General features: G+C 37.5%; 103 protein-coding genes, 1 tRNA gene and 1 riboswitch (2 of these 105 running past the window's edge). Of the genes, 36 read left to right on the top strand and 68 right to left on the bottom strand.

The window, feature by feature from the left end; translation table 11 throughout:
* Positions 1-567: the final stretch of an amino acid permease gene (locus HUS24_RS13775; RefSeq protein ID WP_173912589.1), read on the top strand. The gene continues 897 nt to the left of window position 1, outside the view; only the last 567 of its 1,464 coding nucleotides appear in the window; its start codon lies beyond the left edge, outside the window; the stop codon is at positions 565-567.
* 411 nt (positions 568-978) lie between these two features.
* A complete protein-coding gene (locus tag HUS24_RS13770) occupies positions 979-2,184 on the top strand; it encodes an RtcB family protein (protein ID WP_173912491.1) in 1,206 nt (401 codons plus the stop codon).
* A 439-nt stretch (positions 2,185-2,623) separates the two neighbouring features.
* On the opposite strand, the gene HUS24_RS13765 is transcribed toward HUS24_RS13770, so the two are convergent.
* Positions 2,624-3,145, bottom strand: a complete 522-nt coding sequence (locus HUS24_RS13765) for a peptidase C39 (protein WP_254433862.1) — start codon at positions 3,143-3,145, stop codon at positions 2,624-2,626.
* A 116-nt stretch (positions 3,146-3,261) separates the two neighbouring features.
* A complete protein-coding gene (omp38, locus tag HUS24_RS13760) occupies positions 3,262-4,296 on the bottom strand; it encodes an outer membrane protein Omp38 (RefSeq protein ID WP_173912489.1) in 1,035 nt (344 codons plus the stop codon).
* Positions 4,297-4,671: 375 nt separating this feature from the next.
* On the opposite strand from omp38, the gene HUS24_RS13755 reads away from it, so the two are divergent.
* The 3 genes from HUS24_RS13755 (at position 4,672) to HUS24_RS13745 (ending at position 7,086) form a co-directional block, all read left to right on the top strand.
* On the top strand, positions 4,672-5,202 hold the full coding sequence (locus HUS24_RS13755) for a GspH/FimT family pseudopilin (RefSeq protein WP_173912588.1): 531 nt from the start codon (positions 4,672-4,674) through the stop codon (positions 5,200-5,202).
* Positions 5,203-5,331: 129 nt separating this feature from the next.
* Positions 5,332-6,507 (top strand): thiolase family protein, encoded by a 1,176-nt coding sequence (locus tag HUS24_RS13750; RefSeq protein WP_173912488.1) that lies wholly within the window; start codon positions 5,332-5,334, stop codon positions 6,505-6,507.
* Positions 6,508-6,645: 138 nt separating this feature from the next.
* Positions 6,646-7,086 (top strand): VOC family protein, encoded by a 441-nt coding sequence (locus HUS24_RS13745; RefSeq protein WP_173912487.1) that lies wholly within the window; start codon positions 6,646-6,648, stop codon positions 7,084-7,086.
* 167 nt (positions 7,087-7,253) lie between these two features.
* On the opposite strand, the gene HUS24_RS13740 is transcribed toward HUS24_RS13745, so the two are convergent.
* The 8 genes from HUS24_RS13740 to HUS24_RS13705 form a co-directional block, all read right to left on the bottom strand.
* Positions 7,254-8,240: a diaminopimelate dehydrogenase gene (locus HUS24_RS13740; protein WP_173912486.1), complete on the bottom strand. Its 987-nt coding sequence runs from the start codon at positions 8,238-8,240 to the stop codon at positions 7,254-7,256.
* 264 nt (positions 8,241-8,504) lie between these two features.
* Positions 8,505-8,990 carry a DUF934 domain-containing protein gene (locus tag HUS24_RS13735; protein WP_173912485.1) on the bottom strand — a complete coding sequence of 162 codons (486 nt, stop codon included), beginning with the start codon at positions 8,988-8,990 and terminating at the stop codon, positions 8,505-8,507.
* Positions 8,983-10,626 carry a nitrite/sulfite reductase gene (locus HUS24_RS13730; protein ID WP_173912484.1) on the bottom strand — a complete coding sequence of 548 codons (1,644 nt, stop codon included), beginning with the start codon at positions 10,624-10,626 and terminating at the stop codon, positions 8,983-8,985. Before HUS24_RS13730 ends, HUS24_RS13735 begins: the two co-directional genes overlap by 8 nt.
* Before the next feature lie 207 nt (positions 10,627-10,833).
* Positions 10,834-11,376: a GNAT family N-acetyltransferase gene (locus HUS24_RS13725; RefSeq protein WP_173912483.1), complete on the bottom strand. Its 543-nt coding sequence runs from the start codon at positions 11,374-11,376 to the stop codon at positions 10,834-10,836.
* A gap of 86 nt (positions 11,377-11,462) precedes the next feature.
* Positions 11,463-11,972: a DUF1543 domain-containing protein gene (locus tag HUS24_RS13720; protein WP_173912482.1), complete on the bottom strand. Its 510-nt coding sequence runs from the start codon at positions 11,970-11,972 to the stop codon at positions 11,463-11,465.
* 275 nt (positions 11,973-12,247) lie between these two features.
* Positions 12,248-13,501, bottom strand: coding sequence for a tryptophan synthase subunit beta (gene trpB / locus HUS24_RS13715; protein ID WP_173912481.1), 1,254 nt, complete (start codon positions 13,499-13,501; stop codon positions 12,248-12,250).
* Positions 13,485-14,126 (bottom strand): phosphoribosylanthranilate isomerase, encoded by a 642-nt coding sequence (locus HUS24_RS13710; protein ID WP_173912480.1) that lies wholly within the window; start codon positions 14,124-14,126, stop codon positions 13,485-13,487. The genes trpB and HUS24_RS13710 overlap by 17 nt, the downstream gene beginning before the upstream one ends.
* A 145-nt stretch (positions 14,127-14,271) precedes the next feature.
* The gene (locus tag HUS24_RS13705) at positions 14,272-14,865 is read right to left on the bottom strand and encodes a hypothetical protein (RefSeq protein WP_173912479.1); all 594 of its coding nucleotides are present in this window, start codon (positions 14,863-14,865) and stop codon (positions 14,272-14,274) included.
* A 119-nt stretch (positions 14,866-14,984) separates the two neighbouring features.
* Positions 14,985-15,191, top strand: a riboswitch (cobalamin riboswitch).
* Between the two features lie 35 nt (positions 15,192-15,226).
* Between HUS24_RS13705 and HUS24_RS13700 the strand changes: the two genes are divergently transcribed.
* From HUS24_RS13700 to HUS24_RS13650, 11 genes are all read left to right on the top strand, one after another.
* Complete coding sequence (locus HUS24_RS13700; RefSeq protein WP_173912478.1) at positions 15,227-17,095, top strand: TonB-dependent siderophore receptor; 1,869 nt, start codon at positions 15,227-15,229, stop codon at positions 17,093-17,095.
* Positions 17,096-17,499: 404 nt separating this feature from the next.
* A complete protein-coding gene (locus HUS24_RS13695; RefSeq protein WP_173912477.1) occupies positions 17,500-18,078 on the top strand; it encodes a cob(I)yrinic acid a,c-diamide adenosyltransferase in 579 nt (192 codons plus the stop codon).
* A gap of 55 nt (positions 18,079-18,133) precedes the next feature.
* Positions 18,134-18,469 (top strand): low molecular weight protein tyrosine phosphatase family protein, encoded by a 336-nt coding sequence (locus tag HUS24_RS13690; RefSeq protein ID WP_173912587.1) that lies wholly within the window; start codon positions 18,134-18,136, stop codon positions 18,467-18,469.
* A 92-nt stretch (positions 18,470-18,561) separates the two neighbouring features.
* Positions 18,562-19,260, top strand: coding sequence for a DsbC family protein (locus tag HUS24_RS13685; protein WP_173912476.1), 699 nt, complete (start codon positions 18,562-18,564; stop codon positions 19,258-19,260).
* A gap of 198 nt (positions 19,261-19,458) precedes the next feature.
* Entirely contained in the window at positions 19,459-22,398 is a 2,940-nt protein-coding gene (locus HUS24_RS13680) for a VIT domain-containing protein (protein ID WP_173912475.1), read from the top strand.
* 300 nt (positions 22,399-22,698) lie between these two features.
* Complete coding sequence (locus tag HUS24_RS13675; RefSeq protein ID WP_173912474.1) at positions 22,699-23,493, top strand: tetratricopeptide repeat protein; 795 nt, start codon at positions 22,699-22,701, stop codon at positions 23,491-23,493.
* 234 nt (positions 23,494-23,727) lie between these two features.
* Positions 23,728-24,615 (top strand): phosphoribosyltransferase family protein, encoded by an 888-nt coding sequence (locus HUS24_RS13670; RefSeq protein WP_173912473.1) that lies wholly within the window; start codon positions 23,728-23,730, stop codon positions 24,613-24,615.
* A 22-nt stretch (positions 24,616-24,637) separates the two neighbouring features.
* Entirely contained in the window at positions 24,638-26,140 is a 1,503-nt protein-coding gene (locus tag HUS24_RS13665; RefSeq protein WP_173912472.1) for a nicotinate phosphoribosyltransferase, read from the top strand.
* A gap of 211 nt (positions 26,141-26,351) precedes the next feature.
* Positions 26,352-27,110, top strand: coding sequence for an NUDIX domain-containing protein (locus HUS24_RS13660; RefSeq protein ID WP_173912471.1), 759 nt, complete (start codon positions 26,352-26,354; stop codon positions 27,108-27,110).
* 403 nt (positions 27,111-27,513) lie between these two features.
* Positions 27,514-28,767, top strand: coding sequence for an exonuclease SbcCD subunit D (locus HUS24_RS13655; protein ID WP_173912470.1), 1,254 nt, complete (start codon positions 27,514-27,516; stop codon positions 28,765-28,767).
* A gap of 9 nt (positions 28,768-28,776) precedes the next feature.
* Positions 28,777-32,373 carry an AAA family ATPase gene (locus tag HUS24_RS13650; protein ID WP_173912469.1) on the top strand — a complete coding sequence of 1,199 codons (3,597 nt, stop codon included), beginning with the start codon at positions 28,777-28,779 and terminating at the stop codon, positions 32,371-32,373.
* A gap of 130 nt (positions 32,374-32,503) precedes the next feature.
* On the opposite strand, the gene HUS24_RS13645 is transcribed toward HUS24_RS13650, so the two are convergent.
* From HUS24_RS13645 to HUS24_RS13635, 3 genes are all read right to left on the bottom strand, one after another.
* A complete protein-coding gene (locus HUS24_RS13645) occupies positions 32,504-33,265 on the bottom strand; it encodes a hypothetical protein (protein WP_173912468.1) in 762 nt (253 codons plus the stop codon).
* Between the two features lie 190 nt (positions 33,266-33,455).
* Complete coding sequence (locus HUS24_RS13640) at positions 33,456-34,214, bottom strand: hypothetical protein (RefSeq protein ID WP_254433870.1); 759 nt, start codon at positions 34,212-34,214, stop codon at positions 33,456-33,458.
* Positions 34,215-34,373: 159 nt separating this feature from the next.
* Positions 34,374-35,168, bottom strand: coding sequence for a thioesterase family protein (locus HUS24_RS13635; protein WP_173912467.1), 795 nt, complete (start codon positions 35,166-35,168; stop codon positions 34,374-34,376).
* 244 nt (positions 35,169-35,412) lie between these two features.
* On the opposite strand from HUS24_RS13635, the gene HUS24_RS13630 reads away from it, so the two are divergent.
* Complete coding sequence (locus HUS24_RS13630) at positions 35,413-35,907, top strand: phosphate-starvation-inducible protein PsiE (protein WP_173912466.1); 495 nt, start codon at positions 35,413-35,415, stop codon at positions 35,905-35,907.
* A gap of 54 nt (positions 35,908-35,961) precedes the next feature.
* On the opposite strand, the gene HUS24_RS13625 is transcribed toward HUS24_RS13630, so the two are convergent.
* On the bottom strand, positions 35,962-36,444 hold the full coding sequence (locus HUS24_RS13625) for an RcnB family protein (RefSeq protein ID WP_173912465.1): 483 nt from the start codon (positions 36,442-36,444) through the stop codon (positions 35,962-35,964).
* Positions 36,445-36,616: 172 nt separating this feature from the next.
* Between HUS24_RS13625 and HUS24_RS13620 the strand changes: the two genes are divergently transcribed.
* Positions 36,617-37,066, top strand: a complete 450-nt coding sequence (locus HUS24_RS13620) for a hypothetical protein (RefSeq protein ID WP_173912464.1) — start codon at positions 36,617-36,619, stop codon at positions 37,064-37,066.
* A gap of 81 nt (positions 37,067-37,147) precedes the next feature.
* Here the strand turns inward: HUS24_RS13620 and HUS24_RS13615 are convergent, their stop codons facing one another.
* The 3 genes from HUS24_RS13615 to znuD all read right to left on the bottom strand — a co-directional run bounded on the left by HUS24_RS13615 (position 37,148) and on the right by znuD (position 41,777).
* Complete coding sequence (locus HUS24_RS13615; protein WP_173912463.1) at positions 37,148-37,987, bottom strand: hypothetical protein; 840 nt, start codon at positions 37,985-37,987, stop codon at positions 37,148-37,150.
* A gap of 96 nt (positions 37,988-38,083) precedes the next feature.
* Positions 38,084-39,547 carry a phospholipase D family protein gene (locus HUS24_RS13610; RefSeq protein ID WP_173912462.1) on the bottom strand — a complete coding sequence of 488 codons (1,464 nt, stop codon included), beginning with the start codon at positions 39,545-39,547 and terminating at the stop codon, positions 38,084-38,086.
* Between the two features lie 82 nt (positions 39,548-39,629).
* Entirely contained in the window at positions 39,630-41,777 is a 2,148-nt protein-coding gene (znuD, locus tag HUS24_RS13605) for a zinc piracy TonB-dependent receptor ZnuD (RefSeq protein ID WP_173912461.1), read from the bottom strand.
* A 137-nt stretch (positions 41,778-41,914) separates the two neighbouring features.
* Here znuD and HUS24_RS13600 point away from each other — a divergent pair, with 137 nt between their 5' ends.
* The 4 genes from HUS24_RS13600 (at position 41,915) to HUS24_RS13585 (ending at position 46,537) form a co-directional block, all read left to right on the top strand.
* Complete coding sequence (locus HUS24_RS13600; RefSeq protein ID WP_173912460.1) at positions 41,915-42,694, top strand: DUF4184 family protein; 780 nt, start codon at positions 41,915-41,917, stop codon at positions 42,692-42,694.
* A 159-nt stretch (positions 42,695-42,853) separates the two neighbouring features.
* Positions 42,854-44,638: an aspartate--tRNA ligase gene (gene aspS, locus HUS24_RS13595; protein ID WP_173912459.1), complete on the top strand. Its 1,785-nt coding sequence runs from the start codon at positions 42,854-42,856 to the stop codon at positions 44,636-44,638.
* A gap of 159 nt (positions 44,639-44,797) precedes the next feature.
* Positions 44,798-45,013: a hypothetical protein gene (locus HUS24_RS13590; RefSeq protein ID WP_173912458.1), complete on the top strand. Its 216-nt coding sequence runs from the start codon at positions 44,798-44,800 to the stop codon at positions 45,011-45,013.
* Between the two features lie 246 nt (positions 45,014-45,259).
* Positions 45,260-46,537 (top strand): O-antigen ligase, encoded by a 1,278-nt coding sequence (locus tag HUS24_RS13585; protein WP_173912457.1) that lies wholly within the window; start codon positions 45,260-45,262, stop codon positions 46,535-46,537.
* A 44-nt stretch (positions 46,538-46,581) separates the two neighbouring features.
* Here HUS24_RS13585 and HUS24_RS13580 read toward each other — a convergent pair whose 3' ends face one another.
* The 5 genes from HUS24_RS13580 to HUS24_RS13560 all read right to left on the bottom strand — a co-directional run bounded on the left by HUS24_RS13580 (position 46,582) and on the right by HUS24_RS13560 (position 51,252).
* Positions 46,582-47,355, bottom strand: coding sequence for a glycosyltransferase family 25 protein (locus tag HUS24_RS13580; protein WP_173912456.1), 774 nt, complete (start codon positions 47,353-47,355; stop codon positions 46,582-46,584).
* 79 nt (positions 47,356-47,434) lie between these two features.
* A complete protein-coding gene (locus HUS24_RS13575) occupies positions 47,435-48,409 on the bottom strand; it encodes a glycosyltransferase (protein ID WP_173912455.1) in 975 nt (324 codons plus the stop codon).
* Positions 48,410-48,863: 454 nt separating this feature from the next.
* Entirely contained in the window at positions 48,864-49,577 is a 714-nt protein-coding gene (locus tag HUS24_RS13570) for a capsular polysaccharide synthesis protein (RefSeq protein ID WP_173912454.1), read from the bottom strand.
* Between the two features lie 43 nt (positions 49,578-49,620).
* Entirely contained in the window at positions 49,621-50,469 is an 849-nt protein-coding gene (gene yibB, locus HUS24_RS13565; RefSeq protein WP_173912453.1) for a protein YibB, read from the bottom strand.
* Between the two features lie 9 nt (positions 50,470-50,478).
* A complete protein-coding gene (locus tag HUS24_RS13560) occupies positions 50,479-51,252 on the bottom strand; it encodes a glycosyltransferase family 25 protein (protein WP_173912452.1) in 774 nt (257 codons plus the stop codon).
* Between the two features lie 148 nt (positions 51,253-51,400).
* Here HUS24_RS13560 and HUS24_RS13555 point away from each other — a divergent pair, with 148 nt between their 5' ends.
* Genes HUS24_RS13555 through HUS24_RS13545 form a run of 3 tightly spaced genes read left to right on the top strand, consistent with a single transcriptional unit; the run spans position 51,401 to position 53,871 of the window.
* Entirely contained in the window at positions 51,401-52,096 is a 696-nt protein-coding gene (locus HUS24_RS13555) for a hypothetical protein (RefSeq protein ID WP_173912451.1), read from the top strand.
* Positions 52,097-52,098: 2 nt separating this feature from the next.
* Complete coding sequence (locus tag HUS24_RS13550; protein WP_173912450.1) at positions 52,099-53,031, top strand: glycosyltransferase family 2 protein; 933 nt, start codon at positions 52,099-52,101, stop codon at positions 53,029-53,031.
* A 42-nt stretch (positions 53,032-53,073) separates the two neighbouring features.
* The gene (locus HUS24_RS13545) at positions 53,074-53,871 is read left to right on the top strand and encodes a glycosyltransferase family 32 protein (RefSeq protein ID WP_173912449.1); all 798 of its coding nucleotides are present in this window, start codon (positions 53,074-53,076) and stop codon (positions 53,869-53,871) included.
* A gap of 13 nt (positions 53,872-53,884) precedes the next feature.
* Here the strand turns inward: HUS24_RS13545 and HUS24_RS13540 are convergent, their stop codons facing one another.
* The 5 genes from HUS24_RS13540 to HUS24_RS13520 all read right to left on the bottom strand — a co-directional run bounded on the left by HUS24_RS13540 (position 53,885) and on the right by HUS24_RS13520 (position 60,821).
* Positions 53,885-54,691, bottom strand: a complete 807-nt coding sequence (locus tag HUS24_RS13540) for a polysaccharide deacetylase family protein (RefSeq protein WP_173912448.1) — start codon at positions 54,689-54,691, stop codon at positions 53,885-53,887.
* A 12-nt stretch (positions 54,692-54,703) separates the two neighbouring features.
* The gene (locus HUS24_RS13535) at positions 54,704-55,606 is read right to left on the bottom strand and encodes an ELM1/GtrOC1 family putative glycosyltransferase (protein ID WP_173912447.1); all 903 of its coding nucleotides are present in this window, start codon (positions 55,604-55,606) and stop codon (positions 54,704-54,706) included.
* An 88-nt stretch (positions 55,607-55,694) separates the two neighbouring features.
* A complete protein-coding gene (locus HUS24_RS13530; protein WP_171531997.1) occupies positions 55,695-56,621 on the bottom strand; it encodes a branched-chain amino acid transaminase in 927 nt (308 codons plus the stop codon).
* A 26-nt stretch (positions 56,622-56,647) separates the two neighbouring features.
* Positions 56,648-59,398 carry a bifunctional [glutamate--ammonia ligase]-adenylyl-L-tyrosine phosphorylase/[glutamate--ammonia-ligase] adenylyltransferase gene (glnE, locus tag HUS24_RS13525; protein WP_173912446.1) on the bottom strand — a complete coding sequence of 917 codons (2,751 nt, stop codon included), beginning with the start codon at positions 59,396-59,398 and terminating at the stop codon, positions 56,648-56,650.
* Positions 59,399-59,540: 142 nt separating this feature from the next.
* On the bottom strand, positions 59,541-60,821 hold the full coding sequence (locus HUS24_RS13520) for a sensor histidine kinase KdpD (RefSeq protein ID WP_173912445.1): 1,281 nt from the start codon (positions 60,819-60,821) through the stop codon (positions 59,541-59,543).
* A gap of 1,067 nt (positions 60,822-61,888) precedes the next feature.
* On the opposite strand from HUS24_RS13520, the gene HUS24_RS13515 reads away from it, so the two are divergent.
* Positions 61,889-64,123 (top strand): NADP-dependent isocitrate dehydrogenase, encoded by a 2,235-nt coding sequence (locus HUS24_RS13515; protein WP_173912444.1) that lies wholly within the window; start codon positions 61,889-61,891, stop codon positions 64,121-64,123.
* Positions 64,124-64,211: 88 nt separating this feature from the next.
* Here HUS24_RS13515 and queA read toward each other — a convergent pair whose 3' ends face one another.
* Complete coding sequence (queA, locus tag HUS24_RS13510) at positions 64,212-65,249, bottom strand: tRNA preQ1(34) S-adenosylmethionine ribosyltransferase-isomerase QueA (protein ID WP_173912443.1); 1,038 nt, start codon at positions 65,247-65,249, stop codon at positions 64,212-64,214.
* Positions 65,250-65,422: 173 nt separating this feature from the next.
* Between queA and HUS24_RS13505 the strand changes: the two genes are divergently transcribed.
* The 5 genes from HUS24_RS13505 to secF all read left to right on the top strand — a co-directional run bounded on the left by HUS24_RS13505 (position 65,423) and on the right by secF (position 70,316).
* Positions 65,423-65,509: transfer RNA gene (locus tag HUS24_RS13505), tRNA-Leu, on the top strand.
* Between the two features lie 274 nt (positions 65,510-65,783).
* Positions 65,784-66,914: a tRNA guanosine(34) transglycosylase Tgt gene (tgt, locus tag HUS24_RS13500; RefSeq protein WP_173912442.1), complete on the top strand. Its 1,131-nt coding sequence runs from the start codon at positions 65,784-65,786 to the stop codon at positions 66,912-66,914.
* 129 nt (positions 66,915-67,043) lie between these two features.
* Positions 67,044-67,373: a preprotein translocase subunit YajC gene (gene yajC / locus HUS24_RS13495; protein WP_065994295.1), complete on the top strand. Its 330-nt coding sequence runs from the start codon at positions 67,044-67,046 to the stop codon at positions 67,371-67,373.
* Positions 67,374-67,426: 53 nt separating this feature from the next.
* Positions 67,427-69,325 carry a protein translocase subunit SecD gene (gene secD / locus HUS24_RS13490; RefSeq protein WP_173912441.1) on the top strand — a complete coding sequence of 633 codons (1,899 nt, stop codon included), beginning with the start codon at positions 67,427-67,429 and terminating at the stop codon, positions 69,323-69,325.
* Between the two features lie 7 nt (positions 69,326-69,332).
* Entirely contained in the window at positions 69,333-70,316 is a 984-nt protein-coding gene (gene secF / locus HUS24_RS13485; RefSeq protein ID WP_173912440.1) for a protein translocase subunit SecF, read from the top strand.
* A 70-nt stretch (positions 70,317-70,386) separates the two neighbouring features.
* Here secF and HUS24_RS13480 read toward each other — a convergent pair whose 3' ends face one another.
* The 36 genes from HUS24_RS13480 to HUS24_RS13305 all read right to left on the bottom strand — a co-directional run bounded on the left by HUS24_RS13480 (position 70,387) and on the right by HUS24_RS13305 (position 104,492).
* Positions 70,387-71,040, bottom strand: coding sequence for a 4'-phosphopantetheinyl transferase superfamily protein (locus HUS24_RS13480; protein ID WP_173912439.1), 654 nt, complete (start codon positions 71,038-71,040; stop codon positions 70,387-70,389).
* Positions 71,041-71,078: 38 nt separating this feature from the next.
* Positions 71,079-71,513, bottom strand: a complete 435-nt coding sequence (locus HUS24_RS13475; RefSeq protein ID WP_173912438.1) for an excinuclease — start codon at positions 71,511-71,513, stop codon at positions 71,079-71,081.
* Between the two features lie 4 nt (positions 71,514-71,517).
* Positions 71,518-72,753, bottom strand: coding sequence for a beta-ketoacyl-ACP synthase (locus HUS24_RS13470; protein ID WP_173912437.1), 1,236 nt, complete (start codon positions 72,751-72,753; stop codon positions 71,518-71,520).
* Positions 72,753-73,478 carry a 3-ketoacyl-ACP reductase FabG2 gene (locus tag HUS24_RS13465; RefSeq protein WP_173912436.1) on the bottom strand — a complete coding sequence of 242 codons (726 nt, stop codon included), beginning with the start codon at positions 73,476-73,478 and terminating at the stop codon, positions 72,753-72,755. Before HUS24_RS13465 ends, HUS24_RS13470 begins: the two co-directional genes overlap by 1 nt.
* 33 nt (positions 73,479-73,511) lie before the next feature.
* Complete coding sequence (locus HUS24_RS13460) at positions 73,512-73,934, bottom strand: 3-hydroxylacyl-ACP dehydratase (protein WP_173912435.1); 423 nt, start codon at positions 73,932-73,934, stop codon at positions 73,512-73,514.
* The gene (locus HUS24_RS13455) at positions 73,931-75,130 is read right to left on the bottom strand and encodes a beta-ketoacyl-[acyl-carrier-protein] synthase family protein (RefSeq protein ID WP_173912434.1); all 1,200 of its coding nucleotides are present in this window, start codon (positions 75,128-75,130) and stop codon (positions 73,931-73,933) included. The genes HUS24_RS13460 and HUS24_RS13455 overlap by 4 nt, the downstream gene beginning before the upstream one ends.
* Before the next feature lie 7 nt (positions 75,131-75,137).
* Positions 75,138-75,692 carry a DUF3261 domain-containing protein gene (locus tag HUS24_RS13450; protein ID WP_173912433.1) on the bottom strand — a complete coding sequence of 185 codons (555 nt, stop codon included), beginning with the start codon at positions 75,690-75,692 and terminating at the stop codon, positions 75,138-75,140.
* A complete protein-coding gene (locus HUS24_RS13445) occupies positions 75,692-76,990 on the bottom strand; it encodes an NAD(P)/FAD-dependent oxidoreductase (RefSeq protein ID WP_173912586.1) in 1,299 nt (432 codons plus the stop codon). The genes HUS24_RS13450 and HUS24_RS13445 overlap by 1 nt, the downstream gene beginning before the upstream one ends.
* 14 nt (positions 76,991-77,004) lie before the next feature.
* A complete protein-coding gene (locus tag HUS24_RS13440) occupies positions 77,005-79,329 on the bottom strand; it encodes an MMPL family transporter (protein ID WP_173912432.1) in 2,325 nt (774 codons plus the stop codon).
* Complete coding sequence (locus tag HUS24_RS13435) at positions 79,304-79,888, bottom strand: outer membrane lipoprotein carrier protein LolA (RefSeq protein WP_173912585.1); 585 nt, start codon at positions 79,886-79,888, stop codon at positions 79,304-79,306. The genes HUS24_RS13440 and HUS24_RS13435 overlap by 26 nt, the downstream gene beginning before the upstream one ends.
* Before the next feature lie 103 nt (positions 79,889-79,991).
* Complete coding sequence (locus HUS24_RS13430) at positions 79,992-80,411, bottom strand: thioesterase family protein (protein ID WP_173912431.1); 420 nt, start codon at positions 80,409-80,411, stop codon at positions 79,992-79,994.
* 3 nt (positions 80,412-80,414) lie between these two features.
* Complete coding sequence (gene hutH / locus HUS24_RS13425) at positions 80,415-81,965, bottom strand: histidine ammonia-lyase (RefSeq protein ID WP_173912584.1); 1,551 nt, start codon at positions 81,963-81,965, stop codon at positions 80,415-80,417.
* 15 nt (positions 81,966-81,980) lie between these two features.
* Positions 81,981-82,907: an acyltransferase gene (locus tag HUS24_RS13420; RefSeq protein WP_173912430.1), complete on the bottom strand. Its 927-nt coding sequence runs from the start codon at positions 82,905-82,907 to the stop codon at positions 81,981-81,983.
* The gene (locus HUS24_RS13415) at positions 82,900-83,649 is read right to left on the bottom strand and encodes a glycosyltransferase family 2 protein (protein WP_173912429.1); all 750 of its coding nucleotides are present in this window, start codon (positions 83,647-83,649) and stop codon (positions 82,900-82,902) included. Before HUS24_RS13415 ends, HUS24_RS13420 begins: the two co-directional genes overlap by 8 nt.
* Complete coding sequence (locus tag HUS24_RS13410; protein ID WP_173912428.1) at positions 83,642-85,366, bottom strand: AMP-binding protein; 1,725 nt, start codon at positions 85,364-85,366, stop codon at positions 83,642-83,644. Before HUS24_RS13410 ends, HUS24_RS13415 begins: the two co-directional genes overlap by 8 nt.
* Before the next feature lie 6 nt (positions 85,367-85,372).
* On the bottom strand, positions 85,373-85,954 hold the full coding sequence (locus tag HUS24_RS13405) for a septation protein IspZ (RefSeq protein ID WP_173912427.1): 582 nt from the start codon (positions 85,952-85,954) through the stop codon (positions 85,373-85,375).
* Positions 85,951-86,199, bottom strand: coding sequence for an acyl carrier protein (locus HUS24_RS13400; RefSeq protein ID WP_173912426.1), 249 nt, complete (start codon positions 86,197-86,199; stop codon positions 85,951-85,953). The genes HUS24_RS13405 and HUS24_RS13400 overlap by 4 nt, the downstream gene beginning before the upstream one ends.
* Before the next feature lie 9 nt (positions 86,200-86,208).
* Positions 86,209-86,469, bottom strand: coding sequence for a phosphopantetheine-binding protein (locus HUS24_RS13395; RefSeq protein WP_173912425.1), 261 nt, complete (start codon positions 86,467-86,469; stop codon positions 86,209-86,211).
* The gene (locus HUS24_RS13390; protein WP_173912583.1) at positions 86,453-87,265 is read right to left on the bottom strand and encodes a 1-acyl-sn-glycerol-3-phosphate acyltransferase; all 813 of its coding nucleotides are present in this window, start codon (positions 87,263-87,265) and stop codon (positions 86,453-86,455) included. The genes HUS24_RS13395 and HUS24_RS13390 overlap by 17 nt, the downstream gene beginning before the upstream one ends.
* Positions 87,256-87,882 carry a beta-ketoacyl synthase chain length factor gene (locus HUS24_RS13385; protein ID WP_173912424.1) on the bottom strand — a complete coding sequence of 209 codons (627 nt, stop codon included), beginning with the start codon at positions 87,880-87,882 and terminating at the stop codon, positions 87,256-87,258. Before HUS24_RS13385 ends, HUS24_RS13390 begins: the two co-directional genes overlap by 10 nt.
* 203 nt (positions 87,883-88,085) lie before the next feature.
* The gene (gene der / locus HUS24_RS13380) at positions 88,086-89,495 is read right to left on the bottom strand and encodes a ribosome biogenesis GTPase Der (RefSeq protein ID WP_065994424.1); all 1,410 of its coding nucleotides are present in this window, start codon (positions 89,493-89,495) and stop codon (positions 88,086-88,088) included.
* A 191-nt stretch (positions 89,496-89,686) separates the two neighbouring features.
* A complete protein-coding gene (gene bamB / locus HUS24_RS13375; protein WP_173912423.1) occupies positions 89,687-90,835 on the bottom strand; it encodes an outer membrane protein assembly factor BamB in 1,149 nt (382 codons plus the stop codon).
* Complete coding sequence (locus tag HUS24_RS13370; RefSeq protein WP_173912422.1) at positions 90,835-91,536, bottom strand: tetratricopeptide repeat protein; 702 nt, start codon at positions 91,534-91,536, stop codon at positions 90,835-90,837. The genes bamB and HUS24_RS13370 overlap by 1 nt, the downstream gene beginning before the upstream one ends.
* A gap of 28 nt (positions 91,537-91,564) precedes the next feature.
* The gene (gene hisS / locus HUS24_RS13365) at positions 91,565-92,860 is read right to left on the bottom strand and encodes a histidine--tRNA ligase (protein WP_173912421.1); all 1,296 of its coding nucleotides are present in this window, start codon (positions 92,858-92,860) and stop codon (positions 91,565-91,567) included.
* A gap of 3 nt (positions 92,861-92,863) precedes the next feature.
* Positions 92,864-93,985, bottom strand: coding sequence for a flavodoxin-dependent (E)-4-hydroxy-3-methylbut-2-enyl-diphosphate synthase (gene ispG, locus HUS24_RS13360; protein ID WP_173912420.1), 1,122 nt, complete (start codon positions 93,983-93,985; stop codon positions 92,864-92,866).
* Positions 93,986-94,007: 22 nt separating this feature from the next.
* Positions 94,008-94,799, bottom strand: coding sequence for a RodZ domain-containing protein (locus HUS24_RS13355; protein WP_173912419.1), 792 nt, complete (start codon positions 94,797-94,799; stop codon positions 94,008-94,010).
* The gene (pilW, locus tag HUS24_RS13350) at positions 94,790-95,593 is read right to left on the bottom strand and encodes a type IV pilus biogenesis/stability protein PilW (RefSeq protein WP_173912418.1); all 804 of its coding nucleotides are present in this window, start codon (positions 95,591-95,593) and stop codon (positions 94,790-94,792) included. The genes HUS24_RS13355 and pilW overlap by 10 nt, the downstream gene beginning before the upstream one ends.
* 44 nt (positions 95,594-95,637) lie before the next feature.
* Entirely contained in the window at positions 95,638-96,873 is a 1,236-nt protein-coding gene (rlmN, locus tag HUS24_RS13345; RefSeq protein ID WP_173912417.1) for a 23S rRNA (adenine(2503)-C(2))-methyltransferase RlmN, read from the bottom strand.
* A gap of 167 nt (positions 96,874-97,040) precedes the next feature.
* The gene (gene ndk, locus HUS24_RS13340; RefSeq protein ID WP_016166212.1) at positions 97,041-97,472 is read right to left on the bottom strand and encodes a nucleoside-diphosphate kinase; all 432 of its coding nucleotides are present in this window, start codon (positions 97,470-97,472) and stop codon (positions 97,041-97,043) included.
* 118 nt (positions 97,473-97,590) lie between these two features.
* Positions 97,591-97,791, bottom strand: a complete 201-nt coding sequence (iscX, locus tag HUS24_RS13335; protein ID WP_065994416.1) for a Fe-S cluster assembly protein IscX — start codon at positions 97,789-97,791, stop codon at positions 97,591-97,593.
* A gap of 96 nt (positions 97,792-97,887) precedes the next feature.
* The gene (locus HUS24_RS13330; protein ID WP_173912416.1) at positions 97,888-98,439 is read right to left on the bottom strand and encodes a phosphatase PAP2 family protein; all 552 of its coding nucleotides are present in this window, start codon (positions 98,437-98,439) and stop codon (positions 97,888-97,890) included.
* Between the two features lie 29 nt (positions 98,440-98,468).
* Entirely contained in the window at positions 98,469-99,758 is a 1,290-nt protein-coding gene (locus HUS24_RS13325) for a glycosyltransferase family 1 protein (RefSeq protein ID WP_173912415.1), read from the bottom strand.
* Between the two features lie 332 nt (positions 99,759-100,090).
* Positions 100,091-100,897 (bottom strand): hypothetical protein, encoded by an 807-nt coding sequence (locus HUS24_RS13320; protein ID WP_173912414.1) that lies wholly within the window; start codon positions 100,895-100,897, stop codon positions 100,091-100,093.
* 248 nt (positions 100,898-101,145) lie between these two features.
* Complete coding sequence (gene ilvC / locus HUS24_RS13315) at positions 101,146-102,162, bottom strand: ketol-acid reductoisomerase (protein WP_173912413.1); 1,017 nt, start codon at positions 102,160-102,162, stop codon at positions 101,146-101,148.
* A gap of 114 nt (positions 102,163-102,276) precedes the next feature.
* Positions 102,277-102,768: an acetolactate synthase small subunit gene (ilvN, locus tag HUS24_RS13310; RefSeq protein WP_065994411.1), complete on the bottom strand. Its 492-nt coding sequence runs from the start codon at positions 102,766-102,768 to the stop codon at positions 102,277-102,279.
* A complete protein-coding gene (locus HUS24_RS13305; RefSeq protein ID WP_173912412.1) occupies positions 102,765-104,492 on the bottom strand; it encodes an acetolactate synthase 3 large subunit in 1,728 nt (575 codons plus the stop codon). The genes ilvN and HUS24_RS13305 overlap by 4 nt, the downstream gene beginning before the upstream one ends.
* A 633-nt stretch (positions 104,493-105,125) precedes the next feature.
* On the opposite strand from HUS24_RS13305, the gene HUS24_RS13300 reads away from it, so the two are divergent.
* Positions 105,126-105,419, top strand: a complete 294-nt coding sequence (locus tag HUS24_RS13300) for a DUF4124 domain-containing protein (protein ID WP_254433869.1) — start codon at positions 105,126-105,128, stop codon at positions 105,417-105,419.
* A gap of 70 nt (positions 105,420-105,489) precedes the next feature.
* Here HUS24_RS13300 and HUS24_RS17065 read toward each other — a convergent pair whose 3' ends face one another.
* Positions 105,490-107,331 carry an MFS transporter gene (locus tag HUS24_RS17065; protein WP_254433861.1) on the bottom strand — a complete coding sequence of 614 codons (1,842 nt, stop codon included), beginning with the start codon at positions 107,329-107,331 and terminating at the stop codon, positions 105,490-105,492.
* Between the two features lie 585 nt (positions 107,332-107,916).
* Between HUS24_RS17065 and HUS24_RS13290 the strand changes: the two genes are divergently transcribed.
* From HUS24_RS13290 to holA, 4 genes are all read left to right on the top strand, one after another.
* A complete protein-coding gene (locus tag HUS24_RS13290) occupies positions 107,917-108,468 on the top strand; it encodes a hypothetical protein (RefSeq protein ID WP_173912410.1) in 552 nt (183 codons plus the stop codon).
* A gap of 237 nt (positions 108,469-108,705) precedes the next feature.
* Positions 108,706-111,330, top strand: a complete 2,625-nt coding sequence (gene leuS / locus HUS24_RS13285; protein ID WP_173912409.1) for a leucine--tRNA ligase — start codon at positions 108,706-108,708, stop codon at positions 111,328-111,330.
* Between the two features lie 213 nt (positions 111,331-111,543).
* Positions 111,544-112,074: an LPS assembly lipoprotein LptE gene (lptE, locus tag HUS24_RS13280; RefSeq protein WP_173912408.1), complete on the top strand. Its 531-nt coding sequence runs from the start codon at positions 111,544-111,546 to the stop codon at positions 112,072-112,074.
* 12 nt (positions 112,075-112,086) lie between these two features.
* Complete coding sequence (gene holA / locus HUS24_RS13275) at positions 112,087-113,082, top strand: DNA polymerase III subunit delta (protein WP_173912407.1); 996 nt, start codon at positions 112,087-112,089, stop codon at positions 113,080-113,082.
* 7 nt (positions 113,083-113,089) lie between these two features.
* Here the strand turns inward: holA and HUS24_RS13270 are convergent, their stop codons facing one another.
* The 3 genes from HUS24_RS13270 to HUS24_RS13260 all read right to left on the bottom strand — a co-directional run.
* Positions 113,090-113,581 carry a hypothetical protein gene (locus HUS24_RS13270; protein WP_173912406.1) on the bottom strand — a complete coding sequence of 164 codons (492 nt, stop codon included), beginning with the start codon at positions 113,579-113,581 and terminating at the stop codon, positions 113,090-113,092.
* A gap of 15 nt (positions 113,582-113,596) precedes the next feature.
* Entirely contained in the window at positions 113,597-114,025 is a 429-nt protein-coding gene (locus HUS24_RS13265) for a hypothetical protein (protein ID WP_173912405.1), read from the bottom strand.
* A 71-nt stretch (positions 114,026-114,096) separates the two neighbouring features.
* Positions 114,097-115,343, bottom strand: the 3' portion of a protein-coding gene (locus HUS24_RS13260; RefSeq protein WP_173912404.1) for an Ig-like domain-containing protein. It continues 364 nt past the right edge of the window; only the last 1,247 of its 1,611 coding nucleotides appear in the window; its start codon lies off the right edge, out of view; the stop codon is at positions 114,097-114,099.

Here is a 115,343-nt window from a genome sequence, read left to right as displayed (position 1 = left end):
GCCGTGATTTTAACTGCAATTTTATCTGCAGGAAACTCAGGCATGTACTCATCAACACGTATGTTATTTGATATGGCACGCCAAGGTCGTGCGCCTAAATGGTTTGCCAAATTAGATATGCGTGGTGTTCCGATGAATGCCCTTTATGCCACTACGTTTATTGCTGCATTCTGTTTTTTAACGACATTTATTGGTGAGAATCAAGTCTTTACTTGGTTACTGAACATGTCTGGAATGTGTGGTTTTATCGTCTGGTTAGGGATTGCGATTTCACATTATCGTTTCCGTAAAGGTTATTTAGCACAAGGTTATAAACTTGAAGATTTAGCTTATACCGCAAAATTCTTCCCATTCGCACCATGGTTTGCTTTTATTCTATGTACCATTGTGGTGCTTGGACAAAACTATCAAGCTGTTCTTGATGGTGATTGGTTGGGTGTTTTATCAACATATATCAGTATTCCATTATTCTTAACTATTTGGCTTGGTTATAAATGGAAACATAAAACCAAGCTCATTTCTTATCAAGAAATGGATGTAAAACCAATGGATGAAGATAAAGCCTAATAAAATCTGCATACATTAAGCTCTATTTCGATAGGGCTTTTTTATGGCTGAATGAATATTTCAAATTAAAAATATTCATAAATAATCAATATCTTAATAATTATAAAATTCAAAACTCATTTAAAAATTAAAAAATAAATCATAAATTGATCTTGACAGCGTATTTTTATTACCTAAAATAGCGCCACATTCGATCCATCTTTTCCAAAAAGATTTTATAGGAGGACATCAACATGCTGACATTGGAAAACAACACAAACTAATACAGCAAGATGTCACTCACGGACACTTGCTCACTAAAGTGTCCGAATGCCAAGATTCTTAACCTAGCATTCGCTAGGTTTTTTTATGCCTAAAAATACAAGGCAAAAGAATATTCGGACAAATATAAAATTGCTTAGAGAAATTCAAATGGGCATACAAAAAATTTTGAACGCTAAAGCAGATTATGGCGTTCCTGTAAAAATCTATACCAACGATGTCGATGAAGAAAGCATGACCCAATTGCGCAAAATGGCGCAATTACAGTTTATTCACTCTCATATTGCGGTGATGCCAGACGTGCATTTAGGTAAAGGTGCAACAGTCGGTAGTGTCATTCCGACCAAAAACGCCATTATTCCTGCGGCAGTCGGTGTGGATATTGGCTGCGGTATGAATGCGATGCGTTTAAGTTTAAAAGCAGAACAATTGCCAGATAATTTAAGCACCTTACGTAATGCTATTGAGCGTAAAGTACCTGTTGGTTTTGAAATGCATAAGCAAATTAAAGCCAAAGCTTCGACTCTCGCACCACTGGACAAACGTTTAAAACTGATCACCGATAAACACCCTGCCCTAAAACGTATGTTGCGTCATTTTGATTCAACATGGCAAAAGCAGATTGGCACGCTCGGTGGTGGTAATCATTTTATCGAACTCTGTTTAGATGAAAATAATGATGTTTGGGTGATGTTACACTCAGGTAGCCGAGGACTAGGCAATGTGATTGGTACGTACTTTATTGAACGTGCCAAGAAAGAAGCCCAAAGCCGTTTTGGACATGTACCTGACAAAGATTTGTCTTATTTTGCTGAAGGTTCAAACAGTTTTGATGATTATTTTGAAGCGGTAGAATGGGCACAAGAATATGCGTATGAAAACCGACGTGAAATGATGCGTCTAATTTTAGAAGCGATTCGCCCATTATTACCAAGTTTTCAAATGACCAAAGAGGCTATCAATTGTCATCATAATTATGTGCAAAAAGAACTTCATTTTGGTGAAGATGTTTTTGTCACTCGTAAAGGTGCAATTCGTGCTGGCACAGATGAATACGGCATTATTCCAGGTTCAATGGGAGCGAAATCATTTATTGTGAAGGGCAAAGGCAATCCTGATTCCTTTTGCTCATGTTCACATGGTGCAGGTCGTCGTATGAGTCGCAGTAAAGCCAAAAACCTATTTAATCAGCAAGACTTGATTGCACAGACACAAGGAATTGAATGTCGTAAAGATAAAGGTGTCGTGGATGAAATTCCGAGTGCCTATAAAGATATCGATGAAGTGATGGCAAATCAAACTGACTTAATTGAGGTGGTTCACACCCTCAAACAAGTGATGTGCGTTAAAGGTTAAAACTAAGGGTAAATAAAACATCTAACTTTTTGAATTTTAATGTATATGTAAAAGCAATTATGCACATACAGTATGCCTTTTAGTCTTCACAATAAGAATTCAATAGACCAACCTATTGAATTCTTTCTTGAACTTATAGCGATCTTTGAAATAAAATTAATGGGAATTACTTTTTATCATAATTTTATGCGAGTGCTACTATGAGGTTCGACGCTATGAATGTTACGGTTAATCAAAAATATCCTAAATTATTGTAAAATATTGTTTTTTATAGCCAATACAGCATTTTTATAAGCTTACAGATTATATTGATGATTCTTAAAAGCAGTATCACGCACACAAATTTATTTAAATTTTTCAATAAAATATAGGTTCATACTCACTAAAAAATAAATATTAAATTATTTTTAGGGTTTAAGTACTGCTTGCCAATATTCTCTTAACTCAATCTTTCAACCGTATGATAACAATGAATCACTATTGCTTGTTGGCAAATACCTTCTGCCCGACGCTGTTGTTCAAAAACTTGTCGAGACATTGACTCCAAACTATCAAAAAACCAAATTTCATCCTCTTCAATGCTATACACCAATGAATGATTTCCCACGCCATCCAAATCATCATAGAAGACAATGACCAATGCTTGATTATTTTCTATTTCATACTGAATCGCCTGATAACTTAAAGCAGGTAAAATAGGAATTGCTAATTGCCCTGCTTCAAAGTATGCATCTTGCTCTTTAACATGCTGATGCGGATCTATATCTGTATAAAAAGAAATATCAAAGCCTAACTTATACAATGCGACAGCTAAACCAATAGTAAAGGTACCATCCTCAGCATCGTGTTTAGACAATTCAATCAATTGAGTAGGTGAAATATCCAATCCGTATTGCCGAATCACACACCACAATGTAAATACACCACAATTTGATGATAAGTTCAAAATTTCATCAGGCATGCTCATCGCTAGCTTTCACTTATATATTCCAACCGAGAACTGTATTATCTTCGAATAACTTACATAAAAAAACGACTCCGAAGAGTCGTTTTTTCTACTCACTAAAAGTAACTCAATTATTGAGCAGCTTCTGGTTGAGCAAGAACAGTACGGCTACCAGTGATCGCAGCGAATACGCGACGGTTCATAGCACGACCTTCTTTAGTTTTGTTGTCAGCAATCGGTTGATCCCAAGCGAAACCTTGAGTAGACAAACGAGATGCATCAATGTTGAATTCGCTTACAAGTGCAGATTTAACAGAGTTAGCACGTGCTAAAGATAAACGTTCGTTTAACTTACGTGGACCAGTATTATCTGTGTGACCTTCAATACGAGCAGTCGCATTCGGGAACTCATTTAACTTCTCAGCAACCTTAGCGATTTCTGGTTTGTATTGTGCTTTGATATTTGATTTGTTTGTATCAAAGAATACACGAAGTTCCATGTTAAGTGGTTCAGTAATCTCTTGTGGCGCTGGCGCTACAGGAGTAGGAGCAACAGGCTCAACTGGAGCAACCTCTACTACAGGCGCAGCAGGTTTCAAGTGACCACCAAGAACTACGTTAAGACCAGCAAGTGCTGTATAGTTCCAGAAGTCTTCATCGATGTTATACGTTGCACGAGCTTCTGTACGAAGAGATAAAGCATCATTCAAGCGCCAGAAAACACCTGCACCCGCATTACCTAGAGTACCTTCTTCACCGTCACGATATGCTAATGCAGGAGCATCAAATTCGTATTTATAGTGACCAGCACCTAATAATACATAAGGTTTGATTTTGCTGTCATAGTTTTTAGTGATCAAGTCAGAAGTAACATAGAAGTTACCATTGATTTGTTTCTGTTTATATTCACCAGCGTTAGGATCTACATCACCTTTCACTTGGTTATATTCAGCTTCAAAACCTAACCATGGAGTTAATTCAACACCAAGAGCTGCACCAACAAATAAGTCATCTTGTAATTCATGGCTATCTGTTAAGTTACGGTTGTTGTGCTCAGTGTCTTGGAAAGTATAACCAACCAATAATGGGGTTACAGTTACACCAGCGTTAGCAGCAGCTAATGGCGCAGCAACAAGCATAGCAAGTGCGATACGACTCAATTTCATGGATATCCTCCAGAGATAACAATTGTTGTTCAAACTCAGCCTAAAATTTTTTGGCTTCCTGAGATAAGCTTTCTATATACCCCAGTATTATTTTTAAGCTACTCACGTTGAATCATACAAACACTTGAGAGTTTTTCCAAGTGCTTGATAACTTTAATCAAGCTCATTATTGACAAAATTACTTACAATTTCCGTTGTAATTCGGTAAATTTTTACTCGATTATCTTTGTGAATACCTTACTCTTTGCAATAACTTTATTTTAACAGCAAAACAATACGATAGTAATACATATTTTACAAACTTGTCTGTTACTGTGTAAATAAATAGAAAAATATTTAAATTCATAAACATAAAAAATTAAAGTTGAATTAAACATGTACTTATATTGTAAACAATACGGTTTAACCTTAGTTGAACTCGTCGTTTGTGTCTGTATTATCGGTATTATTGCTCTTATAGCAACTCCATATTTTCTTCATACACTGCAAGAAAACGAACGAAAAAATATTTTTCCTTTACTTGATCAACATATAAAATTTGCAAAAAATAGTGCTGTTTTACATCATAATACAATTATTATTTGCTCCAGCTCTGATCTTGAATCTTGTCAAAATGATCAATGGAATGCAGCTATTCTTATTTTCATAGACAAAAACAATAATAAACAACGTGATAGCAATGAGCCCATATTACAACAAACAAAAACCCAGTTTAAATATGGTTCTTTAAAATGGGCTGGCAGCATTACCCATCAAAAATTATTAGCTTTTCAATCAGATACTGGCTTACCTAGAGGATCTCCAGGTAGTTTTTATTATTGTAGTTTAGATGATCCAAGCCTACATTTACGTTTTAGAATGGGACAAATGGCACATTTAAAACAAGAACCGACAGCAACATGCTAAATTTTTAAGAATGAAATTGATCTCTACAGTCCACAATTCTATAAATAAGCCACTTTATTCTTATATCTTTTTTCATATACTGCATAAGACCAAGTTTATTTAACATAAAAGAATGTGGAGATTAGAACAATGACAGACATCGTAATTGTCAATGGTGCCCGTACTGCAATGGGCGGATTCCAAGGCAGCTTAGCAAGTGTAACTGCACCTGACCTTGGTGCAACTGTAATCAAGGAAGCTGTTGCACGTGCAGGCTTACAACCTACTGATGTTGAAGAAGTGATCATGGGTTGTGTTCTACCTGCTGGTTTAAAGCAAGGCCCTGCCCGTCAAGCAATGCGTAAAGCTGGACTTCCTGATACAACAGGCGCTGTGACTATTAACAAACTTTGTGGTTCTGGGATGAAAGCTGTGATGCAAGCTGCTGATGCAATTAAAGCAGGTTCTACTAAGGTCATTGTTGCTGGTGGTATGGAGTCTATGAGCAATGCACCCTATTTACTGCCAAAAGCACGTGGTGGGTTTCGCATGGGGCATGGCGAAGTAAAAGACCATATGTTCTTTGATGGTTTAGAGGATGCTGAAACAGGTCGTCTCATGGGATCATTTGCACAAGACATGGCAAATACCAAAGACTATACCCGTGAACAAATGGATGAGTTTGCCATTCGCTCATTAAAACGTGCACAAAATGCTATCAATGAAGGCTATTTTGCAGATGAAATCGTTCCTGTCACAGTTTCAGGTCGTAAAGGCGATGTCATTATTGACAAAGATGAACAACCTTTTAATGCCAATATTGAAAAAATTCCAACTTTACGCCCTGCTTTTGCAAAAGACGGAACCATTACAGCTGCCAATGCAAGTTCGATTTCCGATGGCGCATCTGCTTTAGTGTTGACTTCTTCGGAATATGCATCTGAAAAAGGCTTAAAACCTTTAGCAAAAATTATAGCTTATGCTTCAAATTCACAACACCCTTCTGAATTTACAATTGCGCCAGTAGGTGCCATTCAAAAAGTCCTGAATAAAACAGGTTGGGATGTGCAAGATGTTGATTTATGGGAAATCAATGAAGCATTTGCAATGGTGACCATGTGTCCAATTGATGAGTTCAAGCTAGACGCAGAAAAAGTTAATATTAATGGTGGCGCTTGTGCCTTGGGTCATCCTGTCGGCTCTACAGGTTCACGTATTATTTTAACGTTAATACATGCACTTAAACGTACAGGTGGTACAAAAGGTATTGCCGCACTATGTATTGGTGGTGGCGAAGCAACTGCTGTTGCCGTCGAAATTTTATAATTTTAAGGTTATAAAACTTAACACTAAAATCCCTCAATCTTGAGGGATTTTTTATTTTTGATCATTACATTTTATTCATCAAATTTTAAACGTATAACTGTTAGATTATTTTCTTCAAAACAAAAAATGGATCTCAGGATGCAACTCAATCATTATTTAAATTTTGAAGGAACAACTGAAGCAGCTTTTAATTTTTATAAATCAGTTTTTGGTGGAGAGTTCTTAAATGTCATGCGTTATCGTGATCTTCCTGTTGAAAATGAGGTGCAATTATCAGAACAAGATCGTGAAAAAATCATGCACATTTCTCTTCCAATCAATGATTTTACAGTTTTAATGGGCTCAGATATCAATGATCAGTTCTGCGCACAGAACAACACGCCTTTTATTGTCGGTACAAACCATTATATTTCTATCAATCTTGACGCCGATGAGCAAGCCGAAGCACAGCGTTTATTTACGGCTTTATCTGGAAATGGTCAAATTGAAATGCCTTTGCAACAAACATTCTGGGGTGCTCTTTATGGCACTTTTAGCGACCAATTTGGAATTAAATGGATGATAAACTGTCAGCTTTAAGGGTTTATTTTTAAATAAAAAAATGGTGCTGAATCAGACTACTTTTATCTTCAAATATCTAAAGATCAATATTTGAAAACTACCCAATAAATAGCAATCAGTCCCATACGAAGAAAATAAAAAAGCCGAATTTCCATTCGGCTTTGCTTTACGCATTTAGCAATATTTTAGAGTAACTCTTTACGCAATTGTTCAGGTGTTTTCATTGATAGCAAACCCGGTGCAACATCAAATGCTGTCTTTGCACCATATTGCTGCATTTGATTTAGACGGTAGCACGCGCGTGCATAAGCAACCAACACACTCGCTGTAAACTCAGGATTACTTTCAAGTTTTAATGAAAATTCGACAACTTGATTATGTTTATCACTGGTATTACCACTGCGAATCACAAAACCACCATGTGGCATTTTTTGATGATCTTTTTTCAGAGTTTCTTCATCAATAAAGTTTACAGTCGTATGGTAGTCTGCAAAATAATCAGGCATTGTGATAATTGTTTGTTCTACAATTGCCGCATCTGCCCCATCTTCAAGCACCACATAACATTCACGTTGATGCTTGTCTTTGGTGGTTAATGTCGGTCGAGCCCCACTGCGCACTTGTTCAATCGCTGTGCTAGAGGGAATCGTATATTGCACGCCTGCTTTCACGCCTTCAACTCGGCGAATCGCATCAGAATGTCCTTGGCTTAAACCTTTCCCCCAAAATGTATAAGTTTCACCATCGGGTAATAACGCTTCACCAAACAAACGGTTAATCGAGAACATCCCTGGATCCCAACCAATCGAAATCATGGCTGTTTTCTTATTCGCTGTCGCAGGCGCATCCATTGCAGCATAATATTCAGGAATACGGGCATGTGTATCAAAACTATCTACCGTATTAAATTGGCTTGCCAAGATTGGACCTTGCTGTGGTAAATCATCTTTGGAGCCGCCACATAGAATCAGTACATCAATCTTGTCTTTAAAATCAGCAAGTGAATCCATATGAAAAACAGCAGTTTCAGCAAAACATGGAGAAACTGTTTGTGGTGCACGACGCGTAAAAATACCTACCAATTGTAAATCTGGATTTTTCTGAATCGCAGTTTCAACGCCACGCCCAAGGTTGCCATAGCCTGCAATACCAATACGAATAGAATTTTGCATAAAACAATGTCACTTATGAATAAAAAAACTCAAAACAAATAAGTATATAGAAATGCGATATAGCATTTATTTAACTGATAATTTATGTCTTCCCATCCAGATCATAATTCTGGATTACTGTCGACATAAACTATCCACACCATAACACATTAAATTAATTTATTATAAAACATATAGATATAATTTTTAATTTTCTACTTATTCAAATAAAAAAAGCCTGCATGATGCAGGCTTTTGATTTTACTTAGGTAAATTTTAAACTTTTCAAGCACCCGTTTGATAGCTTGCGTGAGCAACCGCAGTTGATGCTTGATAAGGATTGGTAAAATCAGCTAAACCTGCAGCAGCTTCTTGGATATCTTTGCCTTCTTTAATCACAAAAGTATCAAAACCAGCACGTTTCATGTAATTCAATACATCTTTGAATACATCACCCGTTGCACGTAGCTCACCTTGATAACCTTGGCGACGCAGTAATGCAGCAAATGAATAACCACGTCCATCATTAAAACCAGCAAAATCAATAAAAATCGCATCTAACTGATCAAGTGGAAATGTATTGGTTTCAGGTGAAGCATCAACCGTAAGAAATAAGGCTTTTTTACCTGAAACATTGGAGATTTGATCCAACTGCTCCACAGTCAAAAGCACATCGCCTTGTGGCAATACCCCATCTTCAGCAATAATTTGATAGGTGTTCTCTGCGATCGTGCCATCTTTAGAGAGGACTTGTAGTGCTGTATTAAGCATATGCACGCTCCTTAAATGGTTGAATGCCGACACGACGATAAGTTTCGATAAACTCTTCACCTTCGCTACGAAGATCAAGATAAGTATTTAAAATCTCTTCCACCACATCTGGCACACGTTCCGCAGCAAATGAAGGTCCTAAAATATCACCAATCGAAGCATCATGGTCTGCATTGCCACCCAAAGTGATTTGGTAGAATTCAGCACCTTTTTTGTCAACACCCAAAATACCGATATTACCGACATGGTGGTGACCACAAGCATTCATACAGCCCGAGATATTGAGATCCAATTTACCTAAGTTATAAATAGTATCTAAATCATCAAAACGACGTGAAATAGCTTCTGAAATTGGAATCGATTTTGCATTTGCCAATGAACAGAAATCACCACCTGGACAGCAAATAATATCGGTAATAAAACCAATGTGTGCACGTGCAAGATTATTCTTTTCAAGGATTTGCCACAATTCAAACAAATCTTTTTGTGGCACATCAACAAGCGCAATATTTTGTTCGTGTGTGGTACGCAGCTCACCAAAGGTATATTTATCCGCAAGCTCTGCGATCAAATTCATTTCTTCAGTGGTCATATCACCTGGCGCAACGCCTGCACGTTTTAGCGAAATCGTGACGATACGATAGCCTTTTACTTTGTGCGTATTGGTATTGATATTAAACCATTGTTTAAATTTAGGATGTTGTGCAAACAACTCACTAAAATCTTCATCCGCATAATCTTGATAGTCAAATGGCGTAAATTCCTCATCCATTTTCTTCAAAGTTTCCGCATCAATTTTTAAAGTTTTAATGGTATGTGCAAATTCGGCTTCAACTTTTTCAGCAAAAACTTCTGGTGTTAATGCTTTAACTAAAATCTTGATTCGTGCTTTATATTTATTGTCACGACGACCATGTAAGTTATAAACACGAAGCACTGCTTCTAGATAAGCAATCAAATCTTCACGTGGTAGGAAATCACGGATAAAGCTACCAATGATTGGAGTACGCCCTAAACCACCGCCTACTTTGATTTTATAACCCAACTCACCCGCAGCATTACGTGTTAAATACACACCAATGTCATGGAACGATGTTGCTGCACGATCAATTTCTTCTAATGCAGAAACAGCGATTTTGAACTTACGTGGTAAGAATGCAAACTCAGGATGAAACGTTGACCATTGACGAATCAACTCACAAGTTGGTCGTGGGTCAGCAATTTCACCTGCCACTACACCTGCATATTGATCCGTTGTAGTATTACGAATACAGTTTCCTGAGGTTTGGATGGCATGCATTTGAACAGTGGCTAATTCTTGCAACATATCAGGTACATTTTCTAGCGCAGGCCAGTTAAACTGAATGTTTTGACGCGTAGAGACATGTGCATAACCACGGTCAAACTCTTGTGCCAATGCTGCAATTTTGCGTAATTGTTTAGAGTTCATCAAACCATAAGGCACAGCGACACGCAACATCGGCGCATAACGCTGAACATATAAACCATTTTGCAGACGAAGTGGGCGATACTCATCTTCAGTGAGTTTACCCGCAAGATAACGTTCCGTTTGATCACGGAATTGTGCAACACGTTCATTCACCAATTGCTGGTCAAAATCAGTATATAAATACATGGCGTACGGCTAGTAGTTTCATTATAACGACGCACAATATAACGAGTATTGATCTATCAACGAAATGCGTTTTTTACATATTTCATAGCGGTTTTATTGATAAGAGCATTGTACTGTTCGATTTTATAGGCTTTACAGCGATTTAGCTTAAGCTTATTTAAGTATTTATATTTTTAATCATTGCTTATCTTTTTTTATGCTAAACACTTAATACCAATATCCCAACATGTCTAAGACCGACTGTTCAGACCATTTTTTCTGACAAATACGTTTATACATCAGCTCATTTTCAATATATTGCTCTTGTATACCATAGTTTTTTAAATGCTCGATCGCCAACCATTGCACAGTCTGATTTGTCGTATGAAAGCCTAATTTTCGATAAAACTCAGGTTGCTTGGTGGTCAGCAGTAAAAAGTCAATATTTTGCTCAAACTTAGCAACCATATGCTCTAAGGCACGAATTAATAACTTGGAGTAACCTTGATTTTGATAGTGTGGATGAATGGCAAAATCAATCAGCCCTAAGACATAAATCGGCTGTTGATCCAAACGCATCACACGATAATCCAAAGCAAGCTGTCCGACCAGTTGCTGATCTACGCTTAGAATCAAACGATAATGCGGCAGTTGTTTAAAATAGGTTCGCCCATAAAAACATGCATCAGGAAAACAAATTTTTAATAGTTCTGCAATTTGTGTTTTTAAATCATGGCTTAACTTAAACTCTTCAATCAGTTGAATATCCATCGTCCACCCGATTAGGACTATTTACGCTTGAGTTTAAAGTGTCATGTTTGCACAATCATGAAATAGGCAGAATAGTTAACCTCTATTTAAATTCTTAAATAGGTATTTTCCCATTGCCCTTGTTCAAACTCAGCTTCGATCAATTGCACATAACGTCCATGCACATGATCAATCGCAATACAATCATCTACGTCCAAAACACGATCGGTATGTGATTTTTGCCAATGACGTGCAAAATGCTGTTTGCCTTTTTCTTTGGCAACCATGGCATTTTGTGCAACGATCAAAACATAACGATGTAACTCGCCAAATTCACGTGCATCATAGCCACCTAAATTGATCAGCCATAACTTTTGATCGGCTTGATTAGGTGCTGCATCGGTAAATTGAATCCGATATTTTTTATTTTCAAACGTTAAGCCTTGTAACTTTGCCCACGCATCAATATGTAAGCCTTCTGGCTCACCAAACCAAGCATTTTTCAGTTGCGGGTAGATCTCTTCCAGAGCATCACCAATGGCAAGTACTACATCATGAACTTCGGTATTGGCGCGTGCATGACGACCACCAAGCATGACAATGAATAAACTCGACATATATTTCTCTCAATCAAAGTTTGTATATATTCATAATAAAACCAATCTATGCAATGATCATAATGCATGATCTAGAAAATGAATGACTAAGACCTACCAAATATTTGAAATTTAAAAATCAGAACAACTGGACTAAAATATAAAAATCATTATTTTTCAAAATACTAACAAGATACTTCTTATTATTATCATTTTTATTGGTTTTAAAATATTACTTGAGTATTTTTTCTTTACTCAACAAGCCCTTTCTCGAAAGAAAGGGCTATGCAAGCATGTTACATATCCACCATTTCCACGCCATCAATACGTGCAACGGTCATTAAGTCTTTATCACCACGACCTGAAACAGTCGCAATAATAATTTGATCTTTCGACAGTGTGGGTGCCAGTTTGGTCACGTATGCCATGGCATGCGAACTTTCTAGCGCAGGAATAATCCCTTCAATTTGGGTTAAATCACGGAAACCTTGCAAAGCTTCTGTATCGTTAATCGGTACATAATCCACACGATGCATGTCTTTTAAAAAACTATGTTCAGGACCTACGCCTGGATAATCTAGACCCGCAGAGATTGAATGTGTTTCAATGATTTGACCTTGCTCATCTGACATCAGGTAAGTACGGTTACCATGTAATACACCGACATGACCTGCATTTAATGGTGCTGAATGCTTGCCTGTTTCAATGCCATAGCCTGCTGCTTCCACACCATAGATTTTAACATCTTGATCGTTTAAGAATGGATAAAATAAGCCCATCGCATTTGAGCCACCACCGACACATGCCACAAGTGCATCAGGTAAACGACCTGCTTGTTCTAAAATTTGCTTACGTGCTTCACGCCCAATGATCGATTGGAAATCACGCACCAATTGTGGATAGGGATGCGGACCTGCCACAGTACCAATCACATAATAGGTTGAGTCAACATTGGTCACCCAATCACGCATTGCTTCATTTAATGCATCTTTTAAAGTTTTAGAGCCACTTTCTACAGGGACAACTCTTGCACCTAACAAACGCATACGATATACATTCATGGCTTGACGTTTGACGTCTTCTGCGCCCATGTACACCACGCATTCCATCCCTAATCGTGCGGCGATAGTCGCTGTTGCTACACCATGTTGACCTGCACCCGTTTCTGCGATAATACGTTTTTTACCTGAAAGCTTTGCCAACAATGCTTGCCCAATGGTGTTATTTACTTTGTGTGAACCTGTATGGTTGAGGTCTTCACGTTTTAAATAAATTTGCGCACCACCAAGCTCTTTCGACCAACGCTCAGCATGATAGAGTGGACTTGGACGACCCACATAATATGCCAAATCACGGTCAAATTCTGCCAAGAACTTTTCATCTGTTTTCATGCGGTTATAGAGATTTTCTAAATCTTCTAAAGCCGCCATCAAGGTTTCTGATACAAAACGTCCGCCATGGATACCAAAATGCCCTTTTGCATCAGGAAATTGGGTATAGTCAATCACTTGATCTTGTAAATCATTTTGTTGATTACTGTGCTGATCCACGTTGGACTCCTTGCATAAATTGTTGAATAAGTTGTTGGTCTTTTATACCTTTTGCGAACTCTACACCGCCACTGACATCGACTGCATAAGCATCCGTTGTCTTGATCGCATCTTCAATATTTTCAGGTGTTAAACCACCAGCCAAAATCAAAGGAATATCGAGTTTTGGAAATTTTTCCCAATCAAAGCAATGCCCTGTTCCACCTTTAAGCTCAGGATGCCAAGCATCTAACAGCATAGCACTTGCGCCTGCTTGATGATATTGCTTAATCTCTGCAATCACATCTAGATCAGGTTTGACTTGGATGGCTTTATACCAACGGCGTTGGTGTTTTCTAGCAATTTGCTGACATTGTGCAGCAGTTTCATCACCATGAAATTGTAAAATATCCAGTGGAACTTCTGCCAAAACTTGTGCGATTTCATCACTGGTTGCGTTTACAAATAAACCCACAATGCTGACATAAGCAGGAATATGTTTCACCAATTGTTGAGCGTGTTGCACTGTCACATGACGTGGACTCGGTTCATAAAATACAAAACCGATTGCATCTACACCTGCATCTACCGCAGCGTGGACATCTTCAATACGCGTGATTCCGCAAATTTTGGCACGTGTTCGCATAGTTTTAACTTTAATTCCATTTTATATAAAAATAGATATAGATATTGTCTCTATTTTAGCGCAGCCATTGTAAAGCAATTTTCAATAGTTTGCTGAACACGATCACCATGCAAAAAACAATTTATTTTTATTTGCAATATTTAGACTAACGTCTTTGCACAATTGAACCAGGACCTGAAACTTTGGTTTGAATGCGCTGAGTGCTATCCAACTCACCGCTATATTCTACTTTTGAGGCGGATGCTGTCACATCTATAAAATTCACAGCATTCACTGCAACATGCGTGCTTGGTCCATAAACTTTAAGTACATGTACACGATCAGCCTGAATATCTGAATTTGGACCAATAATCGCAAGATAAGGACAATACCCAATAAATCGAAGTTTGGCATCAGGTGGCAATAATTCAACAGCCTGTCCCTGACAATCATATACCATCATGTCATTGTTAATATGAGAAATTTTTACTTTTTGCTTTGGTTCTATAGGAAATGCCACCTCCATTTCCTGAAAATGATTTGCTGTCATTGCTGAGGGATGCGTTATTTCAGGTGTTGATGCAGATGCTGAGTGTGGATGCTTACGCAGTTCAACTTTGGGGGTTGGTTGTGCCGTGTGGATTACAACAGGAGGCTGCGTGGGTGGAAGTACTTGCGGTTCAAGTACGACTTCTTTTTGTGAATATGCCACTGCACAGATCAGCAATAACCAAACGAGATGTACTCCTACTGCTTTCATTTTTGCCCCACTAAAACCATTGTATGCTTATCAAAAGCGATGAATATATTACTAATTTTCACATCTAACACTGCAGTGTATTTTTCTTGATCTTGTAAGTTTTTTTCACCACAACTATACTTCGCGCCAATACAGCAAGTCTATAGCTTAGGCTTTGGGAAGTTGGTGCAAATCCAACACTGCCCCCGCAACGGTAATAAAGAATCTTATTTCGTTTAAATTTTAAATTTAAGCCACTGTACGTCAGTATGGGAAGGTAGAAATAAGAGGAATGTTAAACATTCTATATTTAAGTCCGGATACCAGCTTGTTGTGCCTCTCAACTCAATCATTCACGTGGGGTGAATGTATGGAGCATATCATGTCTACTTTTTTTAAACCTACAACACTTGTAGGTGCAATCGCTGTTGCGATGGGATTTAGTTGTTCTACTTTTGCAGAAACGCAATCATCTGGGGATATTGTCACCTTAGCGCCTGTGGTGATTACAGCGACACGTTCTGAAACAAAAATTGAAGATGTCCCTGCACGTATTGATATTATTTCTCCACAAATCGTTGCCCAATCTCCAATTGCTGAATTACCACATTTACTTATGAATGATGCAGCGATTAACATGGTGCAAAGTGGTGGTTTTGGTCAAACAGCTTCTATTTTTATTCGTGGAACGAACTCTGAACATGCACTGATTTTACGTGATGGCGCACGCTTAAATACAGCGTCAACGGGTGCTGCATCATTGTCATTTTTAGATACCACTGACATTAAACAAATTGAAGTCCTCAAAGGACCTGCTTCTGTTTTATATGGAACAGATGCTATTGGCGGTGTAGTTCAAATTATTTCTAAAACGCCTGAAAAAACTGGGGCATTTGTTACAGGCGAAATCGGTGAACAATCTACTTATAAAGCAGTGGTAGGTGCAGATTTAAAGGAAGATGGCATTTATGCACAAATTCGTGGACAACGCCTAGAAACTGATGGTTCTAAAATCACCGACCTTAAAGGTGCAAATATTCAACCAGCGTCTTATGATCAAAAAGGTTTTAGTGCTAAATTTGGTGTCGACAAAAAGGACTATGCGCTTTCATTAGATTATAACCAAAATGAAGGCAACAGTTATTACGATGCTTATCGCAATGATGGTTCATTGCTTTCCCAAGATTTTAAAAATGAAATTATCAATTTGCGTAGTCGTTTAAATGTGACGGACAATCTAGAACTAAACACACGTTTGTCACAATTTAAAGATGAAATTGAGCAAAATCAATCTGCTGACTTTGTTGAAAGCACAACACAAGAAGCTGAACTCAACGCACGTTGGAAATTTACACCTCATCAAAATATTTTGCTGGGTGTGACACATCAAAAACTAGAAGGTGATGTCCTGTCTTATGGTTCACCTTATAATGAAAATGTCGACTCTACTGGCTATTTCATTCAGCACCAATTTAATAACAATGGCTTAAATACTCAAGTTGGTGTTCGTGTTGAAGACAATGAAAAATATGGCTCTCACACAGTAGCGCAAGGTGCAATTCGTTATCAAATCCTACCAACTACTAGCATATATGCCAATGTTGGTAGCGCATTTAAAGCACCTACTTTAAATGACATGTATGGTTATGGTGGCAATCCAGCACTTGATCCAGAAGAAAGCATTTCTTATGAAATCGGTCTCGATCAAAAGCTGAACCACAATATCTCTACAGGTATTTCAGCGTATTACACCAAAATTGATCATTTAATTGAATCTAAATGCGTAGCTGTATGTGATGGCGATTGGATGAATACTTTCCCGATTTACCAAAATATCAATATTGATAAAGCCTCAATGCAAGGCGGTGAATGGTACGCAAAATGGCAAGAAGATGATCTATTCTTCAAGACAGCATTTAACTACGTCAAAGCCATGAATGACGATACAGATCAAGAGCTAACTCGTCGTCCTCGTCGTAGCTTAACCCTCACCACAGGGTTACACAATGAAGCATATGGAATTAGTGCGTCATTCTCAGCAAAATCAAAAGCAAAAGACTACTTACAAGAAACACCTGGTTATGCCACTGTTGACCTCAACGGTTACTGGAATGTACATCCCAATGTAAAAGTCTTTGCCAACGTTGAAAATGTCGGGGATGTAAAATATAAAACTGCATCCTATAACCCTGGCATTTACTATGTGGATGGTGGTCGTCTAGCTTCTGCGGGTGTGACATTTAAGTACTAAAATGCTGCATGCAAGTAGATAAAATTTTGAGGATAATGTCAGCACTAGGCATTATCATTTTGGTGATATTCTAAAATGTATGCTGACTTAGTTATCAAAGAAATCCGTGGAATATTATTTTTCACCGCCCCATTTATATTTCAAAATTAGAATTTATTTTGCGTAGGCAATGTCTTACTTTTTAAGGATAAAAGTAACAAAAATCCTTTGTTGGACAAAGGGGATGTCCATATCACCCTTGTCCAACGGCGACATCCTTGTCGCCTGCGATAGCACTACTACGTTAAGTTTTAATTTTATAGGTATTTTAGATTTTAATGTAAAATATGATTGACATACCTTTTTAAACACGAACTTCTTTTTAATATTTGATTTAAAATTTATAAAACTTTCAAGGAATCATCATGGGACATCGTTTAAGTAAAATTTATACCCGTACAGGAGATACTGGTACCACAGGTTTGGGCGATGGCTCACGTGTTGCCAAAGATGACTTACGCATTGCTGCATTAGGTGATGTCGATGAGCTCAACTCGATTGTGGGGGTATTACGTTCTCAAATTGCACTGAGCAACATTGAAAATAAAGCCAAATGGGACAAATCTTTAAGCTTGATCCAACATTGGTTATTTGATTTAGGCGGTGAAGTTTGTATTCCTAACTACACCATGCTGCAACCACTTTGTGTAGAGTTTCTTGAAAAAGAAATTGATCATATGAATGAAGCGTTACCGATGCTTAAAGATTTTATTTTGCCATCAGGGACGATTGTTTGCAGTTATGCCCATCAAGCACGTGCTGTATGTCGCCGTGCAGAAAGAAGTTTAATGACTGTACATACACGTGATCAAAATATTCAAGCTACTGCTTTACAACTGCTCAATCGTTTGTCTGATTGGTTCTTTGTCGCCTCACGTACCTTACAACGTGCTGAAGGTGGTAGTGAAGTGTTGTGGCAAAAGAATATCAATGAAACGATTTAAAACACTTAGTAAATAACAAGGTGTTTTTCTTCATTTAAGTTATCAAGGAAATACCATTAAAACACTATTTATTTGTAGCCGTAATCAATGGCGCAGTCCTACTGCTGAGCGGGTCTTTGCAGTAGGTTATGGCATTTCTACTCGTTCTGCAGGTACAAGCAGACAGGCTCAACATACTATTTCAAGCCAAGATATCGCTTGGGCTGACCTGATTTTTGTGATGGAACATAAACACAAGCAGAACATCAAACAAAAATTTCCTCAACAACTACAACACAAAAAGATTGTCGTGCTCGATATTCCTGATGATTATCATTATATGGATGAAGAATTAATCGAACTTTTACAAGCAGTCGTAACGCCGTATTTAGATGAAAATACACTGTATTGAATTGGTGGCATTGCTTTATTTACTGTAAGAATAAGCTATATTGTTTACTGCCACTAAGCCTATATAAATCTATTCTATTTTCGAGCTTTATCATGAAAACATGGTTCACTGCCCTTTCTCTTAGTTTTTTTGCACTCACTGCAAGCCATGCAGATATCAAAACCGTTGAACAAAATCTTAAACAAAACTTCCCTGACATTCCTGTTAAATCCGTTACAACATCACCTGTTAAAGATATTTATGAGGTGTATATGGGTGGGCGTATTGTCTATACAACGGATGAAGCAAAATACTTTTTTGTTGGAAACTTGATTGATCTCAAACAACAAAAAAACTTAACTGAAGAAAGCATGCAAACGTTAAGTAAAATTAACATAGCAAAACTGCCTTTAGATCAAGCCATTAAACATGTGAAAGGTAAAGGCGAACGGGTGATCTATTTATTTAGTGATCCTGACTGTCCGTATTGCCAAAAACTTGAGCATGAAATACAAAAAATTGATAACTTGACCGTGTATTTATTCCTATATCCGATTCCATCTTTGCATCCAAATGCAGTCAATATTTCTAACCAAATTTGGTGTTCAAAAAACCCGTATCAAGCATGGCTTGATTATACACTGAATAAAAAGCAGCCGAATAAAGCCATCAATTGTACCTCACCTATTCCCCAAATTGCAGCATTGGGCAAACAACTTGATATCAGTGGTACACCGACCTTCTTCTTAAAAGACGGAACACGTATTTCGGGTATTCGTAGCGCAGCCGACTTAGAAGCGCTTTTAAAATAGTCGTTTAAAATAAAATAATGGAGCGTGATCATCACTCTCCATGTTGTAAAATAATATATAAAATATGCAATTTGTCACTCAGCTTTTTTCGGATATATTAAACTGATCCGTTTGTAAAAATCACTTCACCGCAACATTTACTTTAGCAATTACACTGTATAAACACACATAAATATTTATTTTTAAGAACTTACAACTATGAAAAAGAATCTGATCACCTGCTTGATGTTAAGCCTGACACCTTTCACGTTTTCCACTGCCAAAGATGTAATCATACAACCACGTATTGCGACCACACCTGTGGAAATTATTCCTCGTCCGATTCAGATCGTCACTGCAAAAAATGAAGTGGCTATTCAGCTAAAAAATGTAAAAACCCAAGTTGAAATCATCAATGGTTTAGCTGAAACGACTTTGGAAATGCAATTGTATAATCCCAACAGTCGCCCACTTGAGGGAAATTTAGAATTTCCATTACAAGAAGGACAGCAAATTACTGCACTTGCTTTAGACATCAATGGCGAAATGCGTGATGCTGTGCCCGTACCTAAAGCCAAAGGTCAGCAAGTATTTGAGGCAATAGAGCGACGTAATGTAGACCCAGCACTGCTTGAACAAACTCAAGGCAATAATTTTAAACTCCGTGTTTATCCAATTCCTGCACAAGGGACACGAACAGTCCGTATCCGTTATCAACAAACGTTATCTAATACAGCGCAAGGAAAGCTATATCGTTTACCCTTACAATTTGCCAATCAGGTTGAAAGCTATCAGCTTGATGTAAATATAAAAGGTATCGAAAATGCGCCCCAAAGCGACCAACTCAGTTTTAAAAACAATGCGCAAAATAGCTATAGTGCAACGCTTAAAAATCCAAAACTTACCGCACTCAAACACATTGATATTTACCTTCCAAATAGCCAGCAAGCACAGCTTTTTACACAACACTTTAAAAACGCTGATTATTTCTATGTGGAAATTCCTGTAAATGCAATATCACAAGCCCGACAACTTCCACAAAGTATTGGGATTTTATGGGATGTCTCGCTGTCTGCACGACAGCGTGATCTAGACAGTGAGCTGGCTTTACTGGATGATTATTTTCAAAAAGTGCAAAATGCCGATGTTGAGCTGACATTATTGCGTCATAGAACATCGCCCCCACAAAGTTTTAAAATTAAGAATGGGGACTGGTCAACGCTCAAAAAATATTTAGAAAATGTGGTTTATGACGGCGCAACCAACCTTTCAAACTGGAAAAACAATAAAAATATTCAAGAATATTTACTGTTCAGTGACGGCTTAGAAAATTATGGGACTTCGCAAAATATCCAACTGAATCAAAACCAGCGCTTATATAGTATTCAGGGCAACGCCAATACATTAAACACACAACAACTTCGCCAGCTCGCTGAAAAAAATCAGGGACAATATCTATCTTGGCACAATCCGATGGAATTTAAACAAGCACAACATGCATTGCTTCATGATCAGAGTCGTTTAATTCAGGTCGATGGTACTGGCGTCAGTGAATTATATGTACCTTCCTACTTTCCTGAAAATGGCATAGTTCGCATCTTCGGAAAATATTCATCTGTGATCGGGGATCAAGCCAAACTAAAACTCAAACTACAAAATGGTACACAAATTCAGAATCTTGAAATGTCATTTAAAAATAGTGTGAACAGTCAACAAATTGCAGCATTATGGGCAAAACAAAAAGTTGCCGAGCTTTTGCCGCAAGCATCCCTAAATCAACAACAAATTCAAAATATTGCACAAGATTTTAATATTGTCACGCCAAATACATCATTGATTGTATTAGAAAATCTAGATGACTATGTGCAGTATGAAATCACTCCCCCAGCAAGCCTGAGAGCTGAATACGAACAACGTATTCAACAGAAAAAAGACAGCTTACAACAAAAGCAACAACAAGCCCTTAATCAAAGTATTCAGGAATATCAAGCACATCAACAATGGTGGGAAACTGATTTTCCTAAACAAAAAGTTAAACAGCCATTGGTTGAAAAACTACAGCAACGTTTAAATCGTAATGCACCTGTAGTAGAAGTTGCACCGATCGAACCTGTTGCACCTGCACCTATAGCCCCTGCACCACAAGCAGCATCGGCTGAATACGCTGCGGATGCAGTTGCAGAAACGACAACTTCTCGTATTTCTCAAAGCAAAAAGAATATTGAAAATCAAAATATTAAAATTGAAATTCAGCCATGGAAAGAAGATGCACCGTATGTGACACGCTTAGATAAAGCAAGCAAACAATACGCCTATCAAGTCTATTTAGATGAACGTGCAAATAACTTAAATAATCCTTCATTTTACTTAACTGTTGCCGAAATATTCAGACAAAAAGGTTTAAATGATGAAGCGGTTTTAGTTATTTCTAACCTTGCTGAATTGAATCTTGAAAATCGTCATGTCTTACGCCTGTTAGGACAACAATTGATGTTATTAAAGCAGTATCAAGATGCGATTGTGATTTATCAAAAAGTCCTGAAAATAGCAGAGGAAGAACCACAATCTTGGCGTGATTTAGCCTTGGCATATGCGGAAAATAAACAATATGATGATGCTATTCGTACGATGTATCATGTGGTCAGCAATGAATGGGATCGACGTTTTGGTGGTATCCATCTCATTGCGACAGATGAGTTGAATAATATAATACATCAAGCACCGAATAGTGCCGCTATTCAGGACATAGATAAAAAGTTAATCCGCAATCTGCCTGTCGGTATCCGAGTGGTTTTAACATGGGACAGTGATAATTCTGACATGGATTTATGGGTGATTGATCCAAATAATGAAAAAACCTTTTATGCACATCGTAACAGTGTACAAGGCGGTAAAATTTCCAATGACTTTACAGGGGGATATGGTCCAGAAGCATTCTGGCTCAAGCAACCTATGAAAGGTGAATATCGTATAAAAGCGCATTATTACGGTGATCGTCAGCAGATTGTGACAGGGCCAACAACCGCTTTCGTGCGATTAATTCGCCATTGGGGCACGAACAAACAAAGTGAAGAAATTTTACGCGTAAAAATGACCAAAGAAAGGCTACAAACAGGTGAAGATGGTGCGGTTTTAATTGGTAAATTTACTGTAAATTAAGAAGCCATTATGAAGTTACAACTCATCTGAAAATGAGCTTTTTCAGGTGAGTTATGCCGAATTAAACTTTTAAGTTCATAAATAAATGAGTAAAAATAAATATTTAATTGAAGCAAATATCAAATAGTTGGTGTATTGCATTTAAATGCAAAAAATTTCAGATACTCACATTCCCATACAAAAATTAAAGAAAACACGACCTATAAACCTTTATTCCTATTTTTATAACACTTATGATTATATTCGTTGAAAACTAAAAAATTTCTTTCAGGAAGAAATGATTAAAAAGGTTATGTGTTAATGAAAAAAATTCTACTTTCTGCTTTACTCAGCATTTCTTGTGCAACTGCATTTGCAGCACCACAAGCCGCTCCTGTCGATCCAAAATTCGCTAAAGTTGAACAATTGATTCAAAAGAAAGATTATAACGCTGCATATAAAGAACTTGAAATCCTTGCTAAAACAGGTGATGCTCAAGCTTTATATAACTTGGCTTTTCTCACTCAAGCAGGTCAAGGTACACCTGTAGATAAAAAGAAAGCGCTGCAATACTATCAGCAGTCTTCTGATAAAGGTTATTCAGTTGCCAGTTATGCACTTGCCAAAGCCTATCAAACAGGCGAGTTGGGCGTAAAACAAGATCAAGCTAAAGCTCGTCAATATTTAGAAAAATCATCTAAACAAGGTTTTGATGATGCAACCACTGAATATGCATTTTTACTCTTTGCAGATGATAAACCAGCTTCCGATCAATTGGCATTGCAAAAACTAGATCCTTTAATTAAAAAGGGTAATATGCAAGCCATACATTACAAAGCTTTATATGATATTAAACAGGGTTTAAAAAATAGAAATACCAAATCCTTACAGCAAGGTATCACCACGATTCAGGGCTTAGCACAAAAAGGCTATATTCCTGCACTTGTTGCTATCGCAAATATGATGGCAAAAGGTGATGTGATTGCACAGAACCTGCCAGAAGCGAAAAAGATCTATGAAGCAATGGTCAAAGAAAATATTCCAAATGCAAAAGAATCATTAGACGCGATCAATAAAATGATTGCTGAGCAAGCCAAAGCACCAGCTAAAAAATAGTTTTACTGATCATTTGAGTGGCGACATTGATGTCGCCATTTTTATTTATACTGGTTCTAAAATTAGAAAAACCAAGATATCATTTTGATAATTAAAATATTCTAAATTTAAATTCAGTTGTTTCTTAGTCCGCATGATAACAGTGTTAATTTTTGTAAATTAGAATTGCTATATTAATAGGCTTTATGACACTATATATTTATTGGCAATAAGCCACTTTAAAGAGTATTAAAAATGCCTATCCAAATTAAAGATGTAAACAATAATTTAACCACGATAAAAAGTATGCAGTTTGCAGGTGGTGAACGTCACATACATATTGCAACAGAGATTTTAAAAACCTTATCAGAACAGGTTCAAATACAAGCAAAAATCAATAATAGCCAAGATTTAATGGATTATTTATTAGTTGAAAATATTTTATTAAATCAAGGTATAAGCATTGATTTAGAAATCCCCTACTTTCCTTATGCACGCCAAGATCGTATCTGTGCGGTAGGTCAGGCATTTTCGCTTGACATCATGAGTAAGCTGCTCAACATCAATGCTGAACAATTTCCGCAACAACGTAAGTCAATCACAGTTTGGGATGCTCATAGTGCTGTGACTGAAAAACTACTGCATGAAAATACCTGCTTTTTAAACATTGAAAATGTGCAACCCAGCACTATTATTCTGCAATGTAATGAATTAACTAAAATTTTAACAACAGACAATAGCGTACTAATCTGCCCTGATGCGGGTGCAAAACAACGTACAAATTATATTGCTCAGGCAATAAATCGCCTAAGAACGAATGACATTGAAATCATTTATTGTGATAAAAAACGTCATCCTGAAACGGGAAAAATCATCAACGCTCATGTTAATGCGACAGATTTAAGCGGCAAAGTTGCGGTGATTACTGATGATATTTGTGATGGAGGTGCAACATTTAAAGGCATTGCCGAAGAATTAAAAAAGTTGAAATGTGAACATGTGGTTTTATATGTGACACATGGCATTTTCAGTAAAGGTTTTCAGCTTTTTGAAGGATTGGTCGATCAAATTTTTACCACCAATAGCATTGAACAAACTGTAAATGAAAAACTTACTGTTATTGACTTTAGTACACACAAATAATTAAAAACGTTGGAGAATAAAAATGAGCTTGAGAATCAACCCATTAAATGCAATAGACTTTTATAAAGCAGATCACAGACGCCAATACCCTGCGGGTACAGAATATGTCTATGCCAACTTTACACCGCGTTCATCTCGTTTGGCAAAAATGCTGCCTGACTTTGATGATAAAATCGTATTCTTTGGCTTACAAGGGTTTATTAAACACTTTTTAATAGATACATGGAATGATGGCTTTTTTCAGCAAGACAAAGCCAAAGTCGTTTCAGCCTATAAGCGTCGTATGGATACAGCATTGGGTGATGGTGCAATTCCAGTTGATCACATTGAAGCGTTGCATGACTTGGGCTATTTACCAATTAAAATAAAAGCCTTAGAAGAAGGCAATCGTGTCAATATGCGTGTACCTGTTTTGACCATTGTAAATACTTTGCCTGAATTTTTCTGGCTCACCAATTATTTAGAAACAGTATTAAGTGCAGAACTTTGGAAAAGTTGCACTACAGCCAGCATTGCTTTTGAGTACAAACGTCTACTCACTGAATATGCTATAAAAACTGGTGCACCACTCGATTTTGTTTCTATACAAGGACATGATTTTAGTAGTCGTGGCATGAGTGGCATTTATGATGCAAGCCAAAATGGTGTGGGGCATCTTACTAGTTTTATTGGTACAGATGCCGTGTCAGCCATTGATTATGCTGAAGAATATTACAATGCTGAGGGTATCGTAGGTGTATCCGTCCCTGCGACTGAGCATAGTGTCATGTGTATGGGCAGCGAAGAACGTGAAATTGATACATTTAGACGATTAATCACTGAACTTTATCCATCTGGTGTAGTCAGTATCGTATCGGATACATGGGATTTTTGGCGAGTGATTACGGAGTTTAGCGTTGAACTCAAAGCTGAAATCTTAGCACGTCAGCCAAATGCTTTGGGCTTAGCAAAATTAGTGTTTCGTCCAGACTCTGGCGATCCCGTAAAAATCATTTGTGGTGACGCTGACGCGGAAATTGGTAGCCCTGCTTTTAAAGGTGCCGTTGAATGTTTATGGGAAATCTTTGGTGGGACGATTACAGAAAAAGGCTATAAGGTTTTGAATGAGCGTGTCGGCTTAATTTATGGTGATTCAATTACTTTAGACCGCGCACTAAGAATTTTACAAGGCTTAGAAGCGAAAGGTTTTGCATCTAACAATTTGGTTTTTGGTATCGGTAGTTATACTTATAACTACATGACTCGTGATACTTTTGGCTTTGCGGTCAAAGCGACTTGGGGACAAGTCAATGGTGTGGCTCGTGAATTATTTAAAGACCCTGCAACCGATTCAGGGACTAAAAAATCAGCCAAAGGCTTGCTCCGTGTTGAGAAAACTAAAAATGGGTTTGAGTTGTTTGATCAACAAACAATAGAACAGGAGCAGTACGGTGAATTAAAAACTGTATTTGAGAATGGTCGACTATTACGTGAATGTTGTTTGACTGAGATTCGGGAGAGATTGAATGCTGAATTGTCAAAGTAAGTTAAATTAGACCTTATCTCTATATAATTTTTCAACAATGCTTGGACTTATATTGAAACTACCCTCTCTTTTTAAAAGAGAGGGTTTAACATAATATCTATGCAAACTATAACTGAATATATGAACAGATTGGAAAGGACTTGGCGAATAACGTATAGCCTGCAATAATCCAATTACCCTTTCATTTTCATAAAATAAAGCGAGCCAGAACGTGACATTTTCTTCAGAACAAGAATTTTTATCCCATTACAATAAAAAAGAGTTTGATGCGCCTTTATTCACAGTAGATATGGCTATTTTTTCTGTAGATGCTGGTCAACTTCAAGTTTTACTGATTAAGCGTTCTAATTTCCCACAAAAAGACAAATGGGCGTTGCCTGGTGGTTTTATTGATTTATCAAAAGATACCGATTTGATGGCATCTACTCATCGTAAATTGGTTGAAAAAACTGGTTTAAAATCGCCACATTTGGAGCAAGTTGCCACTATAGGCAATGCAACACGTGACCCTCGTGGTTGGGCAGTAACTGCTTTATATTTTGCACTGATTGATTTTAAAGCGTTTCAGCGTATTGCAACTGAACAAACCGAACAAAATACAACTGAATATAGTGAATGGGTATCCATCGCAGATGCAAAAAAACTGGATTTAGCATTTGATCATTTACAGCTTTTAGACTTAGCTATTGAGCGTTTAAGTAGCAAGGCACGTTATACTGCCTTGCCTGTGAGTTTAATGCCTGAACTTTTTACACTAACTGAGTTACAGCAGATTTATGAAATTATTTTAGGACAAAGTTTAGAAAAGAAATCGTTTAGACGCCGGATGATAGAAGCGGGTGCGGTTGAGGAAACAGATCAATCAAAAATTGCGGGTAAACGCCCTGCTCAACTCTATAGATATGCACAAGATAGTTTTGACTTTCACTTTCCAAGAATTTTGGAGTATCCGAGGGAAAATAGTAAGTAATTCATTTTAAAAATTTAACTCGAAACTATGTTCACGTTTCAAGCAGGAACAATAACTGCCCTCACCTACTTTGAAATCCAATCCTCCAACCTTGTAAGAGAATTAAACTTTTATAGCCAAGTTTTTGGCTGGAAATTTTTCAACGTTATGACCAATAAGCGATTGTAATGGAAGGAAAAAGCTCAATTACCTTTGATGAGTCTTTAAACGATGAACGCCAATATTATCTTCTCAATGCTTTAAGGAAAATGAAATCTCAGTATCGTTAAGTAAATCAAGTACTCGTTGATTGATGATTGTTTATAAATTTAATGTGCTTCAAATATGTAAAGCGCAATTCGGGCATTGTTTCACTCTAAAATATGCTAAGGTTATTGTGGCTATTTTTCCTGTTTGAGTTCACATGACTGTACGCTTTTTTCATACTTCGGATTGGCATTTAGGACAATTTTTCTACAACCATTCTCGTCAATACGAACATGAACAATTCCTCGTATGGTTACTCGAACAAATTAAAGTAAAACAGCCACATGCACTGCTGATCGCTGGAGATATTTTCGATGTGATCAACCCTGCATCCAGTGCTCAAAAACAACTTTATCAATTTCTCGCAGATGCGCATGCACTTGCACCGCATATGCAAACCTTAATGATTGCAGGCAATCATGATTCTGGTTATCGCATCGAACAAGTTGAACCTTTACTTGAAAAATATAATGCAAAAACAGTTGGTGTGATTCATAAAAATGCTGAAGGTGATATTGATTTAGATCGTTTACTCGTTCCAATTTATGATGAAAATAAAAACATCGTGGCTTGGTGTTTGACACTACCCTTTTTACGCCCTGCGGAAATTACAGGGTTTAATGAACAAACCACCAACAGTCAAAATGCCATTGCCTATTTACATCAACAACTCATTGCAGCAGCTAAACAACGCAAAACAGATGATCAAGCACTGATTTTAATGTCACATGCCCATATGCAAGGTGGCGAAACCTCTGACTCTGAACGTCCGATTATTATTGGTAATGAAGAAGCACTTTCTACGGCGTTATTTGATGATGTGATTGACTATGTTGCACTTGGGCATTTACATAAACCGCAAAAAGTGGGACAGGCACATATTCGTTATAGTGGTTCACCGATTCCACTGTCTTTTAGTGAAATAAATTATAAACATCAAGTGGTTGATGTTAGTATTGATCCAACAAAAACGGATGAATCTCGATTTCAATATGACACGATCGCTATTCCACGCAGTGTACGATTGCATAAAATCAAAGGTGAACTCAACCAAGTTTTTAATCAATTAAAAGCTTTAGAAAGTGGTGAAATTACCGAGATTGATCAACGTGAATATATCGATATTGAGTACCATACCACTGTTCCACCACAGCCGAATCTAAGACAACAATTCGAAGATGCATTGCCTGCAAATCGCTATCGTTTAGTGCGTATTTCTCGTCAGTATTTCGCAGCAGAAAAAAATGTAGATGACACAATTCAAGTCAGCTTAGAACCACCAACACCTGAAAAACTCTTTCAACAAATTTGGGAAAAAAATGGTTATGCCAATGATGATGCTGTACTCAAGGACTTTTTAAGTTTAGTTCATGAAGCTGAAAAATCACTTGAAGATGAGCATAAAGGTTAAGAATTTGTCATGAAAATTTTATCTATTCGTTTAAAAAACTTAGCATCTCTTTCGGGTGAGCATTTCATTGATTTTGAATCTGAGCCTTTAGCCTCAGCAGGTTTAGTGGCGATTGTTGGGAAAACAGGTGCAGGCAAGTCCACTATTTTAGATGCGATGTGCCTTGCTCTTTTTAACAAAATTCCACGTCTAAAAGACAGTGATGGCAAACTACAAGATGTCGATGGTTCAGAACTTTTAACGAACTCACCTTTAACTGTTTTACGCCGTGGCACTGCTCATGGTTTTGCGGAACTCACTTTTATCGCACAAGATCAAAAACATTATCTGGCTCGCTGGGAGTTAAAACGTTCACGTGAAAAAGCCGATGGTAAATTACAAAATGTGCAACGTTATCTAAAATGCCTCACAGATGGGGTGGTCGTTGCTGACAAAGCCAAAGCCGTTGATACCAGCATTTTTAAAATCACGCAATTGAGTTTTGAACAATTCACGCGTGCGGTACTTTTAGCACAATCTGAAGTCACTGCATTTTTAAAAGCACGTGACAATGAACGTGGTGAATTACTTGAATATTTAACCAATTCTTCTATTTTTGCCAAGATCGGTCAATTGGCTTTTGAACGCACTAAAGCTGTCACACTTAAACGTAAAGAGCTTGAAAATTTGCTAGGGCATATCGAAGTGCTATCTGATGAAGCAGTGACGGAACTCAATACCCGATTTCAAAACATCGATACCGATTATAAAAAACTAGAAGCTAAAAAATCTCAACTGGAAAAACAACAACAATGGTTTGAACGTAAACAAAAGTTTGATCAAGAGATTGTTGTAAAACAAAGTAGTGTTGATCAATATTTAAATGAGCAACACAAATTAACCTCTGAACGTGAACGTCTAAATCGTTTAGAAATATTTTCTGAAATTCGTCCAAATGTGTTTCAACAACAACAGTTGGTCAAAGCGCAACAAACGCTTGCGCCACAGCTTCAACAGCAGCAACAAATTTTTAATGGACTGACAGTCGCATTTGAAACACAAAAATCTCAATACCTTCAATCAGAAACAGCGCTTGCTGAAATCCAAGATTTTGAAAATAAAAATCTTAGCGCTATTCATCAGGTGCGAGATTGCAATTCGGAACGTGAACGTATTGGCGCTGAATTTAATCAAGTAAAGAAAAAACTATTTGATTTAGAGCAAGCGCAACAGCCTTTAACTCAGCAAAAGCAACAATTTGAACAACAGATTCAGCAGATTCAGCGACAACAAGAACATGTTAATACGAAGCTTTTAGCTACACAACACTTTGCTGATTTAGATAAAGGGCTATCGGCTCACTTACAGCAATTATCACAATTTATTCAGCATTATCAAACTATTGAAAATCAGATTGGTAGCACCATAGATGCTGAACATAGACTTAATCTTCAAAAAGCAGAATTAAAGCAACGCATTGCACAAATTGGAACGATTGATCAACTAGAAAAACAACTGGAACAAGCACGACAACAACGTGAGTTAAAAATTCATCAACATAATCAACTCAATGTCATTCAACAAAAATTAAACCAATGGTTTGAGTTACAACAAGAGGCTCAACAACTCCAAAATAAACTTAGTCTTACAAATACTGAGTTTCAACAGGTTGAAAAAAATACCGTCATTGCGGAACAAGAATTTCAATCCAGTAAAGATGCACGTCTAAAACTTCAAGAGATTTTGCAGCAACAAAGGCTTTTACATGCTGAAAATGTAGAAAATTTACGTGCAGAACTTACAGAAGGTAAACCTTGTCTAGTGTGTGGTAGCACTTCACACCCATATAAAAAGGATGATTCGGTTGTATCTAAAGCCCTATTTGAATTACAACAACAGCAACAACAACATGCACTTAGCAAAGAACAAGAAGCCTTAAAAATTTGGCAACAACAACAACAGCAACAAACCAAACTCAATACGGAGTTAGAACAATTCAAAACTGCACTAAAAAATAGTGTGGAGAAAACAAAAGCAACTGAAAAAATATTGCGAGAACAATGCAAAACTGCGCAAATAAACTTAGATTTAGACCAAACACAATCGGAAATTTCAAAGCACTTTGAAGAAATCAGTCAGCAAAACCAAATGGACTGTCAGCATTTTGAAGCTCAAATTAGCCAATCCATTTTACATCTAAAAGCGCAACAGCAATTAACACAAGATGTTCAGCAGGCTGAACATTTATTGCAAAATGCGCAAAACTTACAGCAACACGTTTCGCATATTGTTGCTTGTTTAACAGATGCTGAAAAATTGCAATGGCAACAAAAAACCACCATTCAAGCTCAACAGCTCTATCAGCAACTTGAGCTGCGATTACAACAATTAGAGCAATTAGCACAGTTAAAGTTGCAACTCGACCAAACCTCGCAGCAATTGCATTCGGTCATATTAAACTTAGAAAATGCAGCTAAACACATTGCTGAAACGCAAGAAAATTTAAATACCATTAAACTGAAAGGTCAAAAAAATACAGAAAAAGCCAATCAGTTAATTCTAGCCATGACAGGATTAAGCGATGTTAAACCAAATGAATGGTTAGCTGAACATGATAAAAAACGTCAGCAAATTCAATTGCAATATCAACAACATAAGCAGAAGTTTGATCAATCTCGTACCGAATTTGAACAGCAAAAAAGTCGTTTAGAGCAGTTACAAGCGCAGCAACAACAAAGCCAAAATAGTTTAAACCAAGTTAACAGTGTGATTCAAAATTGGTTGAATGTTCATACTGATTTTCAAGCTTCTGATTTAGCAGAATTGGCTCAAATCAGTCCTGCGCAAGAACAACAAATTCGCCAGCAATTACAAGATATTGAACGCCTACTGCATGAAGCAAAGTCTGCATTAAAAACCATTCAAGCACAATTGGCTGAACACGCTTTGCAACAGCCTGAAATTGATTTTAATCAATTACAACAAGTAATGCTGGAGAATGCAGAATCCTTAAAAACCCAATCTGAGCTTCGTGATCAAATTAAAATTGATCTTGCAAAACATCAAAGTAACTTGCAAAAGCAGAAACAATTTGCAGATGAAATTTTACAAGTTCAACAAGAAGAACATCGTTGGAGCAAAATTTCAGGTTTGATGGGTGATGCAACGGGTAAAAAATTCCGAGATTATGCACAGCAATTTAACCTTGATATTTTACTTGAACATGCCAATCAACAATTGGCAATGTTGTCACAGCGTTATACTTTAAAGCGTTTGGAAAACTCTTTAAGTCTCGCGATTATTGACCATGATATGGATGGCGAAACCCGTTCAGTCGCTTCACTTTCTGGCGGGGAGTCTTTCCTAGCAGCCCTTGCCCTTTCTTTGGCTATTGCTAATATGGCGTCAGGTTCGATGAAAATTGAATCACTGTTTATTGATGAAGGTTTTGGTACTTTGGATGCTTCATCTTTGCATATGGTCATGAATGCACTGGATCAACTACAAAATCAAGGACGTAAAGTTGTGTTGATTTCCCATATTCAGGAAATGCATGAGCGAATTCCTGTGCAAATTCAAGTTAAACCATTAGGTGCGGGTGCAAGTACCATTGAAGTAGTGAGTTAATAGGTACTTAAAATTATAAAAGTAGAGTTTTCTATCTGCTTTTATAATATTTTTTCATGGATTTTTCTTTTATCTAAATGAATTAAAAAGGTATTTTCATTGACTAAAAAATACCTTATGGATTTTTGGATTAATCTTTATCTGCTGGGAAAGCATTTGGTGGTGGTGCATATTTATTGATTGGTTTTTTGTTTTCTTCAGGTGCTTCAAGTTCATACACAACTGTACCGATCACTCCTGCATTATCGATTGAACCATTATCTGAATTTGCAGCATAGGATTCCTCAGGTTTACCAAAAGTAAATGAAGCAACTGCATCAGCACTTTTACGGAAACCTTCGATGGTTAATGTGTCATGCGCATGTAGCACATAACCTGAGTTACTACGTGAAGCAGCACTTCCATCGATGACATCAATTCCATCTACACTGGTCACGATTTCAAAGGTTTTACTGGTGTTATTTTCATAATGCAGTTGATAACTTTGTCCTTCTCGCCCAGCCAAATAATAGTTTGAACCGACCCGATATAAAGGAATCGTATCACCACGATCATCAATAATAGTAAAACTAATTTTCCCGCCTGCGACAGATATACCTTGAATTGGTTTACCTTGATATTGCTTATCGGCATATTGGACTTGGGTTTCTGCAAGCGGAGAATTTGACTTACGTTTTAAATCCACTTCGGTCACTTGTGAGTCGATTTCATCGCCCCACTTAGTTCCCAATTTCTCGTCACTCGCCACTTCATTATTTGCAGCATCGGCAGCGGCATCTGCACTGGCTGTAGTTGATGAGTTATGGGGCACATCATTTTGTGATTGTTTTTTACTACAAGCAGCAAGAAATACACACAATAACAAGCAGATAAAATAATTTATAATTTTCATTCTTATCACCTTTTTTCAAATACGACTCAACAACTCTTCAAAATTGATGCTGAGTTCAATTGAACAGTCATTTTAAGGCATTTAGATTATTATCGGATTCAGCATACCTGTGTATATTTCAGTTTAGCAATTGCTATTTTTTACATTTATGTAAATATCACCATGTAAATACAACGCCTAAAAAAATCACTTAGTCTGCTGGAAATGCATTTGGTGCGGCTGCATATCCTTTATCCTGATGCGGTGAATAATGCTTCGGTGCTTTTAACTCATAAATCACAGTACCAATAATCCCTGTATTTTTAATCGAACCCTGTGCGCTATTGGCTGCATAAGATTGTTGTGGTGAACTAAATGTAAATGATGCAACTGAAGCATGACTTTTTCTAAATCCTTCAATCGAAATCGAACTATAAGGTCGGAGTACATAACCACTTTTTTGACGAGAAGCTTGGCGACCATCGAGGACATCCAAACCATCGACACTTGCCACCACCTCAAAGGTTTGGGCACTACTGTTGCGATAGTGCAACTGGTAACTTTGTCCATCATTACCCGAAAGAAAATAGTTTTGCCCTTCACGGTATAATGCTAAATGTTGACCACGATCATCCAACACTGAAAAACTGATTTTACCTGCCGCTAATGAAATACTGTTAATGCTGCGCCCTGAAAATTGTTTAGCAGCATAGCGTACTTGTGTTTCATCAATGGGGTGATTAGATAATCTTTTTAAGTTCACTTGCTGCACATAAGAACTAACATCATCGCCCCATTTTGTACCTAATTGTTGGCTTACACTGACACGTTGAGGATTGATATTCTCTGCTTGTATGGCTGAAGTTTTTGCACTGTGTATTGGCGCAGGCGCATAAGGCTCAGCAGCATTGTCTTGACTACCTTGTATTACTGGTTGTGAGGAACACGCAGCAAGCAAGCTTATAGAAATAAGATAGAGAATATTGTGATTTCATCGCATGATCCTGTTATTAGAGTTATTCAACTCAGTATAAACTGCACCAACGCTACAGCTTTGTAGTCATTTGTAGGATAATGTTTAAAATTTCACCACAATATTGCCCATTTATTAAACCTTTACATTCTATTTTTACATCGGTCGTAACGTTAAAATTTGCTCACTACGTCCAAATGGTCCCTGCAAGTCATGTAATACTGAACTGGTTAAGCCAATCCCATCTTCACCATATTGTTGTACCGTTTCTAAACCTAACCATCTGCCTTGAGGCAAACGATATAAATGAATTTGTAAATCTAAGTTTGGGAAGCCCCATTTAAAAGGTGGCTTTTGTCTTGCCACAATACCATTTGCAGTATCGACCATGCCCATAAGCTTGACAAAGTCTGTGGTTTCTTGACCTTCAACCATATCCAATACATTACTTAACCACACAATGCCCGCACCTTGGCAGCGTTGTTCTGTGCGTGCTTCTATAGATTGAATATAGCCCCCTGGCCACTGACGAATTTCTTGCCAAATCGGCAAGTTTTCAGGTGTGCCAATATTTTGATCTTCTAGCCCTGCGACATTTTTACTGTTATTGGTCATCATGCGCCAAGTTCTTGCCACGATACAAACTTTTCCTTGTGCAATCATTTCGGACTCAAGTAGTTCTATGGTTTTACCACCACGAATCACTTTTGTTCGGATGCTAAACTCACCCGCAGCAATCAACCCAAAAATATCTAAACTGATACGCCCAATCCGCACATCATCTCGAGGAGAAAATTGTTCTAATTCAGCACAAATAATCCCTGTAGCGGGTGCCATGTGTTGCTCGTGTTCATTCCAAGCCCCTTGTGCATGTATGGTCGACTGATAATGTGCTGTGACCACACCTTGTTCATCTACAGTACGCTGTATTAATTGATAATAGCTCGACATATTCTTCCCTGTATCTTAATTAAAATATTATTCCAGTAATTTATAAAGTTAAATCATTATATTTTTGTACTCAATTTAAACAGAAATGTCCAATTTTCAGCAGAATACTGAACTCTATGGTTCAGTATTTTGCTCAAGCTTTAAAAATTTTTCTTAAAATTTTCTTTTGATCTTAAAAAAGCTTTCATGTGCATGAAATTTGCATGGTTTTTAATAACTTAAAACCTAGACAATGGAGGATGCCATGAACAAAGACCCACGTATTGAAAAGATTGAAAACCTCCTCGACAAATTTGGCAATATTGCAGTAGAAGCCTTTCATTATATTGCGCTGTTTATTATTGGTTGTATGATCGCTTGGTCGGCTGTGCATACCATTATCGACATTTTAACGGTTAAACAATATGCCAGTATTGATGACATTTTACTTTTGTTTATTTATCTCGAACTTGGTGCAATGGTTGGAATCTACTTTAAAACCAATCATATGCCTGTTCGTTTTTTGATTTATATCGCCATTACCGCACTGACTCGTCTGCTCATCTCTGATATTCAACATGATCATAAAGCAGATATCGATCAAGTGATTTTGACAGGTTCTATTTTAATTTTGGCGATTTCTATTTTAGTGGTTCGTTTTGCTTCATGGAAATTCCCTTCTGTAATTCGGGAAAAACATCATGATAAGCCATTACCGTATGGTAAAACGCCAAAACCTGAAGATGATGAGTTGGCTTAAAGTGCTAATAGGCACATGATTTAATTTCTAAATCAGACAATACAATAGATATGATTAATCATTGGGTATTTGTAGATATCGTCCATTTTCAAATATCCAATGCATCCCCACTTCAGGATCAGGTAACCCATAACGTCGCCAATCACTGATTAACATATACTGTGAACTTTCTATTGTTCCATTACCATTTACATAACCATGACTCTCAGAATGGTAAATATTCGTTGTCGGCAGTTGTTGTCGATAGATAATGGTAACGCCATTTTGCTGTGGATATACTGGATAAGGTCGATTTGGGTAATGAGGATAACTTGGATAATGTCCCCATTGACCTGAGTTTTGCGGTGGTCTAATTGGGATTTGTTTGGTTTTAGTTAGACCATTTTGATCTGTGTATTGATAAGTGGTTGTAGGAACACGATGTTGATGGCGTTCCACACTCCCATAGCCTGCCCAATCTTTAGCATCAGCCAATACAGAAGTAGACATCATCGCCAATATACCGACTATGACATTCAGACTCAGTAAATGTTTCATCTCAACCTCCATAGCAAAATGCCGTTGTTTTTATTTTAATACGCAATTGAAGATAAATAATGAATATTTTATAAGCAAATTAAATATCATTTGAATATCCGCTATCTTTCAAACACACCATTTTAAGCGCAATCTGCTAAGATATTTGTTTTCGTCTGATGGATGCTGTGCTGTGGCTGAACTAAGTTTTGACCGTCTACATCAATTTTTTTGTAAAGTACCCAGTGTGCAAAAAGCTTTTATCGACAGTTATGGTACAGATGGTAAGTCTGCATGGTGGTTTAAGTTTCAGATTAATATCGATCATCCGCTTGCATGGCAAACAGTGCAAGAATTGGGGCATGTTTTAAACTATATTTCTAAAAATGAACGTCTACCTACCCAGTTTTTGCCAATTTCTCCACCACCGTATATGAATGGTGAAGCGAAGCAATTTTTAGCGTGGGTGATTCAGTGTAATCATGCTGATTTTCCACCAGATGTGGTATGTGATTGGTTAGAGGCACGTTTACCGCAACCTGTTGAAGATGAAAGTCAGTGGAAAATTAAAACTGACTTGCATGAACTTGATAAAATGACGGATAAAGACTTGGATAAAATAGTGCCACCGAATCCGCAGTGATATTTTAATATAATTTAAAAAACCGAATATAACTGAAAAGCCAAGAGATATCTTGGCTTGCTGTTATTTAACGGAAAGGTCTTATTTTGTTTGTTTTTGTTTAAACACTTCTATTTGCTTTTTTATTTTATCTATCTCTTTTGCGCTAAATACATCTGAAATAACATACATTTGATAATAATCTAATATTTTCAACTTTGCTAAAATACTTCCCTGATCTGACTTTTTCTTTAATGCGACTAATTGCGCATTAAGATATTGATCAAACTCAGCTTTCAATTGTGTTGCAGAAGGTGCATTCAGTTTTTTTAAGAGTGTACTGTTACAAATCAGTGATTCAAAAGCATATGTTCCAAACTTATCTCCTGCTTGAAATGCTCGATATGCCCACTGACATGCCTGAAAATCAGAATTTGGAGCTAATTCATTGGAATAAATAAATGCCATCATTGTCATTGCTTCTGGTTTAGATTCCGCATCTTTTTTAACAATAGGTTTCAATATCTTGATTTTATCCACCAAGTTTGATTTTCCATAATTTAGCTTATCTGCATAATATTGAAAGAAAATTTCTCGCATAGCTGAGTAATTACTTAGTTTTGCGGATGAAAATAAAATTTGATCATATAGTGCCGTATCGGGGGGCAAATAGTCAGTTTCATAATGACCTGAATAATACTGGCTCAATAAATACATCGCCTCAGCATCGCCTTCATCAGACGCTTTTTTGAGTAATGCAATCGCTTTTCGATGATCAATGCCTATTTTTTCACTGCCAGTTTGCAATTCTTTGGCTTGGGTGACTAAAGGATTTTCGGCAAAAGCAAAAGGAGAAATACATATCCCTATAGCAAGAATCGATGTTAAAAATGACGTTTTAAATTTTTTAGAAAGTTTATAGTTTTGCATAACTTTTTGCATATTTAGGCTCAAATTTTTAATTAAATTATTTTGAGCAGCAATTATGCACTGAACACAAAAATATTCAGCGCATAATTACAAATTTCATAAATTAAATCAGAATGTTGAAAGTCCACTCCACTCCATAAAGCGATACACACCGTATTTTAATTTTGACTCATCCGCATATTTTGAATAATCCACACTCATATGACGACCATTCAAGTTTGACCATGCCGTATTAAAATAGTGTTCAGCGTCAATAAAAACTTGCTGCTGTGGATTTCCAAGTACCCTTAAATTGGTTTCTAAATTATAATTTTTTAAATTACGCGCAGTGAAATTGGCTGAGCCTAAAATCATTTCAGCCGATTGAGCGTTGTGTTTCATCAACATCTTACTATGACATTGTTCACCTTGGGTATTGCACCAGCGCACATCAATACCCGCATCATTTAATTCTGATGCAACTTGACGGTTTGGAATACCATTTTTCTGACGTCCAAAAGCATCTTTATTCGGATCAAGTAAAATCCGTAACTTTGCGCCACGTTGTTTCGCAGCAATTAGTTCTTTTATGATCTTACGTTCGGATAAATAAAACATTGCCAAGTCGATTTGATCATCGGCTTTTGCAGTTTTCAGCATTTTTAAAACTGCATCATAAATCGCCTGTTCCGTCAGCACTTGCACTTGTGGGTTATTACGATTTTCAGGCAATTTTCCAATCACCACAAAAGGTGTATCCCCACCTGACATTTGGGCAACAGGTTGTTCTGACTTTAGGACATCTGTGGCAATCGCTCCATTAACCATCAGCGCAACATTAGAATGTCTAGAACTACCATCATGTGGGTTTGCCGAAGTGACAATTGTTTTCCAGCCTTCATCTGTATCTACCACAATGGTTTTACGATGATTGGCTTTGAAGTTAAATAAGTTTAAATAACTACGAATGGTAATCGGCTCTTTGCCAAAAGGATTGCTCAGCCAGCCTTTTTCAGCATTATTACCGATATCTTGACAACATAAATACCAAAAACCTGACCATGTCGGATTAGAAGCACGCAAAGGTGTTAAATTTGTTTCAATCACCTCAATGCCTGCTTGACGTAATTTTCGGTATTGTTCAGGGGCAATCCCGCCATAAACAGAGTTGATTGGGTCAGTAATAAATTTAATTTCTAAGGCAGGATTAACCACTTTCTGATTAATCAAGGCTTCTGTGAGTTGATGCGTCAATGCGCGATGTTGAAGTTTTGAATCACCAATTTCTTGGTTAAATAAAAACATATCGACCACAATCGTGGTTTTGGCTTGTTTGATTAGATTTAAAATTTCATCAAAAATATGATGATCTAAGTGTTGTCTACCTTGCACATCCATATAGGTTTGATCGGCAATAAATTTCACGTCAGCGTGGCGCAAAGGACCTGTAAAATTCAGCCCTTGTGGTATAGGTTTAACCGTGTGATAGATCGCAGAGGATAAATATCCTAAAATCAATACTGTAAAAATTAAACCTAAATAACGTCGTTTTGACCAATTCAACTTACTGTGAATTTTATGAAAGATACGCATATTAAAAAACCTAGTCTGTTATAAGCAGACTAGGTTGAATTGCTTTATTTTTCAATGATGGTTTGGTGAATGATTGAAATTTTTAGAATTTATAATCAATCCCAACCACAAAGTTACGTCCAATCTGTGGAATATTCGACAGGAATGAACTATGTTCATAAACTGTTTCATCCAGTAAATTGTTGGCATTTAAATAAACTTTGGCTTCTTGTTTGTTGGCAAGTGGGTATCTATAAGCAACACCGACATTGACCATGTTATAGCCTTTGGTTTCTTTCTCATAGGCTGCAAATTTATCTTGATTAAATACATGAGAATATTCTGCTGAACCTGACCAATTATCGTCGAAGTTAGCTGTCACACGTGTCCCTAAACGCCCTGCTGGAACGCGTGGGGCATTTTCATTGTCGATTTTGCCACGTACATAATCACCAAATAAACTTGCGTTATAAACATCGTTGAACTGATACGCAATTGCCGCTTCTGTACCATAGAATTTTGCTTCATCTTGGCTATATTGGATCAAACGGAAGTTTTTATACTGGTCTAAAGTACGGGCATAAATGTAGTTATCAAACCAATTATGATACAAATGAACGTGATAGCTTAGTTTATCGCCCTCATAGTGTAGCCCTAACTCGACATTATTCGATTTTTCTTTATCTAAGTTCTCATCGCCCAATTCATAGGTATTGGTCGCAAAATGTCCACCATGCGAATATAGCTCTTGTGCTGAAGGCAGACGTTGCTGATGTGATGCAGACAATGACAAGGTGTAATCAGGAATAAACTCCCAATTTGCAGCACCCGATACCGAGAATGCATTGCCATCATAGTCTTTTTGCGTTGAATCAATCTCTATTTTTTGATGATCAAAGCGAGTACCTAACTCCACATGTACATCGCCAAATTGACGATGTTCTAAACCAAATAAACTATATTTTTGGGTTTTATTGGGTGCAAAAAGTGCTTCTTCACCAGTAATATCTAATTTTTGTTGGCTGGCTTGTACGCCCCATACACCTTCCCATTGCGCCAAAGGATTGTGTACTAATTCAATACGCCCATCATAACCTTTACTTTTGAAAGTGGTCATCGCTTCATCACCTTCAATTTCATCATGCTGATAATCGGTATAACTAGCTTGGGCACGTAGTTTTTTAAAGCCTGCAAATGGATCTTTTAACTCTGAACGAAAATCATAGCGTTCTGATTTTAAATCAATCCACGGCCCAGCACCATGCTCGTGATCATGCTCATCATGGCCGTGTCCATGACTATGTCCGTGATCATGGCCATGTTCATCTTCATGCTCATGATCGTGGTCTTCTTCTTCGTGCGGTTCACAATGTAATTTTAAGTCATGTAAATGGCATGCTTCATATTCATGGCTATGTCCAGGTAAACCGTATTTATCTTTACGATTACTATAGGAAACGCCTGCAAAACCACGCTCCCCGATCCAAGACAAACCAACATTAACATTGTCGGACTCAGCAAAGGTATTGCCTACACGTCGTTCTTTTTCAAAGTCACCGTCTTCGTGCTCATGAAAATAATTTGGTGAAATATAATCATTGGCTTCACGAGTTAAGCCTTCTACACGTAAAGCAACATTTGAACCTAAGCCAACAGTTACACCAGCATTTGCTAGTTTTTCATCATTGCCAGAGTTATAACGTACCCCAACATGCCCTTCTTGCCCATTTACAGGCATTTTACTTGGAATTTTTGAATCCGTGACATTCACCAAACCACCCACCGAACCTGCGCCATAAAGTAAAGTCGATGGACCACGAATAATATCAATTTTTTCTGCAAGTTGAGGATCAACGGTTACGGCATGGTCAGGAGATAGACTTGAAACATCAATAGTTTCCGTTGCATTTTGTGTTACTTTCACTCGTGCGCCTTCTTGCCCACGAATTACAGGACGACTCGAACCTGCACCAAAGCTATTTGAATACACACCTAGTTCTTGTTTGAGCGCTTCACCAAGTGTTGAACCACTTTGTTGTAAATGTGCACGATTCACTGTTTGATCGGCAACCCCAAAATCTTGCGTACTTTGTTCCAAAGGATGAGCTGTAAAGGTAACTGCTTCTAATTGTTGTACTTCACCTTTGCTACTTTGGTTGTTTTGAATAGGTTGAGAAGTATCATCCGCCCACACCGAACCTGCAAAAGCGGCTGTAATTGAAAGTGCCAAAATATGTTTTGAAAAAGACATGTGATCGCTCGCAAAGCATCATTTTTTAAATTATCGTTATAATATAACATTACAACATATTTGCAATAAAAAACATTTGATTTACTTAAATTCAGTACACTGCCTAGAGCTTTTGATTATTTATACTTTTGTTGTTTATGCCTTTCACCATTTCTCATGCTGTCTTAGCGCCCCCTATTTCTAAACTTACTGGGCATCGACTGCCGATTGCTGCATTGGCGATCGGTTGTATGACACCTGATTTATATCGTTTATTTACCAACGTAGATTATAACCAGTCACATCAATGGTCTGGTTTAATTTTCCCAAATCTATTGATTGGACTATTTTTTTGCATACTTTGGTATGCTTTATATCGTCCGATGTTGTTTGCATTTTCAGGACTGCATAAACCTTTAAATATAAATGGCTTAAATAATTTTTCGGGTTTTATTCTCAGTATTATTATCGCAATTTGGGTCGGTGTAGCAACGCATATTCTTTGGGATGGGATTACCCATGTTGACTTTCGGACTTTTGCTTTCAAAGATATTTTAAGCCAACCGATCAGCATTTTTCAGCACAATTATCCCTTACACCGAGTCTTACAAATTGGCATGTCTGCATTTGCATTACCGATTTTATTTTGGATGATTTGTCGACATCATCAGCATTATCGTCAAGCTCAACCCGTACATAAAAATATTAAAATTTATGTAATTGCTGTATTTTTATTTTCCCTATTGGCAGGCATTTTAAGTTATTTATATTTTGCTGAAGGATCATATTCTGATGCATTTTCCCATGATTTATATAGCTATGTTGGCAAATCCATTAATTATTTTTTTAGAGCTTTTTTAACTTTATTCAGTTTAGGCTGCTTGATTTTCATCGTTTTAAAGCGATGTAGTTCAATATTTTCCAAATCTTCCACATAACCATGTTTTTCTATACTAAATCGGCGTGAATTTTTATAGTTTTTCCCCTAAGTCCTTGTGACTATATGCCCAAAGAGGCATAATCCTACCTTCGAATAAAAGCGGTGCGCTGTTTACGCATACGCTGACCTTAACCCATATAGTTGGATTTCTAACGCTATGATGCGAACTCATTACTGCGGCTCATTGACTGAAGCCCAAATCGACCAAACCGTTACATTATGCGGTTGGGTTCATCGTCGCCGTGACCACGGTGGTGTCATTTTCCTTGACATGCGTGACCGTGATGGTCTTGTGCAAGTGGTGATTGACCCTGACACACCTGAAGCATTTGCAACTGCTGACAAAGCACGTTCAGAATATGTATTAAAAATCGTAGGACGTGTACGTCGTCGCTATGAAGGCACCGAAAATGCCAATATGGTGAGTGGTCAAATCGAAGTTTTAGGTAAAGAAATTGAAGTTCTTGCTGCGTCTGAAACTCCTCCATTCCCATTGAATGATGAAAATGCCAATATTTCTGAAGAAGTCCGTTTGAAATATCGCTTCTTAGACATTCGTCGTCCAGAAATGATTGACCGTTTACGTTTCCGTTCTAAAGTAACGACACTTATTCGTAACTACTTAGACGAACACGGTTTCCTAGATGTTGAAACACCAATCTTGACGCGCGCAACACCTGAAGGCGCACGTGACTATTTAGTCCCAAGTCGTGTTTCAAATGGTAGCTTCTATGCCCTTCCACAATCACCACAATTATTCAAACAATTGTTAATGGTGGGTGGTATTGATCGTTATTACCAAATCGCAAAATGTTTCCGTGACGAAGACTTACGTGCTGATCGTCAACCTGAATTCACTCAAATCGACATCGAAACATCGTTCTTAAACGATGACGACATTATGGATTTGATGGAAGGTATGACTGTTAAGATGTTCGATGAACTTCTTGGCGTAAAATTCGACAAATTCCAACGCATGACTTATGCAGATGCAATGCGTGATTATGCATCGGACAAACCAGACTTACGTATTCCTTTGAAATTAGTTGACGTTGCAGACATGATGCAAGACGTTGAGTTCAAAGTATTCGCAGGTCCTGCAAAAGACCCTAAAGGTCGTATTGTTGCGCTTCGTGTACCTGGTGCAGGTTCACTTCCACGTAGCCAAATCGACGAATATACTAAATTCGTTGGGATCTATGGTGCGAAAGGCTTGGCTTATATCAAAGTCAACGAACTTGAAAAAGGTATCGAAGGTCTTCAATCTCCAATCGTTAAATTCATCGAACCAATCGTGTTTGATTTGTTGAAACGTGTTGGCGCTGAAAATGGCGATATCGTATTCTTCGGTGCGGATAAAGCCAAAGTTGTAAATGATGCAATGGGGGCTTTACGTATCAAGATTGGTCACGACATGAACATGGCAACATGTGAGTGGGCGCCTCTTTGGGTGGTTGACTTCCCAATGTTTGAAGAAACTGAAGATGGTAAATGGACGTCTGTACATCACCCATTCACACTGCCTAAATCAAGTGTTGAAGACGTGAAGAACAATCCAGGTGAAGCATTGTCTGTTGCTTATGATATGGTATTGAACGGTACTGAAATCGGTGGTGGTTCACTGCGTATCTATACTTTAGAAATGCAAAAAGCAATCTTTGAAGCGCTTGGTATTTCTGAAGAAGAAGCAGAAGAAAAATTCAGCTTCTTGTTAAATGCATTGAAATTCGGTGCGCCTCCTCACGGTGGTTTGGCATTCGGTCTTGACCGCTTGGTGATGTTAATGACAGGTTCATCGTCTATTCGTGATGTGATTGCATTCCCGAAAACCAAGACTGCTGAATGTCCTTTAACTCAAGCACCAGCCCCTGTTGAGCCAAATCAATTGCGTGATCTGGGTATTCGCTTACGTGAAAAGCCAAAAGCTGAAGAATCTAAATAATCTTTAGATGATGATGTTTAGAACCCTGCACTTGCAGGGTTTTTTATATCCAATAAAATAAACTACTTAATAATCCCCAAATCATCAAATTTGGGATTAAATTGAGATTAGCTCTCAAAGATGGCATACTATCTTGGTTCTTTTCATAGGTATTTCCCCATGGCTATGCGTCCTGATGTTCGTCGTCATACGATTGTTCTTATTGCTTTTGCACTCATTCAATGGGGTTTTGTCTTATATATTTTAAATCATCAACTTTTTGACTTAGATAAATCAGAACGTATTTTATTATTCTGTTTGAGTTGTTTTGGTGGTGGTTTTCTGATTATGGCTTCTTTAATTTACTTGGTTATTAAAGGTAATGCGGATCGTTAATTTAACCACGATAAATAAATAGCAACTTTATTGATTAAAATAAAGTTTAGTTCTAAATGGGCATTTATTGAATGCCTATTTTATTTTAAACAATATATTTATTCAAAACTGTATTCATTTAAAAAACCTAAATGCTAGCTATTTTTGATACAAAAATCATACTACTATATTTAATACAATATTCACTTTAAAATAGCTTGATTAATTTTCATCTATTGTCACAAACTGCTATTAACAAGATATACTATGTTTAAACTTATACAGAGCGACCTTCATCCCAGACATGTCACAGTATTGATTTCGATATTATTTCTCGTTTTTTTCTTTTATTATATTTTAAATGAAAAATTTCGACTCTGGTATATTTCTCTTGCTTTTGTATTTGCTTATTTTTATACACTAAAAAAAAATATGACTTCAATAAAACCCAGTTTAACACTGACAATATTTTGTTGTATTAGCATTTTTACCTGTACATTAAGTTATTATTTATTTGATCGCTTAGATGACTTACCGAGTAAAGGCTATTTAAAAACCTATAAACGTTTAATTGATCAATACTTCTACTTTTTAGCCTTTTTAACATTACCTACAATTTTCTATGTTTATAAGTTTACACCTAAAATATTTTATACAACCTTATATATTGCTATTCTATTTACTGGAATTTATGTCACATATTTCAACTTTATATTTGATTTTAACCGAGGTCAACTATCAAGTTATTTTAACCCCATCATCACCTATAACATTGGGTTAATATCACTGACTATCTTAGCATTATTTTATGCATTCTATGATCAAAGCAAAAAATCTTATACCCTTTTAATAATAAGTTTAATCACTATGTTCAGCTTAATATTACAAGGTACTCGCGGAGCATGGTTAGCACTCCCTTTTATTTATTTTCTCATTACAGTAGTTTATTTCAAAAAACAAAGTAAAAAGTGCCTATTTTTTCTTGCTGCAACATTTATATTTATTACGACCAATATTGCATTGCCTAACTCTCCCTTAAAAAATAGAATGAATGCATTTCATCAAGATTCAACAAATATCCAAGAAAGTGACTACCAAAATAGCACAGGTATTCGATTACTCCTTTGGGAGAACTCAATAGAGTTATTTAAAAAGCAACCTATTTTAGGTGTCAGCCTTTATGGTATAGAAAAAAATAACTGTGAATTACAAGCTCAAGGCAAAATTCCCCAATGTTTTCAGCATCAACATAGTATCTATTTTAATGAATTAGCAGCCAATGGTCTATTCGGTATATTTGGTTTATTAATTACTCTACTTTTACCTTTTATTTATTTTGTAAAAAATTACAGCCAATCAAATGAAAAATTAAAATTATTATCACTTTCTGGGGCAGCATTTGTATTTTACTTTGCAGTGTGTGGTCTTACCGAATATTATTTATTTTTTCTCAATACAACTTATATGTATTTTTTAATTGTTGCAACATTTATGAGTTTTATTCAATTAGAAAAACATCATATTCAACAAAAAATATATAAATAGAGCATGCTCCCCCAAATCAAAAATAGGGGGAGTATTTTTGATGATTAAGAATAATATTTTTTTAAAGTAAATTTATATAATCTTTTAATTAATGATATTTTTAAACGCTCAAAAAAAGACTTCTTTTTAATTTTCTTTGCTTGTAAACTTTGTCGCTCTAGTTCTAAATAGCTCTGCCCTGCGGCACATTCCACTAATTCAGGATGATCAAATAAATGTGTTGCATAAAAGTTTAACTGTTTATCTTGATCATATAACTCTCCCCAATGGTCATAAACTTTTGGTAATCGGTGATAATCAACAAAAGTTTGTGCCATTTTACGATCTATAATATAAGCATAGGCATAAGAAAAACGGCGAATATAAAGTAAATTTACTTTTAAAACCTTTTTCTCCATCAGAGTCTGTGGCAAAAATTGCCCTCTCACATGTCGATTCACATGTAATTGAATACCACCAAGGCTTAGAAAGAACTTCTCATTTAAACCTAATTGCTCAACTTTTTCCTGTAATACATCTAAATCCAAATCGGAGATGCATCTTGCATCATCTTCAAAAATACAAGCATATTTCTCATCGGATGCTAGAAAATCCGTTAAAGCAGCTATATGAGATAAGGTACAGCCAAGCTCTGCTGGGCTTAATGCTCTTTGCTTTGATGCAACTGCAAGTTTAAAATATTCTACAGTAGGTATACTCGCACCAATCACCCCAATTTTTTGAAAATCATGCTGATATCGTTTAAAAGCTTCCTGCGAAAAAAAAGATTTTAAGCGTGGACTTTCAGCATTTTCAATACTAATGAGATATTTTTTCAAAATTTTATCCAATGTTTTAAATCATGAAACCGAAACAATTTTATCTGATGTTAGGTATAATTGATATTGAACAAAAACTCTATTTCTTATCCGTATGAATTTTAGGTATTTTATCAAAATCAAATTTCTTCAACTTCTTTTCAGCACAGAATACTAAGAAAAATAAAATTGAAATTAAAATAATCCCACAAATATTTGCAATGAAAACTAAATGAGTAGCATAAGATGCTTTTAAAGTAAACACTACACATAATATAATAGTAACCAATAATATCTTAATTATTTTAAAAATTTTCTTTACACGCTTATCCATCTTTAGTTTTAAATAAGCCACATTTAATGGGGAAACTAAAATTTGGTCATAGAAATGATGATTCTCTGTATATAGCTGATAATATGCTTGGTGTACTATACTTTTATCCTTGCTCATCAAATCAGTTAAGCTAGATAAATCATTATGTTTCCTATAATAAAACAAGTACTCAGGTATAATCACAACATTAGGATTTATCTTTGCAATCCTTAAATATAAATCCCAATCTTCACAGACTTTTAAATTTTCATTATAACCTTGCACCTGATCAAATAAATCCTTAGATATCGCTACAATAGAAGGAAATAAGGTGTTATGAAAATAAAAGCTTTCTAAATTGAATGGTTTTATTTTTATTTTAGTTTTAGAACGCCCTATTTCTTTTACATAACATCCGACCATAGAAACATGATCTTGATTTAAAAAGGTGTTTACAACTTTTTCTACATAATATAAGTCAATAAGATCATCTGCATCTAAAAAAACTAAAATATTTCCTTTCGCATATTTAACAGCATTATTCCTTGCTGCTGCTACTCCCATATTTTCTTGCTGTATAAGATTAACAAATGTTAAATGATCTTTAATAGTCTCAATGATTGGACTAGATGATCCGTCATCAATAATAATATGTTCAATATATAAATATGATTGCTTTTTTACGCTCTCAATTGTTTCAATAATCGTCGAGTGATTATTAAAACATGGCGTAATAATTGAAACAAGAGGCAAATTTTCCATAATTTTTTAAAACTAACTAAATATCTACCACTCAAAAAATATTAAAAACACATTTATAACCCTTACATTATACCATAATATATTATATATTTTAAAAAATTATTTAATAAAATTTACTATTCTATTTTAAATCTAAAAAATATACTCAACAAACAATAATAAAACAATATTACTATATAAAATCAACAAACGCCCATATTTTACATAAATAATAATAAATTATTGAGACAGCATATACTCATAAAATGAATTTGGAATAATTTCTTTAACATAGTTTAGTTTATGAATCATTATCTTATTTAAAATTTCATCATACTTTATATTATCATTTCTTGATCTTGTACACTTTAATATGCACTATATCTATTTAAAGAAATCCATCGTGAGATAATGTCATCATCATAACATATTTGGAAATAAATAATCTATCTTTGATTTCCATGTTCATCTAACATCAAATATGAACAATTGTATTATGTTTTTTTGCAACAATAAAACTATTTAGAACATTCACATAATGCTCTTTATTCCAACCGAAATAATCCGAATTAAACTTTTCCCAAAATTCTTTATTTTTAACGTCATCCACTCTATGAAACATAAAAAAATCTTGTTGTAAAATAATCGGATTTATCGGTGCTGTAAGTAAAATTGTCGCATCGATCCAGATACCACCATAGACATCCAACAACGCTAAACGAATTAAATCTGCAAAAAATGCGGGTTTAAATTGTTTATTATTTTTCTTTTCCCACACAAACTCAGGTAAATCTAAATAATCTTTGACACTATTTTCATCAAGCCGAATCACTTGATAATCACCTTTAAAGCGGTCTACTGAGTTGAAACATAAATTTACTGTTTGATTTTGTTTTGCAGCATCTAGACCTTGCCCCCAGTATTGCCAGATAATTTTTTGATCACTAAAGTGTTTTTTAGCTTCGAGCTGAAAAGAGCTTAATTCATCATTAAAGTATTGCTTTAAAAAAATATTCCAAAGCTCTGCAACATGCTTCTTTTGCAAAATATTGGCTTGACGTTGCTCTAATTTTCGTTTTTCTTTTGGTATAAAAGTTGAATAAAAAGTACGCCATGGCTGCTTTTTCAAACGCTTTAAACGCACTGTTTGCTCTTCATCTTGGGCAAATAAATTTTCTACTTGTAGCATAATTTCACTATTGGTTTGATGTGTCTTAGTTCATTGTCTAATATTAAAAATAACCGATTAATTTTTTAAAACGATTTTTTAAGCTGTTATGCGTTGTTTCATCATAAAGTTTAAACACATCAAACCATTGATTTTCACCTAAATAGTGTATTTCAAATAAATCAGGTTGTTTCAACAAAGCTTGTAAATACACCCCTTGATCATCATCCACAACCTTTTGGCTCAACATTTGTATTTGGCAATCATAAACAAGTTTTGAAAAATTTAGCCATTTTTCAGGTGATGCAACAATCACTCCGCCAATAATAAAAGCTTCATTATTAAAAATGGCATGGTTTACATTTTCAGAATTAAGCTCAAAAGTTTTTTTAATAGAAAAGAAATGTACTTTTTCTTCTGAAAAAGAAAAATCCCATTTCTGTATTTTATCCAATGTTTTTAAATTACGACAATAACCAAAATCAATCCATGCCGCTAAGTTGGTTTTAACATGACCACTTTTAATTGCTGTTTTTAGAAAATAAGATTTTAAATTAGTTACCAGTACATATTCAGGTGACCAATATTCAGGGTTTTTTAACTGCTCCTTGCCAATTTTCGCCTTGAAATTTTCACAATTTTGAATATCAGCAATCTGCTTTTTAATAGAATTAAATTTTTCATTCAAATCTAAGTCAATAATTGTTGTAGGCTTATTTGCTCGAATTGCTTTAATTTTCGCAACATACTCTTGACTGGTAAATATCACCATTGCATTTTCTAGCTGTGCCAAATTTTCAAAATATTTAAAATATTTTTCATTGGAACGCTGTAAATAACATGGATGCCCATTTTCTACGCTCCATGTCCCTCGACCAATATCAAAAAACCCTGTGACAATCGTAATCGACATTTTATTCACCTATTTTGGATATTGACTCAACATCATTTTAAAAATGCGTTTTAAAATCGAAATTTTCCATCGATTAATGAGCGATTTTTTATTAACTTGTTCTTTATTCAGCATCTTTCTTTCTTGCTCAATATAACTTTGTCCTGATGCGATTTCACCCAACTCAGGATGATCAAATAAAAAAGTCGCATAAAATTGACATGTTTCATCATAGTCACGCATTTGTGACCAATGATCACAACCTTTTGGAATCTCATGATAACGTATCAGTAATTCCGCCATTTTTCGATCAATAATATAAGCATAAGTATAGAATAAACGTCCAAAATAAACAGGGTGTAGTTTTAATACTTCTTTATCATTTAATCTTTGCTCTAATAAAGTACCTCTAACTTGACGGCTACTTTTAAGTTGAATGCCTCCCATACTCAAAAAAAAGCATTCGTTTAAATTTAAAGCGATCACTTGTGCTTCTAAACTATCTAAATCAATATCATTTAAACAAATGGCATCATCTTCAAAAATACAAGCATACTGTTCATCTGAGGTTAAAAAATCTTTAAAAGCATTGACATGAGATAAGGTACAGCCTAATTCTGCTGGACTTAATGCTTTTTTACGTCCTGCAACTGCTAGTTTAAAATAGTCTGCTGTAGGTAACTGCGCACCAATAACACCAAATTTTTTAAATTCATTTTGATATCTTGCAAAAGTAGATTGGGAGAAAAAATTAGCTAATCTGGGACTGCCTTCTTTTTCAATGCTAATTAAATATTTCTTCACCACAAAAACCCAATACTACGAACCTAAAAGTTGTCTAATTATATTGTATTAATACTTTAAGTAGTTACTCCTTGTTGTTGTCCCTTGATAGATTTTTTATTACAAGAAGATTATCATGGTCATTTTTACTGATGCTATTAACTAAAATATGAACGAACTTGGTTTTTCTTCTGAGTATTACCATATAAAGATTGAGGAACTGCTTCAACTCAATGCTTCTGACCTTATCCTAACAACTAAGCTTTTGCAGCAAACTCACTCTGAAGATGTCATTTTATTTATCGGAAAAGAATCTAAAAAAATTCCAGATTGTCTATTTCAAGGCCGTAATGTTTTATTAAAAGCACAACAACAAGGTTTAACGCATTTCCCTACCCGCATTATGTTTGCACAACGCGCACCTCATTTAGGTTTATTGGCTTTACTAAAACCTATCCGTAAAAAATATTTAGATTACTCAACACAAAGTTATGAAATCGCACTCAGTGATATTATTAATAATCATTTAGAACGCAATTTAAAAACCGAAGAAACTGCTTATAATTATAGTGATCGTAATAAATGGGGTGTGCCCAAAGATCAGCGCCAAAGCCGTTTCCATGATATTGATATGTCATTTAAAGAACATGGTTATGATAAAAACCATCCTATGGCGATCATGCTTTGCCGAGGTTTAGGTGTAAAAGATAAATTACATCAAGGGCATCATCGTATGTTTTTTTGTCGAAAATACAATATTCCCTATGTTCAAGTACAATTTTTAGCAACCAATAGTTTTACAGGACATTTAAAAACATTTTTTTTATGGTTAAATAAAACACTTAAGTACAAGCAAGTTAATTAGATATGCCTACAGTTTCTATTTCGGTTGTTTTGACCCATTTTAATAAAGGTTTACTTTTACAAAGAACCATCGAATCTCTACAACCAGATTTGCCTGAACTGTTAGAAGTCATTGTGGTAGATGATGCCTCAACTGATCCAAATTGGGCTGAATTCTCACAACAATTACAACAACAATATCCTAAAGTTAAAGTTATCCCGAATACAGATAATAAAGGTCCTGCCAATCGTCTAAATCAAGGTGGCAATGCTGCGCAAGGTGATTATCTGTTTTTTATGGATGCAGATGATGTGCTTGCACCCAACCGACTTAAACAAATCGTTACGCAGATGCAGACTGAAAGCTGTGATTTATTTTATGGAAATAAAGTCAAGATCCATAACTTAGCAGAAATTAATCAGTATCCACAAATGGATACACTCAGCATTGAACAGCCACTCACCTATATGATTCAACACAATATTATGGAAATGTGTGTGATGTGCTCAAAAGAGCTTTGGCAAAAATCACAAGGCTGCAACTCAAGTTTATTTATTCAAGATGAGTCTTTGGCTTTAGAATTGGGTGCGGTTGCACAAAAGCTGTTATTTACCGAAACAGCTACAGTTTTTGTGATTTTAGATGAAGAAGAAACTAAAACAAAACGCGGTAATAATCGTTTATCACAAAATCTTAATCAACAACATCATGACATGTTTTTGACTATTTATGATTTTTTAAATACGCACCAACTGGGTGAAAATCAAAAAAATCTATTAAAAAAGAAAGCCTTGTCTACCTATTGGAAAAGTTTAAAAGTACGAGATCAAAAAACTCTCAAAGAGTTTTTTTTCTATGTACTTGCCAAACGTAATCCTGAAAAATGGTGGGCAAGTCGTGCTGAGTTTCTAAAAAGTTACTTTGCCCAACTCGACCATGTTCGACGTCCACGATAAATTACAATGTCTGATTCTTTACTTATTATCTGAGTATTCGATATGTCGATTCCTAAAATTATTCACCAAATTTATTTACAAGGTGAAGTGAATATCCCTGACAATATCAAAGCATCAGTGCATGAATTACGTCAACGTAATCCAAATTGGGAATATCGCTTATATGATGAAACTCAAATTCTAAAATATATCCAACAACATTATGGTCAGGAAACTTTAGACACCTATTTATTAATTAATGAAAATTATGCTGCCGCACGTTCTGATTTTTTCCGCTATTTACTCATGTATCAAGAAGGTGGCGTTTATCTTGATTTAAAAAGTTCTTGTGCTGTACCGTTCGATGAAATTTTACATCATGATGATGAGTTTATTATCTGTGGTTGGGAAAATGAAGCCGGACAACAATATCAAGGTTATGGCATAAATAAACATTTAAAGTCTTTAAAAAATGGAGAATATCAACAATGGAATATTATTGCTAAACCGCATTCGCCCTTTTTAAAAGCAGTCATTGATGAAGTCAATTTTCGTATACACCACTATACCCCAATGAGATATCATGTCGGACGTAAAGGGGTACTGAATACAACTGGACCAGTGCCCTACTCCCTCGCCATTGAAAAAATCATTCAAACTCAAGCGTATAAATACCGTTATGAACGTTTTGCCAGTGAATTGGGATTAATTTACATAAATGCAGATACCTCAGTAGTCAATAAAAACCATTATCGCCTACAAATCAATCCTGTAGTGAAGCTGAATACCTTAAACAATATCGTTTATAAATTATGGCTTTACTTACTGCATCCAAGAAAAGCCTTTAATCAACACAAATAATTGTTTATGAAAATTAAGCGCGTTTACCCAGCTTCAACCGTAATTTCACTACAAACATTGAATCTTTACCACTAATTTTAATCCGTTGTAATTGCATAAAATCAGGATTTATACCATCAATGCCTTCGTTGGTGGTCACGGCATTGCTATAACCAACCTGTTGTGCAAAATCAACATCACGTTGTGAATAAATTCCAAAGGGGTAAGCAAAACTGTTCACAGATTTCCCAATCAACTGTTCCAATAGTTGTTTTGAATCTAGCAACTCACTCAAACATGCAACCGCATCAAGCTTATCTAAATTAGCATGGGTCAAAGTATGTGAACCAATTTCTACCACACCACTTTGTGCCAAAAATTGCACTTGCTGATCGTTGAGTTTCGGTTCACGTGCCAATTCACCACTATTATGATGCGCTTTTTTATAAGTTGACCAATCTCGGTCATGACGATCTACAACCACGTAAATTGTTGCTTTAGCTTGATACTTTTCTAAAATTGGATAAGCATTTTCTAGATTATCTAGGTAACCATCATCAAATGTAATGGCTACGGTTTTTTCAGGATGTTTACCCCAATTTTCAACCAATTCCTGCATGGTCACAAAGTGGAAACCTTCAGCTTTCATCCAAGCTACTTGTTTTTCAAACTCAGCTGGTTTAACTCGTAATTTATTAAATTTCGCACCATCAATATGTTCACGTACCATGTGATACATCAGTACGCGTGGACGTTTCCAATCTACAGCGGGCTTCCACCATGCATATTTCATGCTGAATGCAATCATCGGAACCAACAGTAAAATGAGTATATAAATCACGGTGACAACCAGTTATTTTGCTAAAAGATATGTTGCCACACGATCTGCTTCTTTAAAAGTCTGTGCAGTTGGTAATTGTGACAAATGTGCCTGTGTTGCAATGAGTTTCTTTGCTACAGCCTGATCTACCGACTGTGTAATCCGATCCTCTTTCAACCGATCTATCTTAATCACACCAACTTTACAACCTGCAGTTAATGCCTCATAAATCATTGAAACACTATCTTCCGTCACCCAAACTGCTTCAGCTAATTGCATTTCCTCAAAAATCCAACCTTGGGGAGTGTGCTCGACAGGGAAAATTTGCAACTTTTCTGCAAAATCATGCTGCTGTAAATGTGTTAAAAACTCATTTGGAGTACGGCGTGAACTAGTCAGTATAATTTCGGCATCAGGATGACTTTGAGTAACGTTTTGCACAATATTTTGAATAGCAGTTAAAACTTTCTGCTCATTCCATTGATGCCGTTTCGATGAGCCACCTAATGCAATCAAAATACGATTAGCCTGATGCCGAGCTTCATTTACAATGGGATTTAATGCGCCTTGTGTCACAATGACACATTCCGATGCTTGTACTTCATCGTGTTCAGGAATCACGGCAAAATCAAACCAAGAAAATGGAAAATTGGGTTTCATCAAAATCACAGTTTTGGCATTTTTATAGACTTTGCCTAACAGTAACACTCGAAGCTGCGTATGACTCCCCACACCAAAAATATAATCTGGTATGCGTTCAATCTCTTGAACTGATTGCTTAAAAATTCCCATTACTAATGAAAAAATAGCCAATTTTTCAATCGCAACTTCTTCAAAAGTTATGCTTTGTGTAGATTGTCTTTGCATTGCCTTAAACAGCCCTATCGCTTGAGAGCGATGTCCTGCTTTTCCATCACTAACATAGACAATATGCATAAAACATCCTTCAATTTACTTAATCTTAAGCATTCAAAAACAAAAAAGGCGAAACTTAAGCTTCGCCTTTTCATCTTAACCGATCAACTTATTTTACGTAAGTTAACCAGTCTGCATATTTAGGATTTTTTCCTTGAACAGCATCAAAGTAAGCTTTTTGGATTTCAGTAGTGATTGGACCACGAACCCCTTCACCAATTTGACGATCATCATATTCACGGATTGGAGTAACTTCTGCCGCTGTACCTGTGAAGAATGCTTCATCAGCGATATAGAATTCATCACGCGTAATACGACGTTCAACCACTTCATAGCCTAAATCTTTGGCAATGGTAATGATCGTTTGACGGGTAATCCCATCTAATGCACCACCAGCGATATCAGGCGTATGAATCACGCCATCACGTACCAAGAATACATTTTCGCCAGAACCTTGACATACATACCCTTGTGGATCTAAAAGCATTGCTTCATCATAGCCTGAGTGTGCAACTTCTTGATGCGCAAGAATAGATAAGGTGTAGTTACCTGATGCTTTTGCTTTACACATGGTCACGTTTGGATGATGATGTGTAAATGACGAGGTTTTAACACGAATACCTTTCGCCATTGCTTCTTCACCAAGGTAAGCACCCCAGCTCCATGCCGCAACCACTGCATGAATAGTATTGTCTGTTGCTGCGATCCCGAGCTTTTCTGAACCAATAAAAATAATTGGACGCAAATAGCAAGATGCTAATTTATTTTCACGAACCACATCGATTTGAGCTTGTTCTAATGCTGCTTGATCAAATGGAACTTTCATTTGATAAATTTTTGCAGAATTTAATAAACGCTTTGTGTGTTCTTTTAAACGGAAAATAGCCGTTCCATTCGGAGTTTCGTAGGCACGGACACCCTCAAACACACCCATACTATAATGTAATGTATGCGTTAAGACGTGAGTTTTTGCTTCACGCCAGTCAACCAATTGTCCATCTTGCCAAATAAAACCATCACGATCAGCCAAATTCATGGCACACACTCCAAATTTTTACACAATTATTCACTTTCCAAAGCGAAAGTCGCTGTTGGATCAATTAATCTTTGCCACAACTTGCAAACGACCTCTCGGGTATCGTGCCAATCGGCTGCACTGACTTGCATATTATGGTTTGCAAGGGCTAAGCGATGGCTCTCGGCGCGTTCACTGAGATAAGCTTGAATCAAAGCGGATACATCGTCACTGGATAAGCAACCTGCCTTTGCGGCATCCTCAAGAATTCTAACATTGTCGGAATAATGGGCGAGATCAGGATTCGTCCCACTCCAGGCTAACACCACATACTGTGCCATAAATTCTATATCAACGATACCACCTGCGTCTTGTTTTAAGTGAAAAATTCCATCTTTTTTCTGCTCTTTAGAAGAACCAAGATGATCTTTCATTTTTTGACGCATATTGAGTACTTCTTGGCGAACAGATTGCTCTTCTCTAGGCAAAGTTAGAATCCTACAACGTAATTCTTCAAACTTTGCTCGTAGTGTGGTTTCACCTGCAATTGAGCGAGCACGTACAATCGCTTGATGTTCCCACACCCAAGCACTTTTGAGTTGATATTGTTCAAATGCTTTTAAGCTTGTGACCAGTAATCCTGCCTCACCTGAAGGGCGTAAACGTGTATCGACTTCATAAACCCGTCCATCTAAAGTTTGCGTGGTCATCAGTGACATAAACTTTTGTGCTACACGCATGGCAAACTCAAAACCGCTAATAACTTTCTGACCATCGGTATCGGCTTGTTCATCCATATAGTGAATAAAGACCAAATCTAAATCAGAGCCATAACCTAGTTCTATCCCCCCCACTTTGCCATAACCAATGACTGCAAAAGCAATGTGATCCAGTGAACAACGTTGCCCTTCTGCATCCAAAGGATAACCATGTCGTTTTGCCACCATTTGATAGGCTAAATTTAAAGTGGCGATCACAGAAACTTCGGCAATATCGGTCAAAGCATCCGATACTTTCATGAGAGGACTTTCGGCAAGTACATCACTGGCAGCAACGGTTAACACATTGGATTTTTTAAATAAACGTAACACTCGCATTTGATCTTCGACTTGATCAATTTCAATGCGCAATAATTGCTGACGAAGCGAATCTTCCAAATCTTTGCGTTTGGGTAATTCAAAATCCATGGATAAAAATTCATCTAGCAATACAGGATAATGGGTGAGCTCCTCACAAATCCATGGACTTACTGTCGCCATTTTAACTAAGCGTTGCAATGCCCCTTTGCTTTCAATCAACATCACCAAATACACAGTACGGCGCATTACCGATTCTACCAGTGGCATTAAGCGCACCAATGCCATTTGCGGTTTGTCAGACTGTAAAACGGCTTCGATCAAATGTGGCCAAAATTCTTTTAAACGTTGTACTGCTTTGGCGGGCAGTTTTTTAATGGCATGCCCATACCAAAATTCATGAATTAAGTTTTTAGCATGCTCATCAAGCACATCATCCAATTGCTGTTCCAGTTGGCTAAAGTTTTCTGAAGGAGAATCATGTCCTTTTTCTTTAATTAAATGCTCAAACTGATAAATGACTTTACTGCGTTTTTCATTTAAAACGTCAAGAAACTGTTGCCATGTGGCAAAGCCCAAAGTTTCAATAATCCTCTTACGCAAATCAATTTCTGTCGGTAAAGACTGAGTTTGTTGGTCATTTAAAGCTTGAATGGCATGTTCTAAACGGCGTAAAAACAAATACGCATCTTCTAAATCAATCACGGCTTGCTCATCGAGTAGCCCCACTTCACCTAAATGCTGCAAACTTACTAAACATTGACGATCTTGTAGCTCTAATTTTGAACCACCATAAATTAACTGAAAGACTTGAACAATAAACTCAACTTCACGAATTCCGCCTGCACCAAGTTTTATATCATCTGAAATATTACGACGTGCCACTTCCCTTTCGATCATGGCTTTCATTTCACGCATCGCTTCAAAAGCAGTGTAATCGACATATTTACGGAACACGAAAGGACGGGTCATTTCTAATAAATCATCACCCTCTTTACCTCCAGAAACAACCCGTGCCTTAATCCATGCATAGCGCTCCCATTCTCGTCCATGCTGACTAAGATATTTTTCCAAAGCGACATGACTAATGGCTAGTGCCGAACCATCCCCCCAAGGACGAAGACGCATATCAACACGGAATACAAAACCATCTGCGGTAATGTGTTCCAGTAAATAAATCAGCTTTTGCCCCCACAGGATACAAAATTGCTGTACATCTATACACTTACGACCATTAGTTTCACCTTGTTCATCAAAGGCAAAAATTAGATCAATATCACTGGATAAATTCAGCTCTTGTGCGCCTAATTTCCCCATGGCAATCACAATTAAGTCTTGCACTTTTCCGTTGTAACCCATCGGTTCGCCATGTTTCGCCAGCAACGGAATGCGTGCAAAATCCTTGGCAGCGTTAATACTGGCATCAGCAAAATCCGACAATTCTTGGGTCAACGTCACAACATCAGTGAGTTGATTGGCATCTTGCCAAATCCAACGAAACATTAACCGTGCACGTAAAATACGAATGGCTTTCATCCATTGGGTTTCATCTGTAAGATCAGCCAAAGTTTCTTGTACGAGTTGATGAATCTTTTCCGTTGTAAGCGAACACTGAAACTGATCTAGCGCGTAATCTTGTTCTAAAAAAGCTGGATGTAAACTTAATACTTGTTCTGCGTACTGACTTGCACGTAAGGTTTTTTGCAACTGCTCAGCGTTCATCGGAAAAGAGCCTATACTTTGAATTAACGCTTATATTTATAACAGGTACAAATAAGTTTAGGGGCAATATTTTAATTATTATTTAGCTTAGAGTGGCATTGCAAAAATTTCTCATGAAACCAAGAGAAACCTTGCTTAAGCTTTAATTTACCACAGGATTCATTTCTTGCGCTGCACGTTGCTCAGTCACCAAAGCTTGATGAACATTTTTAGCTTCAGGCAGTATGACTTTAAATGTTGTCCCTTCCCCCATTTTTGAAGTGACAGAAATCGTCCCCTGGTTTAAATCAACAAAACGCTTACACAATACCAAACCTAAACCTGTACCTTTTTCACCTGCTGTTCCTTTAAAGCTTGCATTGAGCTCAGGTTCAAAGATACTCTGCATCTGAGCTTCGGTCATGCCCAAACCTGTATCCTGAATCAGAATTTCCACACCTTGACTGATCGGTCTTGCCGACATACGTACATATCCTGTTCCATCGACACGTGTAAATTTAAGCGCATTCGACACAAGATTCTGCAATACTGAGGTGATCATATTGATATCGCCACAGACTTTTAGTTCATCTGAAATATCATCGATGAGGCGAATATTTTTATTAATCGCAAGGCTATTTAAAACATCAAATACAATTTTAGAACTTTGTTTAAGTTTAAAATTAATTGGGTGATAGACAAAACGTCCACCTTCTGCCATTGCCCAATTCAGTAAATTTTCTAATAAGTTATAAGTTGATTGAGCCGTATCATATAAATATTCGGCAATATTTTTTACGCTGGCATCATCCAAACTATCACGCTCTTGCGACAAAACTTCTGAAAAACCAAGCAAACCATGAAATGGAGCTCTTAGATCATGCGCAATAATTTGGAAAAATTTAGTTTTACTAAAATTTAATGCCAATTGTTGTTCATAGCGTTCTTTTAATTCTTCATATTCTGCATGTGTTTCAATGGCTTTAATCAAACCTTGAATAATATCTTGTACAAAGACATAGCATTCTTGATCAAGTTCAGCATCATGATCATCAAAAAAAGTGACATGCCCAAATGAAGTGTGTTCATCTTTTCTTAAATCAAAACAAACAATGCGTTGATGATCTACCCCAATCTTGACGATATGTTGTGAAAATTTTGCATAATTTTCATGAGATGAATCTATTATTTTTTGGTTATTAAAATAAAAATGTAGGTTTGCCTCTGGGCTAGCTTGAAAAGCTTTAAATTCATTCTGAGTAGAATACCAAACATAAGGTTCATCCACGAACGAAATCACCGCTTTTTCGATATTTAATAACTTCCTTGAAATGCGTAAAAATCGCTCAACAGAGTTTTGTGGATTTAATACACCAAGCAATAATGATAGTTTACATGCGCTCAGCTTATCAGCCTGCCCCATTTCTAAGAGTTTTAATCTCATGGCTGCCTCATTATTTTTTAAAATGGCTAAAATGTAACTATTAACGCTTTACATGATTTTACGTTTTATAATATAGCAACAATAATTATGAAATTATATAGCCATTTATCTATAATTATTTCCAAGTAAAAATAAAGTTTACCCCAATCAACTATTTAATAATAAAAAAATATCAAGATATAAAACAAAAATTTAAATATAACATATTAAATTTTTATAAACTTTAAACCTCTATTTTTTGATATATCTTTCTCTTATTACACAAAATTAAACTTGATATATTTAGCAACAAATTATTTGTTTTTGCATATATTTTCAACAAAAATTTAAAGTTTGTGATTGTGTTTATAGTTATTGGTGAATTATGAGGATCAACTTAGAAAGGCTTTGACTATTTTTAACAACGCTTAGAATTTTTTGAAATAAGGTCAGTTCTACCCAGTTATTTTGCTTATCTGAATTGATTTTATGTTAATAACTTTGTTTATATTTACTTCATTATCCTTTATTCAGCTTTAAATGTATCTTTAAAATATAAATAACAAATGCTTTAAGAATCCCTATAGAAAAAAATTCTTGACTATTTTAAAACTTTAAATGTGAAATAATAACTTAGCTTTGAATTAAGCTTTAGTAAACAAAATCTGCTATACTATTATATTGTAATTTTAGCTTTATAAATTGATGAATCTGTATTCTCTGATGAGCACAGATCAAGTTTTAACTCGAATTTGTCTTACAAGATAAAAATAAGAAATACCTATCGCTTGTAAAGCATTCAACTTAAAACCTCAAAATCATCACTTATTTATTTGCTTATGTCGTTATATTTGTTAGAAACTGAAGACTTTTTTCAATTTTGAAACAAATATGGTAGATCACGCAATAGATTAGTCATGCAAGCATAGTATCATTTCCTAGCGAAATGTCGTTATCACTAGATATTACATTGACTGAAATGCAAGGAACATTGATACTTTCAATGTTTTTATTTAAGCAAATCGGTTCGTAGGGACTGAACCACAAGTTTAGTCCTCAAAAACATAATCCAAAGCAAGGGGCTATATATGGCTGGTGGAAAGTCAACTATCATTTACACACTGACCGATGAGGCGCCGTTATTGGCGACTTATTCACTACTGCCGATCATTGAGACCTTTACTAAGCCCGCTGGCGTAGAAATCGTGAAAACCGATATTTCTGTCGCTGCACGTGTGCTTGCAGAATTTACAGACTACCTAAACGATGAACAAAAGGTTCCAAATAACCTAGCAGAATTAGGTCGTCTTACTCAAGATCCTGATACGAATATCATTAAACTTCCGAATATTAGTGCATCTGTTGCGCAATTAACAGCATGTATCAAAGAGCTTCAATCTAAAGGTTTTGCGATTCCTGATTATCCAGAAAATCCAACCACTGAAGCAGAAAAGGAAATCAAAGCACGTTATAGCAAATGTTTAGGTTCTGCTGTAAACCCAGTATTGCGTGAAGGTAACTCTGACCGTCGTGCACCTGCTGCTGTGAAAAACTATGCGAAAAAACACCCACATTCTATGGGTGAATGGAAACAGTGGTCACAAACTCACGTTTCACACATGGATCATGGTGACTTCTATCATGGCGAAAAGTCTATGACTTTAGACCGTGCACGCAACGTGAAAATGGAATTAGTAACCAAGAATGGTGAAACCATCGTTCTTAAGCCAAAAGTTGCACTGCAAGACGGCGAAATTATTGATTCTATGTTCATGAGCAAGAAAGCACTTTGTGATTTCTATGAAAAAGAATTAGACGACTGTAAAGAAGCAGGTATTTTGTTCTCTTTACACGTTAAAGCAACCATGATGAAAGTTTCACACCCGATCGTTTTCGGTCACTGTGTGAAAATTTACTATAAAGAAGCTTTTGAAAAACATGCAAAATTGTTTGATGAGCTTGGTATTAACGTAAACAATGGTATGGCGGGTCTTTATGAAAAGATCGAAACTTTACCAACATCTTTACGTGAAGAAATCATCGAAGATTTACATGCATGCCAAGAACACCGCCCTGCACTTGCAATGGTAGATTCTGCAAAAGGCATCACTAACTTCCATTCACCAAATGACGTGATTGTTGATGCTTCTATGCCTGCAATGATCCGTGGTGGTGGTAAAATGTGGGGTGCTGACGGCAAACCTTATGACTGTAAAGCAGTAATGCCTGAATCAACATTTGCACGTATTTACCAAGAAATGATCAATTTCTGTAAATGGAATGGCAACTTTGACCCACGTACTATGGGTACAGTACCAAACGTCGGTTTGATGGCGCAAAAAGCTGAAGAATACGGTTCACACGACAAAACTTTCGAAATTTCTGAAGCTGGTGTGGCAAATATCACTGACCTAGAAACTGGTGAAGTGTTAATGTCACAAAACGTGGAACAAGGCGACATCTGGCGTATGTGTCAGGTGAAAGATGCACCGATCCGTGACTGGGTAAAACTTGCTGTAACACGTGCGCGCAACTCTGGTATGCCTGCAATCTTCTGGCTTGACCCATACCGCCCACATGAAAATGAACTCATCAAAAAAGTTCAAACTTATTTGAAAGACCATGATACTACTGGTTTAGATATTCAAATCATGTCACAAGTCCGTGCAATGCGTTATACGCTTGAACGTGTTGCGCGTGGTTTAGATACGATTTCTGTCACTGGTAACATTTTACGTGACTACTTAACAGACTTGTTCCCAATTATGGAGCTTGGTACTTCTGCGAAAATGCTTTCTATCGTGCCGTTAATGGCAGGTGGTGGCATGTACGAAACAGGTGCTGGTGGTTCTGCACCTAAGCACGTACAACAACTTGTTGAAGAAAACCACTTACGTTGGGATTCTCTTGGTGAGTTCTTAGCACTTGCTGCTTCTTTAGAAGAAATGGGCATTAAAGAAGACAATCCACGTGCAAAACTTCTTGCTAAAACCTTAGATGAAGCAACAGATAAATTGCTTGACGATGATAAGTCACCTTCACGCCGTACAGGTGAGTTAGACAATCGTGGCAGCCATTTCTATCTGTCTAAATTCTGGGCTGAAGCGCTTGCAGCACAAGATGAAGATGCTGAATTAAAAGCAAAATTTGCTCCTCTTGCAAAAACACTTGCTGAAAATGAAGAGAAAATTATTGCTGAGCTTGCAGAAGTTCAAGGTCAAGCTGCGGATATCGGTGGTTACTATGCCGTTGATCCTACAAAAGTAAGTGCAGTAATGCGTCCAAGCGCAACATTCAATGCGGCACTTGAAGCAGCTAAATAAGTGAATACAACACTAAATCATTTAGTAGCGTAAAAGAAAACCGATGCAATTGCATCGGTTTTTTTATTGCTCAATTTCAATATAAAAATTAAACAGATGCTTTTTCAATCAGCATCGCATCACCATAACTAAAAAAGCGATATTTATTTTCTACCGCATGTTGATATGCTTTCAAAATATTTTCTTTGCTCGACAATGCTGAAACTAGCATAAGCAAAGTAGATTCAGGTAAATGAAAATTGGTAATTAACCAATCCACAATACAGAACTGATAACCTGGATAAATAAAGATCTGCGTATCTCCTGTCCAAGCGCCAATTTTTCCACCACACGCTTGTGCTGCGCTTTCCACCGCCCGTGTTGCCGTTGTTCCAATGGCAATCACTTTATTGCCACGTGCTTGGGTTTCCTGAATCATTTTTGCGGCAGCTTCTGATACTTCACACCATTCACTGTGCATAATATGATTTTCAATATCTGTCGTACGCACAGGCAAAAATGTGCCCGCACCAACATGCAAAGTCACAAAGGTTTTATTTACCCCTTTTTGCGCTAATTTTGCCAAAAGTTCTTGGTCAAAATGCAGACTCGCTGTTGGCGCAGCAACACTAGCAAGTTTGGTCGGATCATTAAATACTGTTTGATAACGCTCTGTGTCGATCGCTTCCGCTTCGCGATTAAAATATGGTGGAATTGGAAGCTGACCATAAGCATCCAAAACTTGTAAAATGGGTTGTGAAAACTCAACCACAAATAAATTTTCATGGCGACCTGTCACAGTGACTTTTACTTCATCTGAACCAATAAATAATTCAGCGCCTGCTTTGGGTGAATTACTGGCTTTAATATGACAATGTGCAATGGTTTGATCGAAAATACGCTCTACTAAAACCTCAACCGCACCACCTGTGGCACGTTTACCTTTTAAGCGTGCTTTCATCACCTTGGTGTCATTTAACACCATTAAGTCACCCTCTTCGAATAGATCAAGAATGTCTGTAAAATGGTGATCTTGATAAGTACCATCTGCATTTAAATGCAATAAGCGTGAAGCACTGCGAGTTTCTAAAGGATAACGAGCAATCAGCTCGTCAGGGAGATCAAAATTAAAGTCAGAAAGTTGCATAAAACACAAAAGATTAGAAATAAAACTCGGTGTAGTATAGTCTTTTTTATGCTTGATCGTAGAAATTGCCGATTTTTAATCCAAAAAATTCACATATGAATTAAAATTAAACAAATGTAAAATTTCTTGATTGACAATGATCTGAAAAACGCTATTATAGCCACACAACCTCTCCCGAGGTGGTGAAATTGGTAGACGCGGTGGACTCAAAATCCACTGTCAGCGATGACGTGTCGGTTCGAGTCCGACCCTCGGGACCATATGAAATAAAAAGCCTTCAAGCACATTAAGACTTGAGGGCTTTTTTATTATCTCCAATAATATTAACAAGTTACAATATAAAAGTGATTTTCCTACAAACAATTTGTGCTATTTACTAAGATGATTTATTTGTAAGCTTATGCTATCCATTCATTTTCAATTCATATTTAGTCTTTAACATGACTAGCAATTCACCATCAAAACATGGGAAAATAACCGCCTTTTGCAGCAAATCAATCAGCGAACTGTTTTTTCGCCAGATTTAGGTCATTTATGAAGTTTGAAAAATTAGGTCAGTCGGGGCGTGCCCGTCGTGGTCGTTTAACCTTAGCGCATGGCGTGGTTGAAACTCCTGTATTCATGCCTGTAGGAACATATGGAACTGTTAAAGGCATGTTGCCGCGTGACATTGAAGAAATTCAAGCACAAATTATTTTAGGCAATACTTTCCATTTATACTTACGTCCAGGACTTGAAGTAATTCAAGAACATGGCGGCTTGCACGAGTTTATTAAATGGGACAAACCTATTTTAACTGACTCTGGTGGCTTCCAAGTTTTTAGCTTAGGTGCGATGCGTAAAATCAAAGAAGAGGGCGTCACCTTTCGCTCACCGATTGATGGTTCAAAAGTATTTTTATCTCCTGAAATTTCTATGGAAATTCAAAAAACTTTAAACTCAGATATCGTGATGATTTTTGATGAGTGTACGCCTTATCCTGCGACGCACCAAGAAGCACAAAAGTCATTACAACTTTCACTGCGTTGGGCAAAACGTTGTAAGACCCATCACCATGATGAACTAAAAAATATCAATGCATTGTTTGGTATTATCCAAGGCGGCATGTATGAAGATTTACGTGATGAATCTTTAAATGGTTTACTCGAAATCGGCTTTGATGGTTATGCAATCGGTGGTTTATCCGTTGGTGAACCGAAAGAAGAAATGATCAAAGTCTTAGATTATCTGCCTGCAAAAATGCCAGAAGATAAACCACGTTATTTGATGGGTGTAGGTAAGCCAGAAGACATCGTTGAAGCAATTCGTCGTGGTGTTGATATGTTTGACTGCGTTATGCCGACCCGTAATGCACGAAATGGTCATTATTTTGTGACTGATGGTTTAGTGCGTATCCGTAATGCCAAGTATCGTCATGATCAAAGTCCGCTTGACCCACATTGTGATTGTTATACGTGTACAAACTTTACCCGTGCCTATTTATTCCATTTAGAAAAATGTGGCGAAATGTTAGGGTCAATGCTCGGGACGATCCACAACTTGCGTTATTATCAACGCTTTACTCAAGATATTCGTGATGCTTTGGACAATGGCACCTTTGATGATTTCGTCACAGACTTTTATCAACGCCGTGGTTTAGAAGTTCCACCTTGCCCAGCCGACTAAATCTTAAAATGATGATGCATTTTTCATGCAGCAAGATTTGCGCTGAGGCACAAGACCATGTAAATTGCAAAACAAGTCAATTTAAATGTCATGTTTTTGACACCAGTTATTTAACTTTAGGAAACTAAAATGAGTTTATTTATTTCTGCTGCTCATGCAGCTGATGCACCTGCACAAGGTCCAAGCATGATGGCTAACTTATTGATGATTGCTGTTTTTGTTGCAATCTTCTATTTCCTCATCTGGCGTCCTCAAGCAAAACGTGCCAAAGAACATCGTGCACTGATCGACAGCTTGGGTGTAGGCAGTGAAGTGGTTTTTGCAGGTGGCTTAATGGGTCGTGTGACAAAAATTGACGGTGACTTTGCAGTAATTGAACTCAACCGTGGTAATGAAGTAAAAATACAACGTGCAAGTGTTATTTCAGTACTCCCTGAAGGCACATTAAATAACCTTTAATCATAAAGTAGTCGTGCCCTCGCACGACTTTTTTAATTTTAAGAAGAAAGCGAATGCGTTACCCTGCATGGAAATATTTACTGATCCTTGTTGTTCTTGTGATCAGTACATTATATGCTCTGCCAAGTTTGTATCCTGATGAACCTGCTGTTCAGATCTCTGGTGCCAAGGCTGGTACGCAGATTGATCAGTCTGTCATACAAAAAGCAGAGCAAATATTAAAGAGTGACAATATTGCCACTCATGACAACACTTTTACCAACAATGCCGCATTGTTGCGTGTAAGTTCGTCCGATGCCCAACTCAAAGCCCAAGAAGCTTTGCGTAAAGGTTTAGGTGAAGAGTATGTTGTTGCGCTGAACCTTGCGCCAACCACACCAGAATGGCTACAAAAAATTGGTGCGAAACCAATGAAACTTGGTCTGGACTTACGTGGTGGTGTTCATTTCCTACTTGAAGTAGATATGGACAAAGCAATTGCACAGCGTATGGAAACATCTGCAACCGATCTACGTCGTGATTTACGTGAGCAAAAAATTAAATTTAATAGCTTAACGTTAAATAACAACACACTTACTTTGTTATTTGCCAATAACGATGATCGTGCTGCTGCAATGGATTTTCTACGTCGTGATGGGAATAAGTACAATCAACAAGCGCTTGCAACAGAAACTGGTTCTAGTCTTAAACTGACCTATAACGATACAACCAAGCAAGAAATTCAATCTTATGCTTTAGATCAAAACTTAACGACTTTACGTAATCGTATTAATGAGTTGGGTGTGGCTGAAGCCTTGGTACAAAGTCAAGGTAGCAACCGTATCGTGGTTGAATTACCGGGTGTTCAAGATACTGCTGAAGCAAAACGTGTCTTAGGTCGTACTGCAAACTTAGAATTCCGTTTAGTCTCTGATTTAAATGATCAATACGTTATTCCAAATGGCGCATCTAACGGTCAAGCTGTTCCACCGGGCACAGAATTATTTGCTTATGAGTCATTAGACAGTGGCAAACAGTTACTCTTGAACCGTAACCGTATCTTAACGGGTGAACGTGTTCAAAATGCGTCAAGTGGTTTTAGCCAAGATACTGGCGGTGCTGAAGTAAACATTACTTTGGATAATGCAGGCGGTAAACTGATGGCAGATGCCACACGTAATGCTGTCGGCAAACGTATGGCTGTATTGTTCATTGAAAATAAACAAAAAATTGAATACATCACAGACCCAACCACTGGTGTACAAACTGAAGTACGTACTCCATTTACCGAATCTGTTGTCATTAATGCGGCAACCATTCAAGCAGTACTCGGCTCACAGTTCCGTATCACAGGTTTAGACTCTCCACAAGAAGCGGCTGAACTTGCGCTAATGCTTCGTGCAGGTGCTTTGGCTGCGCCAATGTACTTTGTAGAAGAACGTGTGGTCGGTCCAAGCCTTGGTCAAGAAAATATTGATAAAGGTGTATTATCAACTCAGGTTGGTTTCATCCTTGTTGCCATTTGGATGGTGGTGTTCTTCCGTGTATTTGGTTTAATTGCTGACTTTGCTCTGGTTGTTAACCTTGCTATGCTCCTCACGATCATGTCGTGGATTGGTGCTTCCCTCACCTTACCGGGTATTGCAGGGATCGTAATCACAATCGGTATGGCTGTCGATGCCAACGTACTGATCTGTGAGCGAATACGAGAAGAAATGCGGTGGGGTGCCTCCCCGAAACAGGCGATTGTGGCAGGTTATGATCGAGCATATAACACCATTTTTGACTCGAACTTAACCACTTTCTTGGTTGCTTTTATCTTGTTTGCGATTGGTACAGGTCCAATTAAAGGCTTTGCTGTTACCTTGATGATTGGTATCGTTTGCTCAATGTTTACTGCGATTACAGTAACACGTGCAATTGTCCAAATCATTTATGGTAAAAAACGCAACTTGAAAAAGTTGAGCATATAGGAGATCAATGATGACTGATGTGACTCAACCTGAAGCGCCGAAAACCAAAAAGTATGGTCGTCCTGATGATGAAAAAGTCATAAACTTTATGAAGATTGCCAAACCTGCGGCAATCCTCTCAATCATCCTGACCATTGCAAGTATTTTCTTTATCGTGACCAAGGGTCTAAATCTCGGTTTAGACTTCACAGGTGGTGTTTCTGCTGAATTAAACTATCAACAGGAAGCAAAACCCGCAGAAGTGATTAGCACCTTAGACAAAGCTGGCTTTAAAGATGCAGTTGTGCAAACTTTAGGCTCAAATAAAGATTTGATTGTGCGGATGCCTGTACAAGATATTAATGTTGAAGACTTAAATAATGCCTTGACCAAAGCAGTTCAATTACCAAACAACCCTGCTAAAGTACATAAAGTAGACTCTGTTGGTGGACAAGTCGGCAATGAGCTGTATATCCGCTCTGCAGGCGCTGTCGCTTTAGCGATGTTACTGATGTTGGTATACGTAACGATTCGCTTTGAGTTTAAATTGGCCTTAGGTGCAGTATTATCCTTACTACATGACGTGATCGTGACTGTAGGTATCTTTGCGATGATGCAATGGCCATTTGACTTAACAGTTTTGGCTGCCATCCTTGCATTGATCGGTTTCTCACTCAACGATAACATCGTTGTATCTGACCGTATCCGTGAAAACTTCCGTAAAATTCGTGGCGCAAGTCCACTTGAAGTCGTGAACTCTGCATTGACGGAAACATTACGTCGTACCATTCACACCTCTATGACGCTGTTACTCGTGGTACTTGCCATGATGTTCTTGGGCGGTGATGGTTTAAAATGGTTCTCAGTTGCAATGTTCATCGGTGTTTTTGTCGGGACATATTCTTCTATTTATATCGGTACAGCCTTCGCTTTATGGCGTGGTCTAAATCGTCAAGATTTCATTGTTCAGGTCAAACCTGAGTTTGAAGATGAAGAACAAATTCCACATTAATACGGTATTTTAAAAATGGCTCATCTTCGGATGAGCTTTTTTATGACTCAGTTTTGAAAAATCAATAAAGTTAATGCGAGATAATTTCAATCTGCGGAAAAGCAAAACCTTTGCATGAATGTTCTGAACGCCATGCAATCGTAAGCATACAATGTGGCAAACGGTAATTCTGATAGGCAAACACCCCAATCAATGGGTGTGAACAAATACCGCCATTTTCAAATGAATGTACGTGCGTATTCAACGCATTCAAACTCAAACGGATTCCCAAACCTGAAGCTTTTAATACGGCTTCTTTAGTCGTCCACACCTTAAACCAATATTCTGTATCACAGTCTAAATCTTGCCAAGTTTGGTATTCTTGTGGATGAAAAGCATGTTTGGCGAGCGCATCAAAGCGTACTTTTCGATCTAAATCCTCAATATCCACACCAATGTCTTGCATTTGTTGAGAGATCGCCAAAGCATAATGATTTTGACTATGTGAATGATTAAAGGCTACATTTTCAAATTGATTTAAATAAGGTTTACCAAATTCAGTTTTGTGTATGTCTTGATCTGAAATATTCTGCTGTAAAAATGTAGATAGGTATTGATTGCGCTGCTGATAAATTTGATTTTTTTTATAATAATTAAAGTCAGATAGTTTTTCAAAATTTTCTTGTGCTAAAGGAATCAGTTGAGCCAATGCTTGAACATGGATTTGGATCGTTCTATTTTTCATTGGCTCAATCATTTTGCATTTTCTAAATTAAATTCGACTTAGAGTTTTGCAATATCACCTTTTAGTGCAACACCTGCAACTGCTGTACCTTTCGCACAATCATACGTTGTAGTACTACGTGTTTCATTTGATTTATAAAAACTTGTGATGTTGGTGACAGCATTCGCTCCACGAGATTTTGCAGTATTTTGGAATTGGATCAATGCTGAGCGTAATACATGATCACAAGCATTTTCAGCAGACTTACCAAAACCATTGGTTTTTTTATTGGTGACTAAACCTTTTTCTAGTACCTGACCACCTGATTTCGTCCCTGCTAAATAGAACTTTACAGAACCATCCAAAGCGCCATCGGCAACAGCGCGGTCAACAGCTTCTTTAAAATTAAACTGATGCATTGAATCTGCAGCCTGCACAGAAGCCATGCCACTTAACCCCAAAGTTAAAGCGATACAAATATTTTTAATAGACATGTGATTACCCTTGTTTGTGATCTATTTTTTTGAAAATAATGGAAGTATTAATACCTCCAAAAGCGAAATTATTGCTCATCAATATTTCGGCATTTATTGTTCGAGCTTGCCCCACAATATAATCTAAATCTCCACAAAGTGAATCAATATTTTCTAAATTTAATGTAGGAATAAATTGTTGCCTTTGCATCATTTCTAGACTAAGCCATGCTTCAATTGCACCACAGGCACCCAATGTATGCCCAAAATAACTTTTCAGCGAACTAATCGGTTTACGTCCTAAAATACGTGCTGTGGCTTGTGTTTCAGCAATATCTCCTTGATCCGTAGAAGTCCCGTGAGCATTCACATAATCAATTTGTTCAGCAGAAATTTCTGCATCTTTAAGCGCCAACTGCATACAACGCCCCATCATTTCTGAATCGGGTCGTGTCACATGCTGACCATCGGTATTGCTACCATACCCGATAATTTCAGCATAAATTTTAGCGCCCCGTGCTTTAGCATGTTCATATTCTTCCAAAATTAGACAGCCAGCACCTTCCCCTACCACTAAACCATCTCGATTTTGATCAAATGGACGTGGTGATTTTTCAGGGTGCTCATTCATACTACTGGTTGCAAGTAAAACATCAAAGACAGCACAACCTGCTGCACTGAGTTCTTCAGCACCTCCTGCAAGCATTACGGTTTGTTTGCCATATTTAATGGCTTCATAAGCTTGACCAATCGCCATAGAACCAGAAGTACAAGCACTTGAAGTGGGTAAAGTCAGTCCTTTTAAGCCAAAATATACCGTCATATTGACTGCGCTGGTATGCGACATCATTCGAATATAAGTCGTCGCATTCATTTTGCTCATGTTATTTTCTAATAACATTGCACCAAACTCAGCTACAGCGTCCACACTTCCAGCTGAAGAACCAAATGCCACACCTGTCTCGCCATTTTGTAAAATTGGATCATTCAACAAATTGGCATCGATCAAAGCTTTTTCAGCACTAATCACCGACATCAACGCCACACGGCCCATTCCACGAGTTACTTTACGATTAAAATGCTTCGGTATATCAAAATGAAGAACAGGCGCTGCAATTTTACAACGTAAATCTGCAAAAACTTCCCAGTCAGGCATATAACGAATGCCACTTTTTGCTGCAGCAAATTGTGCAAAAATCGCTTCAGCGGTCTCACCCAGTGAAGTAATCCCTGTCATACCTGTCACGACAACACGTTTCATCAGATCAAGCCTCCATTGACAGAAATGACTTGGCGTGTGATATAACTAGCATCGTCACTACATAAGAATTTCACGACCTTAGCAACTTCATCTACCTGTCCCATACGTTGCATTGGGATCATTTTCAAAGCATGTTCTTGGACTTCGTCACTAACCATTTCTGTTTCAATTAAACCGGGTGCTACACAGTTCACGGTAATTTTACGTTTTGCCAATTCCAGAGCTAATGCTTTAGTTGCACCCATCAATCCAGCTTTAGCTGCACTATAATTCACTTGTCCACGATTCCCCATAACCCCGGAAACAGAAGACATGGTCACGATGCGTCCGCCTTTTTTCAAACGAATCATTGGCATCACTAAAGGCTTTAATACATTATAAAAACCATCTAATGAAGTCGAAATCACTTCATCCCAATCATTGTCGGTCAATGCAGGAAAAGCACCATCATGCGTAAGTCCAGCATTCAGTACCACACCATAAAATGCACCATGTTCAGCAATGTCTTGTTCTAATAATTGTTGAACTTGAGCGCGCTCAGTCACATCAAATAAAATTGCATGACTGTTACGTCCCATTGTTTGAATTTCAGCAACCACTTGTTCCGCTTCTGCTTTTCTAGCACGTGCATGTACTGTTACATCAAAGCCTGCTTGTGCGAGTTGTAATGCAATGGCTTTTCCAATACCTCGGCTTGACCCCGTTACTAAAATTCGTCTTGTCACACGCATATCCTAATCTTTTAAATTTTACTGTTGTTATTCAGGTTCATATACACTCAATATAGCGCTGATTGTATGGCCTTGATAAGAAATTTCACAGGCAAATTGTCCCAATCCTTCATGCAAATATTGTCGTTCTGCTCGGATTGTCACGATCTCGCCGATTGCAAAAAATGGCACAGGTAAATGTAATTTTCGTGTACCTAAAAGAAATCCTATTTTGGGTGTTTGTCCTAACTTTTGACCTTGCGAACCTGCATAAGCACTGATGGTTTGTGCCATTAACTCAATGCTTGACCATGTCGGTAAACCTTGTGCTTCACAAAACATGAGTTCAGGGCGAATGCTTAACTGTGCTACAGCATAATTTTCCCCAATCTCCACCAAATCATCAATAAACACCATCGGTTTTTGATGGGGAATAAAATCTATTGCATCTAAACTTGGTAATGTATTCATGACAATTTTGTTCCAAAGATTAAGCTGATATTACTTCCCCCAAAAGCAAAAGAATTCGACATAACATAGCTTATTTTATGAGGTAATTTTGCATTTTCTACAAAATTTTGCTCATCCATCTCAACATCAAAAATAGTAGATTGATGTAACGGTAACCATGTTTGGTCTTGTAATACCTGTGTACAAATCAGTGCTTCAATCGCCCCTGCTGCACCTAAGCAATGCCCCGTTTTATGTTTGGTACTGCTCAGTGGCACAAGGTAATCTTGAAATACTTGCTGTACCGCTTTAATTTCCATTGCATCATTTTGTGGGGTTGCGGTGCCGTGCAAATTTAAATAACCAATCTCTTGTGCTTGGATATTTGCCATCTCTAATGCGGTTTGCATGGCTTTGGCGGCACCAAGCCCCTCAGGATGTGGCGCTGAAATATGCCAAGCATCCATCGACTCACCTGCTGACATCAACATGACAGGTGCAGTTTCTTTACTCAACAAAAATAAAACAGCCGCTTCACCAATATTAATACCATCTCGGTGTTGTCCACATGGCTGACAAATACCATTGGACAAACTTTCTAAGCTATCAAAGCCATTTAAGGTGAGTTTACATAAGGTATCGACACCACCAACTAAAACCGCATCAGCCAGTCCCGCATTGATCAAACGTTGTCCTGCTACAAAAGCTTTGGCACTCGAAGAACACGCCGTCGAAATGGTATACGCCACACCTTCCCAAGCCAAATATTGTTGTAAGGCTTTGGCTAAACTACCCATTTCCTGTTTTTTTTGCAGGACTTGAACTGTTTGATCCCCTTGAAAATGACGTTGTAGGATAGGCTCATTGTCCGCAATCCCTGACGTTGAGGTTCCAATGATAATTGCTAAACGTTTAGGGTCAAATTGGGCAGTATATGAACGTAGCTCAGCTTCGATAGCTTGCAAAGCAGTTAAAGTAAAACGTAAGTTTCGAGTTTCAATCGGTTTTAAACTTTCTGGCACAGATTCAATTAAAGCCACTGGACATGCACCAACCCAAACTTTTTTATCTAGAATAAAGTCTGCGCTTAAACTCAGTGTATTCTCCGTTTGGGTCAATGCTTGTTGCATCTGTAGCGCATCCGCACCCAAAGCAGACAAACCAATGCTGAGTTGAATTCCCACTGCAGGATATTTAGCATCTATCTGTTCAGACATTCGGATTTTACTCATTATTTTCTAAAGTATTGACTACTTCGCTAAACACCATTTGATAAGGTACTTGCAAATTTTCCAAATCAGTCTGCGCTGTTGTATGGCGAATATTTAATACTTTTTGTTGATTGATTTCAATTTCCTGAGCAAAGCCATTACTTGTTTTAAGCTTATTTACTTGAACATGTTCAGGTGGCTGTTCAATAAACTGTGGATAAGTTGCAAATAAAATATCACGAACGACAAACTCAAAAGGCAACAACTTCATCGCATCAATGCGTTGCGCTACAGTGACTTTTTGACCATCAAAATGCAATTTAAACAACTGCTGTCCAGTCAAACTCAGCGCTAAAAAATCCAAGTGTTTACCTTTTTGCTCTTGGTAGAGTAAAAAACTAAAACTATGCTCTTTCCACTGGACTTCAACTTGGTCTTGACGTTGATAATGTTGTGCAGTCCATTGCGCAGTGGCTAAACCTTGCGCTTTAGGCAAAAGCTGCTGACAAGCACTCAATGGTATGAGCATCAACAAAGTTAAAGCACACTTCTTCCACGTATTCGGCATTATTCAATCCCAGCCATAGCCACTTGTGATTGCCCTTCTCGACAGTATTCCGCCAACGTACTTAAGCGCTGTTTGGCATTTTTATGAATTGGATTTTTATCATCCCACGCATAACCTGCAAGTAACGATGCAATCATACGACGAATTTTATCATTCTGATTTTTTGAAAAAACCACATCTTGAAACTCACCGTCATACCATGCCTCTACATAAGCACGAAATACTTGAATCCCTTTACGTAATGGTTTTTCATATTCTTGCATCCAGTCTACCTGTCCACCTTGAATAACACGCTCCACCAAAGGTACGGCTAAACTCGAAGATTTTAAGGCAATGGTTACACCCGAAGAAAATACAGGATCTAAAAACTCGCCTGCATTACCGAGTAATGCATAGTTTTCTGCAGCTAAATGTTTAACATCAGCAGAGTACCCCACCAAAGTCCGCACTGGTGTATCAAACTTCTTATTACGAAGGACATATGACAAAGCAGTATCGTCCGCTAAAATACGGGTAAATGTCGCCTGCAATGTTTCAGGACTAGCATCATCAAATTGATAGCGGTCAAAGAAATCTTGCTCTCCCACCACACCAAATGATGCACGCCCATCTGCAAAAGGAATCAACCAATACCATGCACGTGGGTCTTTTTCATGTACGGTAATTAAAATCTTTTCACGATCAAAATCAGGATCATTCAAAATCCCATCTTCAATATGGGTAAAAATAGCACGACGTACAGGAAAATCTGACGGACTTTCAAGGTCTAAAAATTTCGGTAAAATGCGTCCAAAGCCACTGGCATCTAATAAAAATTTAGCTTGAATTTGATATTGTTCAGCCTGTTCATTTTTAACTGTTAAAATAGGATGTTTAGACGCTACATCTACTGCCACGACTTCATGCCCAAAACGAATTTCCGTACCAAGTTGCTCAGCTTGCTGTGCCAACAAATGATCAAAATCCGCACGTCGCACTTGCCATGTCGTGCCAGGTCCTTCGCTAAACTTTTCAGTAAAATCATAGAAACTGCGTTGCTGACCTTTTAAAAAAGCTGCTCCATTTTTAAATTGAAATGCACGTTCTTCAACATGATTTTTAATGGTATCTAATAAACCGGCTTCCTCTAAAAATACCATCGACTGTGGAAGTAAAGATTCGCCTATCGAAAAACGTGGGAAATACTGTTTCTCAATAATCGTAACCGCATAGCCTTTTTTTCTTAATAATGCGGCTGCTGAACTGCCCGAAGGTCCTGCCCCTATAATTAATACATCTGTTTGCTGAATTGAATTCATCATGTCCCCCAATCTCAGCTATCTTGCTGATTCTGTAAAATAATACGATGTTTATTATCTGCTTTAGTAAAAATTGTAGCGTAGATAAATGAAAATATAACGCCAAATAAAACAGTTAAACCAAAACAATGAATGGCATAGGTATGACTAAAAGACAATAAACCAAAACCAAGTAAAGTTGACATCATACATAAAAATAACGCCATTCCAACAACTTGTGGATGATCATGCCCATGTCGATAGAAAATCGCATAATCTACCCCAATCCCAATAATCAAAAATGTCCCCATGATGCTGAATAAATTAATTTCTACACCCAGCCATGCCTGTACAGCGAAAGTACTCAACAACGCCAAACTCACAGGTAATATCAACGCAATAATCGCTTTCATGCCATAGATCACGCCTAAACCGATCAGCAATGCAATCAAAGCATAAAGTAGTAGATACTGCGCTTGAATACGATGCTCATGAAATAATGCAGATAAACTACTCACAGGTTGTAAAAATTGAATTTGCGCTGTTTGTAATTGTGTGAATGCTTGTGCCTGCTGTACACCTTGCACCATCACCAAACGTTCATGATCATTTACTTGTAAAAATGCCAAGGGATGTTGCGTAAAAGCGGATAAACTTAATAATGGCTGTTGTGCCAGTTGCTGCTGCCAACGTACTACATCTTGTACATTGAGCTGCATGGCTTTGGCATAGTTCACCAATTCACTTTTTGGAATCTGTTGTAAAAGCTGAATATTGGCGTGTTGTATTGCCAAAGAAGGGACAGATTGTCCAATGGCTTGCACACTTTTCAACTGTCCTTGCTGTTGCAACTGCTTTAATTTTGTTAACAATCCTTGCTCAAGCTGTTCAAGTTCAGTCTGATTTTTGGCACGAATCACAAAATAATCACTACTTTGCTGTTGCCCAAAACGCTCACGGACATAGTGATCTTCTTGTTTCAGCTTTTGATCCATACTTTGTAAATTACGAATGTCATCATTGGCTTTCAAAAAATAAAGACTGCTGCTCGACACTACCGCAATCACTGCAATCATGCCAAAACGTAATCGATTATGACTGAGCACATAGTCACGTATACGCCCAATAAAACCCAAAGTGTTAATCGCTGGTTGTGCATTCAGTGCCTTCAAACGAGGAAGTAATAAAATACTGGTCAGCCACGCCGCACTTAACCCCACGATTGAGAATACCGCAATTTGTTTAAAGCCTGGAAATGGAGTAAATGTTAAAAACACGTAGGCAACTAAAGTCGTCATCAAGCCCATGAATAAACTGGGCAATACAGGTTTAAGTACCTTAAAACCGTTTACTTTAGGATGTTGCGACTGCAACGCCATAAAATAAAAAGAGAAATCGACACATACCCCGACCAAACTTGCGCCAAAAACCAACGTCATCAGATGAATTTCACCAAATAACCCATGTGTGACTGCAAATGCCAGCAAACATCCACTACTGACCGCGACAAACTCAGTCAACATCGGACGCAAAGACCGAAAACCAAACCAAACCAACAACAACACACCGAGACTTGAACCCAGACCAATCGTGGAAATTTCTTTTTCAGCCGATTGGGTTCCAAAACTTGAAAATAAGAGTGTGCCTGTCCAATGACTCTTTGCTCCGATTTTATTTAACTCAGCATCGAACTGTTGCATCCAAGCCGTTGTATTTTCTTGATAATCAATATTATAAGGACTTTGCGTCAGCTCTAAATTAAAAAAACGAGAATTGCCTTTTTCATCATGAATGGTTGCAAAGCCCTGTTCCATCTCAATCGTTTGATCAGTTTTCTGATTTGACAAATTCATGGCAAAACGAGGAAATAACAACAAAGGGTCTTTTTGCAACAAATCAGCGCTGATCGGCATACCAGGACTCATGATTTGCAACAAGGCTTGCTCAGTTAAACTGGCATAATCTTGTTGTTTTAACAATGCAATATCGTCAGCACTGATCAAGCCTGCATGATGCTGATATAAGGTTTGTGCAAATTTTTCTGTGTCTAACTGCGGCTTTAAAGGTTGCCATAATTGTGTTTCAGCCACACGCTGCTTGAGCAAATCCGTTGCTTGTTGCATCACTTGATCATTGGGTGCATCAATCACCAAAAAAACTTTATTATTCAGTTGTTCGCTGACATATTTTTGTGTTTTTTCGGAAGCCTGATCTTGTTTTTCCTCTGGCAATAAAGCAAAGATATTGGTTTGAATATGAATATCACGTTGCAACCATGCATAAGCTAAACTGGTTACCACGATCAATAATACAGCAACCCAAAGCGCGGTAAATTTATTTTGCCAACTTGAAAAGTGCATCTTCACTCGCCATCATTTGAACAGGTTGAGTCGTATGCTGACTAAATTGAATACTGGTTGCATTATTGGCTTTTTCAGTAATCACAATACGATCAACAAAACGCTGCCCTTGCGCATCGACACGCACAAATAATTTTTTAAATAAACTACTCTTTGGCGTAAGCGTCACATTCCACTGTGTTGGTGAGTAATTTGCAGAAACCACATTAAAGTTTTTCGCCAATGCTGCTTCATTGCCTGACATAAGCTGTAAAAACATGGTCGCTACTGAACCATAGGGTGATTTATCAATTTCAATTTGGCTAAAGGTCCGCTGAGTTTTTTGTACTAATTTTTTCGGTGTCACAATCAAACTGGCTTGTACTGGACTTTGAATTTGCCACAAGACCCCATTTTGTTTAGAAAATAAAACCGTTCCATTGGAAACAAAGGTTTTATTTAAAGATGCAAGTTTCTTTTGTTGTTGGAAATGTGCACGTACTGTCGGGGTAGCTGACAATTGCTTAAAAATCTGACCGACTTGCGTATCCTGTGCAAAACTTACGGTTGAAAATGTCATGCAAACAATCGCAGTACATACACAGCTCAGCAAGAACTTCCATATAGAAAATGCTTGAGATTGAATTCTGATATTTTGCATAAAAAATTTCTCTCCACTCAAGCTAAGCAGGCTGAAAAGCCGACCATGCATTTAAACGCTCAAACAAAACAGGCGGTGATTGAAAACACATTTCTCGCGTTTCAATATGAACTGCAACTTGTGAAGTAAAGCCTTTGGTTAAACGCTTACCTGAATCAGCATCGAAAATTTGATACTCGATTTTCAAACGATTTTCCCATTCTTTTAAAATGGCACGTACCCGTATTTTTTGTTGAAACTCGATGCCTTGTACATAACGTACATAACTTTCAATCACTGGCCACGCATAACCTGATGCTTTCATTTGCACATAGTTGTATTGAAACTCATCTAGTAATTTACAACGCGCAATTTCAAAATATTTGATGTAATGTCCGTGCCAAACAATATTCATGGTATCCACATCATGAAATGGAATCTCAATAATCACATCAGCATGCATAACTTAACTCCATTTCAACTGTTGATCATCGGCCTTTAACAAATCAAATTGCTCAAAACGATTCACCAAACGTTGTAAGTCCTGTTGTAAAGGACGATCTTCCTCTACAAAAGTGAAGCTTTCAAGCACCCAATGTTGGAACTGCGTTAAAACGTCGCCTAATTCTTCAGATAAGCCTTTAAGTTGAATGGCTTGTACTGCGGCACAACAAAGTGCTGCCATCACTTGCTCAGTTAATAAAATCACACGACTGGCATCACGTGCTGCAATCGTCCCCATACTGACTTTGTCTTGATTATGACATTCGGTAGAACGTGAAAAAATTGAAGCTGCGAGTGTTTGTTTTAAAGCTTCTGCTGTCCAAGCGGACACCCCGATTTGTACCGCTTTAAAGCCATGATTAAGTGGTAAACGCTCAAGACTTGAGCCCGTTAAATTCCGTGGTAAACCATGATTCATCTTATGATCGACCAATTGAGCAAGCTGTCGATCCATCAAGTCAGCAATGTTGGCAATCATGATTTTTAAACTGTCCATCGCTTGGGCAATATGTCCACCATAAAAATGCCCGCCATGTAAAACACGCAAGTTCACTGGATCAATCAATGGATTATCATTGCTTGAGTTCAGTTCATTTTCAATAAACTGACGTAACCACAGTTTAGAATCCTCAAAAATCCCAATAATATGTGGTGCACAACGTAATGAATAACGATCTTGCAAACGTGGGCTTTGGTGTGCTGTTTGTACTTCACTGTTTAACCAACTGCGTAATTGTGAAGCAATATGTTGTTGTCCTTGATGTGGCTTTTGTGCAAATAGCACTTCATCAAAATGGCTTGGGTTACCTTCTAAAGCCAAAACATTCAGTGCGGTTACCAAGCTACTAGTTAAAGAAATTTGCTCAGCTTTTTTATAGTTTAGGCAAGCAATTGCGGTCATTACCGCAGTACCGTTCATCAGTGCCAGACCTTCTTTGGGACGTAGCACCAAAGCATCCATCTGATAATCTGCATAGACTTCGTGAATCGGGACAATACGCTGTTGTGAGTGCAAATAAACATCACGCTCTCCCACTAAAGCCCCAGCGATATAGGACAATGGGGTCAGATCTCCACTTGCGCCGACTGAGCCTTCTGATGGAATCACAGGAGTGATATTTTCATTTAGCATCCATACCAGACGTTCTAACAATGCCAATGACACACCCGAATAACCACGTGCCAAAGAGCATAAACGTGTCACCACGACCGCACGTGCTGTGACCAAATCTAAGTTTTGCCCTAAACCACAGCCATGGAAACGTGATAAATGTAATGGTAATTCATATACTTGATGTGCTGGAATCTCCACAAGACAGGAGTCGCCATATCCTGTAGTCACACCATAGATTACGCCTTCCTCGTCTAACAATTGATCAAGAAAATCTGCGCCACGTTGAATCAAATTTCGCCATTCTGCTGTTTCAGGCAGTGCTACACGACAACGATTTTGTGCTACAGCCACAATCTGTTCGATTGTTAATGCTTGCTCCCCGACCACTAAAACTTGCATATTGTTATTTTCCAATTATTTATTCCAAAAGTGATAAAAATTAAACCATTGATAAGGTGCACGTATGCAATGCTGTTCGAGTAAAGCAACATATTGACGGGTAATCACTTGCATAGCAGCTAAACGATTTGCTCGTGGTAAGTCGACTTTGTCAGCCAACATATGAATATGTACATCGAACTGATCTCGTTGCCGATAACAAAACACTGCCAATAAAGGAACTTTGAGTAAACTCGCCAAAATCCAAGCACCTTGTGGCCACTGCGCATCCTCACCTAAAAAACGGACAGTTTGTACACGTTGTGACTGCACTGGCACACGGTCTGCCGCTAAGATCACCCATTCACCTTGATCTAATTTATCTTGTAGTAACATGGCAGTTTCAATCCCTAACTCATCAACTGAGATCAAGTGAATATCTGCTTTATCATTAATTTTCTTTAAAAACTCATTAAATTTAGTGGCATGTTTTTGATAAACCAAAACATTAATTTTTTGCGGATGTTCGGATTTGATCGCGCGTAATAACTCAATATTGCCAAAATGTGACACCATAATGAGCGCACCTTTTTGATAATGTGCTCGAAAATGCTCATGCCCATGCAAATTTAGCTTTTGCTCAGGGATTGCCCCCAACCACCCTTCAATTTTATCTAAAATACATTCACCAAACTGCATAAGATGGGTATAAGTATTTGCAAATGTTGGTGCTTGCAAAAATGGTGAACGTTCACCTGCAAACTGATGTAATTTATTGAGATATTCTAAAGAAGCTTGTTTGGCAAGATTAGAAAATAGCCAATACCACATGATCACAAAATACAATACGATACGACATAACACTCGCCCACCAATGCGATAAAACCATAACATCAAAGTCAGTGGCAACATGCCGCCCTTTTCTTTGAGTTGATTCCATTGTGGACGAGCAGATTCAGACATCCGTTGAACCTGTAAATTTATTTTTTAATAATTTTGGCAAACGTAATAACATGCCTGCCAATAAACGTGAATGTGCCTTGCTCATCCCTAAATTGTCACGCCACACATGAAAATGTGAAATACCTTGCTCAGGGTAAATCACTTTGGTCGGGACATTGATAAAAGGGACATTTTCCCATTTTAAACGCACCAAAATCTCACTATCAAAACCCATACGGGGTTGAAACTTTGCTATATTTAAAATATGAATCGTTTGTGCCAATGGATAAACACGGAAACCACACATGCTGTCTTTAATTTCAAAAGATAAACTGTTGATCCACACCCAAACATGCGTAGCATAACGTCCATATAATCGCCCTTTCGGGACAGACTCATCAAAAATAGGCTGACCAATTACCATGGCTTGCGGATGCTGTTGAGAGATTTCTAAAAACTTTGCGACATCAGCCCAATCATGCTGACCATCTGCATCAATTTGTAAAGCATGACTCAAACCAAGCTCAAATGCTTTGTTTAGACCTGTAATAACTGCCTGACCTTTGCCTTGATTTAGTACGTGTTCCACCAATACAACATGTTTAAATGTAGTCGCTAATGTTCTTAATAGCTGACTACATGCTTCATCACTGCCATCATTGACTAGAATAATAGGCAAGGCAAATTGATTTAAATGTTCAAGCAAAGCCTGAATATAATGTGGATGATTATAAACAGGAATGACAAATCCATAGTTAGACATGTTCAACTCCTGTTGTTTTTGTCCCTAGAGCATCTTGTGCATTTTGCAATATGAACAACAAACGCCCTGAAGCTAACAACTGTTCGGCTGAACGCATTTCAAAATGAATCTTATGCTGTTTTCGGACTAAAGTTAACTCAACGATTGCAAATGGTTTAATCAAATCTTGAAATTTCAGTTGTTCATAACCATTACACCATGCCAAATCTGTCCAAATTTGTTTCGCAAACTGTTGAATGAAAGCAATCTGCCCCACCCCAGGATAGATCGGATAATCAGGGAAATGCCCTTTAAAACACTCAAGTTCAGGAGGAAACTCTAACTGAAATTCAACATGCTCCGCATGTTGCTGTTGTTGTAAAACCACAGGGGAAAATTGCGGTTGAAACAAAGCTTGCATCATTTGTTTATTCAACTTTGACTGGCTATTTCGTGGTAACTGTGACAGGAAACGCCATTGTCTTGGTATTGCGATACTTTCCAATTTATCAGTAAGTTGTTGTTTTAACTGCGTCACAAATTTAGCTTTATGTTCTTGAAGCAAAACTTGCCGTGCATGCTCTGTTAAAACTGCCACACAAACTAAAATCTGCCGATGTTCTTTTTCAGTCAAAAGTACGTGGCATTCTGTAATATCATCTAAAGTTAAAATCTTCTGTTCTATCGCATCTAGACTTAAACGTTTTTCTTCTAATTTTACGATACGATCTAAGCGACCTAATAATTGAAAAGCTGATTTTGTATGTGTTGCATCCAGCACTTTTGCACGATCACCAGTTAAAATCCAATCTTCCGTAAATGCATGATTGGTTTTAACCCCTAATTCATGTTGTTCAGTCACATAAATTTCAACATTAGCAAAAGGCATCCACAGTGCATCATCCTGTTGTCGATGTGCGATCCCACCCGTTTCTGAACTTCCTAGCACTTCAATAATAGGTCGATTTAAATAGGGACGAATACCAGACTCTAACTTTCCGCCTGAAGAATAGACATATTGACAATCTTGCAACACGACATCCTTCGTCCAACGTTTCAGTAAAGCTGGGCTAGAAATGACATAGTTGTGTTGATTAAATACTTTTAATTTCTGCTGTGCCGCAACCACATCTTCTGGAAATGCCAATTGCGTAGCATAAAAACTGCGTCCACTCGCCAAAGGCAACAATAATTTAAACAATAAACCATAAATATGTTGATGACTGACTGTCGCAATGGCAATACAGGCTTTATCTAAATCAAAGCTTTCATCCAAACCTTGTACTTCATTAAGTAACTGACGCAAAGTTCTTGGAATTTTTTTCGGCTGTCCAGTCGAACCTGAAGTATAGAAATAGACTTGTGCTTTTTTCAGAAAATGATCATCAAAACTCAACTGACTCACAGCAAAGTTATTTTTTAAATTTTGTGAATGTTTCGAAATTGGCTGACGACTTAAAAAATAAATACCTTGTTCTGCCAATTCAACTTCTAAATCTTTGACTCGGTTTGGTGCAAGCACAAGCTGTTTTTTAGCGATTAGAGCAGCAAAGAATAAAACTAGAAATTGATAACTGTCATTTTCCCAAAGTGCATATTGTTCAGCATCCAAACATTGCATAGCATTGGCTTGCTGACAAACATCCTGCCAAAAATCGATAAAACGAATTTGATGCAAATCTTCTCGAATACAAAGTGTTTTTGACGATTGGATATGCGTTTGAAAATGACACAACATTTGATATCACTCTTTATTTTGATCGTCTAACTCAACCAAAACTTGCTGATTTAAACGTTGCTGGCGTTTACGTAAAATAAATTCGCCTAAAAATAAAATTCCCATCAAAATATAGGAAATAAAACCATTATAAATCACCCAAACTTTCATGGGTGCAAAGATCACAGTATATAAAGCAATTGTCGCATTCAGTACAAAAAACACACACCATACGATAGTGACCTTCCTCGTCCAAATCACACCAGATTCAGGTAAATCAGGTTCGACCAAACGTGCAAAACGCTCAATCATAGACGGCGGTTTGATCAAAGTTGTTGCGAAAATAATGCCTGCACCAACACTCATAAACACAGGATACATCTTCAACCAAGCATGATCTTTTAAGAGCAAACTTAAACCACCACACAAAATTGCAAACCAAGTCAGAGGTAGCAGCAAGGGATTACCTTTGCTCAATAATCGCACCACACCCAGTACAATTAAAATCACACTCACCCAAAGAAAGTGTCCTTGAGATAATCCCCAACCGACTAAAAAGGGATACAAAATCATTAAAATAATGACGATCCCTTTTACAACCGATTTCATTCAGCCGACATATTTTGAATGACCGTCACCACATCTTGTACAGTACGGACATTTTTAAAATCTTCAGGTTGTACTTGTTTACCTGTTAATTCTTTAATTTTCACAACCAAATCAATCGCATCAATACTATCGACATCAAGGTCTGAATATAAATTTGAATCAAGCTGAATATCTTCAGGCTCAATTTCAAATAAATCGTTCATCCACTCACGAAGTTTTTCTAAAATTTGCGCTTGCGTTAACATCTTAACCTCTTATGCTTGTTGTTGGCTTTCGACCAAAGCAGCTAAACTTTGAATTGATTTAAAGTGCTGCTTGGTATCTGCAGACTCAGCATTAAGATGGATGTTATAACGCTTTTTCAACGCCAAACCTAATTCTAATGCGTCAATCGAATCTAAACCTAAACCATCCCCAAATAAAGGTGCTTCAGTGTCGATATCATCTATGCTGATGTCCTCGAGTGCAAGTACATCAATAATCATTTGTTTTAATTCATCAGCAAGATTGCTCATTGTTAGATAACTCTTGATTAAAAAATTGTTGAAGTTTCTGATTTAATTGACGAACTTGCTTTGGAGAAACCTGAGTATCTGCGAGAACTTCATCAATCTGTATGGCATCCAAAACCTTAATTTGGATATGAAATGGCTCAGATGGAACATGATACCATTTTTCATTTTTAGTTAATGTCGATGGCGTACACCGAATAAGAATCGGACGAATCGGGACATGAGCACGTAAAGCAATATTGGCAGCACCCCGCTGAAACTCATTTAAAATCTCGCCTTTGGCAGTACGTGTACCTTCAGGGAAAATCAGTAACGATGCCGCTTGGTCTTCTTGTAATCGTGCTACACAATCCTGAATAAATTGCTCTGAACCCGCATTTAAAATATATCCTGCTGAACGCACCGGCCCTTTAGTAAATGGATTTGACCACAAGGCTTCTTTGACTACACAGTTGGCTTTTTCCATTAGACCGATCAAGACCACGACATCTACTAAAGTTGGATGATTAGCAATCACAAGTTCTTGTCGACTTTGCTGTAATTTTTCCAAGCCTTCGATCTTATAGGTCATGATGCCCAACTTGACCATCATTTCAGTAAAACCTTTGAAACTGTAGCGGATGACTTGTTGTGCACGCTCTTGTCTGGTTTTTGGATCTGTACTGCTTAGATTCACTAAAGGCGCAATAATGCCACCGATCGCAACGCCTCCTAAACCAAAACTTGCAAAACTAAAACCCGTTGCACCTACACGCCACACATGGTTTATTTTTTTTCGAATTTTTTTCATCATGAGTATCTTGACCATGCAGCATAATTTTGCTGTGAGGGCTGTGTCCAAAAATTATAAAAACATTTTGCCTCTAAATACTTTGGCTCAATCTCTAGCAAACCTTGCTCATTCAACCGCAAACTTGAACTTGATAAATCAACCAGCGCAGCCAATGCAAAACCTTCAAAATCTTGATGTTCGCTATACACTTCAGGCAAAGCTTCATCGTAATACACCACCATCGCACGCCCTTGCGGGCATACTGTTTTTAAATACGCATAAGCCTCAATCACAGCTTCCGACCAACTCGCGCATAAACTTGTTGAAGGTGTTGCATCTTGACACAAGATTGAATACAAACCTGCAATCGCATTATGAACAGAGGTTGAAAATTGCGTTGGTGAAGGTGTTATATCTTGTAGTACATCTTCTAAAATTTTATAGGTTTTATGTTCGTCGCCATATTGCGATGCCCAAACAATATAATCGACCTGACCTTGATTTAAGCATTCAATCGCACTATTTAAAGCTAACTTGGCAATAGAAGATAAACGTCGACGCTGCATGGCAGGAATATGCGCAAGCGCAGGAAAACCCTCTCCCGCACAACTGTATTTAAGTTGTGAGATATTTAAGTGAATCATATTGAGTCATCTACCTACCACATCGCTATGCTATTTTTTGCCGCAACCCCAAAATTGCGTGCCGATTATATCACTGCGTAGTAAAAATATTCATAAGGAATCAATTTGTTTTTTGTATTTTTAGAAAATTTTTTAATCAGATAACAAAAACACCCAAATTTCACTTTGAGTGTTTTTATTTTAAATCTATAACACAATGAAAATTAACGTTTAAATTTCTTTTCAGCTTTTTTAAACTTCTGAATATAACGACGACGACGTGCCGCAGTTCGCTCATCTATTTGTGATTTACGTCCTTCAAATGGGTTTTCTGACGTTTTAAAATCAATTCGTACAGGCGTTCCTTCAAGTTTATATACTTTACGGAAGACATTTTCCAAATAACGACGATAATCCGCAGGCGTTTTATCTACTTTATTGCCGTGAATCACAATTGTTGGTGGATTTTGTCCACCCATATGGGCATAACGCATTTTGATGCGTTTACCACTAAACATTGGCGGTTGATGTGCATCTGTCGCATCATTCAAAATTTGAGTGAGTTTTGCAGGTGATACTTTTAAATGTGAAGAATCATAAGCACGATGAATCGAAGGATATAAATCCCCTACCCCTGTACCATGTAATGCTGAAATTAAATGAATTTTTGCCCAAGGAATAAAATCAAAACGACGCTCGACATCGAGCTTACATTGTTTACGATCATATTCAGTCATGTTGTCCCATTTGTTAATGGCAATCACCATGGCACGCCCTGCTTCAAGTGCGTAACCGATCAAATGTAAATCTTGTTCAACAATCCCTTCACGTGCATCGACTACAATCACCACTACATGTGCATCTTTCATCGCTTGCAAAGTTTTCACGACTGAGAATTTCTCAATCATTTCATCCACTTTGCCTTTACGACGCACCCCTGCGGTATCGATCAATGTATATTGACGACCATCACGCTCAAAAGGAATATAAATCGAGTCACGCGTTGTACCTGGTTGGTCAAAAGCAACCACACGTTCTTCGCCCAGCAAACGGTTGACTAAAGTTGATTTACCGACATTTGGACGACCAATAATTGCCAAACGTAAACCTGTCGCTTTATCGTGCTCTTCTTCACTTTCATCTTCAGGAATATCTTCGAGCACATCTTCAAGCATTTGTTGCACACCACGACCATGGCTGGCAGCAACTTGTAAGGGTTCACCCATACCGAGTTTGAAAAATTCAACCAAAGCAGCTTCAGCATGTACACCATCTACTTTATTAGCAACTAAAAATACTTTTTTACCTAATGTGCGTAATTCACGTGCGATTTGCTCATCAGATGCCAACAATCCTGCACGAGCATCCACCACAAAAATGATAATGTCGGCTTCATTAATGGCAGTTTTCGACTGTTCTGCCATATAAGAGTCGATACCACCTTCACTTTCACCAATACCACCAGTATCTACCACGATGAAAGATTTATTTTGGTAAACTGCATCACCATATTTACGGTCACGTGTCAGACCAGCAAAGTCTGCGACCAATGCATCACGACTCTTGGTAATCTGGTTAAATAATGTTGATTTTCCGACGTTCGGACGTCCAATGAGCGCAATTACGGGTTTCATAGATTAACCTTAATTCAAGATCAGCCAGTTGGACTGGTCTGAACATCAGAGAGCGAGGAAGAATGTAGAAGCAAATGCTTCAAGACCTTTCGATCAAATTCATTAAAACAAAGAACTCGGGGTATTGAAATTCAATCACCCCGAGTCTTTAAAAATATATAGGCACTAGTTTAACACAAGCGTTAAAAAAATTAACGGTTCTGCCAAACAGTTAATTTACCTGTGCGTGTTGCAACATAGAGTTGGTTATCAATCACACGTAAAGTACGCACTTCACCACTGGTTTTTGAGCGACCAACGATCGTACCTGAGTTTGGATCAATCAGATGTAACACACCATCCAAATCTCCAACAACCAAATATTGACCTAACATCACCGCATTACTTAGTTGACGATTTAACAATTGATCATTTGACCAAATCACTTGACCTGAGGACAAATCCAGTGCAGCAACTTTACCATTGCTTTGCGCCACAAATACTTTATTGTCATAAACTTCTGGACGTGTTGCACTGCCTGCATCAACACTCCAAATCACACGTTGTGAAGCTAAGTCGAGTACTGTCACTTGACCTTGATAGCTATTGGTCACAACATACTGACCCACCACCACAGGCTCGCCATCGACATCGATTAAACGTTGAATATCTGAACGCCCTTCTGTCACCGCAACACGACGTTGCATACGCGGCATGCCAGATAAACTATCAATAGCATACACATACCCTGTTGAAGTCGCTACTGCGATTGTTCTTGGATCAAGCTCTACTGGTGCAGCTTGTCCACGTAAGCTAAATGAAGCATTTGAAAGTTTATATGTCCACGCTTGTTGACCTGTTTCTTGATCAAAAGCATATACCGTACCATCATTCGCTACCACGATCACACGACCCGTTTGGATATGTGCTGGACTAATGATCGCACCTGAAAGTTGTGCAACCCATTTTTGCTCGCCTGTTGCTTGATCTAAAGCAAACAATTGACCTTTGGTATTTCCAACAATCACTAAACCTTGTGCTGCTTCAACACCTGAACTTAAGCCATTTTTAGTGACTTTTTTCGACCAAAGACGTTGTTTTCCCTGATAGGCTTCAACTTTTCCATTCGGATCGAGCAAGAAAATCGTGCCATTGTCTGCATCAAGTCTTAAACGTAATGGATCTTCTTTATCTGTTGAAGAAACACTTTGTGAAAATACTTGCGTGAGTCCTGTTGCCTGTGCAATTTTTGGCAATGGATTTGGTTTAACTTTTTCCTCTTTGACTTTATTGCTTGAACAGCCAATAAGTGCTGCTGATAATATTGCCAAAGCAAAAGGTATTTTATATTTTCTATCCATTAAGACTCTTCCACTTGTGTTTCTAAAATTGGGCGTTCAAAATCAGGATCATCTACTAATACGCCGACACTTTCGAGTTTAATTTGTAAAATTTGACGCTCTTGTTTACGTTCCAATAACGCATCCCATGCAGCTTGATATGATTTTTTCGCATTTGCAACATCATTTTTTACCACATAAATGTCGCCTTTCATTTCTTCTGCAGTCGCTTTGAAAGTCGGCTCATTCACTGCTGACAATGTTTTTAGCGCTTCATCATATTTCTTTTGTGCAAATTGTGCATCTGCTAAACGGATTTTAACCGCTTGTAAAATCCCTTTATCATCGATTTTAGAATTTTCAACTTTTTTTAGTTCACGCTCAGCTTTGGCATAGTCTGCTTGCTCATATGCCAATTTCGCCATGGCAAATTGAGTTTGAATCGCTTGAATCGAATCTGGATTTTCTTTCACCAATTTATCTGCAGACGTTGCTAGAGCAGCCGTTGCTTTTGCATCACCTTGAGCCGCTTGTGCTTGATCAAGTAATTGCTGCACTTTAGCAGTTTGATTTTGCGCATTCGCTAGATTGTTCTTTTGCCAATATTCCCAACCAAAAAAGGCAATCAACGCAATGAGAACGCCGCTCACCATAGCTGAGCCATATTTTTTAAAAAATGACTTTAAACTATCTAGTTGTTCTTCGTCAGTCATTGCGCTCATGTGATTGCCCTTTTACTCATGTTTTCAGTTATTTTGAAGAAAGTTTTTCTATAGAAAATGCCACTAAGTCAGCGACTGTGACTTCATGTTGTTCTGCTGTTGCAAGCTCTTTGACTAAGACCTGTTGTGCTGCCTGTTCACGTTCACCATAAATCAAGGCATATACTGCACCCGACTGGTCTGCCTTTTTCATTTGGCTTTTCATTGAACCTTGTGAGCCTGTTTTTAAGCGAATAGCACTATTTGCTGTTTCAAGCTGATCACGAATTTGCTCTGCTAAAACTAAAGCTTTGCCCTGTGTTGCTGGATCAGACACCAAGAACAATTCACACTCACGGACTGGCGTATTATCTTCAACTTGCTCAAGAAGCAATAATAAACGCTCCATCCCCATCGCAAAACCAACAGCTGGTACAGATTGCTCTGGTTTACCTTTTAACTGCCCGACTAAACCATCATAACGACCACCTGCACATACTGTACCTTGTGAACCCAAATGTGTAGTTGTCCATTCAAAAACAGTTTTATTGTAATAATCTAAACCACGTACCAATTTTTGATTGATTACAAATTCTATACCAGCATCAGTTAAATATTGCTGCAACTGTGCAAAATGCTGCATGGTATTCTCACCCATGAAGTCATGTAGCTTAGGTGCATTTTCCAAGATTTCTTGAGTACGCGCATCTTTAGAATCTAAAATACGCAGTGGATTAGTACTTAAACGGCGCTGAGAATCTTCGTCCAATTCTGCTTTATGCGCATTTAAAAACTCAACCAATGCCGCACGATATTCAGCACGTTCATCGGACTCGCCTAAAGTATTTAACTCTAAACGCACTTTATCTGCGACACCCATACGTTTCCACAAACGTGCAGTCATCAAAATCAATTCTGCATCTTGGTCAGGTGTTGCAACTCCAAAAGTTTCCACACCAAACTGATGAAACTGACGATAACGCCCTTTTTGTGGTTTTTCATAACGGAACATCGGTCCCACATACCAAACACGTGGATTTGCACCACGAAGTAAGTTATGTTCAAGCATGGCACGCACACACCCTGCTGTTCCTTCAGGACGCAAAGTCAAAGACTCAGGCGGATTACCTTTGTCTAAAAATGTGTACATTTCTTTTTCAACGATATCCGTTGCATCACCAATAGAACGTTTAAACAAATTGGTTTGCTCAACCATCGGCAAACGAATTTGTTGATAACCATACACATCCATCAATGATGCTAGATGCTGCTCTAAACGTCTCCACGCAGGTGTTTGCGTTGGAAGAATATCGTTAAAACCTTTAATTGCGACAATTGAACTCATGACTTACTCAGAAAAACTTGTGCGGATAATCTCTTTAGCTTTAGCTTCTTCAAGCTCTGTAACACGTTGACGAACCATTGCTTCGATTTCATCAACCAATTGATTTGTATCAATCAAATGGCTTTTTTCACCATTACGATAGACCAGTGAACGTGGTGCAGCACCGACCACACCGATGTCAGCCTCTTTGGCTTCACCTGGCCCATTGACTTTACAGCCGATCACGGACACATCCATCGGTGTACGCACATCTTCTAAACGCTCTTCTAAAGTTTGCATCACTTTGATCACGTTAAATTCTTGACGTGAACAACTTGGGCAAGCGATAAAATTAATGCCATTAGAACGCAAGCTCAATGATTTTAAAATATCAAAACCGATTTTAATTTCTTCCTCAGGCTCTGCTGCCAAAGAAATGCGCATGGTATCGCCAATGCCTTCCATCAACAAACCACCTAAAGCAATCGCTGATTTAACAGAACCTGTGCGGTACACACCTGCTTCTGTTACACCCAAATGCAATGGATTGTCGATTTGCTTAGAGAGTAAGCGATAAGCATCCATGGTTAAAAATACATTCGATGCTTTGACCGATACTTTAAATTCTTGGAAATCTAAACGATCTAAAATATCAATATGACGCATCGCTGATTCTAGTAATGCCGCACCTGTAGGCTCGCCATATTTTTTTTGAATATCTTTTTCTAGCGAACCTGCATTTACCCCAATTCGCATCGAAATATCATGATGTTTTGCTGCAGCAACCACTTCACGGATTTTCGCTTCCGAGCCAATATTCCCTGGATTAATACGTAAACAATCTGCACCAAAGTCAGCCACAGCCAAAGCAATTTTATAATCAAAGTGAATATCTGCAACCAAAGGCACAGAAACACGTTTACGGATTTCACCAAAAGCTTGGGCTGCTTCCATGCTTGGCACAGATACACGCATAATGTCCGCACCTACATCGACACAGCGTTGAATCTGCGCAACAGTTGCTTCGACATCACAAGTTTCTGTGTTAGTCATACTTTGGATGCTGATGGGAGCATCGCCACCCACATACACCGAACCGACACGAATTTTTCGGGTTGGACGACGTTTAATCGGATTTTCAATCATTGTACCGCTCGACTCAATGTGATTAACGAGATAAACGGAATTCTGCTTTTCCGTTCACAGTATATGGAGACAATGAAATCTGTTCATTATTAAGGCTTAATGACACTGCAGAGGCATCATCAAGTCGAATCTGGAATGGAGACTCACCTGTCAAAGTCAAAGTTGACGATTGACGACCTGTTGCCAATACTTTGCCTGTACTGTCCACAATATTTACAGAAGTTGGATGACTAAAGTTTAACACCATTTGGTCACCTGTCGTTGTGCCAGCCGCATTGTTCAATGACAATACTTCAACCCCTGATTGTTGTGGTTTAGCATCAACATCATCATTTTTACTTGCTGACCATTTTTGAATACCAGCAACCACCGCCCAAATCACTGCCAATGCAATCAGCGCAATCAAAGCCCGTTTCAGCCATTTTTTATTACGATCGCTGTTTGAGCCAGGCAGTTTACCCATAATTTTAATGGGTGAATTATTTAAAGCGTGATTTGGTAACAAACCTGTATCATTTTGATAAATATCATCAAAACGTTGAATGATTGCAGTTGCATCTACATTCAAATATTTTGCATAGGAACGATAATAGCCTTTAATAAAGGTCGCTTCAGGTAAAGATTTATAATCATCTTTTTCTAAAGCTTCCAAAGTTTTTAAAGGCATATTTAAGTCCGTAGCAGCGACTTTAATATCACGATGTTGTGAAACACGCACTTGACGTAAGTACTCGCCCGGACGCTGAACATTTCCTAAACCATTAGGTGCTACGTTTGAACCAGTAGGTTGCTGTGAATTAGGATTTACTTCCATACGGCCTCAGTACTGTACTGTAATTGCAAATAACGTTGATATTGTTGACTTTCAGGGAATAATGCACGTAATTGATTAACCAATACCTGCGATCCCATCTGATCGCCATTCGCTCTTGCGATACGAATTCCGATCCAAAGCGCTCTTGGATCTTGATTTTTTTGACCCACTAAACGAACAAACTGCTCATACAACTGACTTGCTAGAGCATTTTGTTGTTTTAAATATAATAGTTCTGACAACTCGATTAAAGATATAACCGAATCTCGATTGACTTGGAGGGCTTGCTTGAATGTTTTTTCGGCATTTTCACTATCCCCAGTCAACAAATAAACTCTACCAAGATTTTCCAAAGCTTTATAGCGTTGGTCATAGCCTAAACTTGCACCTGCAATCTTGAATTGTTCAATGGCATCATTATAACGTTTCGATAAATATAAGTAAGTCCCATAATTATTACGGGCTTGAGCATTGTCTGGATCACGAGAAATAGCACGTTTAAAATATCCATCTGCTTTATCCATGCTGATTTTACTGCCTTCTTGTTGCAGTAAAACCCCCATCATCATATTTGCAGTGGAGTCACCAGAGTCTATTTCTAAGGCTTGATCTAGCGAGCGTTTTGCCGCATCTAAATCATTGGTTCTAATATATTCAGCAGCCAATTGAGTTCGTACTTTCACTGCTTTTTCAGGATCTTTTTTCAAAACTGATCCAGTTTGTGTCGTTTGACATGCTTGTGTCAACAACGCAGCGCAACAGATCGCTGCAATTGCGACTGTTTTTTGGTACATTTTATTTCTCAAAGCCTGATCCCCATATTTAATTTTAAAAATGGTCAACCTTGTGAACGCAAAATCTCGTTCTGCTGTGCCACTTTCTTTTTCCATTGTTCTGCACGACGGGTACGGTCAGCCACTTGTCCGACCAATTGACCACACGCTGCATCAATATCATCACCACGTGTCTGACGAATCGTACACACAAATCCCGCATCAGACAAAGTTTTTTGAAAAGAAATAATGCGATTACGACTTGAACGCCCATATGGTGCGTGTGGAAATGGGTTAAATGGAATTAAATTAATTTTACTTGGTAAATTTTTCAACAACTTAATCATTTGTTGTGCATGTTCTGGTTGATCATTCACACCTTCCAACATGACATATTCGATGGTGACATGCTTACGAGAACTTTCATTTCCATCTTTAGCAATATAACGCTGACATGCTGCAATCAATTGTTCTAATGGATATTTTTTATTAATTGGCACAAGCTCATTACGAAGTTCATCATTTGGTGCATGTAAAGAAATCGCTAAAGCAACATCTATATCTTGTGCCAACTGATCAATTTTTGGCACTACACCAGAAGTTGAGAGGGTTACACGACGTTTCGACATGCCATATGCAAAGTCATCTAACATGATATTCATTGAGCTAAGTACAGCATCATAATTGAGCAATGGCTCACCCATGCCCATCATCACCACATTGGTCACTGATCGCTCACGTTCAGCAACAGGCACTTCTTCCATATAAGAATAGTTTGCCATCCACAACTGACCGATAATTTCCGCAGGAGTTAAGTCACGCTGAAAGCCTTGTTTGCCTGTAGAACAGAATGAACAGTCCAAAGCACAACCCACTTGTGAGGAAATACACAAAGTTTTACGTGAACCTGTTTTATCTTCAGCAGGAATCAGCACAGTTTCAACCAAAGAGCCTTCACCTTCACCAACACGGAATACCCATTTACGAGTTCCATCTTTTGAATAATTACGGTGTACTACTTCTGGCGCTTCAATCACGCAAACCTTTTCTAGTTTTTCTCTTAATTTTCCTGAAATATTGGTCATCTCAGCAAAGTCAGTCACAAAAAATTGGTGAATCCATTTCATTACCTGTCCAGCACGGAATTTTTTCTCCCCCATGTCTTCGAAGAATTCTTCCAACTGCGGACGTGACATGCCCAGTAAATTCACTTTCTGTACATGTGTTTGCTGTGCAGTTTTTGATGATGCAGGCTTCTGTTCATCTTGTGTTAATGATGAAGCAACAACTTCAGAATTCATGGGTATTACCTAAAAACATGCCGATGGGTAGGATTCGTTCAATATTCGAACATTAAAAATAAAAAAACCAGACAAGCAGTATAACACTTATCTGGTTCAGGGTCTGTTTACAATTTACAAAAGGCTGAATGCTTCAGCGATCTATTTTAGACCCTAACGACTCAGAATTAACGAGTACGTGGGCAAACTTCAGTTTGAGCGAAGAAGTAGTTTACTTCGCGGTCAGCAGAAGCAACAGAGTCAGAACCGTGAGCCGCATTTTCATCGATGCTTACAGCGAAATCTGCACGGATTGTACCAGGAGCAGCTTCTTTAGGATTTGTTGCACCTAAGATTTCACGGTGAGCAAGTACTGCATTTTCACCTTCAAGCACAGATACTACAACTGGGCCAGAAGTCATGAAAGCAACTAAGTCAGCAAAGAAACCACGTTCTTTATGTTCAGCGTAGAAACCTTCAGCTTCAGCTTGAGAAAGGTGTTTCATTTTAGTCGCAACGATTTTAAGACCAGCTTTTTCGAAACGAGCAAAGATATCACCGATGTGGTTTTTAGCAACTGCGTCTGGTTTTACGATAGATAAAGTACGTTCAATAGCCATGATTGGCTCCTTAAGTCAAATTGACACGAAAATTTTGGCGCATTATACCGAATAATGCGCCATTTTCCGCTGTTTAAACTGTAAAAAAATGATTTTTTAGACAGATTGAGTTGTTTTTTTAATTGGCTTCATCAATCCAAGCCATTTGAATAGCTTCTAATAAGCCTTCGGTTGACTTGCTTGGGTCATCACTAAACTCAGGTAATGCACAAATCCATGCATGTAAATCCGTAAATCTGACCCATTGTGGGTCGACATCTGGGTGAGCTTCATATAGCTCGATTGCAATATCAATGGTATCTGTCCAACGTAAGCCCATTCAGCTCATCCTATCCATCCAATGTATATGCCTACTTTAGCAAACTCCCAAGCTTTGCCAAAACAGATTTTATTTTATAAATCATTTTTAAAATATTTATAAAGCAATATTTAAAAACGGTGCAGCAACCAAAATCATACTTGCTACAGTCGCCCCAATCAAAGCACCGACAATCACATCACTTGGATAATGCAGACCTAGCACCATACGCGACAATGCAACCAAAATTGTAAATGGCATCATAATCAACAACAGTAGAGGTTGAATATAGCCTAGCACTACAGTCGTCATCACAGCATGTAAAGTATGCCCTGATGGGAAACTAAAATGATCTAAAGGTCTCTCGCCCATAACGATGACTTGGTGTACTTGATACGGACGTGGACGTACTGTTTTGTGTTTTAGTATTTTGTAAATACCTGTCCCAATCAAACCACTTAAAACCACATAAAGTAATTTCAAACCATACATCAAGCCTTTGTTTAGCCATACAAGAAACAACATGGCATACCAAAATGCCCCATCACCTAGCCGACTCACCACTTTAAAAAATAAAGCAATATGTTGCACATGTGACAGGTTGTTCAGATATAAGCAGCCTTTTAAATCTAGATCGAGTATTTTTATTTTGGTTTCTTTAAAATTCATTTTAGCTCTCCTCTCTATCCGAGATGGTTTTAAGTCACTAAAACCTGATCTTGCGTGACTTGATAAAGTGCTTGTTCAAATTGTTGTACCGCATGTTGCCAACCGATATTTTGCACATCCTGCATGGCATGTTGTCCCATATCATGCAAAACTGCGTTGTTTGGAAGTTGAAGAATATTTTGAATAAATTGATCGGTTGCGCCTAAAGGACAGACCCAACCTGTTTGTTGATGTTTCACATAAAGTTGCGTACTTGCATAATGATATGCAACTACAGGTAATCCACTTGCCATTGCCTCAAGTACAACATTGCCGAAAGTTTCGACTTGACTCGCAAAAACAAATACATCTGCACTTGCATAAGCTTGTGCAAGCGCCATACCACTTAAGCTACCTGTAAAAATGACCTGCTCAGCGCCTGCCATCTTCTCTAAACGCTTACGTTCTGGACCATCACCCACGATCACAAATTTTACTTTTTTCTCTTGATGACTTTTCATTGCTGCATAAGCATCAATCAAGACATTAATTTCTTTCTCAGGGGATAATCGCCCAACATACAGTAGCACCGTAGTATCTTCATCTACACCCCATGTACGTCTTAATTTTTCTGAACGATGCTGTGCAGAAAATTTTTCTGTATCCACACCACGCCCTACCACCAACAAAGGACATGTCACACCAAATTGTCGCAATGCTTTTTCAGTATCTTTGCTTGGCACACAGGTGAGATGAGTATTGTTATGAAACCATTTCAAATAATGTTGAATCGGTTTAACTAAAAATGCCAAATCAAAGAAACGACTAAACTCCTGAAATGGGGAGTGAAAGCCACTAGACACTGGAATATGTTTCGCTTTTGCTGCATGTAATGCCGTAAAACCCAATGGCCCTTCTGTCACGATATGAACAATATTTGGTGCAAAATCAGAAATCGCTTGAGAAACTTTTAAATATTGTGGCCAACCAAAACGCATATCAGGATATTTAGGAATCCCTTGTGCCGTAACCAAACATTCTTTATTGGGTGAAAATTCATGGCACTGATGTTTTTGTTTTGGGCGAATCAATAAAATTTTATGTCCTTGTTTCTGCAAGCCTTTACAAAGCTGCATCAAAGACATGGCGACCCCATTAATTTCAGGTGGCCACGTTTCTGTCACAATTGCAATTTTCAGCCTTGGACGAACAAGTTTTTGAAGGGTATTTAAATTTTCAGAAATATGCTGCTGGTTATTTTTTTTCTTTAAATAAAATTTAAAATTATCTGGAAAATCTTGCTGTCTGTATAATAAGGCTTCTGCGTACGTCTTGGTCATACGTTTACCTAAGTCTTCTCTTCATTTTTGAGTAGTTTAGGCTATCTTTTTTACATTTAGATGATGATGAAGTGACGTTTTGCTTACAGTACGAGCATTGCTTACTTGACTTAAAATCAAGCGGTGCATAAAAATCTGATTATGCACCTAAAGGATTTATTAATGATTAAACAAGCAAATACATTCAGCAAAATGACCTTATATATTTGCCCAGTTTTCCAGTATTACAACTCATGTATCAACTTTAGAAATCACCTTAAAATATTCCAAAATGATATTAAGCACAAAAGTTCATCGCTTCAGACAAACAGCATCATTTAATTTTTAAATCCTTAAATTCGATTTAATAAACCATTTTTCACTTGATAAATCACACCATTTCCAAAGTCAATCTGCTGTTTTTCACCATGTAAGTTTGGAAAACCCACAATTTTATCGAGTTGAGGAGAGCGTTGAAATTGTCCAGTTTTTGGATTATACATCCAATAAATATAGCGTTTTTCTTCTACAGTTTTGCCTTGTGAAATATCAGACAAAATCACATCATAATAACCATCAAAATTTATATCCATATAACCCACACTTTTAGGATATGCAGAGAAACCTGTTAATGCCTGAATAGTTTGATTATTATTTTTATTAATGACATCCACCCGTTGCATAGCAGCACCGTAATTAGCTGCCGATACTCCATAAAATTTAAATACAAATGCAGGTTTATCATTCACTTTTACTGCAGGTTCAAACTGAATATTTTTTCCTATATTTTCAGAACCTTCTGTTAATACTGTTTGAAAATATCCAGTATTTGCATTTAGACTTCCTGTTAGTTGGTATTCACCCGTTGGCGCACTGTCTTTCTCAGAGTTTACTGATTTTAAAGTCAATTGATTGGCTTTTTGCAAACCTTTAAAAGCGATATTTTTATTTTCCACCAAATCCGTCATGACTGCGTGTGGATTCCAAATCCCCGCATAAAGGCTTAAAAAATAACGCCCTTCTGTGGAACGTAACATACGCTGCATCGATACACGAACATCATTAAGTGGTATTAGATTTTTCGAATTTACTCCTGTTTCAGCATGGTTGATACTTGAAAAAGCAAGTGCTGTAAGAGCGAGCATTATTTTAAATTTCATGATTTCACCACATTTGAATATGCCGAAAATAATGCGTAATGTATCACATTTTTTATTTTTGAAATAAAACTTAATTTTTCTCCTTAACCGTGATTTGGTTTTCTTGAATCCTGAGCGAGATTTAAGAAAATATCACTTTCTTGCTGTGCAAGAGTGAAGCTATGTTTCACTAACCCTCGTAATGCCAAATATAAAAAACCCACTCAAAACGAGTGGGCTTTTGCATTCAAATCAACTGATTCGAGAAATTAGTTTTTCTCTTTATCAACGATTTTGTTTGCTTGAATCCAAGGCATCATAGAGCGAAGTTTGTTACCCGTTACTTCAATACCATGAGCAGCATTTTGACGACGACGAGCAGTCATAGATGGGTAGTTCAATGCACCTTCTTGAATGAACATTTTCGCATATTCACCAGATTGGATACGTTTAAGTGCATTGCGCATTGCTTCACGAGACTGTTCGTTGATCACTTCAGTACCCGTTACATATTCACCATATTCAGCATTATTCGATACTGAATAGTTCATGTCTGCGATACCACCTTCGAACATCAAGTCAACAATAAGTTTTAACTCATGTAAACATTCGAAGTACGCCATCTCTGGTGCATAACCAGCTTCAACCAAAGTTTCGAAGCCCATTTTAACCAATTCAACCGCACCACCACAAAGAACCGCTTGCTCACCAAAAAGGTCAGTTTCAGTTTCTTCACGGAATGAAGTTTCGATAATACCTGTACGACCGCCACCTACGCCAGAAGCATAAGAAAGAGCAACATTACGCGCATTACCAGACGCATCTTGATGGATTGCGATAAGGTCAGGAACACCTGAACCACGTTGGAATTCTGAACGTACTGTATGACCTGGTGCTTTTGGTGCAACCATGATCACATCTAAGTCAGCACGTGGAACAACTTGGTTATAAAGAACAGAGAAACCATGTGCAAATGCTAAAGTCGCACCTTGTTTGATGTTTGGTTCGATCACATCACGATAAAGTTGAGCTTGGAACTCATCAGGCGTCAAGATCATCACAAGATCAGCTTGAGCAACAGCTTCCGGAACTTCAGCAACTTTAAGACCAGCATTTTCAGCTTTTTTCCAAGAAGCAGAACCTGCACGTAAACCTACAGTAACGTCCACGCCAGAGTCTTTAAGGTTAAGCGCATGTGCGTGACCTTGAGAACCGTAACCAACGATTGCTACTTTTTTACCTTGGATGATAGATAAGTCTGTGTCTTTATCATAAAAAATTTGCATTGCTGTCTCCGCTAAAATGCTTTTGTTTCCTTCAACTTAATAAGATGCTTATGTTGTTATGCACTCAGTTATTAAGCCCTCTCCTTTATTCGGAGAGGATTATAGGTGAATAAATTAAATAGTTAAAACTTTTTCGCCACGTGCGATACCCGATACACCTGAACGAACAACTTCGAGAATGGTATTTTCAGCAAGCGCATCAATAAAACCATCAATTTTTTCAGTTGTTCCCGCGATTTGAATCGTATACGTGGTCGGTGTTACATCTACGATTTGCGCACGGAAAATATCCGCTGTACGTTTAATTTCCGCACGTGCTGAACCCAAGGCTTTGACTTTGATCAACATAAGCTCACGCTCAATGTGTGCGCCTTCTGACAAATCAACTACTTTCACCACTTCAACAAGTTTGTTGAGTTGTTTGGTGATTTGTTCAATTTTATGATCATCACCATAAGTTGTCAGCGTCAAACGTGACATGGTTGGGTCTTCAGTTGGTGCTACGTTTAAAGTCTCAATGTTATAGCCACGTTGAGAAAATAAACCGACTAAACGAGAAAGCGCACCTGCTTCATTTTCCATGAGTACAGAAATAATATGTCTCATTGTGTACGCTCCCCTTTAGACAACCACATATCTTGCATCGACTGACCCGCAATCAACATTGGATAAACATGCTCAGAACGGTCAACCATAACATTGATAAATACGCACTTATCATTAATCGCCATTGCTTCAGCAAGTTTAGATTCTAGCTCGTCTGCATGATCGATTTGGATTCCTACATGTCCATACGCTTCCATTAATTTCGGGAAGTCAGGCAATGACTCAACATAAGAACTTGAATGACGACCTTCATAATTCATGTCTTGCCATTGTTTTACCATACCTAAAGCACGGTTATTCAAGCATAGAATTTTTACATTTAAGCCATACTGCTTACAGGTAGAAAGCTCTTGGATACACATCTGAATTGATGCTTCACCTGTAATACACACCACTTGCTGATCTGGGAATGCAAGTTTTGCCGCCATTGCATATGGCAAGCCCACACCCATCGTACCCAAACCGCCTGAGTTCAACCATTGACGAGGACGTTTGTACTTGTAGTACATCGCACCAAACATTTGATGTTGACCTACGTCAGAGGTAATGATGGCATCACCATTGGTTACTTTATCTAAAGCTTCAACCACTTGTTGCGGCTTCATTGAACCATCAGTCGCTTTTTCATAGCGCAAACCATGAACTTTACGCCATTCATTGATTTGATCCCACCAAGCGGCGATTGCCTCAGGATTTGGCTTAGAAACATTCATTTGCTTCAATTGAACCAACATTTCTTGCAACACAGGCTCAACCGCACCCACGATTGGGATGTGCGCCATAATTGTTTTAGAAATCGTTGCTGGATCAATGTCAATATGAATCACTTTGGCATTTGGACAGAATTTAGCGGGATTATTGGTAACACGGTCATCAAAGCGTGCACCGATTGCTAAAATCACATCTGCATTATGCATCGTCATGTTGGCTTCATAGGTACCGTGCATACCGAGCATACCAATGAACTGCGGATCATTTCCAGGAAATGCGCCTAATCCCATCAAAGTATTGGTTACTGGATAGCCCAATAAGTGCGCAAGCTCAGTCAATTGCTCAGAAGCATTGCCTTGAACGACACCCCCACCTGTATAAATCACAGGACGTTTTGCATTAATCAGCTCATCAATTGCTTTACGAATCTGACCTGAATGACCACGATGCGGTGGTTGATACGAACGCATTTTTACTTTTTCAGGATATTCGTATGCAAATTTTTCTGCAGGATTAGTTGCGTCTTTTGGAATGTCGACTACAACAGGACCTGGACGACCACTTGAGGCAATATAAAATGCTTTTTTAATAATTGCAGGAATTTCGCTTGCATGACGCACTTGGAAACTGTGCTTCACGATTGGACGAGAAATACCAACCATGTCCGTTTCTTGGAACGCGTCCTCACCGATCAAATGACTAGCAACCTGACCAGACAAAATCACCATTGGGATTGAGTCCATATAAGCCGTCGCAATTGGCGTAACGGTATTGGTCGCACCTGGACCAGATGTTACAAGAACAACACCTGTCTTACCTGTCGCACGTGAGTAAGCATCAGCCATATGTCCTGCTGCTTGTTCATGACGCACGAGGTAATGATTGATTTTCTCTTGTTGAAATAGCGCATCATAAATATGAAGTACTGCGCCGCCTGGATACCCAAAAACATGTTCAACGCCTTCGTCCGCCAATGCACGAACGAGCATTTCACCACCAGATAAAAGTTCCAACGTATTCACCCTAATCTTTTTTCCATAACTTATGGGAGACATAAGTCATGTTTCATTCATTGATTTGTGCGCTCTGTTATAACACACATATTTACTCGTTTTTGCAGCAATATAAAAAATTTATAGTCACACCACTGTTTAAATGATGTTCATAACAAAAATATGTTGGGATAAACATATTAAATGTAGGGGGTCATTTTCTCGGCTTAGAGAAAACGATATTGCTTACAATGGATTTATTCGAAGGGTGATCGAATAAAAACAATAAAACTGAACCAGCATTTTTGTTGTTTTAGCAAGCAAAGTCAAGGTTTCTATTCGCTTTTTTGCTGTTTATTTCTCATCCGCATTTTTTTTAAACTATTCCTTTTTTTTTATCCATTTATAACAAAAAATTCAGTGCGTTATAACTTAATAAATTTTCAACAAAATTCCACACAGTTTTATAAAATTGTTTAAAATAAAATCAAGTAAAATCACAACAACTCTTCTTTATTTTAAGTCTCTATGCCACTGCTGCATATTTACTTATCATAAGGTTCAAAGCTCAGCTTGAAAGGTTCATATATGCAAAATCTAAAACAACTAAAAACTCATCTTATTTCGTTTGGCGTTTTATTGTTGGCTGGCAGTATGAGCCCACAAAGTTTTGCCAAGGAGTTTTATAAATGGGTGGACAGCAATGGTTCTACCCATTATTCAGCCAATCCACCACCTAAAAATGCTCGACATAAAACCAAGGTTGAAACATATGGACATCATGTTTCAGGGTCTACCTCGTCTGCAACGCCTGTAAATACAGCTACGCCGCCTGCAGTCACCCCACAAAATACAACACCACCTCAAGTAGAAGCGCCAAAAGTAGATCAGCAAAGTGAAGCCAATGCGGCCTTACAAAAAGGTCAGCTTGAACGTGCTCTACAGTAGTAAGATCATGTCACAAATAAAAAACCTTTCATTTTTGAAAGGTTTTTTATTAGAGCATCAATAGCTTTTATTATTTATAATCATCTTTAAAAATATCTATATTTTTTGATTCCTTAATAAATAACAAACAAATTACTGCACAAATTACCGCAACAATAATTGGATACCACAAACCATTGTAGATATTTCCTGTTTGCGCCACCACTGCAAAAGAGATGGTTGGCAATAAACCGCCAAACCAGCCATTTCCAATATGATACGGTAAACTCACGGATGTATAACGAATTTTTGTTGCAAACATTTCTACCAAAGCTGCTGCGATAGGTGCATAAACCATCGCCACAAAAATAACTAAAATTGCTAAAATCGCGACTACCAGTGGTTTATTAATTTCAGCAGGATTGGCATGTGTAGGATAATGCGCAGCTGTAAGGGCTTCATGTACATTTGCCTTAAATTCGGCATCTAATATTTTACTTGCAGCTACTTTTGGATTTTCTGCAAAAACTGATAAAGTTTTTTCAATTTCTTGTAATTCATTTTGAGCAATTACAAGTGCTTTAGTATCTTGTTGTGTTTGTGCATCAAATATTTTTTGTTTAGCTAATCCTTTATTTCGTTGAATGATTTTCTCAGCAGCTACAATATCATTTTCTGATATTTGCTTTGGTGTGAAGCCATCAATAACTGTTGAACCTACCTTGATTTGAGCATTTGAACCTTTCGGTAACTCTTCAACAGTATAGTTAACAGCATTACTTGCAAGCAACTTTTTCGCAATATCACAACTACTTTCAAAGCTTTTACGTCCTACTGGATCAAACTGAAAAGAACAATCGGAAGGATCAACACGTAAAACAACGGGTGACTGCTTAAGTGCTTGTGCAAGTTGCGGATTGGTCGCCTGTGTCAACATTTGAAATAACGGAATATACGCACATGCTGCAAGTAAACTACCTGCAATAATAATAGGTTTGCGCCCAATTTTATCGGACAAATAGCCAAATAAAATAAAAAATGGCAATCCAATTAATAATCCACAGGCAACTAGAATACTCGCTGTCGCATTATCAACCTTTAAAGCCTGTGTTAAAAAATACAGACTATAAAACTGTCCCGTATACCAAATAACCCCCTGCCCCATTGTTAAACCAAATAGCGCCAAAACAATCAGTTTCAGGTTACCCCAGCGACCAAAAGCTTCACGTATCGGCGCTTTAGACAACTTACCTGCTTCTTTTAGTTTCTTAAATACAGGCGGTTCACTCATGGTTAAACGCACCCAAATACTGATCAACAACAAAACAAAGGAAAATAAGAATGGAATACGCCAACCCCAAGCACTAAAAGCCTCTTCGCCAACAAGAGTACGCACACCTAAAATGACAGCTAGAGACAAAAGTAGCCCCGTTGTTGCTGTAATTTGAATCCATGAGGTATAAGCACCTCGCCGATGTTGAGGCGCATATTCAGCAACATACGTGATTGCGCCGCCATATTCGCCACCCAAAGCTAAACCTTGGATCAATCTTAAAATAATTAATATGATCGGTGCAGCAATCCCAATAGAATTATAGTTAGGCAATATACCAACTAGAAAAGTTGAAATCCCCATAATGACAATGGTGATTAAAAATGTATATTTTCGTCCAACCATATCGCCTAAACGGCCAAAAACCAAACCACCAAAAGGTCGAACAATAAATCCAGCAGAAAATGCCAATAATGCAAAAATAAAGCCTGTTGTTGCATCTAAATCTGTAAAAAACTGCTGAGCAATAATAATCGCCAATGCACCATACAAATAGAAATCATACCATTCAAATATTGTTCCAAGACTGGAGGCAAAAATGATCTTCTTTTCCCCTTTAGTCATTTTTGAATCTGCACTATTTTGAGCCACACCACTCATTCAATAAAATCCTTTTTTATTTTACAAAGTTTTATTGATAATGAATTATTCCCCAAACATAATAAAAGCTTATTAAATTAAATCTTTCTTATCCAACTAAAACTACTAACTTTTAAATAATTTTATTTTTAGCAATCTATAAACATTATCAACACATATTATTTAGCAAAGAATAAACCTAAGCATTATTTTTATTTTCTCTAAATAATTCACGCAAAGATAACATAGCCTTTTTGCATTTGTTAGTGTTTTTTAAATTTTCTTTTATAAAGATACCTGAAGCATTATTCCATAAAATAACTATGGATATTCAAATACAGTGCAAAATCAATTTAAAAATATTATATTTTGTGATGCAATTCACAATATATTTATTTAATAATTCAACTTATTTACCAATGATTAAATTTTAAAAATTAAAACATTAAAATTCAATCACTTAAAAATTATTTAATTATATAAAAATAACAATTGCCATCCTAAACCACATTATTTAAAATAACTAAAAAACGATTACATCTCAAACAAAATAGATAAAGGAACTATTGATTAAAAAAGTAATAATTAATCAAGGATAGAAACACTATGATTCAACAAAAAATAAATTGGAATACTATTTTACAAAAATCAAATAGTGGTCGTGCCATTTTAACCAGTCACGCAAGCAAACTTAGTCGTGCTGAACGCAATATACTCATTATTGCAAATGGTCGATTAACTGCAAAAGAAATCGTAGTTATGCTGGGTATTCCATTTCATACTATTGATGTCTTATTAGAAACTCAACTTTTAGAAGTATCTGACTGGGGAGATAATACACAGTCTTATTCAAATGAGGAGCAAGATTCAAAACTTCCAGCCCAAGTAACTGAAAAACTAAATATTGAACTACCATTATTAGAAAATAGCAGTGCATTTCATCGTACATATGCTTTTTTATCTATTCAAATTCCAGAGTTTTTTGGATTACTTTCATTTACCCAAATTCTTAAGTTGGAAAAAGCCAGTGATTTAAATGAACTCACACCACTAATTCAAAATTTATTAAATAAAGTTCAAAAAAAATATGGGGATTTAGCATTAAATGCTTATCAAAATAAATTTATTTTATTGAGCAAAGAACTAGATGCTAATTAAGGATTAATATCTCGCTTATTTTTATTTGTATAAACATTAATTAATAGACATTTAAAGGTTTCGCTTAGACATAGATCGCACTCGAAAATAAGAGGTTGATGCACACTCTTATTCAAATCCTTATAGATACTATGACGATTTACATAAATTGCATGCGAATATCTGACATTTTTTAGGTTTTACGCTATGCTTAGCGCACACTTTTATCCTTATTCCTATTAAATACGTTTATTTACTATGACTAATCCTCACATTGACCCTGAATATCAAGCGAGTGCGATAGAACCTACTGTTCAACAGGACTGGGAAACTCGCAAAGCCTTTAAAGTTGCCGACACTGTAGAAGGTCCACGTCGTTATATCCTCTCGATGTTTCCTTATCCAAGTGGCAAGCTGCATATGGGTCATGTGCGTAACTATACGATTGGGGATGTGATTAGCCGTTTCCACCGACTAAAAGGTGAAACTGTCCTGCAACCGATGGGTTGGGATGCTTTTGGTCTACCTGCTGAAAATGCGGCAATTGCTCACCAAGTTGCACCTGCAAAATGGACATTTGAAAACATTGCCTACATGCGTGACCAATTGAAAAAGTTAGGTCTTTCAGTGGACTGGGATCGTGAATTTGCAACATGCACACCAGAATATTATCACTGGGAACAATGGTTATTTGTCCAACTGTATAAAAAGGGCTTGATTTACCGTAAGCTTTCGACTGTAAACTGGGATCCTGTAGACCAAACAGTGCTTGCCAATGAGCAAGTTGAAAATGGTCGTGGTTGGCGTTCAGGTGCATTGGTGGAAAAGCGTGATATTCCAATGTATTACTTCCGCATCACAGATTATGCACAAGAATTATTAGATGATTTAGATACCTTAAAAGACGGTTGGCCACAACAAGTCTTGACCATGCAACGTAACTGGATTGGTCGTTCGCAAGGGATGGAGATCACCTTCCCTTCAGCAAATCCAGACGTTTATGCAGATGGGTTAACAGTTTATACCACTCGTGCTGATACCTTGATGGGTGTGACTTATGTTGCAGTTGCAGCAGAACATCCAATGGCGTTAAAAGCAGCAGAAAATAATGCAGAATTAAAAGCCTTTATTGAAGAATGCCGTATGGGTTCAGTGGCTGAAGCGGATCTTGCGACTGCTGAAAAGAAAGGCATGGCAACGGGTCTTGCTGTAAAACATCCAATCACAGGTGAAGAAGTTCCTGTTTGGGTCGCTAACTATGTATTGATGTCATACGGTTCAGGTGCAGTGATGGCAGTTCCTGCGCATGATGAACGTGATTTTGAATTTGCCAATAAATACAATTTACCAATCCAACAAGTGATCGATGCCAAAGGTGCGGATGATGCAGATTATTCTGCAACTACGTGGCAAGAGTGGTACGGATCAAAAGAAGGTAAATTGGTTAATTCAGGTGAATTTGACGGCTTAGATTTCCAAGCAGCTTATGATGCAATCCTTGCAAAATTAGAACCACAACAGTTGGCAAATGCAAAAGTTCAATTCCGTTTACGTGACTGGGGTGTTTCTCGTCAGCGTTATTGGGGTTGTCCAATTCCAATGATCAACTGTGAAAAATGTGGTCAAGTACCAGTACCTGAAGAGCAACTTCCAGTAGTTTTACCAACTGACGTTGTTCCAGACGGTTCAGGTAATCCATTAAACAAAATGCCTGAATTCTATGAAACCAAATGTCCATGCTGTGGTGGCGATGCACGTCGTGAAACCGATACTTTGGATACTTTTGTAGAATCCTCTTGGTACTATGCACGTTATGCATCACCTGATTTTACAGGGGGTTTAGTTAAACCTGAAGCTGCACAATCATGGCTACCTGTTAACCAATACATTGGTGGAGTTGAACATGCCATTTTGCACTTACTCTATGCACGTTTCTTCCATAAATTGATGCGTGATGAAGGTGTAGTACAAGGTAACGAACCATTTACCAACTTACTGACTCAAGGTATGGTTTTAGCAGATACTTACTACCGTGAATCTGAATCTGGTAAGAAAACATGGTTCAATCCTGCTGACATTGACCTAGAACGTGATGAGAAAGGTCGTATTATCTCTGCGAAATATCAAGGAGATGGTCAGGAAGTGATTGTTGGTGGTCAAGAAAAAATGTCGAAATCGAAAAATAACGGTATCGACCCACAAGCGATCATTGACCAATATGGCGCAGATACAGCACGTGTATTCATGATGTTTGCTGCACCACCTGATCAATCTTTAGAATGGTCAGATGCAGGCGTTGAAGGTGCTAATCGCTTCTTAAAACGTGTATGGCGTTTAACTGCTGGTTTCCTTGAAAAAGGTAACTCAGCATCTGCCATTGATACCGCAAAACTTTCATCAGATGCACAAGACTTACGTCGTAAAACACATGAAACGATCCAGAAAGTGGGTGATGACATCGAACGTCGTCATGCATTTAACACAGCTATTGCTGCATTGATGGAATTGTTAAATGCGAACAATAAGTTTGAAGCCAAAGATGATAATGATATTGCGGTCGCTCGTGAATCTATCATTACCCTTTTAACTTTACTTGCGCCATTTGCACCACATTTAAGTCAAAAATTATTGGCTGAGTTTGATATTGATTTAACTCAAGTGCTGTTCCCTGCAGTGGATGAGTCTGCATTGACTCGTAATACGCAAACCATCGTGGTTCAAGTCAATGGTAAACTTCGTGGGAAATTGGAAGTGTCTGTAGATGCTTCTAAAGAAGATCTCTTGGCACAAGCAAAAGCATTGCCTGAAGTACAACCTTTCTTAACTGGCCCAACCAAGAAAGAAATCGTTGTGCCAAATAAGCTTGTGAATTTGGTGGTTTAAAGCCTTACAACCCCTTCTCCCTCTGGGAGAAGGCTGGGATGAGGGTTCTTAAATAAATTACCTCTCCCTAACCCTCTCCTAAAAGGAGAGGGAATTTAAGGATAAAAAACAAAACCCAAACAAAGCCCGTTGTCATTCAACGGGCTTTGACTTTACAATTCATACTAAGATTTCAAAATTAATTTCCATCTTGGGAAAATCAGAGGACACCACATGCATTTGGTTCAACGTGTTGCAGCAGTTGTATTAACTTTGGGTCTGAGTGCAGGCTTAGTGGGTTGTGACTTTCATTTAAAAGGTACCAATCCCAAAGCAACCCCTTTGGTTTATACAAAGTTAAATTTACAACTTCCTAAAAACACGCAAGAGTTAGAAAGCAAACTCAGTGTTTATTTGGCTGCTTCAGGCGCTCAACTGAGCAATGCCAATGATGCTTATGTGCTGCGCATTTTAGATTACAAACCTATTCGTCATGAGTTAAATGGTCAATTGATCGAAGTTTTATTACGTTTAACTGTGACTTTCCAGATTGAAGACCAACAAGGTAATCCAGTTACCGAAGCCCGTACTTTAACTGCTTCACGCAGTTATCAATATGATGTTGCTACAGTCAACACCGATGACCAGCAAGAAAAATATTTAAAACAAGTTATTGTGGATGATATTGCACAACAAATCAGTCGCCAAATCTCAGCCAACCGTTTGCCAAAAGCAAAGTATTTACCCACCACTTCAGCACAATAATTTAATAGATTTATGAAACTTGACTATCTCCAAGCCTTAAAACGTGTAGATGAAGCTCGTGGGGCTTGGATTATGTACGGTCAAGAGCCGTTATTGGAACAAAACTTACTGGATGCTTTTCGAAAAAGTTGGAATCGTCAGGAAGTTGAACGGCAACGCTATGATTTAACCAGTGTAAGTGATTGGAAACAGGTGTTTAATGCGCTTGATAGCTTGTCATTATTCTCACAACATCTTGCAGTAGAAGTACATGGCAATATCAAACCTGATGCCAATACCCTCAAATTACTGAAACAGTATATTCAGCATAATGAACAAAACCTGTTGCTGATTGTGATGCCAAAACAAGATAGCAACAGCCTAAAGTCAAGTTTTTTTCAAACTGTGGAAGCCAATGGTGTTGTGGTACAACTCAGTGCCAATTATCCCAAAGATCGCCAACGTATTTTAGCCATTGAAGCAGATCAATTAGGGATCCAGCTTGATCAAGATGCTTGGTTGTGGCTCGAACAACATCATGAGCATAATTTACTTGCGGCTAAAAATAGTTTGATGCGTGTTGCAGATACTTTTCCAGATCAGCAGCAGATCAAGATTGAACATTTATATGAATGTTTACAAGATCAATCACGTTATAACAGTTTTGATTTAAGCGATGCAGTATTGGCAGGTAATTTTGCTCAATCTGTCAAAATTTTAAATTACTTGATTGAATCAGGCGAAGCACCCAGTCTGATTTTATGGACAATCAGTAAGGAAATGCGACTGCTCATGCAGTTATATGAGCAACCGCAAAATGCCTTACAACTTGGTATTTGGAAAACTAAAATTACCAATTATCAACAAGCTTTACGCCGTTTAAATCCACAAACTTTCTTGTTATGGCCTGCATTATTACTCAGAATTGATGCATCAATTAAAGGTCTATCTCACGAGAATCCTGAACATTTAATTCAGCAAGCCATTGCACTACTTTGCGGAGAAACCTTATTTAACTTTACTCCATAAAGTAGAGTTAACGAGGCTGTGCTTCGATTAAATAACCACTTTCATGCTTTTTAAATTGATAAAGAAAATGAAAAGTTTCTGAACTGTTGGTGGTTAATGTTGCATTACACGCCAAAATCGAGCCTTTCTGTTTTGCCGAAGATTCAGTGGTTTGAATAGTAATCGCTTTTAAATGATAGGCTTGCGCATAAGCACTTTCATCAAAAGTTTGCTTCATTGAGGTTTTGATTCGATCATTTTCACAATCTTGCAACTGGCTTTCTGACAGTACTCCGACATTCAAACTATTTAATAAATGCCCTGCATAAGCGATCAAATCTTTACCATAGAAAAATAAAATTACCCCGACAATCAAGCAACCAATCACAAACTCAGTAAATGTGTTTGAGTCATCTTGTGTTGGTTGCACCATGACGGGATTAGGCGCGCCACAATGAATACATTGCGTTGCCCGATCACTATAATCTTTACTACAGTCTTCACATTGTCTTAATGCCATGTTAATTCCCCAAACTTATCGACATTCTTGTGCAATGTTGTTTTTCAGTGAGCCGAATTGATCAACAATGTCTGCAATCTTGCAAGTATTCCCTGCACACGACATTTTATAGGTGAGTGAAGCAGCATCATAATAAGGCACTTTTACCAAGTTCACTTTCACTTGGTTATTTACCAAAGGGGTATATGTTACTTTACGATGGTAAGGTGGATCATTGGACTGCCACATCACATCATAGCCGACACAATACTCAGCAGCGTTCCAGACCTCTATCGCACGACTTAATTTTTGATCAGCATATAAGGCAATAATTTCATTGCCTTTCTCCAGACTTTTACCCATTTCATAGATCTTTTTGACTGTTTGCAGCGCCAATTGATCATTGGCATTTACCATGACACTCTGTGCCAATAAGCCTGCAAAGACGAAAATTTTTAGCTTCATATTTATTTCCCCAAATAAAACAAAACGTGTTGAAAACAATCATGTTTCAACACGTCTTAAATCAGTCTCGATTATTTACATTTCTGTTGTTCAAGTTGTTGTTGGGTCATCTGCTGCTCAAACTGTCCACCTAAAATCAAACTACGATGTTCAGGTTTATAAATATTTGGTGATGAAATGCTGACCTTAAATTTACCTGTCGCATCAGGCAAGAATATTTCGCCATAGTTTCCTTCAGCTTTCACAGCCTGTTGAGTTAAGTTATTCAACATAATTTTTACAAATGCTGTTGCACCAAAACCTGTTGTTCCATAAGGCTGATAGATAAATAATTTTGATTGATCTTGTTGTAAATATTGTTGATCCAATGAGAAATTCACATCCAAATTATTCGGATGCTTATAACACTTATTGTTTTGATCATAAGAGTAAATATTAAATTTCCCATTTTCAGTGATTTGTGTATAAGCAATTTGATTTTCATCATTACTCTTAAATAAACCTGCAACACTACGTGCATCCACTAAAGCAGGATGAATCATTTTCTTTAAACGTGTTTGATCATTGCTACATACTTTTTGTTGAAGTGCTTGAGCGGTCAAATTCGATTTCGCAAATGGAAATAACACCCAGTTTTTTGCGCCATAATTGATATCAGCAGGCATATTGCTCATATAACGCGCCAACACTCCATCATCATGTAAATAATCTAAGTTTTGATCAAACTTATATTCCACGCCATTTACATTGATAAAATATGTTTTTGATTCAGGCTGTTTTTTATAAATTTGCTTACCTTGCAAAGTCCAGTTCGGTGTTCCAACCTCAGGCAAACCATAACAATTTTGGGGATTTTTCAAGTTTTGTGTATAAAAACTGCTATTTTTATCATTTAAAATAGTCATGATACCATCTTGATCAATCCATAAATATTGTTGAATTTTTTCTAACTTGGTAATTTGATAAGACAATTGATATACACCGCTCAGTTCTGATACATCAATATTGCTATAAATTGATCTTTCCATTGGTGCGGTGAGTTTTTGAATTTGACTTAGATTCCCTGCCAAATCTTCTGCTTGAACTTCAATACTTTCACCTTGAATGCGCGCAGGAATTTCCAATTGAAATTGTCCTAAGCTATTGGAAATTAATGGTGCACCATTCACCTGTTGCTGATCAGCCTTAATTTTGATCAACATTCCTTTTTCAGTTTGACCTGAAATCAAGCTTTGATCAGATGTCCCAACATGCTGTGTATCTACATTTATGAGATTAACTTTTTCTAAAATTGGCGCTGTACGATCAACTGTAACTT

This window comes from Acinetobacter sp. Marseille-Q1618 (assembly GCF_902809855.1).
In the GTDB taxonomy this organism is placed as follows: Bacteria; Pseudomonadota; Gammaproteobacteria; order Pseudomonadales; family Moraxellaceae; genus Acinetobacter.
This window is presented reverse-complemented; position numbering and strand designations above follow the sequence as displayed.

Coding starts and splice junctions, on each gene's coding strand:
- HUS24_RS13750 (WP_173912488.1), top strand. CDS start 5,332: ATGACAGACATCGTAATTGTCAATGGTGCCCGTACTGCAATGGGCGGA.
- HUS24_RS13265 (WP_173912405.1), bottom strand. CDS start 114,025: ATGAAGCTAAAAATTTTCGTCTTTGCAGGCTTATTGGCACAGAGTGTC.
- HUS24_RS13600 (WP_173912460.1), top strand. CDS start 41,915: ATGCCTTTCACCATTTCTCATGCTGTCTTAGCGCCCCCTATTTCTAAA.
- HUS24_RS13415 (WP_173912429.1), bottom strand. CDS start 83,649: ATGTCTAACTATGGATTTGTCATTCCTGTTTATAATCATCCACATTAT.
- der (WP_065994424.1), bottom strand. CDS start 89,495: ATGAAACCCGTAATTGCGCTCATTGGACGTCCGAACGTCGGAAAATCA.
- HUS24_RS13745 (WP_173912487.1), top strand. CDS start 6,646: ATGCAACTCAATCATTATTTAAATTTTGAAGGAACAACTGAAGCAGCT.
- holA (WP_173912407.1), top strand. CDS start 112,087: ATGAAACTTGACTATCTCCAAGCCTTAAAACGTGTAGATGAAGCTCGT.
- HUS24_RS13385 (WP_173912424.1), bottom strand. CDS start 87,882: ATGATTCACTTAAATATCTCACAACTTAAATACAGTTGTGCGGGAGAG.
- glnE (WP_173912446.1), bottom strand. CDS start 59,398: ATGAACGCTGAGCAGTTGCAAAAAACCTTACGTGCAAGTCAGTACGCA.
- HUS24_RS13550 (WP_173912450.1), top strand. CDS start 52,099: ATGCCTACAGTTTCTATTTCGGTTGTTTTGACCCATTTTAATAAAGGT.
- HUS24_RS13625 (WP_173912465.1), bottom strand. CDS start 36,444: ATGAAACATTTACTGAGTCTGAATGTCATAGTCGGTATATTGGCGATG.
- HUS24_RS13700 (WP_173912478.1), top strand. CDS start 15,227: ATGTCTACTTTTTTTAAACCTACAACACTTGTAGGTGCAATCGCTGTT.
- HUS24_RS13655 (WP_173912470.1), top strand. CDS start 27,514: ATGACTGTACGCTTTTTTCATACTTCGGATTGGCATTTAGGACAATTT.
- queA (WP_173912443.1), bottom strand. CDS start 65,249: ATGCAACTTTCTGACTTTAATTTTGATCTCCCTGACGAGCTGATTGCT.
- HUS24_RS13680 (WP_173912475.1), top strand. CDS start 19,459: ATGAAAAAGAATCTGATCACCTGCTTGATGTTAAGCCTGACACCTTTC.
- yibB (WP_173912453.1), bottom strand. CDS start 50,469: ATGTCGATTACGATTGTCACAGGGTTTTTTGATATTGGTCGAGGGACA.
- HUS24_RS13685 (WP_173912476.1), top strand. CDS start 18,562: ATGAAAACATGGTTCACTGCCCTTTCTCTTAGTTTTTTTGCACTCACT.
- lptE (WP_173912408.1), top strand. CDS start 111,544: ATGCATTTGGTTCAACGTGTTGCAGCAGTTGTATTAACTTTGGGTCTG.
- HUS24_RS13405 (WP_173912427.1), bottom strand. CDS start 85,954: ATGAAATCGGTTGTAAAAGGGATCGTCATTATTTTAATGATTTTGTAT.
- HUS24_RS13615 (WP_173912463.1), bottom strand. CDS start 37,987: ATGCAAAAAGTTATGCAAAACTATAAACTTTCTAAAAAATTTAAAACG.
- ndk (WP_016166212.1), bottom strand. CDS start 97,472: ATGGCTATTGAACGTACTTTATCTATCGTAAAACCAGACGCAGTTGCT.
- secD (WP_173912441.1), top strand. CDS start 67,427: ATGCGTTACCCTGCATGGAAATATTTACTGATCCTTGTTGTTCTTGTG.
- HUS24_RS13645 (WP_173912468.1), bottom strand. CDS start 33,265: ATGAAAATTATAAATTATTTTATCTGCTTGTTATTGTGTGTATTTCTT.
- pilW (WP_173912418.1), bottom strand. CDS start 95,593: ATGTACCAAAAAACAGTCGCAATTGCAGCGATCTGTTGCGCTGCGTTG.
- HUS24_RS13410 (WP_173912428.1), bottom strand. CDS start 85,366: ATGTTGTGTCATTTTCAAACGCATATCCAATCGTCAAAAACACTTTGT.
- HUS24_RS13725 (WP_173912483.1), bottom strand. CDS start 11,376: ATGGATATTCAACTGATTGAAGAGTTTAAGTTAAGCCATGATTTAAAA.
- HUS24_RS13575 (WP_173912455.1), bottom strand. CDS start 48,409: ATGGAAAATTTGCCTCTTGTTTCAATTATTACGCCATGTTTTAATAAT.
- HUS24_RS13735 (WP_173912485.1), bottom strand. CDS start 8,990: ATGCTTAATACAGCACTACAAGTCCTCTCTAAAGATGGCACGATCGCA.
- hutH (WP_173912584.1), bottom strand. CDS start 81,965: ATGCAAGTTTTAGTGGTCGGGGAGCAAGCATTAACAATCGAACAGATT.
- HUS24_RS13670 (WP_173912473.1), top strand. CDS start 23,728: ATGCCTATCCAAATTAAAGATGTAAACAATAATTTAACCACGATAAAA.
- HUS24_RS13455 (WP_173912434.1), bottom strand. CDS start 75,130: ATGTCTGAACAGATAGATGCTAAATATCCTGCAGTGGGAATTCAACTC.
- aspS (WP_173912459.1), top strand. CDS start 42,854: ATGATGCGAACTCATTACTGCGGCTCATTGACTGAAGCCCAAATCGAC.
- ispG (WP_173912420.1), bottom strand. CDS start 93,985: ATGATTGAAAATCCGATTAAACGTCGTCCAACCCGAAAAATTCGTGTC.
- HUS24_RS13515 (WP_173912444.1), top strand. CDS start 61,889: ATGGCTGGTGGAAAGTCAACTATCATTTACACACTGACCGATGAGGCG.
- HUS24_RS13765 (WP_254433862.1), bottom strand. CDS start 3,145: ATGCCTGATGAAATTTTGAACTTATCATCAAATTGTGGTGTATTTACA.
- HUS24_RS13355 (WP_173912419.1), bottom strand. CDS start 94,799: ATGGAAGTAAATCCTAATTCACAGCAACCTACTGGTTCAAACGTAGCA.
- HUS24_RS13480 (WP_173912439.1), bottom strand. CDS start 71,040: ATGAAAAATAGAACGATCCAAATCCATGTTCAAGCATTGGCTCAACTG.
- HUS24_RS13630 (WP_173912466.1), top strand. CDS start 35,413: ATGAACAAAGACCCACGTATTGAAAAGATTGAAAACCTCCTCGACAAA.
- leuS (WP_173912409.1), top strand. CDS start 108,706: ATGACTAATCCTCACATTGACCCTGAATATCAAGCGAGTGCGATAGAA.
- HUS24_RS13400 (WP_173912426.1), bottom strand. CDS start 86,199: ATGTTAACGCAAGCGCAAATTTTAGAAAAACTTCGTGAGTGGATGAAC.
- rlmN (WP_173912417.1), bottom strand. CDS start 96,873: ATGAATTCTGAAGTTGTTGCTTCATCATTAACACAAGATGAACAGAAG.
- HUS24_RS13545 (WP_173912449.1), top strand. CDS start 53,074: ATGTCGATTCCTAAAATTATTCACCAAATTTATTTACAAGGTGAAGTG.
- HUS24_RS13555 (WP_173912451.1), top strand. CDS start 51,401: ATGAACGAACTTGGTTTTTCTTCTGAGTATTACCATATAAAGATTGAG.
- secF (WP_173912440.1), top strand. CDS start 69,333: ATGATGACTGATGTGACTCAACCTGAAGCGCCGAAAACCAAAAAGTAT.
- HUS24_RS13740 (WP_173912486.1), bottom strand. CDS start 8,240: ATGCAAAATTCTATTCGTATTGGTATTGCAGGCTATGGCAACCTTGGG.
- HUS24_RS13705 (WP_173912479.1), bottom strand. CDS start 14,865: ATGAAAGCAGTAGGAGTACATCTCGTTTGGTTATTGCTGATCTGTGCA.
- HUS24_RS13395 (WP_173912425.1), bottom strand. CDS start 86,469: ATGAGCAATCTTGCTGATGAATTAAAACAAATGATTATTGATGTACTT.
- iscX (WP_065994416.1), bottom strand. CDS start 97,791: ATGGGCTTACGTTGGACAGATACCATTGATATTGCAATCGAGCTATAT.
- HUS24_RS13755 (WP_173912588.1), top strand. CDS start 4,672: ATGTACTTATATTGTAAACAATACGGTTTAACCTTAGTTGAACTCGTC.
- yajC (WP_065994295.1), top strand. CDS start 67,044: ATGAGTTTATTTATTTCTGCTGCTCATGCAGCTGATGCACCTGCACAA.
- HUS24_RS13585 (WP_173912457.1), top strand. CDS start 45,260: ATGTTTAAACTTATACAGAGCGACCTTCATCCCAGACATGTCACAGTA.
- HUS24_RS13730 (WP_173912484.1), bottom strand. CDS start 10,626: ATGTATTTATATACTGATTTTGACCAGCAATTGGTGAATGAACGTGTT.
- HUS24_RS13325 (WP_173912415.1), bottom strand. CDS start 99,758: ATGACCAAGACGTACGCAGAAGCCTTATTATACAGACAGCAAGATTTT.
- HUS24_RS13710 (WP_173912480.1), bottom strand. CDS start 14,126: ATGCGAACACGTGCCAAAATTTGCGGAATCACGCGTATTGAAGATGTC.
- HUS24_RS13590 (WP_173912458.1), top strand. CDS start 44,798: ATGGCTATGCGTCCTGATGTTCGTCGTCATACGATTGTTCTTATTGCT.
- HUS24_RS13370 (WP_173912422.1), bottom strand. CDS start 91,536: ATGAGCGCAATGACTGACGAAGAACAACTAGATAGTTTAAAGTCATTT.
- HUS24_RS17065 (WP_254433861.1), bottom strand. CDS start 107,331: ATGAGTGGTGTGGCTCAAAATAGTGCAGATTCAAAAATGACTAAAGGG.
- HUS24_RS13770 (WP_173912491.1), top strand. CDS start 979: ATGGGCATACAAAAAATTTTGAACGCTAAAGCAGATTATGGCGTTCCT.
- HUS24_RS13675 (WP_173912474.1), top strand. CDS start 22,699: ATGAAAAAAATTCTACTTTCTGCTTTACTCAGCATTTCTTGTGCAACT.
- tgt (WP_173912442.1), top strand. CDS start 65,784: ATGAAGTTTGAAAAATTAGGTCAGTCGGGGCGTGCCCGTCGTGGTCGT.
- HUS24_RS13450 (WP_173912433.1), bottom strand. CDS start 75,692: ATGCCGAATACGTGGAAGAAGTGTGCTTTAACTTTGTTGATGCTCATA.
- HUS24_RS13470 (WP_173912437.1), bottom strand. CDS start 72,753: ATGAAACGTGTTGTCGTGACAGGTATGACAGGGATTACTTCACTGGGT.
- bamB (WP_173912423.1), bottom strand. CDS start 90,835: ATGGATAGAAAATATAAAATACCTTTTGCTTTGGCAATATTATCAGCA.
- HUS24_RS13720 (WP_173912482.1), bottom strand. CDS start 11,972: ATGTCGAGTTTATTCATTGTCATGCTTGGTGGTCGTCATGCACGCGCC.
- HUS24_RS13320 (WP_173912414.1), bottom strand. CDS start 100,897: ATGAAATTTAAAATAATGCTCGCTCTTACAGCACTTGCTTTTTCAAGT.
- HUS24_RS13435 (WP_173912585.1), bottom strand. CDS start 79,888: ATGACATTTTCAACCGTAAGTTTTGCACAGGATACGCAAGTCGGTCAG.
- HUS24_RS13290 (WP_173912410.1), top strand. CDS start 107,917: ATGATTCAACAAAAAATAAATTGGAATACTATTTTACAAAAATCAAAT.
- HUS24_RS13300 (WP_254433869.1), top strand. CDS start 105,126: ATGAGCCCACAAAGTTTTGCCAAGGAGTTTTATAAATGGGTGGACAGC.
- HUS24_RS13460 (WP_173912435.1), bottom strand. CDS start 73,934: ATGAATACATTACCAAGTTTAGATGCAATAGATTTTATTCCCCATCAA.
- hisS (WP_173912421.1), bottom strand. CDS start 92,860: ATGAGTTCAATTGTCGCAATTAAAGGTTTTAACGATATTCTTCCAACG.
- HUS24_RS13270 (WP_173912406.1), bottom strand. CDS start 113,581: ATGGCATTAAGACAATGTGAAGACTGTAGTAAAGATTATAGTGATCGG.
- HUS24_RS13430 (WP_173912431.1), bottom strand. CDS start 80,411: ATGCATGCTGATGTGATTATTGAGATTCCATTTCATGATGTGGATACC.
- znuD (WP_173912461.1), bottom strand. CDS start 41,777: ATGTCTTTTTCAAAACATATTTTGGCACTTTCAATTACAGCCGCTTTT.
- HUS24_RS13650 (WP_173912469.1), top strand. CDS start 28,777: ATGAAAATTTTATCTATTCGTTTAAAAAACTTAGCATCTCTTTCGGGT.
- omp38 (WP_173912489.1), bottom strand. CDS start 4,296: ATGAAATTGAGTCGTATCGCACTTGCTATGCTTGTTGCTGCGCCATTA.
- HUS24_RS13445 (WP_173912586.1), bottom strand. CDS start 76,990: ATGAATTCAATTCAGCAAACAGATGTATTAATTATAGGGGCAGGACCT.
- HUS24_RS13475 (WP_173912438.1), bottom strand. CDS start 71,513: ATGTCTATTAAAAATATTTGTATCGCTTTAACTTTGGGGTTAAGTGGC.
- HUS24_RS13635 (WP_173912467.1), bottom strand. CDS start 35,168: ATGTCGAGCTATTATCAATTAATACAGCGTACTGTAGATGAACAAGGT.
- ilvN (WP_065994411.1), bottom strand. CDS start 102,768: ATGAGACATATTATTTCTGTACTCATGGAAAATGAAGCAGGTGCGCTT.
- HUS24_RS13440 (WP_173912432.1), bottom strand. CDS start 79,329: ATGCACTTTTCAAGTTGGCAAAATAAATTTACCGCGCTTTGGGTTGCT.
- HUS24_RS13535 (WP_173912447.1), bottom strand. CDS start 55,606: ATGCATATTGTCTATGTTAGTGATGGAAAAGCAGGACATCGCTCTCAA.
- HUS24_RS13570 (WP_173912454.1), bottom strand. CDS start 49,577: ATGCTACAAGTAGAAAATTTATTTGCCCAAGATGAAGAGCAAACAGTG.
- HUS24_RS13520 (WP_173912445.1), bottom strand. CDS start 60,821: ATGAGATTAAAACTCTTAGAAATGGGGCAGGCTGATAAGCTGAGCGCA.
- HUS24_RS13695 (WP_173912477.1), top strand. CDS start 17,500: ATGGGACATCGTTTAAGTAAAATTTATACCCGTACAGGAGATACTGGT.
- HUS24_RS13420 (WP_173912430.1), bottom strand. CDS start 82,907: ATGTCTGAATCTGCTCGTCCACAATGGAATCAACTCAAAGAAAAGGGC.
- HUS24_RS13610 (WP_173912462.1), bottom strand. CDS start 39,547: ATGCGTATCTTTCATAAAATTCACAGTAAGTTGAATTGGTCAAAACGA.
- HUS24_RS13665 (WP_173912472.1), top strand. CDS start 24,638: ATGAGCTTGAGAATCAACCCATTAAATGCAATAGACTTTTATAAAGCA.
- HUS24_RS13330 (WP_173912416.1), bottom strand. CDS start 98,439: ATGAATTTTAAAGAAACCAAAATAAAAATACTCGATCTAGATTTAAAA.
- ilvC (WP_173912413.1), bottom strand. CDS start 102,162: ATGCAAATTTTTTATGATAAAGACACAGACTTATCTATCATCCAAGGT.
- HUS24_RS13530 (WP_171531997.1), bottom strand. CDS start 56,621: ATGAATTTGGCTGATCGTGATGGTTTTATTTGGCAAGATGGACAATTG.